This is a genomic window from Paenibacillus sp. MBLB1832 (genome assembly GCF_032271945.1).
Classification (GTDB): Bacteria; Bacillota; Bacilli; order Paenibacillales; family NBRC-103111; genus Paenibacillus_E; species Paenibacillus_E roseopurpureus.
Genome location: NZ_CP130319.1, coordinates 5229413 through 5344755, shown reverse-complemented (window position 1 = coordinate 5344755; position 115343 = coordinate 5229413). Strand labels below are relative to the sequence as shown.

Here is a 115343-nt window from a genome sequence, read left to right as displayed (position 1 = left end):
ATGACGGCGACCAACACTTCAATCCGTTGAATGAATCCGCCGAGGTGAATTTTTTTGGCTAAGGTGTAACTGGGAAAGGTATGACGTTCCGTGAAATCCCAGCCTAATACAGCGACACATAGGATGGTGATGGTAATGACAATCAATCCTCCGAAGGAGCCTCCTAGCACGAAGCCTTTGCCAGCCTTTAATTTGGAATAGATGGCAGGGTAGATCATGAGGAAGACAACCAATTCCAGATAGGGAATGGATAGGACAGACAAGCTTCCATGCAGGATAGCTTTAGTGCTGCTCTCAAAGATCGGCAGCAGGCGCTCGTACTTCATTTGCGGCACGAGAAAGATGAGGAGGACGGATACAAACAATAGTACCCAAGGCAGGAAAACCTCTGCTGCGCGGGCGATGACTTCCAAGCCCATGCCTGTCCCTAGCATGATGATCAGTAAGAAAGCGAAGTGAATGACTTGAATCGGAGTCTCTGGCATGATGATGGTTGTAATGAAATCTCCGACATTGCGAAGGACAAGTGTGGCAGTGAGAAAGAAGTAGAGGTAGAAGAGGAAACCGATGCCTTTCCCCATCCATTTTCCAAGAATAAGTTCGCTATACTCCATTAAGGTTCGATTGGGGTAGCGATTACCAAGGACATAGTAGGTGTATAGGATGCCTCCGCCAACCAGGACACCAAGCACGGCAGACATCCAGCTGTCTTGATGGGCATAGCCCGTAAGCACGGAAGGTACGATCAGAATCGTGCTTCCTAGGCTGAACAGAAAGACTAAAATTTTGAATTGGCGCAGGCTGATTTTCTCATTTTCGACCATCATAAACTCCTTTATTCGCGGCTACGTGAGTAAGGTGGTAATCATTTTTCCCATCGGTCTAAATAGGTACGAGACCCCGTCTAATGGATTGGGCAGCGCGAGATGAAGGCTTACAGCCATGCTGTACAAGGCCGCGAATGCCAATGCGCCAACGAAGATCCATAGTTCTTTGTTCAATTTCTTCTTTCTTAACTTCGGAATTTCCACTTTCATCGCCAACAGGATCATAAGCAAAATAATAAGACTCCAAATCATGCTTCGCTCACTCCATTCGTTCAACGAAGGATTCAACTACGGAACCTGTGCGGAGAATTTTGGCCTGCACATTGACGTGGACAGGCAGATCAACGAAAGCTTGATCCCATTCCTCCTTCATTCGATTCCATTGCTTATAATTGGCACGATGGAGAGCGGACCCGAACCCGAAGACATCTGATTTGAAAGATTTCGCTTTGGCTACAGACTGAAGGATCATTTGTTTAATTTCCTCCCCCAACTGATCTTCCATGTCCTTGATCGTAGTTGTCGACGTTAAATCCAACTTACAGGCAACCTCTCCAACATTTCCTTCGGCCTCAACATTAATCGTAGCCTCGGGCTGTCCATCCACAACCTTCGCTTTTATTTTCGCATGGGTATTCATTAGTTCAATGGACAGCCGGCCGCCTGAATGACAAGGGAGAACAACGACGGTACTGCGTAAATTCCCTAAAGCATAGTTGTAACCTTTGCTTTCTCTGGTATTGAACCAGCCAACTAATCGGTCTCCGTGAATAACACCCAATGCAACATATTCCAATGATGCCGGTGGTAGGACGGAGCTCAAATTATCTCGTGATTTTGCCAAAGATTGATTTCCTTTGATATGAATACTTGAAAGAACAGGCTCCTTCCCTTGATCAACGAGATCGTAAATGAGTTGATGCAGATCGACATCTGTTGTAACCCCCCAATTTTTCGCTGATGAAATCAGGGAAGAGTACATCTTATTAGCTGGAATTTTCTCTAGCGGTGTTAATACTTGTAAGATGTCATTCGCAGTCGCATCCTTCGCAATAAGAATGTTGAAATCGGATCGCAGTTCATGATCTCTCGACAAGATATCCAGGACTTTCGAGATCCCTTCTCGTGCCATTTTCTCGCCGATCACGAGAATGCGCAAATGGGACGAGTTTATTTTACGCGGGGAACTCTTCGTAAGCATGCGAATGGATTCGAAAATCGTCGTACCCGTACCTACTTGCAGCGTGACAATCGGCAGCCGTTGCCCCATTCCTTTCGAAGAAGCAATCTCATCCGAGTTAAGCAACTGGACGGAAACATTGTAGCTATCGTCTATTTTATCAATACCAACAGCTGTCGTAATGGAAATTTGATCGAGTTCTTTGCGATTCCAACAGCCTGTTAGGATTAGGGGGAGTAGGAGGAGAATAACCACTTGTTTGATCAACATGACCTATCACCTTCCGTGTGTAAGCTGGCGCGTGTGTTACGATTCTGGTTCGTGCGGCGGATGGTTCGACTGCTTGGTTCTATTGTTCGAGCTTATGAAAGCAGGACGTTTTATTAAAGCCCAATGTGGTAGGCGGAGTAAACTATCTTTCTGTTCCTCCTTCATGTAGGGAGCAAATGGGGCTAAATAAGGAACACCGAATGATCGCAAGCCGCATAAATGCAGGACCAGGGCAATGACGCCGATAAGGATCCCGTACAAGCCCAAGCAAGCGGCTAGAAACATGAATGCGAAACGAACGATTCGGATGGAAATCCCCATGTTAAAGGAGGGGATAATGAAGCTCGCAATCGCGGTAATGGCAACCACGATGACCATGGAAGGTCCTACCAGACCTGCTTCAACGGCTGCTTGTCCAATGACAAGCGCACCCACAATGGAAACGGCTTGTCCAATGGTTCGCGGCATGCGGACACCTGCTTCACGCAAAATTTCGAAAGTGGCTTCCATCATAAGGGCCTCGACAAAGGCGGGGAAAGGAATGCCCTCTCGATGCGCGGCGATGTTAATCAGCAGTGTCGTTGGAATCATTTCTTGATGGAACGTCGTTACTGCGATATAGGTGGCAGGTGCCAGTAAGGCTATGATTAAAGCGGTATAACGCAGCAAACGGAGCAGGGTACTAATGTCAGCCCTTTGGTAATAATCCTCTGCACTTTGAAAAAAATGTGTAAATACCGCAGGTACAAGCAAGACGAAGGGTGTTCCATCCACGATAATCGCGACGCGCCCTTCAAGTAAGGCAGCCGCTACGACATCTGGGCGTTCTGTGTTAAATAAAGTCGGGAAGGGCGTGTAGGTCTCATCCTGGATCAGCTCTTCGATATAGCCGCTTTCCAAAATCCCGTCAATGTCAATCCGCCCTAAGCGAGTGCGCACTTCCTCTAAGATGTTATCGTTCACAAGTCCTTTTATGTACATGATGGCTACATCGGTTTGGGTGATACGTCCGATTGGTGTTGTTTCCATCCATAAATGCGGATCTTTAATTTTCCTTCGAATTAAAGCGGTATTCGTGCGCAACGTTTCGGAAAAGCCCTCCCGAGGACCTCTGACTACCGTTTGGGAGGAGGGTTCGGTTACACCGCGATCTTTCCAATCTCGTGTGCTTGCACAGATAGCTTCTTGATGACCATCCACGACAATGACGGTATCCCCTGAAAGAATCATGTGATAGAGCGTTTCGAAATCGGACGTAGAGCTGATTTCACCATTCTTCAATAAGTATTCTTTGAGCAGCGGCAGCGGAGCGATGTCTGCGACGAATGGCAGTAAGGCTTCTCCCGATTTATAATCAGGGAACAGCGAATCCAGGATGTCTCTGACGTTGGCAAGGCCATTCATATAAATGATTGCTGCTTTGCAAGGCAAAGGGTTAGACGGAACCATGCAGTACCGGATCACGAGATCCGTACTATGTCCTAGGTCGCCCCGAATCGTCAGCAACACGTCTTCGAGTTGAGGGGGCAAGCAGCGAATCGCAGGTGCGGATGGATCCGACGCGGATTCGTTCTGATGTTTTTGTTTCAGCAGTTTTTGCATAAAAGAAAAAATGGAATTCATTGTGTGCCTTCCTCATGATGGTTTTCCTCATTATTTCCGAATGTTGGAGATTTCACTCATGGCAGGAGGATGTAGTAGAATAGAAGCACAGCAATGAGAAGGGGAGTCATCTAGTGACAACAAGAAGTTTTCATGATTATGGATTAAGCGAGGACATTACCCGCGCGCTGACGACACTCGGCTATACGCAGCCGACCGATGTGCAGCATGGGGTTATTCCGATCGCGCTGCAGGAGCGGGATCTCACCGTGAAGTCGCGGACGGGAAGCGGGAAAACAGCAGCGTTCGGCATTCCGATTTGTGAACTCGTGGAGTGGGGCGAGAATAGGCCGCAGGCGCTGATTCTGACACCGACGCGGGAGTTAGCGGATCAAGTAAAACAGGATATGATCAATATTGGGCGGTTCAAACGCATTAAGGCGGTGGCGTTGTACGGGAAGCAGCCATTCGCCAGACAGAAGCTGGAGCTGCACCAAAAATGCCATGTGGTTGTAGGCACGCCAGGGCGTGTGCTGGATCATATTCAGAAGGGGACGCTGGATGTGGAGCGGCTCCGTTATCTGGTCATTGACGAGGCGGACGAAATGCTGCGCATGGGCTTCATCGAGCAGGTGGGCGCCATCATCGATGAGCTGCCGACGGATCGCACGACGATGCTGTTCTCGGCCACATTGCCGACGGATGTCGAGCAGCTGTGCCATCAATATTTGCGCGATCCGATTGATATCGAGATTGAGACGCCAGAGGCGGCGAAGGTCCAGATCGAGCATTCGTTAATGACGGTGCGTGAAGCCGACAAATGGACAGTTCTTCAGGATCTCCTCGTGGTGGAGAATCCAGATAATTGTATCATTTTCTGCCGAACGCAGGAGCATGTCGATCATCTCTTCCGTCAATTGGACGGGCTGGACTTCCCATGCGATAAAATCCATGGCGGCATGGTGCAGGACGATCGCTTCCTGGTCATGAATGCGTTCAAGAGGGGTGAGTTCCGTTTCCTCGTGGCTACCGACGTCGCGGCGCGCGGGATTGATGTGGAGGACATCACGCATGTCATCAACTATGATCTTCCTATGGAGAAGGAGAGCTACGTTCACCGCATCGGACGAACAGGCCGCGCAGGCAAAACGGGCAAAGCGATCTCCTTCGTCACGCCGCACGAGGATAAATTCATCGCGGAGATTGAAGCTTATCTGGGCTTCGAAATCCCTCGCAGGGATACACCTGCCCCCGATGAGGTTGCCGAGAAGCAGGCGGATTTCGATCGAAAGATGATGGCGACGCCAGTCATCAAGCGCGATCGCAGTGACCAATTGAACAAGGGCATTATGAAGCTCTATTTTAACGGTGGCAAAAAGAAAAAGATTCGAGCCGTTGACTTCGTTGGCACCTTGGCTAAATTAGAAGGCGTGACGGCCGAGGATATCGGCATCATCACGATTCAAGATACGGTGTCGTACGTCGACATTTTGAATGGAAAAGGTCCGATGGTGCTCAAAATGATGAAGAACACAACGATCAAAGGCAAGTTGCTGAAGGTGCATGAGGCGAAAAAGTAGCTGATGATAGGAACCAGGATGCCGCAATGGCGTTCTGGTTTTTTGCGCTGATCCGCTCCGTGTGCTGCTTTTTACCTCGTCAGGTCAAAATTTTACTCGAATGCGTAAATTCTGTGCCTTATTCCCGCCGTCCATCCAGGATAGACTAAAGAAAACACGACATGGGGTGAATTTCATGGCTAACCATATACAATCACAAGCTAGCAGTATCCCTACTACGAAAGTGAGACCGAAACGGTCCAACCAGCAATTTCGCGAGAATTTGGCTGGATATGCTTTCGCTAGTCCCATGTTGCTCGGCTTAGGCGTCTTCACGCTATTTCCAATTATCGCTTCCTTCTTCTTAAGTTTTACGAACTGGAACTTTGTGGCCGGGTTCTCGAAAGTGAAATTCCTTGGATTGGACAACTTCACGAAGTTAGTTCACGACAGCGTCTTCTTACTTTCATTGAAAAATAACATGATTCTGATGATCGTTGTACCGTTAACGCTCATTATTTCGTTAGTCTTAGCGGTTCTGATTGATAAGCAGGTGTATTTCAAAGGCTTTTTCAAAATCGTCTACTTCATTCCGTACATTTCAAGCGTCGTTGCGGTAGCGATCGTATTCCAAGTGTTGTTCCACCCAACTTATGGACCGATCAATCAAACATTGATGGACTGGGGCTTTGCGAATCCGCCGAAATGGCTGGCAGACCCTGATTATGCCCTATATTGTGTCATGGGGCTGATGGTATGGATCAATATTGGTTACAACATGATTATTTTCATGGCTGGTTTGCAATCGATTCCGAAGGATCTGTATGAAGCTGCGGATATTGACGGTGCCTCCAAAATGAAACAATTTATCAGCATTACCATTCCTTTATTATCACCAACGACGTTCTTCTTGCTCGTCTCAGGGATTATCGGAACGTTCAAAGCTTTCGATGTCATCTCTGTGCTGACAAATGGCGGACCTGCGAACTCCACGAACGTTGTCGTGTTCCGCTTATATGAAACAGCCTTTATCAACCTCCAATCCGGCTATGCCTCTGCGATGGCGATTGTTTTGCTGATTCTCGTGCTGCTGATCACCTTAATCCAATGGTTCGGCCAACGGAAATGGGTCAATTATTAAGAGGAATGGAGGGATAAACCCATGAACAAGAACAAAAGTTTGAAAAAAATACTGCTAACCATAGTGATGGCCCTGTTCGGCATCCTGTTCATGTCGCCATTCATTTGGATGATCTCCGCTTCCATGAAGCCTGAGGCCGACGTCTTTCTTTTCCCAATACAGTGGGTACCGAAGCATTGGCATATGGTTGAAAATTATAAAACCGTATGGACGACGAAGTTTCCGCTCTATTACTGGAATTCGATTAAAGTATCGGTGATTACAACCGCCTTGTCGGTATTGTTCTCATCGATGGCGGCGTACGCTTTCTCCAAAATCAAGTTCCGAGGCAGCGCCGTGATCTTCATAATCGTGCTTATTATTTACATGATTCCAAGCCAGGCGATTCTCGTGCCTCAATTCCTACTTCTTCGCTGGATGGGCTTGTACGATACCCACGTTGGACTTATTCTTCTCGGGTCCTTCAGTGTACTCGGTACCTTCATGCTGCGCCAGTTCTATCTCGGTATTCATGATGAATATATGGAATCTGCTCGCATCGACGGAGCGGGTCACGCTCGTATCTTCTGGACGATCTGTACACCGCTTGTGCGTCCAGCGATTGCCACATATGCCATCCTGCGCTTTATCTGGACCTGGAATGATTACCAGAATCCATTGATTTTCCTAAGAACGAAGACGCTGTACACACTTCCGCTGGGGATTCACTCCTTTGCCGATTTAAACGGCGAATTCTACTCGCTGATCATGGCTGCATCCGTTTCGGCGATCTTGCCGCTTCTTATCATTTTCATCATCGGACAGAAGCAAGTCATCGAAGGTATTTCTATGGGTGGGGTTAAAGGGTGAGCAAAGTGCCTTGTGCAAAAAGTCAAAATAAGAGTGCATGAGGTTAAAATAGTGCCTCGTGTGCCCCAAGTAAGTTTGTTACGATTCGTCATGTAAAGGTTTTCAGTCAACCGTCATTCACACACAATTTATCTTGGAGGGGTTCCTATGAAAAAGAGTTTACTCGTATTAAGCGGTGTTCTTGCCATTAGTACAGCACTTGCAGGTTGTGGCAAAAGCGATGATAACGCAGCGGCTACAGCAAAAGCGGGCAGCACAGCGGCTGCAACAACAGCAGCAAAAGCGCCTGTTACAATTAAAGTACAAGCATGGTACACAGAGGCTCAAGGTAACTGGAACGCGACGGTAGAAGCTTACAACAAAACTCACCCGAACGTAAAAGTTGTGTATGAGAGCATGTCCGAGAAAGGCGATTCCCAAGAAGGGATGAAAAAGCTTGATCTATTGGCCGCTTCGGGCGAGCAAATGGACGTTGTGATGTACGCCAGCGCATCCGATTTCGCACAACGTGTAGGTGCGGGTATTCTGGAACCGCTTGATGCTTACTTGAAAAAAGATAACATTGTTGTCAAAGATGAATATAAGATTGATCCAATTGTAAATGGCAAATACTATGCGCTTCCTGGTAAAATGATTGAATGGTTCGTTCTGTTGAACAAAGATAAATTAGACGCTGCCAAGCTTCCAGTTCCAACAGAGTGGACTTGGAATGATTACGCGGAATATGCGAAGAAGTTGACTTCTGGTGAAGGCGCTGCGAAACAATACGGTTCCTACTTTCACACTTGGAAAGACTACGCCATCCTTGGTTTGAACAATGACATGGAGAATCCATACCTGGTGAAATCCGATGGTACGGAGAACATCGATAACCCGAAAGTTCGTTTCTCCTTGAACCTTCGTAATCAAATGGAAAACATCGACAAAACATCGGTGCCTTACTTCGAAGTTGTTTCCCAAAAAATGGCGTATCGTGATGTATTCTACGGCGGAAAAACAGCGATGCTAGCAACAGGTAACTGGATGGTTGGCGAGCTTGCACAAAATGCGAAGTTTAACACCGTATTCGCTCCGTATCCGAAATATGATGCGAAAGATCCGAACGGTTTGACCGAAGTAGGCGCAGACTTCATGGGTGTTGCTGCGAACTCCAAAAACAAACAAGCGGCTTATGATTTCGTGAAATGGTATACAACAGAAGGTATCCAAACGCAAGGTCTGTTCTTCTCCGGTTGGAAGAAAGCCGATATTAATGCAAATGTAGAGGCTATTCTAAAAAGCGGCAAACCAGAAACAGTAGCGAAAATCGACAAAGCGTCCTTGCTGTCCACATTGAAAGTGAACAAAGCAACGAAATTGGTTGTTCCACCAACGTACGCGCTGCAACAAGAGAAAGAATACACAACGCAAGTTGAGTTGTTCTTGACGGGCAAACAAGATTTAGAGAAAACCATTTCCACAGCAAAAGCGAAAATCGAAGACATTCGTAAAAGCAACGCCAAGTAAGCAGTAATTCAGTAACGTTTGTCCCCATAAATATTGCTATAATAAGTGAGGAAGTAAGAGGAGGCCATAGGGCCCCTCTTTTTCCCATTTTCACGTGAAAGGCGGGACACGCCCGTGCTGAATTGGTTTCGCACCTTATCCTTACGTAATAAATTTGTACTAACGATACTGATTTGCCTGGTTCTACCTTCGATCGTTTCGATGAATGTATCCAATTTCTTTACAAGAGATGCAGTTCGCACACAAGTGACAGACAGTTCACGGGAGTCTATGCGGATCGTTAATCAGATAGTTTCTGGACAAATGAAGAATATGCTGTATATCATGAACTTCATGCAGTTCGATGAGGATATTCAGGATCCTATCCTGAGTTTAAGTCATGTGGATGACAGTACCTCTATTGGGGACATTTTTGTAAGTAAGAATACTATTATTAAAAGACTGGGAACGGTCATGAATACACTAGGAAATATGTATGTCACGTTACTGCTCCCGAATGGCCAGTATGTGGCTACATACACGACCATGAATTTCGATCCCAGAACCTTTATGAAGAATAGTTGGTTTCCAGAAGTCGAAGGGATATCTGGTTATAATGTGAAATGGATTGGAGCCGAACCTAACTACACTAACGGGTCGAATCAGCCGTACGTCCTGTCTGCGGCGAAGAAGCTGAGTTTGAATGGATTGACCAAGGGCTATGTGATTGTTGGTTTAGAGATGACGGCTCTTCAGCAACTATTTAATCAATATGAGAACAATGAATCCATGATGATCATCGATGGGCGGGGACGAATTCTGGTAGATCGAGATAACTCGATGATAGGCAAATTATTTCCATACTATGACCAACTGCCAGCGGAGAACGGTTCGTCCTTTGTGAAGGTAGATGGGGAAGATTATATTTTACTAAGCAGTCAAGTGACGCCCGAATGGAAGCTTGTGAATATGACACCATATAAAGCGGCAGCGCAGCAGATTGAGTCATTTCGAAAGACGGATTTCGGCATTCAAATGGTGTTTCTGATTTTATTCGCAGTCGTGCTCCTTTATGTAGTGGGAACGCTGACGAAGCCAATCGCAAAGCTTGTCCAAACGGTAGTCCGGATCGAATCCGGTCAATTGAGTGAACGCTCGAATATTAGTGGCGCAGACGAAGTTGGACGGCTTGGTTATGTATTTGACCGCATGATCGATCGCATCGAGTTGACACTCATTGAGAATAAGCGCGAGCAGGAGCTCAAGCGCAAGGCAGAGCTTGCGATGCTGCAAGCGCAGATCAATCCTCATTTTTTATTTAACGTACTGAATTCGATTCGGTTAAAAATCATGATGAAAGGCGACGAAGAGAATGCCGAGCTCATCTCCTCCTTATCGGCCCTCCTGCGGATGACGATTAATCGGAACAATGCGTATATTTCGCTGCACGAGGAAATTGGGATTAACGAGCATTATGTGCGTCTGCTCAATTCCAGGCACGGTGATCGGGTTGTTTTGCGTGTGTCCGCAGCTTCCGATACCTTGCTTGTCCAGATTCCACGGTTTCTGCTGCAGCCTTTGATTGAAAATGCGTATATTCATGGCCTTAAAAGTCAATCAGGTGAAATAACAATCGCTTCCAGAATCGAAGAGGACGGCAGGCTTCAAGTGCTTATCAAAGACTCTGGCGTTGGGATGACAGAAGAGCGACTAATGGAGCTTCTTGAGCATCTGGAGAACGCTACTGTGGCGCAGGTAACTGAGAAAAGCAGCAGCCCGACCTTGTCGGGGATCGGTATTAATAATGTGTTTGAACGGCTGCGTCTGATCTATGGCCATCGGTTCGATTATGAGATCACGAGCAGTCCAGGCAATGGAACTGCAATTGCATTACGCTTTCCACAGCAACCCGAGAAGGAGGTATGACCATGTATACCGTTATGATTGTAGATGATGACATTCCTGTGCTTGAATTTCTGAAAACGACAATGAAATGGGAAGAGCTGGGGTATCATTTGATGGGGGTTTATGCGAATCCCATGGATGCGCTGAAAGCGGGCAAGCAAACGAAAATCGATGTGCTGATCAGCGATATTGGCATGCCCGAAATCAATGGACTTGAGTTGATTCGCTCACTTCGCGAGGACGATCCGAATATGAAGACCGTCATTCTTTCATGTCACGATGAATTTCATTATGCGCAGGCGGCTGTGAAGCTTTCAGTCAGTGAATACATTCTGAAAGAGACGATGAATGTCAGTAACATTACTGAGGTACTGGTCAGACTTAAGGAACAGCTGGATGCAGAGGGAAATCAGCAGTCGAAAAGCCGCAAGCTGGAGAAAGAGGTGTCCCAGCATCGCGGCGCCTCTAAGCGCCAGTTCATCCGCGGCACAGTGAACGAGCCGTTATTCGACGCTGCCGAGTGGAGTGCGAAAGCGGAGGACTTCGGTATACACTTGAAGAAGCATGCGGTGCTGCCTGTTTTCGGTTATGCCAATCGGGTGAAGGAAGCGAACAGTAGGTTCCAATCGACCGATCTCTTCGAATATACGATTCAGAATATCGTGGAAGAGCTGCTCGTGGATCAGAAAGAGGTCACCCTCTTCACTTATGATACAGGTGAAATTGTGCTGCTCTTTCCGCACTTCTCCGAGCTGCATGTGAACAACAGCCAGAAGATGGAGATGACACTTCGGCAGCTGCAGGCCTGCTTGCAGAAGTTCGCCAAGATCTCCTTCTCGTTCATTACGGGCACACCTGTACGGGACGTTCGTGCACTGAAAGATCAGTTGATGCGCATCGTGGAAGCACGAGCGCTGCGGTTTTACTTGCCGGAGTCATCCATCAGCAAACTCGAGCGTATTCGCGAAGAGTTCGGAGACGGCGGGGAGCTGCTCGCGCAATACGCGGTGGCGCTGGATGAGTTCCGCAGTCTGGTATTTGATGAGCGCGCGGATATGATCGACGGCTTCGTGTCGAAATGGGTGGACTTCATCCAGTACAACCGTTTTCGTCCCCTTGAAGTCAAGGATTGGCTGCTCAAGATGATTCTCGATGTGCGGATGCGATTAAAATCGCTGCAGCATTATCAATCGACCTTCTCTTCCGAGCTGCTACACCATGATGTGCACGAGCTGTCCTCGATCCGTGAGCTGGAGCTGTGGCTCAAGGATTATTTGCAGCAGGCCATCCAGTGGGCGGGACAGGTGTATCGCGAGTCGCATAATCGTGAGATTCTGGAGTGCCAACGGTTCGTGTACAACCATCTCGATACGAAAATTTCACTCGAAGATGCCGCTGCGCATCTACACCTGCACCCGAGCTACTTGAGCCGCCTGTTCAAGCGGGAAACTGGCGAGAATTTCATCGAGTACGTGACGCGGTTGAAGATGGAGAAGGCGAAGGAGCTGCTGGAAATCACCGACAAAAGCGTGGAACAAATCGCCGATATGCTCGGCTACGAGAACAAGAATTACTTCGGCAAGCTGTTCAAGACGCATACGGGCTTCGTGCCCAATGCGTATCGCGGGCAGTCGAAGCCAGGGGCGAGTTCGTAAGCGGAGTCAAGTCTCTGGCAGCCTTAGCCTTGCACCCAACCTGCCTGAGAATAATTTATAATGATGCAATAATACATCAATTTCATTCTTTCGCCACCGATCCTCGCGGATTCATGCGATAGTGCAGCATTTTCCTGCGAATTCTTAGGAAATCGCTGAAATCAGCACAGATTGATGTATTTTCGCATCAATCGGAGTCAATTTGCCGAGAATAAGCGAGAAATCCTGCACTTTTACATGAATGGGTTTGTCTCGTTCTAATTCGCGCGGCTATACAACACTTACAAAATTACAGCAACTAATATATAATATGTTTATAGCTTGTTATTCAATCTACTACAATGAACGGTTTACCCTAGTTGGTGAAGCGGAATAAAGGAAAGAGGTGGGATTTTTGCAAGTTGAAATTTGGTCAGACTTTGCTTGTCCGTTCTGTTATATTGGCAAACGCCGCTTCGAGAAAGCTTTGGAGGAATTCGCGCATAAAGATGCCGTTGAAGTGATCTATCGCAGCTTTGAGCTCGACCCGAATAGCCCGAAGCACGTACCGCATGATGTTTATGATATGCTATCCTCCAAGTACGGCATGAGCCGTACGGAAGCGATCAGCATGAATCAACAATTGAGCAGACAGGCTGCCGCGGACGGATTGGATTTCCAATTCGATCAGTTAGTGTTGACGAATACGTTTGATGCACACCGTCTCCAACACTTGGCTGCCAGGGCGGGCAAAGGTGCCCAAATGGCGGAGTTATTGTTCCGTGGCTACTTCACCAAAGGGCAAAACCTGAGTGACCCTATCCTGCTCGCAGACCTTGCGGCAGAAGCGGGGCTTGATCGCGAAGACGCACTAGCTGCGCTCTCAGGTGCGCAATTTGGCGACAAGGTGCGAGAGGACGAAGGATATGCTAGACAGCTTGGGATCCGCGGCGTTCCGTACTATGTGATCAATCGCAAGCATGCGATGTCTGGCGCACAACCAGTTAGCAGCTATCTGAATGCCTTGCAAATGGCATGGCAGGACCAGCAGGCAGTGACGGCTGAGGCTTCGTCCGAGGCTGGGGATGCGGCTTGTGCGGATGGGGTTTGTGTTGTTCCAGAGAAGTAAAGAAGTGGGGGCTACCTCGCTTTCTTGAAGAGCATAGAGAGCATATTCGGCCCAAGGTGATAAAAGAGGAATAAAAATTTCATGGTTGCGGAGACCCGCACAACGGATTTAAGATCCTTCTAAAATGACCGTCAGGATATTCCGAGGCTCCTGAAGAACTAGCCTTTTTAGTTTAATGCGGTGGGGTATTTACAAAAGAAGACATCTTCCAAGTGGTCGATGTCTTCTTTTTGCTGTATTTGGCCTTGTGGGACTTCCAATTTTGCCGATGATCAGCAGCCTTGTTGTGCCATAAAGGTATTAGAGGGATGAAACAAAGTCCACACGCAAAAGTAATATTACTTTTCAGGGTTGTACCTTACTCTGACATCCTCTGTTCTTCGGAACTCTCATAAGCATGAAGGATCGCAGTAAGCAGACCTGGGAACCGTTCTTCTAAATCATCCTTCCGTAATGACAAGAAGCGCTGGGTGCCTTGAACACGGACGCGAACAACGCCTGCTTCACGCATTGTACGCACATGATGGGACAGGGTGGACTTCACGATGTCAACCTCAATGCCGCCACAGGTGCATTCCCCTAGCTTCCGGATTTCGGAGACGATGGATAACCGTACAGGATCGCTTAACGCATAGAGGACGGACGAGAGATGCATATCTGTTTTGTCCGGGTGATATAGTACTTTCAGGCTGCTTCCTCCTAGTTAACAAGCGTAGTGATTGCATTTTAGCATACTCCATGCTATATTTCTATTGTTCGATAATAATCGAACTAAAGAGAGGCATGCTCATTACGACGCATGTCCCCCCAACAAGCGAGAATTCAATGGAGTGGAGGAAAGACCATGACAGATTCTAATACAAATCAACAGACACACGCTGCCGAGGCGCTGTTCAAACCTTTTACACTAGGAAATCTTAGCTTAGCGAATCGAGTCGTGATGGCACCGATGACGCGGGCTTTCTCGCCAGGGGGTGTCCCTGGGCAGGACGTGGTGGATTACTATCGTCGGCGTGCGGAGAACGGCGTTGGGCTGATCGTTACCGAAGGTACACTGATCAACCATCCAGCGGCAACGGACAATCCTAATATCCCTAACTTTCATGGCGAAGAAGCGCTCGCAGGCTGGAAACGGGTAGCCGATGCTGTACACGAAGCGGGAGGACGCATCATGCCCCAGCTCTGGCATGTCGGAATGACCCGCAAGAACGGATCGCTTCCGCATCCAGAAGCGCCATCAATCGGACCATCAGGCCGCAATTTAGCTGGCGAACAAGTGAATGAACCGATGACCCAGGCGGACATTGATCAAGTCGTGCAAGCTTTCGCGCAAGCGGCAGCGGATGCGAAACGGATCGGCTTCGATGGCATCGAGCTCCATGGTGCGCACGGTTACTTGATTGACCAATTCCTATGGGAGAAAACGAATCAACGCACCGATCGATACGGTGGCGATATGTTGGCGCGCACGCGATTTGCCGCCCAGGTGATTGAGGCTTGCCGCAGCGCGGTTGGCCCTGACTTCCCAATCATGATTCGCTTGTCGCAATGGAAATCGTCCGAATACACGGCCAAACTCGCCGCTACACCAGAGCTGCTCGGTCAATTGCTGGCTCCGCTTGTGGAAGCGGGTGTAGACATTTTCCACTGTTCCACGCGTAGATTCTGGGAACCTGAGTTCGAGGGATCTAGCCTCAATTTCGCTGGCTGGGTGAAGCAGCTTACGGGCAAGCCTACGATTACCGTAGGATCCGTCGGTCTCGACGATGAATTCATGAGCTCTTTCCGCGGAAAAAGCGCAGGCACGGCCGACATCAACGAGTTGCTAGTTCGTTTGGAACAAAACGAGTTCGATCTCGTTGCCATCGGACGCGCTTTGTTGGTTGACCCAGCTTGGGCGGAGAAGGTGCGTGGCGGTCGATTCACGGAATTGCTGCCTTTTACCGTTGAAGCGCTCAAACGGTTGTCCTAATACACAGAAAAGAGATGACAATGGCTGTCATCTCTTTTTTTGCCGCGTCTAGGTGACCAGTTGGTCACCATCAGGCGTCTATTGTTTGATGTTAACTGGAAAAATACATCTAAATTGGCCTATTTTCACGTTGTTGAACGAATTAACAGGATATGTCCAGTTAAAATCGGCTGATCCTTCTATTTTCGAGGAATCGGTTAAAAATAGCTACACATTTTCCATCTAAAATCTAAATTTACAGGAAAGCTCCCGAAATAGCTGTATAATTCCATTTAGCTTGGGGAAAGGGGGGCGGGCCCCCTTACTTAACCAAACCATCCTTCTCCATCAACTTCAACATATCTTCCTGCGCCTGAGCGAGCCCATCTTCAACGGAATATTTGCCATACAACATGCCGTTTAAATAGTTGCACAGCGTATTGATGATGGCTGGATTGTTGGGATAAGAAATCTAGACAAAACCTCTAACCAATGGTAGGTTTATTAAAATTACTTAGGAAAGTATGTGACCTCCTATGTCCATCGCTTCACAATCTCAACCAACAACAAGCGGAAGTCGGCTCTGGATGGTGCTGGTGCTTGGTTTGCTGGCGTCTTTCGGCCCGCTTTCGCTCGATATGTATTTACCGGCGTTGCCCGTCATCGCGGATGATCTTCATACGACTACGTCGCTGGCACAAATGAGTCTAACAGCGTGCATGCTCGGCCTTTCACTTGGTCAGCTCGTCGCTGGCTCGATGAGTGATGTGCGTGGGAGACGGATACCGCTCTTGGCAGGTCTGCTCATTTACGGTGTGGCATCCGCGCTCTGTATGGTTGCGCCTTCGATCTGGGCGTTCCTGCTCCTGCGCTTCATTCAAGGGATGGCGGGAGCTGCAGGCATCGTGATTTCCCGGGCGATTGTGCGCGATATGTATGAAGGCGTGGCGTTGACAAAGTTTTTTGCGCTCTTAATGCTGGTGAATGGGGCAGCCCCGATCTTGGCGCCGATCATTGGCGGACAATTGCTGCAACTTACTTCGTGGCGCGGAGTTTTCCTTGTCTTGAGCTTGATCGGTATTGTGATGCTCATCATTGTTGTGTTTGGTTTAAAAGAAACACACCCGCTGGACCGCCGCACAAAGGGCGGATTATCCAACACGCTGCGCGTTTTTCGCGGGTTGCTCACCGACCGTTTGTTCATGGGCTACGCATTGACACAGGGGCTTGTTTTTGCCGGCATGTTTGCGTACATATCGGGTTCCCCGTTCGTGCTGCAGGATATGTACGGCGTGTCTCCTCAGATGTTCAGTGTCATTTTCGCCGTGAATGGCGCAGGCGTCATTGTGGCAGGGCAAATCACAGGTCGTCTGGCGGGCAAAGTGAGTAATCGCCGGCTATTGGCTGGTGGACTCACGATTGCTGTGCTTGGCGGGATGCTATTGCTGATCGCGACGCTTAGCGGGGCGGGGCTTGTGATGATCCTGCCAGCGTTCTTCCTGATCGTGGCCTGTATTGGCCCTGTATCTGTGTCTACTTCCTCGTTAGCGCTGCAAAATCAAGGGAAAACTGCAGGCAGCGCCGCAGCCCTGCTTGGTCTGATGACCTTCGTCATCGGGGGCGTGGTAGCCCCGTTTGTTGGCATTGGCGGCAGCCATACGGCCGTGCCGCTCGGGATTATTATCGCGCTGATGGAAGTGGGCGCCGTCATCTGCTTCTTGGGGATGACCACGAAAAAAGAATAAAAAAATGTAGCGCTTTCACGAGAAATTCAAATTTTTTTCACAATTGTCTTGTATAATGGAGAAAAATCGACCAATAGGTGAAAAAGGTGGGTATCACACATGAAGCGCACGCATAGAACGTTGATGATCGGCACACTTGCAGCTGGTTTATTGATCAGTGGCGGCCTCGTTCTGCAGCATAACCAAGCATTCGCGGATGACACTGGTACGTCGACGCAAGCTCCGAAGAAGTTTGACGCAGGGGAGAAGCATAAGGTTTTGGATAAGGGGAAAGGCGCCTTCGGTGGGCATCGCGGTCCTGGCGTTGAGATGGATGCGCGGAAATTCGGATTTGGCAATCCGATGGACTTTGCCTCTATTCTTGGCATCGATCAGAGCGTGCTGAAAGACGAGATTAAGCAGGGTAAATCGCTTGTTGAGATTGCGAAAGAGAAAGCGAATCTGACGGAGGATGAGCTGTTGGCGAAGTTGACTGCGGCTGAGACGAAAAAGTTAGATGACGCCGTTGCCGCTGGGAAATTAAAGCAAGAGCAGGAGGATAAACTCAAAGCTGGCATCGCGGATCGCTTGAAAAAAATCGTGGAGAGCAAGCCGCTCGCCATAAATGATAAAAAGCCGTTGCCTCGCGACGGCATGATGCCTGGCGGTATGTTCGGCAATCCGAAAGAGATTGCCGCGATCCTCGGCATCACCGTGGATGAGCTCGCTGCCGAGCGCAAAGCAGGGAAATCGCTAGTCGAGATCGCGCAAGCGAAAGGCATCAGCGAAGATCAGCTGATCGCGAAGCTGAAGGACGGGATGACGAATCCCCTAAAGAGCTTCGTCGAGCGAAAAGGCGGCGACCATCCCGCGCCACAGCCGCGCGGCGGCGGTTTCAAAGGCAAGCAAGGGCATGGCGAAGTGCATAAGCGCCCTGCTGTGACGGCGACGCCGTCTTCGACGTAGGGGGAATAACAGGTTGCCACAATCGATGAGATCGAGGGGGCAACCTTTTTTTATTTCGGAAGGAGGTTCTTGGATGCAAGAGGAGCTCATTGGCCATTGCCGCGCATGCGGGAAGCCTATCTTGTGCAAAATGGGGTTTCTGGACGGTGTCGTGCAGGAAGACATAGCGTTGTTATGCTTTGTGTGCTCAGGGGATGAGGAGGAGACACAGCTTGATTCCTAACAATCTACATTCGATTGCCGACTGTCGCTACTCTCGACTGCCTGCAGCTTCACTCGTGTCCAGCTGTTCGCCATCACACCAGTCGACTAAATGGAAAAATACAGTTAATTCTCACACATCTCGCTGAAATTAACGATTAGATGGAATACATGTATCTAATTTAGCCAAACCACACGAATCGTAGAGTTTGGAGCGGAATTAACTACATAAAATCCATCTAGATCTCGATATCCCTCTCATCCCCACAAAATAACTACAGAGAATCCAGTTATTTTGACTGGAAATTCGAAAAGTACTGCACATAGTGCCCTAGCCTCCTCGAGACTAATACAACACCCGCCACAAATAAAATGTGGCATACGCCTCCCACCCTTGCCAGCCTATGGCAAGCGCACGGATCTGGTCGAGCGAGGGCTTCTGCGCAAGCCCGAGCACATGCTTCAGCGCGTTATGCAGGCCGACGTCGGCAAGCGGGAACGCAGCGGGATTGCGCAAGCAGCGCATGAGCACGTAATTGGCGGTCCACGGTCCGATACCGCGAATGCGCAGCAGTTCTTTTTCCATCGCTAGGAAATCGCCAATATCTAGAAGTCCCGCCTTGGACAGCGTGCCATCCGCCATAAGGCTGGCGACACCGATGAGGTATTCAGCTTTTTTACCCGTGAATTGCAAAGCGGTTAAGTCCTCCGTGGTGAGCGCAGCGATCCGCTCGGGCGTCGGAAATGTCCAAAACGTTCGGCCCTCCCAGGTCAGCGAGGTACCGAAGGCTTCGACTAGCCGTCTTTTGAGCGTATAGGCAAAAGCCAAATTAATCTGCTGCCCGATAATCCCCCAACTCATCGCTTCGAATAAATCCGGAATGCCCATTAAGCGCAGCCCGTAGAACGACTCGGTTACTCCGTGAAGTAGCGGGTCTCCCTCCCCTTTTTCATAGAAAGCCTCCAGATCCGTACCCAAATCAAACCACTCCCACACGTACCGTGCGACCTCTTCTCTCTGCTCAAAAGTTAGGCTTGTTTCGCCGCTCACGTGGACAATTTGCACACGAAGCATCTGCTCATCTGCACTGTGAACAGCGATTAAAGCTTGGTTATCCCCAAGTGGGAGCAGCTTGAAAATGCAAGAGTTATCCACAACGAATAGGCACTCATTAGTGGAGCGGCTTAAATAGTTCATGTTTGGTTCATATCGAAACGGCTGCGGAAGCGGGATGGAAAGTGTATGGATGTGTTCGTCCCAGTGCAAGCTGGATGGGTGAAATGCACGAAATTGTAACATGGCGTCTCCTTCGGATGGGTGTTTCTATATCGTTTATTATCGCTTAGATCGGCTTTTGTAATCTTGCTTTCTCATCTCACAGACCTTACATGGTAAGGTGTGATTGGGTATACTGAGTGGAGTAAAGCATGCGGGTGAGAGGAGTGCGGGAGATGCATGAGCGATTTTGGCAAGCGATTGTGACCAATGATGCTGCGTATGATGGCACGTTCTTCTATGCGGTAGCGACGACTGGGATTTATTGCAGGCCCTCCTGCAAGTCAAGGCAACCGAGGCGTGAGCATGTACGAATTTTCCTTCATGGGCAAGCGGCCGAGGCCGAGAACTAAAGTCCGTGCAAAAGGTGCCGGCCAGACGGAGTCAGGCTTCCCGATGAGGAATGGGTGGCAGCCTTGAAGGCGCACATCGAGGAGCATTATGCCCAGCCGCTGACGCTGGGTTCGCTTTCCGAGCAGTTCTATGCGAGCACGTATCACCTGCAAAGAACGTTCAAACGCGTAGCTGGCGTCACGCCGCTAACGTATATACAGCAAGTCAGGCTGGGGGCGGCCCAGCAGCTTTTGACCACTACCGACCTGCCGATCCAGGAGATCGGGGCACGGGTAGGAATTCCGAATGCGGCGCATTTCGCGACGTTGTTCCAGAAGAGGACGGGGCTGACACCGACGGAATTTCGCGCGCAGCGCGATGTTTATATACCATAAACTGAGGCGAGGATCGGATGCAACCTGGATAGAACGGAACGTCTATTCAGTAGCATTTGATAGATGGAGTCAAGAGGGGAGTAGAGGATCGGTATGGAGAAGGAGCTGACAAGGATCTACTGGAGCACCGTCCATCTGCACGGGAGCAACATGGTACTGGCGGCAACGGATAAAGGATTATGCTATGTACAGTTTCAAAATGGGGATGCAGCAAGCGGCGTCGATGAGGCAGCGTGGCAGCAATTGATCAATTGGGGGAGTAAGCTCGGGCCTCAGACATCGTGGGTACAAGACAGTGAAGTATTACAGCCTTATGTGCAAGAGTTAGACGAGTATTTGGCAGGAAAAAGGTCAACTTTCACACTGCGTGTGGATTTGCGGGGAACGGCGTTCCAGCAAGCGGTATGGCAAGCGCTGAACACGATTTCCCACGGGGAAACCGTAAGTTATTCACAGGTAGCCCAGTCGCTCGGGCGTTCTAGCGCCGTTAGAGCTGTGGGTACCGCCATCGGGGCAAACCCCGTGCTCATCGTCGTTCCTTGCCACCGCGTGTTGGGGAAGGACGGGGCGTTGACCGGGTATCGGGGTGGACTGGCGAATAAGGAGAAGCTGCTGAGATTGGAGCGAGCGGGGATTTAACCTTATTAAGCATGTAGGAGACGAGTGAGTAGGCCTCTGAATTCCATTGCGTATAGGGGATGCTGAGCTCGTGGAATACTATGCCAGAAAAGGGGGGTGTTTCATGCATTACGACTGGATTTGGAAAGCCATCCTCATTATTACCGCTGGCTCGCTGCTCCTCCGACTTACTGGTCGAACGTCAATCGGGAAATTAACGATTGTCGACGTGCTGCTAATGCTGATTCTTGGTCCGTTATTCATTCGACCTGTTGAAAATGAGAACATATGGACGACCTTTGGCACCGCGATCATTCTCATTCTGACATTACGGATAATTAGAGCTTTGCTCATGCGCTATGCGCCAATTCGCGCTTTATGGATCGGCAAACCAATATCAATCATCGTGAACGGAGAGTTGAAGCTGGGAGCAATGAAATCGCTGAACCTTTCCGATGAAGAGCTTAACGCTCAGCTGCGCACCGCCGGGATCTTCGATCGCGATGATGTTGAATACGCAGCTATTGAGGCCGGCGGTCAGCTGACCATTAAGCCGAAGCCGCATAAAGTGCCTGCGACGAAGCAGGATATTGAACAGCTGAAGCAGTTCATTGAGTCTCGGCTTCCCCGCTAGACTGTGGTAATCATATTCATAAAAAAATCCCCACCAACCAACAACCTTTTCGTTGCTGGACCAGAGGGGATCATTTTATTTATTACTTTTTAGGTTTCGCACAGCAATTATGCCGCCGCGCGAATAATGCTTTTGCCGCCGAACAGCAGGAAGGCGATAATGAACCCGCTGATCAATCCGCCGAAATGCGCATAGTTGTCGATGGCAGGAATGGCGAATCCGAGAATGATGTTCATGATGAGACCGGTCCAAATGGAGAATCCCATCGTTTCGCCCCACGTATCAGGCTCTTTCCAGGTTAAGTAGAGCAGTGCCCCCATCAAGCCGAAGATCGCCCCAGAAGCTCCAGCCGAGATCGAAGGCGAGAACATATAGCTAGAGACATTGCCGAAAATGCCGGCGCCCAGGTAAATGACGATAAAGGGCACCGACCCAAGAACACGCTCAAGCTTGCCGCCAATCGCAAGCAGGGATACGGAGTTAAACCATAAATGAAGCCCTCCCACATGAAGAAATATGGGAGTGAACAATCGCCAGTATTCGCCCTGGTCGATCAGGGGGTTAAATTTGGCTCCAAAAGCGATCAGTGTCTGTGGATTGCTTGATCCGCCCATCGCGGTCATGGCAAGCCAAATCAGCACATTGATAGCAGCGAGCAGGAGGGTGAGCGGGCCGCCACGCTTGCGTCCAGCCTCTTCGAACGGTTGGGTCCTCTCTTGATGAGTTTGGAGCATCTCATGGTGCCACCGGTTGATGACTACGTAAAGCTCGGTTTCGTCGTAGGGTATCCCGTGGATGCTGGAGACCGCTTGCTCAATGACATCGGTTCCAGGCACCTTCGACTTGGCCGTATAAATCTCATGCTCGACCAAATCCGCGACCCACGTCTCTACGCGGTACCGTTCGGTCAACGAGCTAACCTGCAGCTCGGTGATAACTTCGGCAGGGTTCTGCTGCCCAGCATCGGTACGGATGTAGAGATGAATTTTGCGAGCGATCAGATTCGGCTTGCGGAATCCGATGCTTTTCATCCATTCGATGGACTCTTGAAGTTGTCCGCGGATTAACTCCAGCTGATCCTCGGCCGAGGATCCGTAGAATAAGGGCATCAGGTACAGGTAGACGACGCGCATACCGTCGCGGCGCTTGAGGGTCAACATACCTTCATCGTTGTCGACAAGCGAGTACCGATGATGGAGGACGAGTTCGCGTGCGATATGCCAGATCGTATAATTCAATAAATGAACGTTCAACGTGTACGCACCTCTCTACTCATATTGCCATTAGTATTAGTGCAATTTAAACGAATATGCAGATCGATCAGGACTTTATGTAACTATATAGTATTGACACATATAATAACAACAAATATAATATGTGTATATACTAATTGAGGAGTGATGAAGATGTGGCAATTTGAACATACCCTTATAACAAAGGCTAAGCCAGAGACGATTTGGGGGCTGTACAGCGATATTACTACCTGGACAACGTGGGATAAAGGGATCGTAAGTGCTTCGCTGGAGGGGCCCTTTATCCAGGGAACGCGAGGCTATCTGCAACCGGAAGGCCAAGAGCCGCTCTCCTTTGAGCTTACGGACGTCAAACCCCTGGATCGATTCTCGGACATAACCGATATTCCGAAAGCAGGCATACAGGTTCACTTCACGCACCTTTTGGTAGAATCGAACGGAGAGACGCAGGTTACCCATAAAGTGAAAATCACTGGACCGAATGCAGAGCGGTTGGGACCCCAATTTGGTGCACACATGACAGAGGGCATCCCCCATACGATGGCGGGACTTGCTGCTCTGGCTTTGGAGAAGGAACGTGGGCAGGGTGAGTGAAAAGGCAGAGAAATCCTGTCGGTACTGGATTGGCGTTGTTTCCGCCTCACATGTATTCAGGGGAGTGGAGGGTGGGTTCGCTCAACTCTGTCATGGGAAAGCGGCACCACTTAAACGTATGCAAGCCGGTGATTGGCTGATTTATTATTCACCTCGCACGGATATGCAAAACGGAGAGCCCCTGCAGGCATTTACGGCGATCGGGCAGGTACAGGATGATCAGGTATATGAATATGGGATGTCCGAGTCCTTCGTACCGTTTCGCCGTAACATTCGCTATACGAACTGTAAGGAGACAAAGATCAGTTCGCTGCTGGAGCGGCTTAGCTTCACACGCGGTGTGAATAATTGGGGTTACCGGTTTCGGTTCGGCCACTTCGAGATCTCTGAACAAGATTTTCTGGTCATTGCGGATGCTATGAACAGTGAGGAGGGAAAAGTACATGAGCTCAGAATTCAATAATGCAGAAGAAAGCCCTGGCTTTATGCTATGGCAGGTCACGAATCTATGGCAAAAAGCAATACGGAATGCATTGGATCCTTTTGAATTGACCCACCCGCAATTCGTACTGCTCTTTTCCTGCAAGTGGCTGAATGAAAAAAACGATGACACGGGCATTACCCAGGTTCAATTGGCCCAGCATGCACAGATGGATGTTAATGTCACGTCGCAGGTGCTGAGGACGTTGGAAAAGAAAGGATACATCGAACGGCGACCTCACCCAACGGATTCTCGGGCGAACATCATTTCCGTTACGAAGACGGGAGACGAGATCGCTTCGCAAGCCGTTCAAGCAGTAGAAAGGGAGGATCGGGCCTTTTTCTCCGGACTCGGTAATGAGACTGGACAATTGAATCAACTTTTACGGCAGCTTGTGAAACGGTAGTCGATTACCACTATACAGGCCGGCGGCAGCTGCTCCTTGCTCTTGTGAGGAAACATTCATTCATGGAGTGTGAATTGCTATTGTAATTAATAAAATATGTCCTGGCTGTGGGGTTAATCTCCCTAATCAGAATCTGGCTCCTAGTGACCAGTACCATGCATCGGGTGAATGTTTGCAGATCTATCATGAGCTGTCTGCTATTTTTATCATGAATCCAGATCTAAACTTTCGTACTCAACATGCGGTTGACGCGTATGGTGCACAACATTCAGGCAGTAAGGTGAAAAACATTAGAACGGCCTTTTCCTTAATCGGATTATATTTGGCTGTGGAGCGTAAATACACAGGTAGACAAGTACAACAAGCCCATATGGAATTAGCACAAAAGAATTTGAAATGGTCTTCGTTTATTGAACCGACACGACCATACACCTTGACGGTTGCAGATGTCCTTGGAACTGCAGAAGAAAAACGTAATGACATGCTGATGGCATGGAGTAAGCATGTTTGGGAGATCTGGGAGGACTATCATGAATGGACGAGAAACATATGCAAGAGTAATTTAAAATATGTCTAATCGAACGAACAACGATGGATTTGGGTGGACATGATGGGGCTGAATGAGATTCAGTGCCCTGTGTGCCATAAAAAGAAGCTGCAGAGTGAAGGTAACATGTAATGGGATTAATAATACCTGGAGGCCCCACATGCCAAGCCAAGTGACCAAGAAACAAGCGAAGTCGTTGCTCACCAAGGCGAGCGGCTTCCTCGAAGGCTATTCGCATACGTTCAACCCGTATACGGGCTGCGCTTTCGCCTGCTCCTACTGCTACGTGCGGCAGATGCCGGTGGCCCTGTTCCGCGGCGAAGCGTGGGGCTGTTGGGTCGACGTGAAGGAGAACGCGCCTGCGCTTCTCGCCAAGGAGCTTACGAGGGCCAAGGCCAAAGGGCCCGTTACGATCTTCATGTCATCGGCGACGGACCCGTATCAGCCGATCGAGTTCAAGGAGCGGCTCACGCGCGCGCTCCTCGAGGTGATGTCCGCGGAGCCGCCGGACTTCTTGTTCCTGCAAACCCGCAGCCCGCTCGTGACGCGGGATGCGGATCTGCTCCAGCTGCTCGGCGAGCGTGTGCGAGTCAGCATGACAGTAGAGACGGATCGCGAGGAGATCCGCCGCGCGTTCACCCCGTCCGCGCCGCCGATCGCGGCGCGGCTGGAAGCTCTCCGCGAGCTTGCCGCTCGCGGGATTCCGGTGCAGGCCACGATCGCGCCAGCCCTGCCGTGCTCGGACGGATTCGCCGAGCGGCTGGCGGGGATTGTGGATCGGGTGTGCATCGACGATTATTTCATGGGCGATGGCGCATTAGGCAAGCGCACCGAACGCATCGGCGTGCGCCACATCTATGACGCGCTGGAGCTGACCGACTGGTACAGTCGGGATGCGTACTTGCGCGTATACGAAGGGCTCCTGCGGCATTTTCCGCAGGAGCGAATTTTCATCAGCCAAGCGGGATTTCTCCCGTGATGGCTGATTGATTTTCAGGAGCGCCAAGCTCCTCTTCGTGCGCTGACTCAATGGACGCCTCGAGCTCCGCTTGGTCGCGCAGGCGCTGCTTGAATTCTTTGGGCGAGCAGTGGTTATGACGCTTGAATAGCTTGTAGAACTGCGCCATATTCTGAATGCCAGCTTCAAAACTGATTTCCATAATGCTGAGGTCCCCTGTGAGCAGGAGGCGCTCGGCTTTTTTGATACGTTTATAATTCACATAGTCAATAAAGGATAAGCCCATCACTTTTTTAAAATACTTAATAAAGTAATGATAGCTCAGATTTAACAGGCTGCAGACCTCATCCACGGTAATGCGCTCCGCCAAGTGCTTGTCGATATAATCCAGAGCAGGGCGAAGCCGAGAAATGCTGGCATCCTCTGTCACCCCATGCAGATCGCGATGATCATTACGTACAAGCAGCAAAAGGAGATTCTTGATAGCCGCAACAATGGCGAGCTCATAGCCGACCTGGCGGGATTGCGACTCTTCATAAATTTGCAGGATGAGCTGGTAGGCGTTTGCCCGAACCTTTGGTTGAGTGCGAAAAAGATCATTGAAAGGCTCAAGCGAATGCGTCAATTCCGAAAATAAATGCAAATAGGCCAGCGTACTCAGGTCAAAATGCTGGGTAAGATCAATTTGAAACACGATCTGATGCAAAGGGGCTTCGGAGTATTTATGTGTGCGATGTGGCTGAGAGGAGCCCAGCAGCAGGACATCTCCAGCTTCCAAAATCGTATAGGCATCTTTGGTTTGGACGGCAAGCTGACCTTGGGTCACGACAAGGAATTCCACCTGCTTGTGCCAATGCCACGTCCATGGATCGGGCAGACCGTATTGCGCCATGTCGTGCTTGATTTCCCAAATTTTCAAAAAGAGCAGTGGGTTCTGATAAACGACTTCTTCATTGCGAATATCCGTTAAATTGGTAGGATGAAGCGTAGGGTTCATAGGTAAGACTACCTCACTAGGACTGGACAGTTTTGAATAGCTGGATGCTGTGCAAATACAAGACAGAATCCCCTTAAGTATAACACTCAGGGCCAGATGATGACACTATTGAATAAGAAGTTGGCACAATTCTGCCTTTTCGCGGCACATCGGGAAATCTATACTCAGAAGTAAGAATAAATACGCAATCATGGAGGGCATGAAAACGATGAGTCAACAGCTGAAAGTAACCGTATGGAACGAATTCCGTCATGAAAAAGAAAGTGAAATTGTTCGCGCGGCCTACCCGCAAGGTATACACACCGCGATTGGTGAGGGTTTAAGCGGCAACGTGCAAGTTACTTATGCAACATTGGACGATCCTGAGCACGGCTTGTCGGAAGAAGTCTTGAACAATACAGATGTCCTGATCTGGTGGGGACACAAGGCGCATAATGAAGTGCAAGATGACATCGTAGCTCGCGTTCAAAAACGTGTATGGCAAGGCATGGGCCTGATCGTTCTGCACTCGGGTCACTTCTCCAAAGTGTTCAAAAGCCTTATGGGCACATCCTGCGACCTCAAATGGCGCGAAGCGGATGAGAAGGAACGTCTATGGGTCGTGGCGCCAGGCCATCCAATCGTGGAAGGTATCGGCGAGTACATTGATCTTGAAGCAGAGGAAATGTACGGCGAGCATTTTGATATCCCGCAGCCAGATGAGCTCATTATGGTGTCCTGGTTCGAAGGCGGCGAAGTGTTCCGCAGCGGATGCACGTTCAACCGTGGGAACGGGAAGATTTTCTACTTCCGTCCAGGTCACGAAACGTACCGTACGTACTATAACGAGCAGATCCGCCGCGTGATCAGCAATGCGGTTCAGTGGGCGGCGCCGTCCACACGTGAGTATCCTAAATACGGGAACCACAAGCCTTTGGAAGAAATTAAAGCAAAGGTTAAAGCTTAATATTATGGTGTAGAGCATGCCCCCAGATTTGGGGGCATATTTTATTTAATACTTGCACCTTACGTAACGTCATCTATTATAGTTAAACTACCGGTAAACAGTTAGCGCTAACGAGGGGTTGCTATGGAGAGATATTGGAAGGTCGGGTATCTTGCCCGAATAACGGGACTGACCGTACGGACTTTGCGATTTTACAACCAAATCGGCTTGTTATCTCCCTCTGGCCAGACGGAGTCAGGACACAGGCTTTACAATGAAGCGGATCTGGCGCGTCTGCAGCAGATTTTGTCGCTGAAAGAGCTCGGCCTATCGCTTGAAGAGGTGAAATCCGTCCTAGACAGCGAGCAGATCAGCCCGCTAGAGATCGTCAATTTGCAAATGACGCGGATCAGGGAGCAGATCAAGGTACAGCAAAAGCTCCTGGAGCAGCTTCAACATGTATCTAGGCAGATGCAGGGGAAAGCCCCGTTAGCTGTTGAAGATTTTACCCAACTTATGCAGTCGATGAAAATCAGCCATGAGAAGCTGGTCATCGAGAGGCGGACAAGCTGGGAGTACCGTTTGGATGCATTGGGGGATTTTCTTGCCGATGACACGACTGAATGAAATCTAATCTAAGGAGAATGTATCATGACTGAACACTTCGTCAAACATGCCACTTTCGTCATCGAGCGCACTTACACCGCGCCGCCTGCGAGGGTTTATCAAGCCTGGGCGGATCCAGCCGCCAAATCAAAGTGGTTCCCTAAACCCGATGTCTTTGAATTCCGTGTCGGAGGACGCGAATACAGTAGAGGCGGCCCGCCAGAAGGACCGATCTTTACGTTCGACGTTTGCTACCAAGAGATTGTGCCCGAGCAGCGCATTGTCTATAGCTACACGCTGGATACAGACGACAAACGCATTTCCGTTTCAATCACCACAGTAGAACTTTTCCCAGCCGATGGCGGAACGAAGCTGATTTTCACTGAACAGGGAGCATTTTTCGATGGTTATGATACGCCGGAAGTGCGCGAGCATGGAACGAATGAAATGCTAGATGCGCTAGGAAAATCACTGTAGATCCGATTAAAGGGTCAATCCCTCGATTCAAAAAAAAGCATGAGACTCAATCCGCTAAAGAAGTGGCTGTTTCTCTTGCTTTTTCTTTCAAACGGAACGTGGTTCCTCTATTTCGGTGGAAAGAGCCACTTTAAAACAGTAGGCGGAACGTCGATGCCTTATTTCACCCAAAACACGGGAAAACAGGGAATTGGGGCGCAATAAAGCACTGACGTTCCGCCAACACTCCGAATCAACCCAAACTAAACAAATAACGCACTCACGTTCCGCCTCGTCCCCATTTAACTAGTTGAAGTGCCGAATTTCGCCCAAAATTCCGTCTCCCGTACCTCGCACCAATCAAGCTAACTCGTTCCCAACTTCACCTAAAATCATTATAATGCCGCACCTTCATGAAATGGACGGTAACTGCGGTGCCCTCCCCCTCGGTGGACGTGATCGAAAGGTCGTGCCCCAGCTTGATCGCCAACTGCTTGGCGAGGTATAGCCCCATACCCGTGGAGCGATTATTGGTTCTGCCGTTTACGCCTGTGAAGCCTTTGTCGAAGACACGAGGCAAGTCGCCAGCCACGATCCCAATTCCCGTATCTGCGATGATGAGCCGCTTCTCCGTCGCGGTGTCCTCTGAACGGAATGTGATGCTTCCGCCGTTCTCCGTATACGTCAGCGCGTTCGCCACGATCTGATTGACGATGTAGCCGAGCCACTTGCTGTCGCTGTTCACGCTATGCGTAAGCCCCTCCATATCCGGACGAATCCGCTTCGCGATAAACACCTTGGCGCTTTTCTTAACCGTCTCCTTCACGATCGCGAGCAGCGGGACTTCGGTGATGAAGTAATCCCGCGAAAACGCGTCAATCCGCGAGTAATAAAGCGCCTGCTCCACATAGCTATCGATTTTGCTAAGCTCGTCTTCGAGCTTGTCCACTAAATATTCCGCCGTTTTGCCAGCGCGGTTCTGCATGATGAGCTGGCTGGCGGCAATCGGCAGCTTAACGTCATGAATCCAAGACAGGATGAAGTCTTGATGGTTCTTCAGATCCGCATGGAGGAGCTGTTTCTCTTTCGTTTGTTCGATCGCCAGCTGCCGCAGAAGCTCAAGATACAGTTCTTGCTCAGCATTTTGCGGAGCCGGCAGCGCTTCAATCGCCCAATCCTGATACGGATTGACCCAAGGGGTCTTCCCACGCACGGGATCTCCTTCGCTTTTTGGCTGAAGAAACGCCTGAAGCTCTTGATAGAAAGACTTCCGATAGAAGTAGCCCCATACAAGGTAACCAGCTGCGAATAAGAAACAGCCGCCGTTCATATAGGCCAAATTATTCAACGCGCCGTGACCTTTCATACTGACCAGCATGATCAGGGAGACGAACATCATCGTCACCGCATACATCAGAAGGAAGTACCGCTTATCCTGTAGATACGACAGAAAACTCATGGAATCAAGTACCCCTGCCCTTTCTTCGTCACGATGAAGTCATCGCGGCCGAGCTCTGCAAGCTTTTTACGCAGGCGGGTAATATTAACGGTTAAGGTGTTATCATCCACGAAGCTCTCATCCTCCCACAGCCCGCGCATCATCTGCTCACGACTCACAATCGCGCCTTGGTTTTGGAGGAGAATGCTCAATATTTTAAATTCATTCCGAGTTAGCTCCGACTTCTGGTCCCCGCACGCCATATCACCATCCTTCAAATTTAGGACGACGCCGTTATGCGCGATCACGCTTGAAGCAGTCTCCATATAGGAATATGTTCTACGGAGCAACGCATTGATTTTGGCAACGAGGACATCGGTGTAGAAGGGTTTTTGGATAAAATCATCGCCGCCCATATTCATCGACATGACCATATCCATCGGTGTATTACGGGAGGAGAGGAAGAGGATCGGCACCTTTGATACCTCTCGAATTTGACGGCACCAGTAGAATCCGTCGAACGCAGGTAAATTTATATCCATTAACACGAGATGAGGATTTTCTTGAATATAGGAAGTCAATACAGCATCGAACTGCTGAACGACGACGGTTTCGAACCCCCAGCGGCGCAGCGCCTCGGCCACTTCATCCCGTATCGCAATGTCGTCCTCTACGATCATTATTTTCATAGCTGCCGCCTCCTGAACGTGACGAATGGTGATCTCTACCCAGCCATGGTAGCATAATCATGACAAAATTGTAAGGTAAGCCATACCAGATGTAAGTTACATCGATGGTTGCCCTGGCGAGGATATCGTAGGATAGAAGTATCAAGTTGCAACGATGCTAATTGGAGGAACAACCGATATGAGAACGATTGTAGAAGCGAAAGGGATTAAGAAGGTATATGGGTCCAAAGGAAACATTTTTACGGCCCTGCAGGATATTGATTTAACGATTACCGAAGGTGAATTTGTAGGCATTATGGGGCCGTCGGGCTCAGGCAAAACAACCCTGCTGAACATCCTCGCTACGATCGATCAGCCGACGGCAGGAGATGTTGTGGTAGATGGCAGCTCCTTAACGAAAATGAAGGAGGGGGAGCTTGCGGCTTTCCGCCGCGATAAGCTGGGCTTCATTTTTCAAGATTATAATCTGTTGGATACGTTGACGCTGAAGGAGAACATGCTGCTTCCCCTTGCGCTGGCCAGAACAAGCGTGACAGAGATCGAGTGCCGCGTAACAGAGATTAGTCGGAAGTTCGGACTCGAAGGGTTAATGGATAAGTATCCGTACCAAATTTCCGGTGGTCAAAAACAACGCACAGCCGCCTGCCGCGCGATTGTCGCAAGTCCCAGCCTCGTGCTGGCGGATGAACCGACAGGCGCTTTGGATTCCAAATCTGCGACGGAACTGCTCGAAAGCTTGCAGAGCTTGAACGAGCAAGATCGATCCACCATTCTGATGGTGACGCATGATCCTTTCGCTGCGAGCTATTGTACGCGTGTGATTTTTATTAAAGATGGTAAATGGTTCACGGAGTTAAATAAAGGATCGATGACGCGCAAGGAACTGTTCAATAAAGTAATGGATGTGCTCTCGGTACTAGGGGGTGGAGCTAATGACCTTATTTAGTCTCGCACGCAGGAACGTCCTGGGTAATCTCAAAAATTACGGGATTTACTTCATCTCCATGATTTTCAGTGTAGTCATCTACTATACGTTCGTTTCCTTACGGTACAGTGAAGAAATTGCCGCACATGTGCAGAAATGGGAGGGGATGCGCTCGGTATTCCAGCAGGCTTCGATCATTCTCATTTTGTTCGCTGCTGTGTTTATCTGGTATTCGAACTCCTTCTTCACGAAAAAGCGCAAGAAAGAAATCGGCTTATACGCCTTGCTCGGCGTGCGAAAGCGGAAGATTGGCACGATGCTCCTATATGAAAATATCATGATGGGCATTGGCGCCGTTGGGATCGGGATTGTACTGGGCACGTTGTTATCCAAGCTGTTCGCGATGCTGTTCCTCAAGCTGTTGGATGCTAGTGTTGACGTTTCATTCCGTATTTCACCAGACGCGATTCTGAACACCTTGCTTGTATTTGCCCTCATAATTGGCGTGACCTCGATGCATAGCTATCGTTTGATTTATCGGTTTCAGCTTGTCGATTTGTTCAAAGCGGAGCAAGAAGGAGAGTCCGTGCCGAAACCATCGGCGGTCTCTGCGGTGTTGGCAGTTGTGCTTTTGGCAGTAGGCTATTACACGGTGTTCCAACCGATGACGACGTCAGGGCAAATGGCGAGGAATTTCCTTCTCATTTTCGGTTGTCTAATCGCGGGGACGTATTTGCTCTTCCGCTATGCGCTTATTTTCATTTTGAAACTAGCTCAGAAAGTTAAGACTCGATACTATTCCGGCATGAATATGATCGTGACGGCACAACTCATGTATCGGATTCGTGGGAATACGCGAATGTTTACGATGATTGCGCTGCTGAGCGCGTTAACGCTGTGTGCGGTAACGGTTGGTTCCAGCGAATACGTAACTCTGAAGGAAGATGCCGAGGAGGAGGCTCCCTTCTCGTATATGCATATTTCACAGGGGAGGGGCTTTGATGCGCAAGTCCGTAACGTTGTGGAAAAGGATGCCGAGCATCCGATCACAGCGCAACTCGACCTCCCGATTATTCGGTTAAAGGCCGATGTGACGAATTTTTATTATCATCCCTCTAGTTATTCGCCAACGGATGTTCCGATTAAGCTGATCTCCGCTTCCATGTATAACAAGGCGTCCGAGGCATTGGACAGGCCGCTGCGAATTGAGCTGCAAGGCAATGATACAGCGGTGATTCAGCCGAGGTTTGCCACTTTTACGGATAGAGAAGTGCTTGGAAATACGATTGGGTTCCATGCTTCCGCAGGCAGCCAAACCTTGACTGTAACGCAGCTCGCCATCGGTCGAGTGCTTCCGTGGAGCTTCCCTGATGCCTGCTTCATCGTCAGCGACAGCTTATTTGCGAAGCTGCAGCCAGGAGCGGATCTGGCAATATATAAAGGATATATCGTCAAGGATCAAGGTTCGACCAAACAAACTTCGAACGAGCTGATGAAGCTCAAAAACGAGCAGAACGCAATGTCCTCGTACTACTTTCAATTTCTACAAAACATGGAGTCGGCCGGATTGGATTTATTTACGCTCGGCTTCTTGGGACTGGTGTTTCTGGCTGCCACAGGCTGCATGATTTATTTCAAACAGCTGACAGATACGCATGAAGATAAGGAACGCTACGCGATGCTGCGTAAAATTGGTGTGAGCCGCAAAGAAATTCGCACAACGATCGCGAAGATGACCCTGTTTGTGTTTATGCTGCCGTTGGTGCTGGGAGTCGTGCACAGCGTGATGGTGCTGAAAGCTTTAACGACGATTCAATTAATTGGCGGGAATCTGTTCGTGCCCGTCATGACGACCATTGTGCTCTATGCGGCCATCTATTTCGGATATTTCGTCTTATGTTTGAGTGCTTCGGACCGAATTGTTAGCAGGTAAAATGGTAAAAGAGACGCCATCCTCTTCATTGGCGGTACGAACGTTCATCCCGTGGTGATCCATAATCTGTTTCACGATGGCTAAGCCAAGACCGAACTGCCCTTTGCCGCCGGTGCGGAACGGTTCGAACAGCGAATCTGCGCTGGCTTCATCGAGCAGCGGGCCGTCGTTATGCATCCGAATTTCAAAATGAGGAGCAGGCTTCACGCTGACGCGAATGCAGCTCTCCGCATAGCGGAGCTGGTTGTCGAGCATATTTTCCAGCGCAATCTTCCATTGCTCGTGGTCGCCTGTGAGGGAGTGCTCGTGAATATCGAGCTCCCATTTCAGTTCAGGCCGTCTGTACCGAAGGCGTTCAATGACATCTTCGAGCACGGGCTTCACGTCAAAAGGCAGGAAAGGCTTCTCCTTCGCTGTGAAATAATTCAGCTTATTGAGCAGCAGCAGATCGCGAATGCGCTTCTCCAAGCGTTCGCCTTCTTTCATAATAACGTCAATACTGGCACGCAAGGTGCCCTTCGGAAAAACACCGTCCTGGATCGATTGCGCGTAGCTGCGGATCACCATGACTGGTGTTTTTAGTTCATGGGACGTATGCTGCAAGAAAAACTGCTGCGCACGATCTTGCTTCACAAGCCGCTGCCGCATCAATTCGATCGCTCGGCCGAGGCGGCCGATCTCATCCTTGCGCCCCGTCTCAATGGGCTCATGCCAATCGCGCTCCGCCATGCGTCCAACATGGCGTTCCATCTGAACGAGCGGGCGGGTGAAATAGCGCGCCAGCAGCAAGCAGGGCACCCAACTGACCACGATCAGGGCGACCATAAGCAGCATGAGCCTGCCGAACATCGAGAGGATCAGGTCATTGCGGTAATTTCCCCATGCGTAGGAGATGATGAAGTTGGGTGCGCCTTGAACCATCTCTTTGCGAATGACGTAAAAGATACTGTTATTGTCGATGGTTCGCGTGTATTTCGCTACAGGTTGGAGCTGGGCGAGTGCATCCTTTTCAATTACAGCCATGACCGGCTCCGTAGTCCCAGCAGTTGCTTTGGCGGCTTCTGCAGCTTGTTCCCCATTGATCATGAAATGGCGAATGGAGGGGCCAGTAATAGCACCTCCGATCGGTGCAATCGCTTGCGTGGACAGTATGGCGGGCTCGGAACCGTCAGGCGGCGTGCCAGGCAGTGTGTCAGTGGATAGGTTCAATCGAACACCTGGACGTTTGATGGTTGCAGGGTCTTTCTCGCCAGAGGCAATGAACGTACCGCCGCTTTGAATGGTATGAGGGATTTTCGCTCCATCTACAGGCAGTGGTGACCAAGATGAAGAGAAGGCAGGTGTGAGGCCCGCGGTCGCTTCGACTTGGAGACCGCTCTGTGTATCCATCAAGATGTCATACAGCTGCTCGGTGAAAAAGCCCTTCAACGTCCAAGGCAATAACACACCGAGCAAAGTAAAAATGAAGAGGGTTAACGCCGCGAAGGCGCCCCATAATTTCATGGCGAGCGGCCATCGGCCTAGTTGAAGTCTCATGCTTTCACCATCCTATACCCGTATCCGTATACGGTTTCTAAACGCAGTTCAGGCAGCTTGCGCCGCAATCGCCGCACCAAATCATCGACCACACGGTCCGTGCCGAAGTAGTCGATACCCCACACCGCGCGCAGCACCTGCTCGCGTTCCAGGACTTGTCCGTGATGCTGAAGGAGATACAGCAGCAATTCGAATTCTTTGGACGTGAGGTCGACGATGGTGCCATCACGATCGGTGACCGTGCGACCTGGTTCGTCGATGGTGTACACGGCAACGGTCATAAGCTTGGCTTTGCGCGACTCATTGGAGGCTGACAGCCTTGTGCTGCTTTGGCCTGCATAGACTCGCTCGAGCAGCTTGCGGGAGCGAATCACCAGCTCCCTTGGCAGAAAGGGCTTCGCCATATAATCATCGCTGCCCAGCTCTAAGCCTATGATGCGATCGATGTCGGCATCGCGAGCTGAGATGAAGATCACAGGCTGGGCTGGTTGATCGGCTTTGATCTCACGAATCAGCTGAAAGCCGTCTACGCCAGGCAGCATGATGTCGAGGACCCACAAGTCCGGCCGCTCCGAGATCGCATCACGGGCCGAAGTCCCGTCCGGGAACGAACGCACTTGCCACCCCTCTTTTTCCAAATAAGCGGCCAAAACACCTCTCAGATGTTCCTCATCTTCTACTAAATAAACGCTATACATCGTCATTTCTCCTTCCATGCCTGACACATGAGCAAAAAGTGGAGCCGAAACGCCTGCATGCGCTCGGTCCACCTCTATGTATTGCAAAGCCTCCACGGCTCAGTGAACGGAAGTTATTTGTTCTCTTTTTCCGTTTCTGTTGGAAGCTTTTCTTGAATTTTCTTCGCCATTTCACGAAGCTCATCCGTTTGTTTCACATATTCTTTCAACAAATCAGCAAGAACCGTACGGATACCTTCTGCGTTATCGGCTTCTACCGCTTCAACTAGTTTCTCTTGAAGCTTAAAAGATTCTGGCAGCGCAGGTGCTGCTATCATTATATCACCAGCGGCACCAGGCTCAACTGGAAGTACTTTGGTTACACCTTTTGGCGCTGTGCCGTCAAGTGGAGCCGAGTGCTGGATAATAATTCGTTTAGGTCCTGTCTTGCCTTCGCCGTCTTGTACAGGTGTGAGTTCAGGGAGATCAGGCAGTTCTTCAAGAGGCGGCAGACCTTCTACTGACTCCGCGGAACCATCCCTAGAGAAGAACTTGATGTCCGCTGGTGCAGATGAACCATCCTTAGAGAAAAACATCTTGTCTACTTGCCCATCGCCTTCGATTTTCACATTCTCGCCATCCTTCAGGATGACCCTTTTATCAAATGTTGGCTTCGGCATATCTGCCTCGGCTTGCTTGCGCTCATCAAGAGCTTTCGTCCAATCAGCGAGAGTATCAGGGGAGTATGTGCTCGCTAGCAGCTTTAAGTAATTGCGCTCAAGCGCAGGCTGTCTCAATAAGCCGCCGAAAGTCGATCGAACGTGCAGGGCAGGAGCTGCTGCTGTGAATTCGCCTTTCACCCCCTCGCCTTTCACGACGTGAAACACTTTGTTAGGTTTCGCTATTGATGTGGAGGTTGTATCTGCCGCAGAAGCACTTACCGCTCCGAGTGCGACGGTCGTCAGGATCGCGAGCATGCTCGCATGCAGGGTACGTTTTTTCCATGTGGATGTCATTGTTGAAAACTCCTTTCGGGTATATGTATCGTGCAAGGACGAGTACTCTCCCTTACACCCTTACTGTACCGAAAGATTATGGACATCCTATCGTAACATTGTGGGAAATTGTGTGAGGGGGCGTCCGCGAGTGCAGTCGCTCGCACAAAAAAATGACCCACAGCAACGGGCTGCGGGTCTAAGTTATATATTTTAAAGGGGGGTTGGTTTTTATTATAGGCATTGTACATTAAAACAAGATGAAAGTTAGATTTCATTTTCATTACAAATTTGACAGTTGGTAAAATAAATTGGAGAGTGAAGCAAAAGCTGAGACGGAGAACGGGTATATGGATTGTTTTTCTGTAAAGAGGTGCGCTTAGAGTTGAGAGTCCGATCGTAACATTTAAATGGAAAACTACAGCTAATTTAGCGATTTTAGACTGAAAAGTGGTTCTAGATGGAAATATCCAGTTAATTTCATGGATTCTGCGATTTTCTCGGATGATGAGCCGAAATAAATGGATGTTTCCAGTTATTTTTGCCTAGGAGGATGATAGGTTTATAAATAGATGGACATTTCCATTTAGACTTTCCCAACTAACATAAAAAGAGCCATCCACCAGTAGCTAAACTACTCGGCGGACAGCCCTTTACTATGAAATCGTGATGATTAGCTAGTGATAGCTTCTTGTTTAGAGTCAGTTTGAACAACGCTATGTGAGGATGATCCCGTCAGACGTTGTGGAGGGAAAACTTGGCGAACAGGCGCAATGATGAGCGCAGCAACGATTGCTTTAATCGCATCGCCAGGCAGGAACGGCCAGCATCCCGCTGTCAACGCTTTGGCAAGTGTGTAGGACGGAACCTTATACATTAACCACGGTACGCCAGCTAAATAAAGAAAGAGGGAACCGAAAACTTCAAGCACAAGGAACGCTGCGAAATAACCCATGATGCCATTCAAACGAATACGAGGTAAAATGAGACCAATGAGCATGGCGGAGAACGGCCAGATCATGATGAAGCCGCCCGTAGGTCCAAGGACAACGCCGAGACCGCCACTGCCATGAAGGAGCGGGAAACCGATGGCTGTAAGCACTACGACGAGGGCCATGCTAAGGAAGCCGTAACGCGCGCCTAGCAAACCGCCTGCGAGCATAACCGCTAACGTTTGCAGGGTGATAGGCACTTCGGAACCTACTGAAATTTTAAGAAAGCTGAATAAGACGAGGATAGCCGCAAACAATGCGCTGAAAATAACACCACGTAACGTAAGTTTCATATTGTTGACCACTCCTGTTTCTGATATTGTTAACTTATTGTCAACCGATATCATAGGAACCAAGTTGACAATCCTGATGATAGCACAACTGATAGAAAAGTGAAAGGGACTTTTTTACATATGCTGAAAAATGAAAGATTACTGTCATTAAAGAACGCCTCTATCGTCTATCGAACGGAATTGGGAGAAGGACGTCGCGTATGGTCGGGCGTTTCGCTAGATATATATAAAGGTGAATGGATTGCGGTTGTGGGCCCAAATGGAAGCGGCAAAAGCACGCTAGCGAGCGTGCTGCTGGGGCTGAACCCGTTGTCGCAAGGGCAGCTACAGCGCAGTTCAGAAGCGGGGACATCGAAGATTCGAGGCGTACTCCAGCTGCCAGAAGCACAGTTTCTAGGAGAAACGATCGCGGAGGAACTCGATTACTTGCCGCAAGCTCAGGAGCTAACGGCGGAAGAGCGGAGGAACTGGTACGCGGATGTCTTAGCTGCGGTAGGCTTGTCCTTACCGCCAGAGCGCACGATGGCTACATTATCGGGTGGCCAGAAGCAGCTCGTTAATCTGGCAGCCGCACTGGCCATGCAGCCAGAGATTCTGCTGCTGGATGAGCCCACAGCGATGCTCGACCCTGCTTCTCGCATCGAAGTTCGCGAGGCTGTGCGTCAAGCCCATCAACGCGGAACAACGATTGTTTGGATTTCACATCGGCTTGAAGAGGTGGCGGATGCAACCCGTGTAATCGGATTTGGAGCGGGTAAAATTACGTTTGATGGGGAGCCGCGTTCGTTTTTTTATGGTGGAGGAAACGGGGGCAAGCACCAGAACGAGAATGAGATTTCGCCTTGTGTGGAGCTTGGCTTTGATCCGCCTTTTGCGATTCAAACCGCGATGAATTTACTAGAACAAGGCATCACTTTACAACCCCTTCCGCTGACCATGGAAGAGCTGGCGGAGGCGATCCAATGTCGATAATTTTAGACAATGTAGGAGTTACAGCTCCAGACTCGCCGGATGTGACCTTGCTGCGAGATATTAGCTTCACCCTGCAAGAAGGGTCTATGACCCTCTTGATTGGTCATGCAGGATCGGGAAAATCCACGCTGCTGCAAGTGTTGTCGGGCTTACTCCATCCACATGCGGGAACGATTACGCTGGATGAACAGCCAGTCTGGCTCAAACCAACGAAGGCTGATGCCAAGCAACTGCTACGCTTCGGCTTAACGTTTCAATTTCCGGAACAACAGTTGTTTGCACGCAGCATCCGCCAAGAATTTGCATATTCGCTGAGGCCCTATAAGCTGTCAGCGGAAGAACGCGAACGCCGCATCCACGAGGCGACCGACAGGCTCGATCCCCACGGCGTCTTCGCCATGGATCGCTCGCCTTTCGCGCTCAGCGGCGGCGAGCAGCGCCGCCTTGCGCTGGCGACGACCTTCGCCACGGCGCCGGGTTGGCTCCTCATGGATGAGCCAACCGCCGGCCTCGAGGCGGCCGCCGTCCGCGAGCTGCTGCGCATGCTGCGCGGGCACCGTGGCGGACTCGTCGTCGCCACGCATGACCTGGACACGTTCTTTCCGCTAGCGGACCGTGTCCTCGTTCTAGCCCATGGCGAGCTCGTCTTCGACGGCTCGCCGCAAGAGCTCTGCCGCGCGCCCGAAGTGCTGGCGCGCGCAGGGGTGGGCCTCCCGAGCTGCGCGGAGGCCTCACAGGATCTGGCGCGCGTCGGCATCGCCATCGCGCCGGATCTCCTCACGCCGACGGCTGCCGCGTCGGCGATCCTATCTGCGCTGCGCCGCGAAGGCGGCAGCGCCAGTGCTGCGGCTGCGCAGCCCGCAGCCGCGCGCGCAGCGAGCACCGCGCAGCCGCAGCAGCAGCCCGCGGCACAAGCCGGCTGGCTGCGGCGAGACCCGCGCGCGAAGTGGCTGCTCTACCTGCTGCTCGCCATCGGCTCGATGGGGCAGCAGGGCTGGGGCAGCCTCGCGCTGGCCGCAGCGCTTGTGGGCTGTGCCTTTATCGGTCTCCCGCACAGTGTCGTGCGCGGGATCAGAAAAATCGCGGTATCGTACGCGATATTCCTGCTTTTTTCCGTCGCGCTCGCGGGGCTTGAAGTTTCACCCTGGGGCTACTCCGCCGAGAACGCCTGGAGCACAACCTTCATCCTGGCCCGCTTATTTGTCGTTTTGCTGGCAGGCTATTGGCTAGCAATGTCGACTCCTTACGGTCAGCTCGTACAGGGATTGAACTGGGCTTTACAATATTTGCACCGATGGAAGGTGCCTGTGGCTTCCTTCTCCTTGGCGGTGTCGTTCCTCTTTCGCTTCATACCGCTTATCTTACGGGAGTGGCAGCAATTCTCGACGATTGTGCGTGCCCGAGGCAAAGCATCTGTCCGCCCAGGCAGCGTGCGCGTACGCGACATTCCTGCGCTAGTCGTTCCTTTATTGCTCGCGATGTTTCACAGGGCAGAGCAAATGACCGTCGCGTTGGAGATGAAGCAAATCGACGGCATGACGCTGCTTCTACGAAAATGCACCCTGCAATGGCAGCGAGCGGACACCATCCTAGCCGTGTGTGCTTTACTCGCTGGGGGGATACTGCTGTATACCTAACGAGTGCTTGCTTTGAGCTTTCCGCACTACGGCTTTCCGCTCATCACCTTTCGTCATCTTGAGCCTATTTCCGCGGTATACTATACTTAACTAACGACGATAATGAGCGGCGGTGAGACAGTGGAACCAACGTACACCATCTACGAACAGCAGATTGAGCGGAAGCTGAAACGGTGGGAAATACGGCTGCAGAGACAGCCTAACCTGATTGAGCGTGCATCCAAGTTGGTTCAAAACCGCATCAATCAAGTGATCCCGGAGAAAGTCCATAACACGATTACGGCAACGGTCAAAGGCATCGTGCAGACGACCTTGTTCGGTGTAGGTTATATGCCCTCCTCGGAACCGCTTCGGGGACTGTCTTTGGGGGATCGCGATGCGAAGGCGGAGGAATTGCTGTCTCTGTACAAAAAAATCGCTGCCGCCGAAGGCGCTGGAACGGGAGCAGGCGGCATTCTGCTGGGATTGGCTGATTTTCCGATTCTCATCGGGATCAAAATCAAGTTCCTTTTTGAATTAGCGCATATTTACGGCTACTCTACCAAGGATTATCGCGAGCGTTTGTTCATTCTGTACGTATTTCAGCTGGCATTCTCCAGCTCGAAGAAGAAGCCAGAACTGCTGCGTACGATTAAGAACTGGCCTGTCATATCCCAAACCTTCCCGCCAGCGGTGGACTATGCGAAACAGATCGACTGGCTGCAACTACAGCAGGAGTACCGAGATACGATTGATTTTCGTAAAATGCTGCAGCTTATCCCCGGCATCGGGGCCGTGGTCGGCGCGTGGGCGAACTTTGGCCTATTGGAAGAGTTAGGCGTCGCAGGGATGAACTGTTTTCGGCTGCGCAGCTTGCAGGATAAGGCGAATTGCGGATTTATTTAAATTTAGTTATCCGATGAGTTATTTCCGTGGAAATCACGCATAAGCTAATAAAGAGCCGGTTATCGGCTCGCCTTGTGAAGTGATATGTGATTATTTTCACAAGCATATATGTGATTTATTTCACAATCAGAGGAGTGTTGAGGATATGAGCAAACCCCACATTGTCATTCTAGGAGCAGGCTATGGCGGTCTTGTCACGGCGATTCGTCTGCAGAAGAAAATGAGAAGAAGAGAGATGGACGTGACCCTCGTCAATAAACATGAGTATCATTACATGACGACTCACCTGCATATGCCAGCTGCTGGCACGGATCATCATGAGAATGCGCGTGTTGCGATTTCGGATTTAATCGATGAACGGAAAATTCAGTTCAAGAAGTCGACGGTTCAGCAAATTTTGCCCGCGGAGAAGAAGGTTGTCCTGGAGGATTCTGTCCTTACCTACGACTATTTGGTGATTGGTCTGGGCAGTGAAACCGAAACGTTCGGTATTCCAGGGATGCGCGAATATGCCATGTCGATCAAAAGCATCAATAGCGTTCGCTTCATCCGGCAGCATATCTCTTACATGTTTGCTAAGTCCAAAATGGTGCCGAATCGCAAAGATTACCTGACGTTTGTCGTTGGCGGCGCGGGGTTTACGGGTACGGAGTTTGTCGGTGAACTGGCCGACCGCATCCCTTTTCTGTGTCGGAAATTCGATGTCGATCCAGCCCATGTCCGCATTTATAATGTGGAAGCATCGCCTTCTGCGCTGCCCCCAGGTTTGCCCGATGATTTAATCGCCTACGGGATGGATGTGATGCGCCGCAAAGGCGTGCAGTATAAGCTTTCGACCGCAATAAAAGCGTGTACGCCAGAGGGGGTCATTTTAGATAGCGGCGAGCTCATCCGGACAGGTACGATTGTATGGGCAGGCGGTATTCGCGGCAATTCCTTGCTGCAGGAGGCGGGATTTGATGTGCAGCGCGGAAGGGTGAAGGTGGACCCCTATTTGAGGTCGTATCAATTCCCTGACACGTATATCACAGGCGATTGTTCGATTGTGACCAGCCCCGAGGGAACCCCCTATCCTGCGAATGCGCAAATTGCTGTTCAACAAGGTTACAATGCGGCTCGGAACATTTTGCAAACGGTGCGGGGCAAGGAGCTTAAACCCTTCGTCTATGATTACAAAGGCACCGTAGCTTCATTAGGGCGCTGGGACGCTGTGGGCTTGCTCAAAGTGAAGAAAGTGAAAGGGCGCTGGGCCTCCTTCATCAAAAAAATGATTGATGCCCGTTATTTATTCCTTATCGGCGGCATTCCGCTCATTTGGAAGAAGATGATTTGGAAACAAAAAGGGGCAAACCGCAATTATCATGTACCGAATTAATCATTTTTACTAAAATATGCCGAGTCCGTGCGAGATCGGGAGAAAATGAACGAATCATATGATTGTAAGCGAATTATTGAGTCATACGGAAGGTGGAAAGAAGCTTTTTAGGATTATTCCATCCTTTACTATGTGGGAAGAAGAGAGTAGTATTCAACTCGTACCTGAACAGTTGAATATTTCGCTTAATTTTCTGATACGAAAAGCGGGGGAACCACGTGTTACATGGGGTGAATGAAGGTGCTGATCCAGGGTACCTTTTAGGGCAGATTTCTCGCGGCCCGAATCCGACAGCTAACCTCGTAAGCGATCGTGAGAAAGGAGAACATGTGTCTATAACACAAGGTCGATCCTTGTGTTTTTTTGCGTCAATTTTGAGAACTATAGAAATACGATGTTCAGTTGAGACTAGTTTTATTGGAGGAACGTCCACGAAATGACAAGCGATTCATTGAAAAAGATTGTGTTTGGTAAGCCGCTGAAATCCAGCGAGTTGGAGTCGGAGAAGATGCCTGTTTGGAAAGCACTTCCGATCCTATCCTCGGATGCGCTATCCTCTGTATCTTATGGTACGGAACAAATTTTGTTAGAGCTCGCAACCGTAGGCGTTGCCGCATTTGCGTTCTCTCTACCTATTGCGGTTTCGATTATTGCCTTGATTCTATTGCTCGTACTCAGCTATAGGCAAGTGATTGAAGCGTACCCAATGGGCGGCGGCGCTTATATGGTGACCAAAGAAAATTTGGGCATGGTCTGGGGAAGATTAACTGGTGTATCCCTCTTGATTGATTACACACTGACTGTAGCTGTTTCGATATCAGCCGGTGTGCAGGCGATCACGTCCGCTTTTCCGTCCGCTGTACCGTATATCGTTCCGCTAACATTATTTCTAGTATGGGTGATGGTTTGGCTTAATTTACGAGGCACATCTGAATCAGGAACCGTGTTTGCAATTCCAACTTACTTCTTTATTTTTTGTATCCTTTTGCTAGTAGGGAAAGGTGTATATGATTTACTAACCGGGTCGCTTAATACGCAGGCCATCGAATTTGTACCGAGCTCTGCAACGAACTCATTAACGTTATTCGTACTACTGAAAGCATTCTCGTCGGGCTGTTCAGCTGTCACAGGGATCGAAGCAATCTCTGATGCCGTACCTCACTTCCGCACACCATCGGTGAAAAATGCAAAGCGTACACTGATCTCACTAGGTGGTCTGTTGGCTATCGTCTTCGGCGGGGTGACGCTTATCGCTTTGGGCTACGGGATTGTACCTGATCCTAATGGTCATACATCCGTGCTTTCGATGGTGACAGAGCAAGCCTTTGGCCGCGGCGCCATGTACTATGCTACACAAATCGCGACGATGCTGATTCTCGTACTCGCAGCGAACACAAGCTTTAATGGTTTCCCGATTTTAGCTTCGATTATGGCCCAGGACAAGAACTTTCCAAGAATGTTCTCTTACCGCGGCGATCGACTTTCTTATCACTATGGTATTATCACGTTAGGTGTATTAGCGAGCTTACTTCTCGTTGGTTTTAAAGGTAAAACCGATGCGCTCATTCCGCTTTATGCGATCGGCGTATTTCTCTCTTTTACACTGGCTCAGACCGGTTTGGTTCGGAAATGGTTAAGAGAACGCGTACCTGGCTGGATCGGAAAGTTGATGATTAACGGCTTAGGCGGCATTGTTTCTCTAGCTGTTCTTATCATTTTCTCTGTTACCAAATTTAGCGAGGGTGCTTGGATTGTCATTCTGATAACGCCGATTCTTTTGGGGATTATTACGAAAATCAGTCACCATTACGACGATGTTGCCAAACAGCTGCGCATCGATATTACACAAGACCGCGTCTGCACCAAAGAGCCTGTCATTATCGTACCTGTAGCTGGGATTCATCGTGCTGTTGAACAAACCTTGAACTACGCGAAGTCGCTGTCGCCTAACGTGATTGCCTTCTATGTATCCTTCTCCGATGAAGATGAGGAAGCGATGCAGGAGAAATGGAACATTTGGGATCCAGGTGTTCGACTCGTTGTGTTCAAATCGCGGTACAGAACGATCTTGAAACCGCTCGCTGAGTTCATTGAACGCATCGACACGCATGTGTCTGAAAAGCAATCGATCATGGTGATTCTACCGCAATTCATCCCGAAAAAATGGTGGCATCGTCTGCTTCATAATCAGTCTGCGGCGCGTATTCGCTCCAAGCTGCAATCGGAAAAGGATATCGTTGTTGCAACTGTGCCGTATCATTTACATGAATAGACGTGTAAACTAATAGGGAGATGGAGTTAAAGAGGTGACCTTATTATGGTGAAAAAGAAAGCTAAAATGACGCCAGCTTCCCCTAGCGTGCAAGATAAACCAGCAACGCTGAAGGATCTTCTTCGCCCTGATGTTTTGGCAGGACTCAAAGCTCAGGCTGACGCGATGAAAGCGGAAGAGCAAGCGAAGAAAGACGCAGAGAGAGCGAAGGCGGAAGCGGCTCGTAAGGCGGAAGAGAAGCGGCTGGAAAATGATTTTGCCTATCAGCTGGAGAAAAGCAACTTGGATTGGCGTAAGCATAAATGAGGGGGCGCACGAAGTGCCTCCTTTTTTTGCTTGGCTCGGCAGTTGCGCTTTCAGCATGTCAGGCGGAGGGCATTGACGTTGCGCAGGAGACTGCGCAAGCGACGGAGCAAGGGGCTATGCAGGAGAAGGCTGCTGTGACGCCTGAAGCTACGAAACAGGTGACGCCGCAAGTGAGCGCGCAGGTTGCGCCACAGGTCACAACGATGCCCGCACCGCAGCCCTCGCTGCAGCCGACAGCTACTGCGACCATTGCGGCTTCTGCGTCGTTAGAGCAAAATTTGCTGAACCGTTATGCCAAGGCCGTCCCTGCTAAATGGGGAGAACATATCTCTGGTGTGAAAGAACGGTTACATACGAAGGAGAAAATCATTGCGCTCACGTTTGATGCCTGTGGAGGCAAAGACGGAAGCGGCTACGACGAGAAGCTGATCCAGTTTTTGATCCAGGAGCAGATCCCTGCGACACTATTCATCAACGGTAGATGGATTGCTGCTAATCCGAGCATCTTTGCGGCGCTGGCCGCCAATCCGTTATTTGAAATCGAGAATCATGGCACTGAGCATCGGCCCTTATCTGTGAATGGCAAGCCTGCCTATGGGATCGCAGGTACGAAGAACGTCCAAGAAGCCATTCATGAAATGAATGACAACGCGAATCAGATCGAGAAATTGACGGGCAAGCGGCCTCATTTTTTCCGTTCGGGTACGGCCTTTTACGATGATGTGGCGGTATCTATCGCCCATGATCTTGGCTTCGAGCTTGCAGGCTACTCCGTGCTGGGCGATGCGGGGGCGACATATAATACGAAACAGGTCTACAACGCGCTAATGAAGGCGCCAAGCGGCTCCATTGTGCTTGCGCATATGAATCATCCCGAGAAAGAAACGGCAGAGGGTGTGATTCAAGCGATCCCCGAGCTGCGGAGAGCGGGCTTTCGGTTTGTGCAATTAGCGACTATGGAGCTGGAGTGACTTTACGTTAGATTTACACGTTAGATTTTGACACGTGCTTGGTACCCCAATCCTCTTATTGTAGTAATCTCTCCTTCCTCTGTACGCCAGTCCCGCAGCGTTTGCCGAATCCGGTTAATCGCTAGATCGACCGCTCGCTCGCTTCCTTCATAATCGAACCCCCATACATTCTCAATCAGTTGTTCTCTTGTCATTGTTTGATTGGGGTGATTCAGTAAATAGAGCAGAAGATCCAGGTCTTTCGGCGTGAAACGAAGTTCGGTTCCATTCAACTGCACGGAATGCGATTTAAAATTTACTTTTAAGCTGCCAAAATATTTCGCGTCTTCCTGCTCAAACACGCGAGTTGAGCGTCGCAGCACCGCATCGACTCTGGCGGTAATTTCTTCGCCGATAAAAGGTTTTGTGATATAGTCATCTGCCCCTTGTTTCAGACCTTGCAATTTATCTTGGATTGTTCCTAACGCCGTCAGCATAATAACTGGGCAAGCGCTTCGTGCACGGACAAATTGCAGGAGATTCCATCCAGAATCATCCGGCAGTGTGATGTCCATTAGGATGAGATCCGGTGAATGCGATTCGAACATATCCTTTGCTTCTTGACAGGTATAAGCCTGACGGACGGAATAGTGCTCTCTTTCCAAATATGCCTTTAATACGAGGGAGATTGTCGTATCGTCCTCAACAACCAAAATTTGTTTCATCCTATCCCGCCTTAAGTTTTTCTAGAAGTATGTCGTAAGATGTTACTATTTCTTTCTTCATAGGGAACATGCATTCCTGCCGAATAAGAAACAGACTACCTGCAAGCGAATGTTCCCTGCAGGCAGTCCGTTATGATGCGATTACACGGCAAAGAAAGAGTAAATATCATTCGAGTGCTGGAAACCGATATGCACGAATTGATTGGTATTCCTATCGTACTCGTAATCCATTTTCCAGCTGTCATAATGTTGGGTTACTTCGGATATGGCATGTACAATTTCATGAGCTTCCTTATTGGTCATGACGGGATGCAAGGAAATGCGCACCCACCCCGGTTTCACATCCATATATCCGGCATCAATACGATTGGTGATTTGCTTGGAGAACTCTTTATCAATATCCAGCAAATAGTGCCCGTAAGTTCCAGCACAGGAGCAACCGCCCCGCGCTTGAATCCCAAATCGATCGCTTAACAGTTTGGTAAAAAGGTTGTAATGGATCGTTTCTGAGTAGAAGGAAATAATGCCGAGACGTGCACTTTTTTCCGGCTCAAGCATATGAATATGCGGGTTTCTTTTCAATCCCTTAAATACGATGTCAAGCAGCTCGTTTTCTCGCTCATGGATGGATTTCAAGCCCATCTGTTCCTTTAGCTTGAGACAAAGCGCTACGCGAATGACTTGAAGGATGCCTGGCGTTCCGCCATGTTCACGTTCTTCGATATCGTCGCAGTACGATTTCTCCCCCCAGGGATTCGTCCATTTCACCGTACCGCCTCCAACGGCATCCGGGATCCCATTCTGATAAAGTTTTTTATCGAAAAGTAATACACCACAGCTGCCTGGGCCTCCAAGAAACTTGTGAGGGGAAAAGTAGATGGCGTCCAATCGTTCCAAGGGGTCTTCGGGGTGCATGTTTATGTTCACATAGGGAGCGGCTGCTGCAAAGTCCACAAAACAAAGCCCGTTGTAGGTGTGCAATAGTTTTGCCATTTGATAATACGGCGTGGATACGCCCGTCACATTGGAACAAGCTGTGAACGCCCCGATAATCAACTTGCGGTGGCGATTCTCTTCCAACAGAAGTTTCAAGTTGGTTAAGCTGATATTCCCATCGGTATCCGGCTTCAGCACCATGACATCCGCAGTGGTTTCAAGCCATGACGTATGATTCGAGTGGTGTTCCATATGAGTAACGATCACCAATGGGCGGTCTTCTTCCTTCAATCTGATCTGACAACGCACTGATTCTGGCACACGCAACCCCAAGATACGCTGAAAAACATTAATGACGCCAGTCGTTCCGGAACCGCTGGTCAACAACACATCTTGTTCCAAATCGGCATTGACATGTGTTTTGATAATCCGCCTTGCATGCCGGTACCAGTTGCTCATCATTTCCCCGGCAGCGCTTGCTTCTGTATGTGTATTCGCCATAAAAGGCCCAACGATCTCCGTCATCTTCTTCTCAATCGGCGTATATAAACGGCCGCTTGCCGTCCAATCAGCGTAAATCATATTTTTCCAACCATATGGCGTTTCATACCGGTGCTCAATTCCAATCACATATTTGCGATAGGCGTGGAAAAATTGCTCTAATGTTGACATCTCGATTTATACCTCCAGGGTGTTTGTATTGTGTCGTATAGGTATAGAATAACAGTCTACTTTATTAGATAAATTTTTTATATAGTGGATTTATGACTACTTTATCTTGTTTTTTTAAAATATTTCTGAAATATTAGGGGGGAAAGGGTTCAAGATATTTCGAGAGGGATGGTCAACAACATGTCTGAACAGCACATTTACATTCGGTACACTGAGGATGCGGACGCCGCAGAACTAACAGCGATGTTCAAGCGTAACAGGGATTTCTTTGAGAAGCATTCGCCAAAACCGCCCGAGGCGTACTATACGGAAGAGCACCAGCTCCAAGCCATTTTGAAAAGTAAAGAAGATAGGGACGCGGATAAGAGATATTCCTTCGTTATTTGTTTGGAGGAGGATGGTCGAATTTTCGGCCAAATTGGGTTGAATTTTGTGATGAGAGGAGCGCTCCAGAGCTGCATGATTGGTTACAATCTGGATCAGGCCTATAATGGTAGAGGGTATGCGACGGAAGCGGTTAAACGGGTGGCCCAATATGCCTTTGACGAGTTAAAGTTTCATCGGATTGTTGGTGAAGCCTCGCCGAGTAATCCTGGATCCATTCGAGTTCTCGAGAAGGCTGGTTTTCACAAAGAAGGAATCTCACGCAGCAACGTGAAGATTAACGGGGTATGGGAAGATCATCAAGTGTTAGCTTTGATCAATCCGTCAGAAGAAATCTAAAAGCGCTCGCCCTAAAGGCGGCGCTTTATCTTTTTTTCATCTCAAAAAACTCGCAAGCCGCCCGGTCATAATAGGTCAACTCGCTGACCCGCGTTTGAACGACAATGGTCGTATCGCTGAATCGCAAGAGGGTGGCATTGGAATCGACAATGTGGTCATCCTTGAACACACGCAAGACCGCCCCACGCTCTATCGCCTCTTGAAAATCTGCATCGGTATGTAATCGTTGATTCCTTGCCATAAGTGAATAAGGTCCCCTAACATCAATGAATTCGTTCCTTACATAATACCATAAGACGCAGAAAAGGCCGAATCTAGACGAACGCCTATGCCTAGCCGAGCATACAATGTAGCACCAATTGCTGCTTAGGCTGAGAGGGTGATCTGTAAGATGGATATTCAACTAATGCCGATTCATTGGGTCTATTTAGTGTTCATTGGCTTTATTTTAGCGCTTCTTATTAAACGCAGGGATACAACGATGATTTGTGTTGTTGGTATTTTTGCGCTGGGTCTGCTTGCGACAGAGACGTTGAGCGGATCGGTTTCAGGTGTGTTTAACAGCTTTATCTATGCAACAAAAGAGTTGATGGGCACGATCATGATTATCTCGATCATTGTCGCCATGAGCCGTGTGCTGATTCGCACGGGAATTAACGAAACCATGGTGGCGCCGCTGACCAAATTTCTGCGAACGCCGGCCCTAGCCTTCTGGGGAATCGGCGTCATTATGATGGTGACATCTTGGTTTTTCTGGCCTTCACCTGCGGTGGCGCTGATTGGCGCGGTGTTGCTGCCAGTCGCTGTGCGTGTGGGCTTGCCTGCGCTGGGAGCGGCGATGGCTATGAACTTGTTCGGGCACGGAATTGCCCTTTCCGGGGATTATATCATTCAAGGAGCGCCTAAATTAACTGCGGATGCCGCGGGCTTGCCTGTAGCTTCGGTCATGGAAGCGAGTGTGCCGCTGGTGATAGTCATGGGGCTCGTTACGACGATCACCGCGTTCTGGTTCATGCGCCGCGATATAAAGAAGGGGACATGGCGCAGCGGGTTAATCGATTCTCGTTTAGAAGAAACAGACGACCTCGTTGCAACAGATCAAGCGTCCAAAGTGTTTATTAGCGAGCGTTTAAAAAATGTGCTGGCCATCGTAATTCCCGTCTTATTTGCGCTCGATGTTATCGCGATGTTCGTCTTGAATTTGCAAGGCGGCGATGCGACGGCTCTGGTTGGAGGCACTGCGGTGTTTATTTTAATCGCTGTCACCTTGCTCGCTCATCGGAATGAAGGCGTAGAGAGAGTGACGTCCTATCTCATCGAAGGTTTTGTATTCGGTTTCAAAGTGTTCGGACCCGTCATTCCGATTGCGGCGTTCTTCTATTTAGGGGACTCGGCACTTACGGATATGTTCGGTAAAATATTGCCAGAAGGTTCACACGGTATCGTGAACGATCTTGGTGTCGCACTCGCGGATCTCGTGCCGCTGAATGGTGCAGTCGGCGCCGTCACGCTCACTGTTGTCGGTGCCATTACAGGACTTGATGGCTCCGGCTTCTCTGGCATCTCGCTCGCAGGCTCCATCGCGCAGCTGTTTGCAACCGCCATCGGCTCTGGTGCCGCAGTGTTGACCGCGTTGGGGCAAGTTGCAGCGATCTGGGTGGGCGGCGGGACGTTGATTCCGTGGGCGCTCATCCCAGCCGCAGCGATCTGCGGCGTGAGCCCGTTCGAGTTGGCGCGGCGCAACCTGAAGCCCGTGCTTATTGGCCTCGCGGTGACGACAGTTGTGGCGATGGTTTTAGTGTAGTCATTGAATGAATAAACGCAGTCGTCCTAGGGGATGGCTGCGTTTATTTCGATGACGCGTTCATTAGCTAGCTCTCTACTTTTTTCAACCCAATAGATTACCCTAAAACGAGCGAGCCTCTTTCACTTGATTTGTCCAAAGCCACCTAGTCTCGATCCAAATAACCCTATCGGCGCAGTTTGAAGATTAACCATCCACCGCCAGCGTCAGCATTTGCTAATCCGAGCACATCTCTTGCCTATGTCCATCTTTCGAAGTAAGCTTGCATATAGATAAGTATGACCTAAGGGAGCTGAAACAAAAATGGAAGTTAATTTCTGCATGAGCTGCGGAGCTGCCATGGAAACGCGTGAAGTGGATGGAACCCCAAGACGGGCATGTACATCATGCAGCTATGTTCACTGGGGAAACTATAGCATCGGAGTTGGTGCTCTCGTGATCAAAGATGAGAAAATACTGCTCGTACGCCGGGCGCAGGAGCCAGGCAAGGGGAGATGGACGAACCCAGGCGGCTATATTGAGCAGCATGAGCCCATTCAAGCGACGATCGAACGTGAAGTCATGGAGGAATGCGGTGTTCAGGCGAAGGTATCTAAATTAGTGGCGGTGCGTGATTTGCCGAGGGGCATACATAATGTGTATCTTGCTTTTGAAATGGACTATATCGGGGGAACACCGCAGCCAGATGGTGTAGAGGTCGATGCTGCTGGTTTCTACAGTCTCGAAGAAATGGCATCGCTGCCAGTAGCCGATTTTACCAAATGGTTGATTGACGTTGCGTTGCATTCGAATAGTGATGGTCTAGTGGAGGATCAAGATCCGATTGTTCACATGGCGGGATACGGTCTGTACCGTACGGCAAAGGTGAATCGCCTATGATCCAACTTCGTGGGCACCATCTACTCTGCTTATTGGGCTATCGCGGCATGGGCTATTCGCCGGCGTTTTGTGAGAATATGACGACTATTTACGAGCAGCTGCGCCAAGAGCCTGATACGATGATTCGGCTGATTCTCGGCCCCGATGACCTCTGTGCGGCGTTCCCCAAGGATGCCGACCCGCATTGTGAGAATCGCACCGTCTACCTTCGGGATGCAGAAATTGCAGCGAAACTAGGACTGGAAGTCGGCATGGAACGGAGCTGGTCCAGCATTTGCAGCCAGGTGGCCAGTCTAATCAAACCGACCGACATCTCCAACTTATGCGCAACTTGTCGCTGGGAACCATATGGTGTATGCGCGGATGGTGTTCGTATCATCGGAGAGGGCGGCGCTCTGCCGCCTGTAACGAAGAGATAGTCGAAAAAGTCGACTATCTCCAAGCCGCAGGGGTCGAATCGCCCTGAGATAGTCGAAAAAGTCGACTATCTCCAAGCTGCAGGGGCCGAATCGCCCTGAGATAGTCGAAAAAGTCGACTATCTCCAAGCTGCAGGGGTCGAATCGCCCTGAGATAGTCGAAAAAGTCGACTATCTCCGAGCTGCAGGGGCCGAATCGCCCTGAGATAGTCGAAAAAGTCGACTATCTCCGAGCTGCAGGGGCCGAATCGCCCTGAGATAGTCGGAAAAGTCGACTATCTCCAAGCAGCAGGGCCGAATTGCCCTGAGATAGTCGGAGAAGTCGACTATCTCTAAGCAGCAGGGCCGAATTGCCCTGAGATAGTCGGAGAAGTCGACTATCTCTAAGCTACAGGGGCCGAGCCCCCAACCCGCTGCGCATAGCGGGTTGTTTCCCTGCAAAAAGGCGTGCAAACTGTCCCCAGTTTGCACGCCTTTTTCAAATCACGACACCCACGCCGAGCTCCAGCTTCTCCGCTGGAGAGCTGAGATGATTGGAAACCATCAGCAGATCGTCGATCGGCTGCAAGTAAGAGCGCAATAGGCGGCTGTCTCTCTGATCGGATTGCAGCCATTTCTCCATGTTTTCCTCATCCAAAATGGCTGGCATACTTGCGTGATATGGCGATACTACGGCATTCGGCTCCGTCATCAGCATCATGCAGGTGCGCAGCTCCTCCTCGCCGTTAGGCGCTTTCCACACATCGTAGAGGCCTGCAATACCGAACGTACCGCTTCGCATTTTAAAACGAATCCACTCCGTCTCTTTCCCCTCGCCGATGCCCACATAGAAGCTGCTGCATGGAATAATGCACCGCTGCTTTTGGACGATACGCTCGAACACGACGTTCGAGAAGATGGAGTTGCGCTCGCCGCACACCGCATCTTTGGCCCAGAAGGGCATTAATCCCCAACGGAACTCATCCAGTAGTCGCTCGCCTTTCCGATTCATCATGATCGCAGAAATGGATTCGGTAGGACGTACTTCATAGCGAGTGGCGCTGTAGGAGAGCAGTCGATCGACGCGGAATTGTTTCATGACTTCTTGAACATCAGCCAGAATGGCTATGGAATGACACATGATTATCACCTCAATGGATTTTGGTTATTATCATTATTTTCCATCGACAACCAAATCATGTATGAGGCTTAACACTTTTTTCCAAACGGGGCATGCCTGCGCGCCCAAACAAAAAGAACCGAGAGCAACTCGCTCTCGGTTCTTTACTTTTTATTCTGCGGCATGAACATGGATGCAGTCTTTGCCATTGCGCTTTGCTTTGTACAAGCATTCGTCGACAAGTTGAAACCATGCTTTCTTCATTGTGTTTCGATTATAGGAGGCAAGTCCGATGCTCATCGTGAGCTTCTGATCCGGCATTTCGGGGATGATTGTTTCACGAATCGTTTGCATCAATTTCTCACAGATAGCGACCACTTCTGCGCTCGATTTCCCAACGAACAATACGGCGAATTCCTCGCCGCCATACCGGAAGGACATATCATCAGGGCCAAGCCCTTCTTTGAGTATGTTACCGATCGTCTTAAGCACAACATCGCCAACCCAATGACCGTAGTTATCGTTAATTTGTTTGAAGTTATCAATGTCCATTAGCGCAAGCTCAATCGGTGTATCGTGAGGCATATGCGAGATGAGATGGTCCGTATGTTCCTGAAACGATCGGTGATTGAATAGCTCCGTCAAGGCATCGACTTTGGAAAGACGGTCAATCATGACATTCCGAATCAGAAGATCCTGCTCACGCACGATCGAATCTTTCAATTGAGCTAGCAGCGCGAGACCGCGCCCCATAATCGTAAAGCATAAAAGTGCTGTCGCTGTCAGAATGGTAAGAGAAACGATAATTTCATATGGAGTAATCGATTGTCCGCTAACGAAAATTTGAATTACTATCAAGCCAATTAAAAAAATAACACCTGAACTGTAAGCGAAGATCACATATTTTTTCTGAAAATAGATGGAGGCTAGTAGAATAGAAATGCTGATCAGCTCGTAGCTACGTGCCATTTCAGGGATGGCTAGTATAAATATACTAACCATGGTCATGGTCCATAGGATCATGATAAAATCACTGTAGGCTTTCAGAAAGTGAAGCGACAAATATCCAAGTCCCATAAGGAGTAGCTGCAAGATCGTAGGGAAAAGTTGAAATGTAACAAATTCATCTAACCAATTCGAAGGCTGCTCGTGCATTTCAAAAAAGAGTGCGAATAAAGCAGCAACCTCATAAATGATGAGAATCCACCACAACATGAGGATTAGTTTGCGATTCCAAGTCGGATCATGTGCTGGAAATTGTTCCATGAACAGGCGGCCACTTTCCTTTCAGGGCAGTAGGTGTCGATTTAATTTGTGCCTTATCCTAATATTGTAAAGAATAACCACCTGTAAATGCAAGAGATTTAGTTTTCATAGCGTTGAAGGTGGTATAAATATAGCGATGCAACAGGGAGGATTATGACTCTTCAAGGGTATGTACACGCATGGGAGCATTATAAGGATGAACTCCAATTGCTAGATAAAAAGCTAGAGCTCCTCTACAAGCGCAGGCAAAGGCTCACGCCTGATCCGCAAACCGATTCGTTCAGGGGCATGTTTGTGTCCGAGGATGAATTTCTGCGCCTAATCGGTCGATTTCGTATCGAGGAAGAGGGGGAGGACGAACAAGAAGCACGGGAAGTGATTGGGCAGCTGGAAGCTGAAATCGCCTTTCGCCGCGAAGCGAGCAGCAAATCTGGCGTGTTCCTTCCATTAACGTATCTGTCCTCCGTATTCGGTCTTTCACTGATTGAGGAGCGCTTTGTGATGCTTGGGCTTGCCGTCGAGCTCGATCGGAAATATGAGCGTATCTTTGGGTTCTTGTTGGATGATCTTACTTGCAAAATGCCCAACATCTCCCTCGCGCTGCAAGTGGCTTGTCAGAGTCCCGAGGAAATGCGCGCAGCACGCATGACCTTCATGGCGCCAGAAGGCAAGCTGGCACGGTATTTCCTTAACCAGGATGCCCCAGAAGTGGCGGGTCAGACGCTGTTATCCAAGCTGCTGCAGCTGGACAAGCGGATGATCACCTTCCTATTGGATTCTGGTGAACTCGATCCGAAATTGAAGCCAGCGGTGGAAATCGTTTACCCAGACAGTGAACTCCCTCCGCTGCTTGTGCAAGAGGATTTTCAGCTCAGGCTGCGCAACTTTATTGAAGAGATATTTGAGGCGCCTCTCCATGAGCGCAAAAGGCTGGCCTTCCATATCTGGGGGCATGCAGGCGCTGGCAAAAAGCTGCAGGTGCAGCATCTCTGCCGCTCCTTCAAGAAACCGCTGCTGCTGGTGAATCTTGCCGATGTGCAGCTGCATGCGGCAAGATTTGAAGAATCGATCAGCGTCATTCTACGCGAAGCGATTCTTCACCAAGCCGTGTTGTGCTTCACACGGCTGGAAGTGCTCTACCCCGCCGAGCCGGATCTGGCGGCGCAGCAGCGGCTCGCGCGGTTCCACGAGCTGCTGGACGGCTACGGGGGCCTGGTGTTCCTCCTCGCCGAGCGACACAATCGGCTGAGCTGGAAGCCCAAGGAGCGCCTGCTCCTTGAGCATGAGCTCACCGTGCCGGACGAAGGCGGCCGCGAGCGCCTTTGGTTAACATTCGCGCAAGAGCTGGGTCTCGGCGCGGATGTGGACTACCGGGTGATGAGCGGCAAATTCCGCTTCACCCCGGGGCAGATTCGCCGCGCGCTCACGCTCGCTCGCGGATACTCGGCTTGGCAGCAGGAGCCTGCCAAGGATAACGCGCCTGTGCTGCGCAGCGACGCGCTGTATAAGGCGTGCTACCAGCAGGTGCAGCATAAGCTGGAGCGCAAGGCGACGCGCATTGAACCGCGCTACGGGTGGGGGGATGTGATCCTCCCGCCCGAGCAGAAGGATCAGCTCCGCAACGCGTGCAATCAAGTGAAGTATCGCGGCGTCGTATACAGCCAATGGGGCTTCGAGAAGAAGCTCGCCTACGGCAAAGGCCTGAGCATGCTGTTCGCAGGCCCGCCAGGGACAGGGAAGACAATGTCAGCGCAGGTAGTTGCGGGCGATTTGCAGCTGGAGCTGTACAAGGTCGATCTCTCTCAAGTGATTTCCAAATATATTGGGGAAACCGAGAAAAATCTGCACGAAATTTTTGAAGAAGCGCAGATGAGCAACGCCGTGCTGTTTTTCGACGAAACGGATGCGCTTTTCGGTAAGCGGTCTGAAGTGAAAGACTCGCACGATAAATATGCGAACATCGAGACGGCCTATCTGCTTCAGAAAATGGAAGAGTACCAAGGGATCACCGTGCTCGCTACCAATCTACTAAACAACATTGATGAGGCTTTCCTGCGGCGGATCAATTACGTCATTAAATATCCGTTCCCTGATAGTGAATATCGGGAGAAAATATGGCAGTCCATGTTCCCGCCATCGGCGCCGCTCAGCGATGATGTGGATTTCAAATATCTTGCGCAGCGCTACGAGATCGCAGGAGGAAATATCAAAAACGTCGTGCTTTCCTCCGCTTTCTTGGCCGCAGAAACGGGTGAGCCGATTCGCATGGGACATATTATTAAATCGATTCGACATGAATTGCAGAAATCTGGTAAAATTCTTGCTCGTCAAGAGTGGGAAGACTTTTAATTCCCTATAGTCATCCAGAGAGTTTCCAATTATAATAGAAAAAGGTACACAATGTGACATAAAAACCAGCGGTTCTACAGGTGTATCTAGGTAATTTGAGGCAGGAAGTGACACCCATAGGTAATTATTCTGTCATTGCAGATGTAAGTGCGTCCCTAATGAAGCTTCTCAGAGAAAACATGACACCAGACCCTATTCCCCAACCAGAAATGATAGGGCTCGCCTCACCCGTTGATAAGGGGGATTTCTATTTATCTCTCTACTTGTACAACGTGCGTGAAAGTGGTAATAATCGCCAAACACATATGATTGCTAGAGGAACGAATGAGATTCAGTTTCCTCCGATGGTCGTAGATTTGAGCTACTTATTGACCGTTCAATCACCGGCAGAGCTGTCCTCCAGAGCGCTGGATGAACATCGAATTCTCGGCAGGGCGATGCAGGTTATCTACGACAACTCCGTTCTGCGAGGTTCAATGACCGTAGGTTCATTGGCGGAGCAAGACGAAGAAGTTCGCATTGTCATGGATCCTTATAAAGGAGAAAGCATGATGAATATGTGGAATTTCTCAGACACCCCTTATCGACTCACCGTGGCTTACACCGTAGGACCCGTACATATTGATTCTACACGCATCAGAACAACTAAAAGGGTTTCGGAAACCGATTTTCGTATTCAAGGTTAGGAGGTTCCACCCGTGGATCCAATTCGGTTATCGCAATTGAAATCCCGTGTTTCTCTGGTTGTGTGCGTGATCGACGCACTCACCTCACAAGCTCCTCTTGGCAATACGACCACAGTTCATCTAGAAGGCACCCGTTCGAAAGCAATCCGCAAATCGAATGGTTCCTATATATTCAACGATTTAACGCCTGGCGATTACCGCTTAGTTGTACAGAGCGACTACTACTTTCAGGCATGGAAAAACATCGCAGTTACAACCCACAATGTTATTGAAGTTGTTCAATTGAATCCCATTCCGTCTTACACGTTTTCCCCAGGTGCAGGACTGATCCGTTGCATGCTTCGCGATGCTGCTGGAGCACCTATTCGCGATGCTCACTTACAATCCACCGTTCTTACGGAGGATTGTGCGCGCGCGCGATTACTGACAGACGGAGCCGACAAAGGCGCTCTTGAAGTAACGTTAAGCTCATTTACAGGTACGATTGTGGCTGGCGATACTTATCTGCTCCGGGGAAGGGGCGTTAAAGCTGCGGAAGAAATCATTCGTATTTCCGAAGTGCTGGAACATCAGAAACGGTTTCGACTCGTAGATGGGCTGAAGAAAGCGTATGCGAGAGGCGCACTGCTGTTGCCCGTACAAGAAACGCGAAGCACGCAGCGCGGAGAGGTTGCCATTGCTTTTCGAGGGAACCGCACCTCTACCTTTCAAACTGATTTGGTCATAACGTATGGCGTAAACGGCAGGCATGTGATCGAGGAAATTACCGTTTCCGAAGGAACAACTGCTAATCTTGGCACCTTAGTCCTTACATAACCCTAATTAGTAGAATGGACACGTCCATCTTCTATACAAAAATGACAAGCAGAAAGGAGAGAACTGGTTTCATGTCAGTGGTCTTAGTGTTATGTAAGCATTGCCATCTGACAGAACTGGGGAACAATGGCTGACTATTTATCACCTGGAGTCTATGTGGAAGAGTTTGACAGCGGAGCACAACCGCTTGAAGGTGCAAGCACAAGTACGGCCGGGTTTATAGGGCTTGCGCAAAGAGGGGAAATTGAAGGTGTCCCTCAATTGGTTACGAGTGTAGCGGATTTCCACCGTTTATTCGGCAGCTACTTGTCCGAGAATGAATTCGGCGAATATCGTTTCCTGTCTTATGCGGTTGAGCATTTCTACTTAAACGGAGGCTCCCGTTGTTATGTTATGCGTGTAGCGCCAACTGACGCGAAAGTCGCAACAAACCAAGGGGCATCCAATAAAGAAGCAGCAGTGCTTGAGATTGCTTCCAAAAACCCAGGTACATGGGGGAACCAAGTTCGTATCGTGGTTGTTCCAGCTAGCAAAGCAAAGACACAAGTCTATGAAGTGCTAAGCGAGAAACAATACCGCGTCAAAAATAACGCTGGCTTTAACGTTGGCGACGTTGTTGCTTTTGAAGCAGGGGGCGCGAAACAATACAGCAAGGTTGTTGCTTCCCAAGACAACATTATTGAATTGTCGGAAGCGCTTGATGGCGATGTTGTGGACAGCGGTTTGCTGCCGTCCAAAGTGTTGACAACAAGTGAGTTCACCCTTCACGTATTTTACGGTGACGAAGCTGAAACGTATGAGAGAGTTTCTCTGAACATTACGGCAGCGAATCACATTGAGAAAATCGTTTCCCGCTCGAACATCATTACGGTGAAAGATTTGACTGAGGGTCAAGATCTTGGCGCAATCGCTCCTTTCGAGGTGCTTTCCGGCGAGAACGAGTCCGTTGGCAAATTCCAAATCGCTTTGTCTGGCGGCAGCAACGGTTCCATCGCGAATGTAACGCCTGATATCTATATGGGTGTTGACCGTGGTCCTGGCAAACGTACAGGTATCCAGTCCTTCATCGATAACGATGTCGTATCCATCATCGCCATTCCAGGTGTAACAGAGCCGACGGTTCAATTATCCCTAGTTGCGCACTGTGAAAATCTAGGCAGCCGCTTCGCTGTTCTTGATATTCCACGTGATAAGACGAAAGTAGCGGACGTTATGACGCACCGCAACATTTTCGATAGCAGCTATGCGGCGATGTACAACCCTTGGTTGCAAGTGTTCGATCCATTAGATAAACGCAATATTTACATACCGCCATCTGGCTCTGTAATCGGTATCTACTCCCGTTCCGACCAATCGCGTGGTGTTCAAAAAGCGCCTGCGAATGAAGTCGTTCGCGGTGCAGTAGGCCTAGATTGCCAATATAACAAAGGTGAGCAAGATATTTTGAACCCACAGGGCGTAAACTTGATCCGTCATTTTGCTGGACAAGGGATTCGCGTTTGGGGGGCTCGCACAACATCTTCCAACGGTCTTTGGAAATATGTGAACGTTAGACGTTTGTTTATCTTTATCGAAGAGTCCATCAAGAACGGCACGAACTGGGTTGTTTTTGAACCGAATGACGAACAGCTTTGGGCTCGTGTACAGCGGACGATTGATGCGTTCTTAACGCGGGTGTGGAGAGATGGTGCTTTGATGGGCGGAAGTCCTTCGGAAGCGTTCTACATTAATATTGGCCGCAGCACCATGACACAAGATGACATCGATAACGGTCGATTGATTTGTGTGATCGGGGTTGCTCCGGTGAAACCTGCCGAGTTCGTGATCTTCCGCATTACGCAGAAAACAAGAGAAGAATAGTTTAACGTTAGATATTACGCATATTAGGAAAGGGGTATAACATGGCTGGCGAACGTAGGGATCCATACCGCAATTTTAGATTTAGAATTGAAGTAGAAGGAATTCAGCAAGCTGGATTCAGCGAAATTTCTGGATTTGACGCTTCTCTTTCGGTAATTGAGTACCGTGAAGGAAACGAAACCATCACACCTCGGAAGCTTCCGGGACTTGCAAAATACGGCAACATCTCATTGAAATGGGGGGTTACAGACTCCATGGATATGTACAACTGGATGTCTGAATCCATCCAAGGGAAAATCTCCCGTAAAACAGTTACGATTATCGCGATCAATGAAGAGGGCGGCGACGTAGCAACTTGGCAAGTTATCGAGGCATGGCCGTCCAAATACTCAGCACCAAGCTTCAAGGGTACTGGGAACGAGGTTGCCATCGAGAGCTTAGAGCTTGCTCATGAAGGTATGACTCGTACGAAGTAAGGCATGACTAGAGTGGGTGCCGAAGCGATTGTCTTCGGTACCTAACTCTTCTTTTTGTTAACAAGTATCATGAAGGAGGTACCTACAGCATGGCTTTTAAGACAGAGTATGAATTCGAGCTTCCTAGAGGGTATGTCGATGAGAATGGAACACTGCATAAGAGAGGCGTTATGCGTCTAGCTACGGCGGCAGATGAGATTTTGCCGATGCGTGATCAACGTGTTCAGCAAAATCCAGGGTACTTAACGATCATCTTGCTTACGCGTGTTATCACCAATTTAGGTGACTTACGTGCGATTGATACGCGTGTCGTTGAGAAATTTTTCACAGCAGACCTAGCATTTCTACAAAACTTCTACCGTCAAATTAACGAAATGGAAGTGCCAAGGGTACATACGAGCTGCCCGAAATGTGAGCACGAATTCGATGTGGACGTGTCTTTTTTGGACGAGATGGCGTAACGGGCTATCCCATTGACAAGATTTATGAGGAAGTAGGCTTTATTGCCTATTATTTTCATTGGTCACATGATGAGATTATGTCGATGGAACACCGTGAACGCCGAACGTGGTGCGAGGAAATTTCCCGCATCAACCGTAATTTGAACGAAGAAGGTAAGAAACAGCCAGACAATCCGTTTGATGTGTTTCGGTAAGAGGTGAGCAACGAATGACGAAACCAACGAAATTGCGCAACATCGGTGGTGCCTTTCGCTTCAAAGTCGAGCTCGATGGTCTGATTGTCGGAGGTTTCTCCGAAGTGACGGGCATGAAGTCGGAGATCGAAGTGAAGCCCTTCTGGGAGGGTGGCTTGAATACGCATCCCCATTACATGGTTCAACATACGAAGTTCCCCAACATTGTGTTAAAAAGAGGAATTTCGAATGCCAGTGAGCTATGGGATTGGTATTATAATGCTTCTCAAGGCAAAATCACACGGAAAAACGGCTCTATCATTCTATATAACACCGAGGGTAACGAGATGTGCCGGTGGAATTTCACCAACGCATTTCCTGTGAAATGGAACGGACCTGATTTGAATGCAACGAGTGTCAATGTGGCGATTGAGTCCATTGAGCTGGTGCATGAGGGTTTGAAGACGATTTTTAAAAAGTAACCGGTTTTGCTACGCAAAACTTAAAGCATATGCTTACGAAGTCAGTTTTCTGACGAAAACTTTTAGGGGGATTGTTCATGAAATCTCGACAATCGCATAAACCCCGTGGAAAGAGAAGTAAGGGAACACTCCGTGTTGCTGAAGGGAAACGCCGTGCATCGGTCGGTCAAACCTCCCGCCTGACGAAGCAATTTGCCTCGGGCATCATGGGGAAATACGGCTGGGATCGGAACAACTATTTGGGTATGTTTGCCCTCATTTTTAAGGGGAAAGGGCTAACCGACAAAGAATTAGCAGCCATTAAGAATCCGAGTGATCGGGCCTGGGTGCTGCAATTGCAATTACAACTGCAAAGCTTGAAACACAGAGAGTCTGCACCACTGATCACAAAACAGCAAACGATCCAACATTTGCAACAGCTACTTACACAGAGCGGCTACGAGCTGCCGAAGCACGTTCAGACTGTTCAGCAAGAGCAACAAAGTGTGCCTCCGCCTCAGCCAGTGCTTGCATCAACAGAGAAGCCTAAGAAGAAGCGCGGACGTCCAAGCAAGCAGGCAAAGTTGCTGGAAAGTCAGCTTCAACTCGCGCAGGAACAAAGTCAGGATATCAAACCTGATACGGTGGTTTCACCACCAGCAACAGTTAATGTCGTTAACAAAGGAAACTCGCCGATTATTCAGCGCTCGATGAAGCAACTTTTGGCTTCGATTGGTATGCTCGCTCATGGGGCAAGGGGCAAGGTGAATCAAACGAGCCCGACGGTGAATGGAGTTCAACATAGAAGCAACACAAGGCATTTTGGGCAAAAGACACTACAACTACTATATAAGCAAGCTATGCGCGAAGGGATGCAGCCGAATGCAAAAGCTAACCATGCAAGCGTAGAACAGCATGTTGATGCGATTCGTGGAACGTCTGTATGGTTAGATCAGTTCCAAGCTGGGCAGTTGCGTTTAACGTCAGATATTGCCTTGTTAGGCACTGGGAATCTTCCCTCTGCAGTCAGCACCGGTTCGCAAACGCAGCCTTCAATTCTGCGTGTTGCTCAGCTGATTTTGCGTGAAATGACGCAAACCCTTCATCACCAAGGTGCTCAGCACGTTGGCGAACTGCTAAGGTTGGAAGATGCAACAGTGGGGACTAAAGTGTCTTCGAAGCTCGGTTTGGGACCTTTCTCGGAAGTAAAGACGCCAAGCACGGTGCAATTTATTCGCAGTTTATTAGTTAAACATGCGGAAGCGGCTAGTGCGGTTGACAGTGCTGTTCCTGGCGAGCAATCGCTCCCTCGGCGTGAAACAGCAGGAAAAAGCGACACGTCTGTTGCCAAAGGCTTCTTGGCTGCTGCGCAAGCACCACTGCCAATTAATGCCGCAAGCTTAACTTCGCGGTTGCCTAGAGCTATGCATGCGACTGCTAGCGCTTTAACTTTCAACAGGCATGCGGGGAAGAGTGGTACGCATGTTTGGCGGAAAGTAAACACGCCAGAGCAACGTGAAACCGTTCGTTCATCCTTTGAAGTTGAAACTATAACGGAAACCATTGAAAGACTGCAACAAGAGAGAGACGAGCTCCGCACGCAATCTGAAGGCCTAGTTGAGTCTCAATCGACAGTGCGTATACAAGAAATTGAGCAATCCATTGCTGCGGCTGTTCAGCAGCAGCAAGCGTTGCAACACGCTAAGGATCAAGTTGAGTTTGGAGCGCGAGTCGATGGCACTGTACAACGCGACGAACAAGTGGTGGCGGGTGTGCTGGCGAGGGAACAGGAGCAAAAGCAATTCCAAGAGCAAGTCCTAGCACAAGAGTTGTCACAGAAGAAAGTAAGAAGATCGAAGAAAAAGCAGCTCCAAGAGCAAGAGGAACAAAGACAAGTTCTGTTACAAGAGCAAGCGCAAGTTCAGCAGCAACGTGAGCTGGAGAATGTGCAAATGAAAGTACTTAATTTTGAAACTAGTCAAGAGCAGCCAGTCAAAAGAAAAAGGGGTCGACCTCGTAAGAACCGAGATATCGCCCTGCAACCATTAGTAACGGTACATGAGACTGCGACAGAACCTGCTGAACAGATGATGCAAGAATCATTTGTGGCTAAGCGGTTAACCGATGCTGCTCCCGCTCATAAACAAGAGAGGGATGTAGTTCCATCGCGTCGTATTGCTAAGGCGGTCGCTGCCCCAAGCACGGTTTTCAGAAAACCGTGGATTCAAGGGAATGGACGAGCACATGTTGAAACCATTCAAAGCAATGAGGGCTGGCTTCAGCAGCTCCTTACACCACGGAGACAACCACCTTCTAATGAGCCAGTGGTTAGAAGTAACCATAATGTTAGTAGAGATTCTAGACAATCAGAACAAGGTTTATTTATTGCGCAAGTGCTTGCTCATGGACCGGATTCCTTTGGTAAACCAAGTCTCGCATCCGATGTTTTTGCGAAGCCTAGGTCAATGAAGCTATCGGATGAGACTTCTATTCGTCATGTGATCTCGAGTGTAGAAAGTACACCGTTCATGCAGAGTGGGCAGATTTTGCGTAAAGAGCAGGAGCTTCAAATGGAGGGTATGGAAACACTCGTATCTTCAAAAGCGATAAATGCATCGACTTCTTTTACACCTAGAAAAAGTGTCATGGGTAGCATGAGCAAGCCTGAACCACAGGTTCATCAGGTGAATAACCGTTTACTAGCAAGTAAGGGTAACCCAATTCCACGGGAGTTAGCAGATCAAGTAGCTGCTAAGATCGCCATTGCGAGTCAGCGCAGTTTGAGTTCTTTACTTCTAAGTACGAATGAACAGCAAGGGGTTAAGCAGGGCGTTATTCAACGTGTTTTGCGAGCGCCTTTACGTAAGGCTGAATCCATGAGGTTGAAAAGTACTGTCAATCAAGAACAACTCCCGAGGACGCTGTTTAGTGGTGAGGCTCAGACGCCAGTTGAATCGAGTCGTGGGACAGATACGGCAAGCTTTTCGGCTGAAATAGCAGCCAAAGTGGCACAAAACAGCAGTGCTATCGTGAATCCTGTCAGAACTGCGCATCAAGGATCTGTCATGTTTCAGCGTCAGATTGCTAGAGCAGGTAATCTAGTCGAGACTTCATCTTCTGTTCAGACATGGCAGACACAGACGCCAAGCGAAAGTCTGACTCAGACTTCCGATTCAGCAGAACGGTCAAGACTTGAGGTTTGGAAAACTGCTGCAAAACAGAATAAAGTGCAAGCAGATAACGATCAAGAAGGCAGACAGCTGCAAAAAGGTACGCCAATCAATGAAGTGGTGCCAGGCAAACCAATTGGTCGTCCATCGGTCGAGATTATTCGTCGATCAGGTGCTCCTTCTCGTGTGGAACGAGTTAGGAAGCAACAAGGAATGATCCAACGGAAGATAGATGCTGGACAATTTGCATCCTTCCATCCACAACCTAGTGAAAGCTTGAGTCGACAAGGGATTCATATGAACGGGCAAGACATAGCGCTGACAAAGCGTGGAACAATGCAACGTTTAAAAGGTCAGCCTACGTTGCGCGCAGGTCGCATCGACAATGGCGTGATGACGAGAAGAATGGATGAAGCAGGACCAAGTCAACAACATCGCGTTTCGGTTCGTGCACAGCACGACGATCAACTAACCCAACGTTCAGCTGTTCTACAGAACAATATGACCGAGGAACAGACGCGAGTTGTTGATAACAAGCAACAACCTGAAGAACTCAGGGATATTGTTCGTGGAAGACATGCGATGCCTGTCCAGGAAACGGTTGAACGTCCGAAGTTGCATCGCATAGTGTCTGAGTATGTAGATGATGTATTGCGCGTGAATCGCAGCATAGTGAATTCTAACGGTGTAGGAATTCAGCGAACGCTAGGAACATCGTTTAGGCAGTTAATCAATCGAGCAACAGCGCAAGAGATTAGGGACGTCACGGAGCTAGCGCGGATTGAACGTCTAGGAACTTCAACACGTAGCGTGGTAAATCCAGCAGGGGCGCAAGTCGAGCTGCTGCAACGACGGCTTTCCGTCGGCAGCAATGAGCGCGAGCCCCAGAGAGAAGAGCATGGTTCGGACAGCCGTGTGGAAGCGGAACGCTTCCATACGGCATCGGCGGAGCAAACCATCCGGGCTATGGTGAGCGCGCAGGTGGAACAGCGCGCTCCAGGTCTGGAGCCTGCGGCCGCTTCGCGGGCCGCAACGGCCACGGGCGCGCGCTCCGCACGCGCGCCGCTGGCTCGCCAGAGCGCGAGCATGACACCGCGTGTCATGCCGCAGCTGGCGAGCCCCGCAGGAGCGCTGCGCGCTGCTCCTGCGAGAACGGCTGCGGCTTCGCCCGCCGCAGCCGAACACCGCCTGCCCGCCCTCGGCGCGGGCAGTATGACTCAGGCGGCTGCCTCTGGCAGAGCCACCAGCGCAGCAGGCAGCAGCCAAGGCACGGCCGCCGCTGCAGTAAAGCCGTTGCACCTGCAGGTGCAGCGGCAAGCGAAATCCGGCGACGCGCCAAGCATCGCCGCACCGCAATCCATCGCGCGATCGCAATCCGCGATGCAAGCGCCAATGGCGCCGATGCGCACAGCATCACCAGACATGGTGATGCAAACCCAGCGCCTCACCGCAGCGCCTGATCTGGTAACGCAAACGCCAATGCGCACCGCTGCTCCAGATTTGGTCTTGCCGCGAAGAACTGCCTCACCAGACATGGTAACGCAAACGCCAATGCGCACCACCTCGCCAGACATACTGGCACAAACGCAACGGATAGCCGCTACGAACGCGTCAGCATCGTCAGCAATGCGCTCAACTACACAAGACATGCCGACGCAAACGCTGCAGAGTAGCCCAGCGCAAGTCATGATGACACAGGCTCAATTAGCCAATCCATCTCGCAGTACGCCGACAAGTCAGGAACATCTGGCCTCGCGGGTGGCGATGCTGGAGCATAAACAAGCACCCGTAAGCCAACTTGCGGAGAAGCCGGTTGAGATGGACTGGCTGCGGACCAAAGCGAGTGGGGATGAGGATTCGATGCCGTCAGCACCTGTCGAGCAGGCTCCGCCAGAGCTTAGCGAACAGCAAATGCAGGAGCTAGTGCGACAGCTGCCACAGCTGGATATCGCCAAAATTGCGGACAAAGTGTACCGCGAAATTGAGAAGAAGCTGCGGTTCGAGCGTCAGCGACGCGGCGTTTAAAAAGCAGATGACATCGTTAACTACGTTAACTATATAGATAAAGGGCAGAAAGGATGGATAGCCATGGCGCTCAAGAAAGCAAAGATTATCGTTCATAAGGGCAGTAAGACCGAGAACGTCGATGTGATGTTTAACCCTGGCGAATATACGATCGATACATCCAATGAATATTCTTGGAATAAAGTGCCGGGACTGTCCATGCCGATCGCCCAATTCGTGAGCGGAGGGACGACGACGCTTTCCATGGATATCTTTTTTGATACCTATGAGAAAGGGACTGACGTTCGTCTGCTGACGAAGAAGATTTCGGGATTGTTAGATATCGAAAAGGAAATTCATGCGCCGCCGCTTGTGCGATTCGTATGGGGCTCGCTGGATTTTAAAGGCGTCGTGGTAGGTGTGAATCAGCATTTCACGATGTTTTTGGACTCTGGCATTCCAGTTCGCGCGAAGCTGAAGGTGACCTTCAAGTCCACCCTGAGCAAAAAAGATCAATTAAAACAAATACCAAGACACTCGGCTGACCGAACGAAGCTGAAAATGTTAAGTCAAGGCGAGCAATTGTGGTCCTTGGCGGCCAACGAGTACGAAGATCCGACGCTGTGGCGGGAAATCGCCAAAGCCAATGGGATTGACAATCCGATGAAAGTTGCCACGGGACGCCGCATTTCAGTCCCAAGGCTGGACTAAGCCCATGGCCCTACAACTAGAAACGTCCACTTTTACATATGATGATTTAGCTGAAAAATATAAAGATTTTTACGCACCGATGTATCTGATTAAGGTAGATGGCTCGAAAATTGATGACACGATTACCATCGACATGATGCGTGTGGAATCATCCATTGACGGTACGGCAGATTCTTTTGCTTTTCGAGTTGCCGATGCCTATGACATCACAAAAAACGATTTTAAATATTTAACGACCTTTACCTTGGGGACAACCATTGATATCGGTTTAGGGTATGTAGATAAGTTTACGGATGTTTTTTCAGGTCAAATTACATCCATTGAGGTTGAATTTCCAGAAAACGGAGCGCCTGGACTCGTCATTCGAGGGATGGATCATTCTTATTTGATGATGAAAGGGATGAAGTCACGTTCTTGGAATAAGGTTAAATACAGCGATGTTGTCACGAAAATTGCCAAGGAATACGGACTTACCACGCATGTTGATGCAACAACGACAGAGCTCCCTGTGCTCGCCCAAAGTCAATGTAATGACTATCATTTCATTCAGAACTTAGCGAACCTTGTGAACTACGATTTCTTCGTTGTCGGGAAGCATTTATATTTCCGAAAACCGCTAACTGCCATGTCAGCCGTTCTAACCTTGGAAATGGGGAAAACACTTCGTTCTGTGAGTATAGATATGAATTTGGCTGATCAAATTACAGGCGTCTCTGTTAAAGCTTGGGACAATAAAGAGCTCAAGGTTATCGAGGGCGAGTCGACAAGTGTGACCAAGTTAGGCTCCAACTCGAAGACAGGCAAAGATATTCTGAGTGCCAAGGGAACGTACGTCGAGCAGATGTTCACGAATGTACTTTCGGTTGAGGAAGCCAAGAGCTACGCTAATGCGATTCTCAATCGCCGCGCTATGAAGCTGGTCAGCGGAACCGCAGAGTGCATAGGAATTCCAGAGATTCGGGCGGGTCGCTATATTAAGCTTAGTGGAATCGGCAAAAAATTCGATCAGACCTACTACATAACAGGTGCAACTCATATTTTGGATGCAACGGATGGCTATATTACTCGTTTTCAACTGGGAGGGAATGCAGTCTAATGTTCAAGACTCCCGATTTCAATATAGGCGGTATGTCGGATTTCACGAGTCAGAAAATTGGCGGAGTCATGATCGGCGTTGTGACGAATAACAATGATCCCGATAAATTGGGGCGTGTGAAACTCAAACTTCCCATGCAAAATACGGAAACCGAGACCGATTGGGTACGGATCGCAACGTTTATGGGCGGCAATGACATGGGCAGTCTGTTCATTCCAGAGGTGAATGATGAGGTGTTGGTTGCCTTTCATTTGGGTGAATTGCGCATGCCTATCGTGATCGGGATGTTATGGAATCCGAAACAGAAGCCGCCAGCGCCTGCAGATAAAAATGATTTGCGCATGATTAAATCGCGATCTGGTCATACCCTTTCTTTTAATGATAAAAGCGGAGATGAAAGCATCACGATTAAGACCAAGAAGGGTCAAATCGTTGAAATGAAAGATAAAGACGGTTCCATCTCCATCGCGGATGCCAGCGGCAATAATAAGATGTTGATTAAAGGCGGCTCAGCCAACGAAATTTCGATTGTGAGCCAGACGTCGAAGATTACCTTAAATGCCAAAGGCGAGGTCAGCATTGAAAGTACGAAGGAAATCAAGATTAAATCCACGCAGCTTAGTATCGAAGCATCCGCCACAATGGCACTCAAAGCGGGAGCTACGCTTGATATCAAGTCAGATGGCATCATTAACATCAAAGGCAGCATGGTGAAAATTAATTAACAAAGGGGCGTGACGTGATGTCGGAAGCATTTTTGGGACGAGGCTGGAAGTTCCCGATACAGGTTGACCCTGCAACGGGGCGTATCCGAATGTCCGAGTTTGAAGAAGACATCGCGGAAGCAATCCGTGTCATTCTAGGAACAACGCAAGGAGAGCGCGTCATGCGTCCATCCTTCGGGTGCGGGATCCAGGAATTCATTTTTGACACGACGGATGATACCACGCTTCATTTGCTCCAAACGAATATTGAGGAAGCTATACGCAACTGGGAGCCACGGGTTCATGAAGTGGAGGTCAAGGCGATTCCAGAAGCCCACGATCCAGCCAAAGTGATGATTCACATTTCGTATACAGTTCGCTCGACGAATAACTTATTTAATCAGGTTTATCCGTTCTACTTATTCGAAGGCTCCAAATAGAAAGAGGCTGCGGACACGATGATGACATGTGCAGAGAGGGGGTGTAGCTGTGCAACCTCCCAAAATTGATCCCCGAGAAATATCCGATTTGATTGCGCAAATGAGAGAGTTGGCGCCGTATTATACGCCAGAGTGGCGGTTCACGCCAGACAATCCGGATCCAGGGTCGGCGTTATTTCTGATGTTTGCCGATATGTTTCATGACAATATCAAACGATTGAATCGCGTGCCGACGAAAAATCTGATTGCGTTTCTCAATATGTTCGATGTCACGCTGCTGCCGGCAAGACCAGCCAGTAGTTACCTGACTTTTGTGTTAAATGAAGGTACAAAGGAATCGGTGTTTATTTCGGCTGGCACCCAAGTTGCAGCGGCCATGGAAGAGACGATTCTTTATGAAACGGCTCGCAGTGTGCTGCTGACGCCTGCGTTGCTAACTAGTGTCTACGTCACGAGCCGCAAACAGGATATTATCGTTCGGATCGCGGATGACTTCGTTGAGGCGAGCCGTCAAGGACTTCCAGCGCCGAAGCAGTTGTTCGCTTTGCAGGAGGGCAACAATATACAAGCACATGCCTTGTATGTGGAGCACAGCGCTCTTTTCACCGTGACACATCCTGCTCAGATCGAGATCGAATTCCGTAATTCGACTCGGCGGTTTGAAGAATTTGCGATGTCGAGCCAGTTAAGCGATCCAGATCTGACCGAATGGCTGTATGGCACCCAAGAGGGGTGGAAGCCGTTCGATCATGTCGAGGCCAAAGGCAACCGCGTTATACTGCAGAAGCTTACGCGCGAGGAGCTAGTGCTCAAAGAAGTAAACGGGCTAGAAGGGCATTGGATTCAATGCCGCTTGAAGCCTCACTCAGCGGAACGCAAAACGCTTGCGGAGAGCCGATTGTCAATGGATCATATCTCGGTGAAAACCGACTATATCGATACGCTGGACACGGGCGGAATTCAGCCTGATCAGATGTTTTATAACGATGTCGATGCAGATCCGTCTGGCTTTTATCCATTTGGCGACCAGTTTGCGTTATACGGTTCTTTCTACATTGGCAGTAACGAAGTGTTCACGAAAACGGATGGCGATATTAAGCTAAGCTTCGGATTGCAAGCGATTGAGAATCGTTTTGGGGCGGAATTGACCGATCAAGTTGATTGGAAAATGGTTATGAAGAAAACCAAGTTCGAGAAGCCGCCCGTCGTTCACGTGACCGTGGGGCAGGTCGCTTGGGAATATTGGAATGGTACGACTTGGGTAAGGCTCGATGTGGGGAAAGAGGCAGACAAGCTGTTCTACTACCCGCTGGAGCAGAAGGTGCGCAAGGAGATTCAGTTCCGCTGTCCAGCCGATTTACAACCGACCTATGTGAATGGGAACGAGAACCGGTGGATCAGGGCAAGGATTCTACAAATCGAGAACGCTTATGTAGCGCAAGCTCTCTATTTATCGCCGTGGATTGATGAGGTATCGCTTACGTATCAGTTCGAAGATCGTTTATATCAAGCAGATCGCTGCTTGGCTTTCAATAATACCGTCTACGAGGATCGGACGAAACACAGCCGTGGGCTGGCAGGCGGTTTTGAACCGTTTCAGCCATTGGAAGGGGCGCATCCTGCTTTATGTATCTCATTTGATACGGCGCCTGTGAAAGGACCCATCTCTCTCTTCATTTCTGTGAAACAGCAACGTTTCTCCGAGCATGATGTGCCTTTATTAGAGTGGGAATATTTACGTACGGGTGCAGTCCCAGGGAGTGCGCCAGAATGGGCAGCGCTCAAAGTGATCGATGAAACGAACGGCCTGACTCAGAGCGGGACGGTGCAATTCGTGGGTCCTTCGGATTTTGCAGCCGCATCGGTGTTCGGTCAACATGGCTATTGGATCCGTGCGAGTAATCGCGACGACCTCTACGATCACGTGAGTGGACATGTGGTTATTCCGATGATTCAAGGGCTCTTCATGAATACGGTTCATGTCCTCCAGCAGGAGACGATTACGGCGGAAATTCCGCTTGTCAAAGGATTGGAAGAGCTGGAGTACCAACTGTCCAGACAGGGGATCGTTTCTGAAGAAGTGTGGGTGGATGAGACAGATTTCGTGACGGAAGAGGAAATTTCTGAATACGAGCAATCTGGCGTTCCGCTCATGGATATTCGCCGCGATTCCGAAGGCAACGTCATGCAGGTATGGGTACGTTGGACTGCGGTTCGTGATTTCACAGAGTCGGGTTCTAGAGACCGGCATTATGTCATTGATCGTACATTCGGACGCATTCGCGTGGGGGATGGCGTACAAGGCTTGCACCCGCCGAAGGGCGGACTTGAACAATTAAAAGTGACTTATCAGGTGACATCTGGTCAAATTGGCAATGTTCCTGCGCGTCACATTAATGGGATGCAGGATTCGATTGCTTTTGTCGGCGAGGTGTACAACCCTGAGCCTGCATCTGGGGGCTGCGAAGCCGAAAAGATCGAGTCTGCGCTGGAACGCGGTCCGGAACTGTTGAAACACCGCAATCGTGCAGTGTCATCGAAGGACTATGAGTGGCTGGCAAGGGAAGCGTATCCGAACATTGCGAAGGTCACGTGTATTCCGAATCGGAACGCGTACATGCAGAAAGAAATCGGCTCGATGACGCTCGTCATTTTACCGAAAGAAGGACAGCAAGGCAGCTCCACGTTCCCTGAGTTGAAGAAGCAGGTCGAACGCTTTATTCTCGGACGTGCTTCGAGTCTAGTTGCATTCCCAGAACGACTGCAAGTCATTGAACCTGTGTACATGGAAATTTCGGTATCCGCGACCGTGGCTGTCGAGGGCATGGATGCCGTCGTGATGACGGAGATTCAGGCAATTGAGAAGCTGACGCGCTTCCTTGACCCCCTAACGGGTAACTTCGACTCGAAAGGCTGGGCGATTGGTCAACCAATTCATCCGTCCGTTTTCTATGCTTTATTGAAATCCATTCGCACGATCAGCCATGTGGAGAAGCTCTACATGACGGTCTTCAAAATTGAAGATGGCGTACGCGTCGAATTGGATGTCAATCGTCTGCCATCCCTGCCGCATGGCATCATTGTGAGCGGGAAGCACAAGGTTGTTGTGAACGTATTGTAAGCTTTCGGGTGGCAAGTGGTGCTACAAGTAGAATTAGGCGGAAAAATTGACTAATTCGGGAGAAAGAGTGGCGCTGCAGGAAGAGTTAGGCGGAAAAATCGACTAATTCAGGAGAAAGAGTGGCGCTGCAGGTAGAGTTAGGCGGAAAAATCGACTAATTCGGGAGAAAGAGTGGCGCTGCAGGTAGAGTTAGGCGGAAAAATCGACTAATTCGGGTGAAAGAGTGGCGCTACGGGTAGAGTTAGACGGAAAAATCGACTAATTCAGGAGAAAGAGTGGCGCTGCAGGTAGAGTTAGGCGGAAAAATCGACTAATTCGGGAGAAAGAGTGGCGCTGCAGGTAGAGTTAGGCGGAAAAATCGACTAATTCGGGTGAAAGAGTGGCGCTACGGGTAGAGTTAGACGGAAAAATCGACTAATTCGGGTGAAAGAGTGGCGCTACGGGTAGAGTTAGACGGAAAAATCGACTAATTCGAGTGAGAGAGTAGCGCCGCTCGTACAGGTAGTCGAAAAAACAAAGGAGGTGAGCACAATTGCTGCCTATACCGAATTTAGATGATCGCATGTTCGAACAGATGGTCATGGAAGCGCGGAAGTCGATTCCGAAGCTATTCCCTGAGTGGACAGACGAAAACGCGCATGATCCTGGCATTACCTTGTTGGAACTGATGTCCTGGGTAACAGAGATGCAACAATATTACTTGAACCGTGTAACTGAGCGCAGTGAGCGCAAGTTCTTGAAGCTGCTGGGCATTCGTCCGCAGGATGCTGTATCTGCCGCTTGCGAGGTAACTTTCACGGGTAATGAGGGGCAGCTTGTGCTCCCCAAAGGGACACCGCTTCTCGCGATGGATTTGAGGTTTGAGACGCAGAGTACGGTGCAGCTGGTGCCTGCGACATTAGAGAAGGTGCTCGTCCGAACGGAAACGGCAGCAGCGAACTATACGTCCAACAATCAGGCGAAAATTGCGTTTTACGCTTTCGGCGCAGAGGCGCGCAAAGGGGCGCATTTGTATCTCGGTTTTGATCGTGCACTGCCAGTGGACACGGAGATTTCGATTTATTTTAACTTATTTGATCGCTACCCCGTAAAGGTTAATCCGCTACTCGATAAAACAGATCCATTGGTCTCATCGGCTAAAGTGGCATGGTCGTTCGCTGGCGCGGGGAAAGAAGAGCAGACCGAGAGCTGGCTGCCGATTGAAACGCACAGTGATACGACGGTGCATTTGTCCCAGAGCGGCGAGCTAAAATTCTCCATCACCTCCGACATGAAGCCGATGTCTTTGTATCCAGCCGATGACCGCAGTCGGTACTGGATCTGCTGCACATTGGAAGAAGATGGATATGAACTGGCTCCCAAAATTGAAAAAATCACGCTCAATACCGTACGCGCTGTGGAGCAGGAAACGCTTAGCGAAGTCCGCGCTTTCAACAGCACGGGCGAGCCGAATCAGCGCTATGAGCTGATTTCGCATCTCGCGTATACAGGCCTGCACACCGTGCAGGTGCTGGATGAGCAAGGGCGTTGGCGCGACTGGCACGTCGTAGCTAGCCTAAAGGCTTGCGGACCTGACGATCTCTGCTGCGAGCTGCAGCAGGATTCGGTCCGCCGAGTGACCCGTCTGCGCTTCGGCGACGGGGAGCACGGAAGCATCCCGCCGCAAGGCGCGAAGCGGGTGCGATTCATTGCCTATACGGCCGATTTCGACTATGGCCGCTGGGTTGGCAACAGCAAAGGTCTGCCTGGGCAGACCTTCGAGATCTCCCGCGGCCGCGCGTTCAAGCCTAGCAGCATGCTGCTGCAAGTGGGCTATCGGCCGCGTGGTGAAGACAGCTTCGTCTGGGACGATTGGACGGCGGTCGATGACTTCGATAACTCGAAGTCCACAGACCGCCACTACGTCTACGACGCCGCTGCAGGCACGATCCGCTTCGGGAATAACGAAGCGGGGCTGGTGCCGCGCAAGTCCGGGGAACCGAACATTCGGTTCCTGGCCTTGCAGGCGGGCGGCGGCGTACGAGGCAACGTCAAGGACGGCCTCGTGACGGGCTTTGGCTTTGCGGCTGCGCCAGGCATGAGCGTGACGAACCCGTTCGCGGCGCGAGGCGGCCGCGAGGCGGAAACGCTCGCGCAGGCGAAGCTGCGCGTGCAGCGCGAGCTGGCGGCACCGACGCGTGCGGTGACCGCCGAGGACTACGAGGCGATCGCGAAGGCGGCGCCAGGGCTTCGCGTCGCGCGGGTGAAAGCCATCCCGCTGTATAAGCCGGGGATGCGGGACTTTCCGCGGGTCACGGCACCGGCGCAGATGACCGTGGTGGTCGTGCCCTACAGCGAGAGCGATAAGCCTCGGGCAGGGAAGGGCTTCCTGCAGACGATTAAGCAGCATCTGGATCGGCATCGTCTGTTGACGACCGAGCTGCATGTGATTCCAGCAGCATATATCAAAATCACGGTCCATGCGGTCGTCGTCATGGAGCCGAAGTATAAGAACGAGCAGCGCCGCATCGTGCTGGAGCTCAAACGCTTGCTTGCGCCCATGGATCATGGGCAGGGCGAAGAGGGTTGGCGTTTCGGGCGGACGGTGTACAAGGGCGATATCTACGGTGTGATTTCGCGGATCAAAGGTGTCGTGTACGTGCAGGACATTTGGCTGGACGCCGAAGGCACCGGGTTCCATAAAGATGGCGCAGGGGATATACATATCCCGCCTTATGCCCTGGTTTACTCTGGGGATCACGAGGTCGAGACGATCAGTCTGACAGATTTGTAGGGTTTAATTTCTTGGGAAATGAGGTGACGAACGATGGGGGATGGTCAAACGTTTTTTTCGCTCAATAAACCGATGGATTGGGAGCAAGGGTACGATGCGAATATTCATATGGATGAGCATGGCTTTTCGATTGCACAGACCGAGAAGTACAGCATTCATCGCATCGTTCGCACGGATGAGCTGGAAGGAATTCCTCCGATTCAAGATATGACGGTGGGGCCTGGGCGGAAGCTGATTCTTTTGGACGAGTCGGCGAATGTGTGGGTGTATGATGATGAAAGTCGCCATAGAGAGCTGCTGTTTCGCCGCGGTCATGAGTTGTTCAGTCCGGGGGCGCAGCTTGCTTCGATGGGTGATCTTCTGATCATTGCCGATGCCAGCGAGGGGATTGAGAGAAGACTTGCGCTCTATTCCATTTCAAATGGTCAGACGATGTGGGCGACACAGGAGTGGGAGGGACTCAGTCTGTATCCGCTCTCGGTGAATGCGAAGCTCAAAACCGTCAATACGCTGTACATCACCGTTCCCTTGGATATTACGGTTGGTATGAATGGAAGTCCCGAAGTCCCGAAGGACGGCAGGATTGGCATTATACAGTGGAATTCGGCAGGTGAAGTCACTAGGGTATTCGAGCATGAAGCACTGCGAATGACAGAGGCGACGCCAATAAGTAAACTGCAAGGACGCTACTACACAGCTGCTGCGGACGGTACGTTAGCTTTGCTGGATACGCAGCTTCGGACTGTGTCTGTGTTCCACGAAGATGGAAGAGAGCCATTGCATTTTCCATTGGAGCAAGAAGGGCGATTTGCAGGAATTTCCATTGATACGAATCATAATCTCTATATTGGGGACAGCGGTTATGCGCAGCAAGAGGGCGTGACCGAGCGTTTCATTTTAAAATATCGCGGCAATGGCGAATCCCTGGATAAGGTGACTGGCTTCCGTGGTCGTACAGATAAATTAGTGCAGGATGGGCGCAACCGCCTGTATGTGTTTGATCGCATGAGCGGTCAGATCTCCTTGCTGGACCTGCGGTCTCGCACGATGCTGCTAGAGGATACGCAGCTGCCTGAGGCCGTGTACTTCTCTTCCGAGCTGGATACGACCGAGACGGAGACAGTCTGGCACAAAATACGACTGGAAGCGGACATTCCGGAAGAGACGCAGATTCGCTTTTCCTATTTTGCCTCGGATGAAAGTGAAGGGGAGATTGATGGGCATTATCTCAATTATTCTAGCTATTTCACAGATCCTAGTATCACGGCCAGAGAGAAGCTTCGAGCGACGCGAGACCTCTGGTCGGAGCCGATTCTGAATCCGAAGGATGCGCTGTTGATGAATGCACAGGGGCGGTATCTGTGGTTCAAAATCGAACTCGTTGGCAGCGAGCAAACATCGCCGTTTATTCGCAAGCTGAGAGTGTATTACCCTCGGACCTCGCTGATCTCCTATTTGCCGCCGATGTACCAGCAGGATGAGGAGCACAGTCCTTTCCTGGAGCGGTTCCTCGCGATGTTCAGTACGTTTTTTGACGATATGGAGGATAAAATCGATCGGATTTCCGCTCATTTTGACCCAGATGCAGTGTCGGGGACGTATTTGGAATGGCTAGGTGGTTGGCTGGCGATTACCGAGCATGAGGCTTGGGGTGAGCGGAAGCTCCGAGAGCTGATTAAGCGGGCGCCAGAGCTTTATAAATTGAGGGGCACGCGAGAAGGCTTAATCCGTATGCTTCAGATTTACACGGGGTCCGAACCGTTCGTCCTGGAATATTTCCAGTTCAAGATGATGCAGGAGACTTCGGAACTGCGGAAGCTTTTTGCCCAATTATATGGGGATAATCCTTACACGTTCTGTGTGCTGCTGAAGCCGGAATCGGTCCGAACGGACGCGCAGCGGTTAATTATTGAACATATCATTGAAGATCAGAAGCCTGCTTACACGGAAGGCAAATTGATTGTGCTGCAGCCTTGGATGTACGCGGATATGCATACCTACCTGGGTATTAATACGTATTTATCAGAGCCAACCTTATTAACCCTCGATCAGCGGTCATCGATGCCTTACAATACGGTGCTGATTGATGTAGATCGTGATAAACGCATGGATATTCATACGCGCTTGGGACTAGATTCCGAAATCGAATAAATGGTAGAGAAGGTGAGGGTATCCTTATGAAAAAATCACGTTATTACCCGTTTGAACGCAATCGGTATTTCTATGGGAAGCTGCTGACGGTCAGAGATTTTGAGTCGGAGCAAAAATATTTCAATGATAAACGCCGCATGATGAACCGACTTCTGCATGGATCTGGCGTTTTGACTGGTTTGCAGGTCGTAGCGGTGGATGAGAAATCGGTCTCCGTCGAAATGGGAGCAGCGATTGATGCTCTTGGACGGGAGATTGTCGTGCCGTCTCCAATGACGATGAAGCTGTCCATGATGGATGGATTCAGCAATAACCAGTACGCGAAGAACGTCTACCTCTGCATTGCTTATGATGAAAAGGAAAAAGAACCCGTACACGCCGTTGCGAATTCTTCCATCCGTTCGGATGAAATTAATGACTATAACCGTGTGCTGGAAAGCTACCGGCTCTTCATTCGCGAGGATGCACCGGACCCAGCTTCGTTGCCATTAGCCAACTTGACGGATCAGACGATCGTCCTATATCAAGACAAACATATTCGCGTTCTGCAAACGACGCCTCGTTATGTGAATCCAGGGCAGTTGTTTGAGATGAAGCTGCGTTTTGAGAAAACGTTAAAGGTAGGCCGCGTGTCCTTCCAATATGAGCTGGATGCTACGCGGGTAGAGGCGATCAATGGAAAGCGAATCGTTTTCCAAGAGCCGCAGGATAGCCAAGAGAGCGAGTATGAAATGACGGTTCTCCTGCGTGCGGACAGCACAGCTAATGTGAAGGCAACCGTTGGTGTTCTAGCGGATGGAGCGGCATTAATGGTGGACGACAAGCAGTTGGAGCTGCAGGTGCAGTCTGTTGGTGAGATTCAGATCGTGTCGGAAGCGGTGAAAGAGCGCTTGATGTCTGACTTCGTGAAGCAATCCTTGGAGGCTTCGCTTGAGGCACCGTCAGAACCTTGTGTCTATCTCGCTAAAATTTGTTTAATTCAAGTAGGACCTACGTATGTCATCGAGAGTGTTGAGCAAGTTCCATTCGATGAGTATGTTTATAATACATCGGTGATGTATAAGCTTAGTCAGGCTAGCCAGTATCGGGAGGAAACTTCGGGTCAATTCGTGACCAAATCGAAGGTGAAAACGTTGGCTCCTGGGCAAAAGCCTGAGTTAAACGTGAATTACAACCATGCGATCAGCGAGCTGAGCTTCGATCTCGGCATTCCAGCGGGCGGCGGCACGGGGCTTGCGGGTATCGTGAGCGGCTATGTGGATATTCCGATTGAGCCATTCACGAAGATTGCGGTTTCGCCTTTCGGGCGCGCAACGAAAAGCTTTTATTCTGGCGAGATCGTACACGGTCTGGGCGAGGGTAATGTGCTGATTATCACGAGCCTGGAGGAGCGCAGCGGGGATGCGTTCTCGGATATGTTGGCGGCGGGCGATCGCGTGTACGGCGGGGCTGCTGCTGAGGTGTTCAAAGGCAGCGAGTTTGAACCGGATGCGCCGGAAGTGAAGATCGGCACAATCGCTTATCCGCAGAAGGGTACCTTCCGCATCGGCGTGAAGGTGCAGCAAACGAACGAGCCGAGCAATGTACGTGTGCGTTGGTGGGCGTATAGCGCCGAGATGGCGAGTGCGGCGAGTGGCAGCAGCGTTGGAGGTGCCAGCGGAGACTCGCTGGATGAGGCGCTGTCCGCGATGCGGGAAGCGGCTTCGGCGGGAAGCGACGCGGAGTAAGGGTCAAACAAATAAGACCGTCCTGAACAAGTGGATTTGTTCGGGACGGTCTTCGTTTTGTGCAGTCTACTTTAATGCATCTTGGACTAGCTTGTTGTTGATGAAAGCTTTAACATCCACTGTTTTTTTAATAAATCCATTAGACAGTAACAAATCAGCCGTCTCTTGTTGTGCTTTTATCGTTTTATCCGTATAAGCCTGAAGGTCTACAGATGAGTTCGTTAAGAGTGTTTTCATGGTATCAACAGGGACCTTCTTCTGCTCAGAGAACAGCTTAGCGGCATCATCCTGGTTGTCTTTCATCCATGCTGCTGCTTTTTTATATTGCTTGAGATAGGTTGTGACAAGGTTAGGGTGCTTGGTTAAGAAATCATTTTGCGCGATTAACGATACGGGAGAAAGGATACCTTCCTTATCCCAAGCGATGGATTTCGCCTTGCCACTGCCAAGTTGAATCGTGATATTGGGATCCCATGCCACCCAAGCATCCAACTGACCACTCGTGAAGGCTGCAGCAGCATCGTCTGGTTGAAGATTGACGATTTCGACGCTATTCGGCTGCAAGCCGTGAGCACTTAATAATTTAAGCAGGTAAACGTGTGCTGTCGTACCTTTGGCTAGCGCCACCTTTTTCCCTTTCAAATCTTCAACACTCTTAATCGGGCTATTGGCAGGGACTATTAGAGCATTGCTGCGTGCCCCTTCAGAGGTTAATCCAATGATTTGGAAAGGCAAGCCAGAGGATAGCCCGCTAAGTGTGGCGCCATCGCCTAAGAAAGATACGTCAACGCGACCCGCAACAAGGGCTTCGAGCAGCGGTGGACCACTTGGGAACTCGCTCCACACGATCTCGGCATTCTCTGCCTTGAAAGCTTCTTGCAACCAGCCTTTTTCTTTTAAAACAGTGAGAGGACTAATGCCGCCATTAATGGCTACATTGACTTTTATCGGATCTTTGGCTGGAGCGGAAGCGTTCTTCGTATCGCTTTTATTCGATGCGCAACCTGCAAGCACGGTTAGTGATAGAAATGCTGCAGTGACGAGAAGCATTGGTTTGTGGGATAGAAATTTTGACATGGCGAAATCCTCCTAAGAATTTAAAATGGCACATCTCCGACGATGGATACACGTTCAACAACCCGACGATTCGGGAAATAATCGGAAACGGCGTAATGCTGCGTCGCACGGTTATCCCAGAAGGCGATGGTGTCCTTTTCCCAATGCAGACGAACCTGGTATTCAGGAAGATGCGCCTGTGCGAAGAGGTAGGTGAGCAATTTCTCACTCTCATCTGGCTCTAAGCCAACAATGCGGATCGTGAAGGCGGCGTTGACGTATAAGGTTTTGCGTCCTGTTTCAGGATGAGTGCGAACGACGGGATGCTCGGCGGCAGGCAATTCAATCTGTTTGGCTGCCAATACATCTGGAGCAAGTCTGCGTCCGAAGGACGGTGTGAAATCATGAATGGCTGTAAGTCCATCGATTTTCGTTTTGATTTCATCGGGTAGGTTGTCATAAGCGGCCGCCATATCGGCCCATATCGTATCGCCGCCAAATGGGGGCACTTCCACTAACCGCAGCACGGCACCAAGTGCAGGATTCAGGCGCCACGATACATCGGAGTGCCAAATATTTTCCATCCCCGCAACTTTCTCATCCTTAGCGAATCTTGTAATCTCTTCCACATTTCCTTGCGGTAAGAAGGGATGTGTCTCCAAATCGCCCCACTGCTTAGCAAAGTCAATATGTTGCTCGCTTGTGATGGCTTGATTGCGGAAAAATAACACTTTCCACTCCAATAGCGCTCGATTGAGTTCCTCCTTCAACTCTGGACGAAGTGGTTGACTGAGATCAACACCATCAATTTCTGCTCCGATCAGCGGCCCATGCGGCTTTACTTGAAATAAGGTATAGGGTTGTGATGGAGCACCTTCGGGTAAACGTTGTAACGTTCTTGCTCCATGGCGAAGGTTTCGTTTCGGTAAATAATCACGGGATACATAGTCAACAGTTGTCGTCATCGTTCATCTCTCCTTTGGGTGGGTGAAATTGGAAATAACAAAAAGAGACTCAACACAAGGAGGATTTCCTTGCATTGAATCTCTGGCGGTCCAGTCGATTCTGCGCATTTTCATACTGACTAACAGGCCTGTTAGTTTGTCATGAGCAGATCTTACCAATCCCGAGTTCTTTTGTCAACATTAGTTTTCCGAAGCGCAGTGCCATTTCCATGTCAGCAACCTGCAGGGGAGCGAAGCCCCTTAACGACATGAGGGAAATATTCTGCATCAGCGTTAAAAACAAAGTCGTTAAGACCACAGAGTCTTCTTGCCGAATGAGTCCTTCACGTTGTCCTTGCTCAATGATCTCCGTGAGAATAACTAGATTGCTTCGAGCTTTTTCACCCATTTTCGCGATGGCTTCCTGTGGGAGAAGATCGGTTGCTTGCGCTTGTAGAATAACTAGGTAAATCTCAGCAGTACGATCAGAAAGCATGTATTTGCTCAATAGGAGCCGCAACTTTTCCAAGGCGTTCGTAGGGAGATCTCTTGTGGAGAGGAGAAATTTCTCGTAGAGTGACTGCCCATCATCTATTATTTTAAGGAGAATCTCTTCCTTGGATGCAAAATAGTTATAAATATGGCCGTGGCTGAGCCCAGCTTCTTCGGCAATGTCTTGAATCTTCGTCAGCAGTCCTCTTCTAGCAAATACGTGCTGTGCAGCCTCTAAAATTTGTGCTGTTCGTTCTTCACGATTCTGCTGATCCTTTTTAATATTCCTTGGCATGTGAACCTCCTCTATGTTGGTTGTTGGTATTCAACTATTGTACAAAGGATAAAGAAAATTATCCACATATTTCCGATAAATTTACTGAGATATTGACAAGGGAGAAGGTACGGTGTTACGATACCGATCATACAGACTGACTATGCAGTCATTATGAACGATTTTTATACGAAATGAATCGACTAGACGACTAGAGATTCAGCAGAAGCAGCCGTTGCCTTACAAGCAGCAGGTTGCCGATGTTGGTCTCTTTTTTTAATTAGGTGAAAAGGATGTGAACGGCATGAGCATGGCGCTACTGACCATTGAATCATTGGATAAAACGTTTCATTCACAAGTGCGAGACACCCATGTGCTGGACGATATTCATCTGTACATTCAAAAAGGCGAGTTTGTTACCATAATTGGACCCAGCGGATGCGGAAAAAGTACTTTGCTTAAAATTATTGCAGGATTAGACACGGATTATGCGGGAGTGGTTTCCTTAAGCGGTGAAGCCATTGAGAAGCCGTCCAAAGACAAAGGTTTCATTTTCCAAGAACATCGATTATTTCCTTGGCTAACGGTTGAGCAGAACATTGCCGCGGAGCTTTCCTTGAAGGATCCAGAGGTTCGAAAACATGTCGATGACTTCATTCAGTTAGTCAAGCTTCAAGGTTTTGAGAAGTCTTATCCCAAACAGCTCTCTGGCGGTATGTCGCAACGGGTAGCCATTGCTAGAGCCTTGCTGCGTAAGCCAAAGGTGCTATTACTGGATGAACCGTTCGGTGCTTTGGATGCGTTCACTCGATCGCACATGCAGGAAGCACTGCTCGAGATCTGGCAAAATCATCAGACAACCATGGTGTTCGTGACCCATGATATTGATGAAGCCCTCTTTTTATCCAATCGCGTAATTGTTATGGAGGCTAAGCCTGGTAGAATAAAAGCGAATATTACAATTGATTTGCCATATCCGCGAAAGCGTTCAGGTCGTTCCTTCCAAGAGCTTCGGGCAAAGCTAGTGGGTTTGCTAGAACATGAGACGCCTGATGAGGAAGAATGGCAAATTTAGAATCCTGTTTAAACAAGGAAGGTGATGTGAATGAGTCGATCTGTCAATACCCTGTCAACACCTGCAGTTAACGCACGCCAGGGGGCCAAGACTAAAAAATCGCTTAAAGCGCAGTCCAAAGCATCCTCAATTGCGATCTTTAGAGGCTTTCTTTTACCCATAGTTGTTATTGCAGTTTGGCAATTGTTAAGCGGCACGGAGGTGATTAATCCTAGACTATTTCCTTCGCCACTCTATATTCTGGAGACATTCGTATCGATGCTGGCATCTGGCGAATTGCTCCATCATTTGAGAATAAGTGTGGTTCGCGCGTCATTGGGTTTTCTCATCGGTGGATCCAGCGGTCTTCTCATTGGGCTGCTTGTAGGGATGTTTCGTCGTGCAGAGGATTATCTCAATCCTACTGTTCAAATGTTAAGAACCATCCCGCTTTTGGCAATCACACCGCTTTTCATTCTATGGTTCGGCTTTGGTGAGCTGTCTAAGGTTTTGTTAATTTCAATGGGGGCATTCTTTCCCCTTTATGTAAATACATTTCTCGGCGTGAGGAATGTGGATATCAAGCTTTTTGATGTGGCGAGGGTACTCGAATTTAATCGACTTCAGCAGGTGACGAAACTGATTCTGCCTGCGGCATTACCGAATGTGTTGTTGGGGATAAGGCTATCCCTCAGCGTTGCCTGGTTAGTCCTAGTTGTTGCGGAGTTAATGGGAGCTGATGCTGGCGTTGGTTATCTAATTCAAGATGCGCGTTCCTTTATGCGAACAGAGGTAGTGTTTCTCGGAATTGTCATTTTCGCAGCGGTTGGCAAGTTGTCGGATTCCCTTGTTCGTTTGTTGGAAAGTCGTCTTTTACGCTGGCAGGACAGTTATCGCGGATAATGAGGCCTGAATGAGCTCGTTTGAAAAGGACATATATTTCCATATATAATGAATCTGGAACCTAAACCAATAAAGCGAGGCGATTCCCATTATGGAAACCAATCAAGTAAGAGTTACGGTAGAAGCAACAGTACAAGCACCCGTTGATCGTGTATGGGCCTATTGGACAGAGCCTGCACATATTACAAAATGGAACCAAGCATCCGAAGATTGGCACGCGCCTTTTGCCGAGAATGATCTCCAAGTTGGCGGGAAATTCATTACGCGCATGGAAGCCAAAGATGGCAGTTTCGGATTCGATTTCGGCGGCGTTTATGATGAAGTGAAGCACCACGAAGTGATTGCTTATACGATTGGCGATGGCCGCAAAGTGAATATTACGTTTCATTCGGAAGGCAACGCAACGAAGATTGTTGAAACATTTGATGCGGAAACGATGAATCCTGTTGAGATGCAGCAAGCTGGTTGGCAGGCGATTTTGGACAATTTTAAAAAGTATGCGGAAAGCTTGAATGGTTAGGACTCGCATGATGCAATAACATAATTAATACGTTAAGTCGCACTGACTTCGATGAATGTGTTCATTCTTGAGGTGGTGCTATTTTTTTGTCTTGACATTTAGAAAAAAATGGAAGAATGTAGAGGGGAAGGGTGTACTTGTGTACTTTCCTCTATGGGTGTTTGGATCTTACATTCAGGTATAATCCCTGCGAAAGGACGAGTGAGATGAAAGAGAGACAGACGCAAAAATCCCTTAAAGTATTTTTGTTCATATCACTGATGATGACGTTCAATGCTGCGATTCAAATATTCGTAAATATGTACGAAGGTAGGCCTTATTGGCTGATCGGATTGCTGTTTTTGCCAATTCCAGTCTTTATTTTTACGGCGATTATGATTTCTCTTGACTTAGTGAAGCAGGATTATGTGACTCTACGCGGGCGTTTAGTAGCTAAGAAGGGTGCCAAAATAATTCTGAGGCCTCAACTGGGAGAGGTAAGGAAGTTCCGAATTGGAGCAGATCAGATGCAGGAAATAAATGAAAATGATGAAATTGAATTAACATATTTTAAGAGGACGAAGGCCGTGGTAAGTATAGGGAATCTCAATAGGGGTGAGGGGTTTGGAGGGGGTTGTTAATGGTATGAAACAAAGAATAAATACTCTAAATAACTTATTACTTGTATTGTTGTTAACTTCTATAACCATTGGAATCCTATGGATTGGAATTACCTTCAAGTTGTTTGGTCGCTTGGCTAATGGCTGCAGCAATTTTTGTTTCTTCCGTTTATAAAAATCTCTACATCGGATTTTGATGAGTTTGGAGAAAGTCCTTAATAGATATGTTTGGCATATAGCAGAAAATTATCGCGGCAGGAGGAGCAATGAAAAGGATACTCTTTATTCTATTATTTACTATTGTAACGGGATGTTCGGTGAAACACGAAGCGACCATTTCTCCAGCAGAATCTCTTTCGCCAGCAAGCACTAAGGCAGAGACTGCTACTTTGAAGCCGTCAGAAGCCCCAGAGATTACCATGGAGAAAAAGGCTGAAAACATTAAAATGACTATGGATGATGCAGTAGCGCTAATCAAATCTAAGTTAGACCCTGAAGTACTAAGAATCTCAAATATTCGAGAAGATGGAATAGATCATGAAGGCAAGTATTTAATAAGGCAATCAAGTCAGGCAACGACAGTGGTGATTGAATGGTACCATGTTGATCCAGTTTCTCAAGCAATTTCTTGTGAAATCCTAAAAGATAGTTGTTTTGTAAAGCATAGTGCACAACCCATCCCAGAGGTTAACAAACAATTAAATAAAAAGCAAAAATCAGCATTAGATATGGCTAAGAATTTTGCAAAAGTAAACCATACGAAATTAGGGTATGTTCCAGATATCACATATATAGAATTACGAAGTGAGACAAAAAACACGTACACCTTTCAAATTTATAACATGGGATCAGGTAAAACAGACACGATTGATTGGTTAACTGTTAATGTTGAAAACAATACAGTAACGTCCATGTTTTATAAAGAAATGAATAAATCAATTCAGAAACCTTCCTACGATCGTGCTCTATATTCTGATGTTATTAACAATGGAATTGATAAAATACTAGTGCTTCCCGAAGTTCAAGCAAAACTGAATGAGAATATATATAGCTTGTTGATTGAAGAGAGGAAGGATTCTAAAAAATTCATTAGTCTTACCCTTCAAGCTGGAACGGACACGTTAGAAGATTTTCAATTTAAGATATACGATGATGGAACAATTATGCGATGGTACAGTGAAGCGAGGTCGTTTCTTGATTTGAAATAAATGTAACTGGTGAGTAGAAGAATGATCAACAGCTTTGGTTGGAGTATGAAGGTGGCAATATCAAGCTTGATGCGTTGCAAATTGGGAGGGGGAAGTCTTGTATGAAATTATTATTAGAAAAACTCAAATTAAAATTGATTTTTATTTATTCCAAAATTAATGCTTTTATATTAACGATTATGGTATTGGGCATTATTGAAATAGGTGTTTATTTTGATCTCTTAATCTCAATGATGGGTCTTCTTGCTCCAGAACTTGCTCCAATATTAATAGTTATTTTTATATGGATTCTTTACAAAGGAATTAAAAGACTATATGAAAATAGTAAAAATCATAAATATTTCTTCATTTGAAGGTCACAAGAGGAATATCGAGAAAGACTTTTTGGACCGGGGTTTTAAAATCTTTTCTAATTGCGATTGGGGTAATTTTCATTGCGGCGATCATCATGAGCTCAATGAAATAGCAAAATAAATGGGTTTTATAATTAATAGTCAACAATCATTCTATAAAGCCAGGAGTGAGCTTATGGACTTATCCATTTATCTACAAGACTTTAAAGAACAGCAAAATCCAAGCTTTGAAGAGATCCAGCTATGGATTCAGGAGATTGAGAAAGCGCCGCGGTTAATTAAAAGCAGTGTAGTCGATCTTCAAGACGAACAGTTAGATAAGTCATACCGTGAGGGCGGTTGGACGATTAGGCAAATTGTTCATCATATGGCGGATAGTAATCTCAATGCTTACTGGAGATTTAAGCGTACGTTGACAGAGGAAAGTCCGTTAATACCATCGTATAATCAAAATAAATTAGCTGAATTGGTTGATTACAAAGAACCGATTGATGAATCTGTGCAGCTGATCGAAATCATATATGCACGATTTTTGATTTTGCTGCGAAAGATGGAACCAAGCGATTACAAGAGAACGATGAATAGTGAGTACTTCGGCGTGATGAGTTTGGAGAAGGCCCTGCAAAGATATGTGTGGCATGATCGTCATCATTTGGCGCAGATTGAATTAGCGAAAGTGAATGGTTGTTGATAAAAAAAGCCCTGGCCTAGCGCCAAGGCTTTTTGCTTACGAGCGAATCGGCGCCGATTCGCGATTAGTGCTCCATCATCATCACGGGTTCCGTTTTGCTCCCGCTGGGGGTTCCAACCTCTTCCTGATGCTTCGGTTTACGCAGAAGTAGCGTCAGTGCGACGCCAACGGTCGTTAAGCACGCGGACAGGAAGAAGGTGTCTCCGTAACCCGCGACGACGGCGATTAACGGATTTGCGTCAGCTCCCGCGCTTGCAGTGTGCGAGGTGATTTGCGACGTTAAATATCCCGTCAGGCCCGCGACTGCGAACGAGACGACGACCTGCGCGGCTGCTGTTGTCAGCGGTGTGACGCGGCTCATCAGATGGCGCGGGGCAGAGTTCAAAACATGCGTGTTGAGCGGCATCATAGAGAAGCCCATGCTGAGCCCCATGATGCTGATGCACAGGATGATCACCCACAGCGGGGTATCCACCGATATGCCAGATAAAATGAACAGGATGATGGAAACAACGGTCAGACCGGCGAAGGCGAGCGGACGCGCACCGATTTTATCAAACAAACGGCCGCTAATCGGCATGCCGATTCCCGCGCATAGCGCGTAAGGCATTAGAATCCAGCCGGTTTCAAGTGCTGTATAGTGCATGACGCCTTGCAGGTACAACGGTATGATCAGCATTGCGCCGAACAGCGCGAGCTGTACGATCCAAGTCAAGATGATGCTGCGTGTAAAATCAGATGACTTGAATGCTTTTAGCTCCAGCAGCGGCTGCTTCTGTGTCAGCTCCACGAAGATGAAAATGATAAGCGCAATGCCACCGATGGTTAGTCCTGTGATCGTCGAAGTCTGGGACCAGCTGGTGCCGCCTTCGGTTACACCATACGCCAGCATGGAGAAGGCGATCGGTGCGAGGAACATGCCGATAAGGTCCAGATGCGGCGCCGTATGGCGGTCGGATTTCGGTAAAAATTTATACCCGAGAAAAAGGGCAATAAGACCGATTGGCAAATTGATGATGAAAATCCAGTGCCAACTGACAGAATCGACGAGCCAGCCGCATAGCACTGGACCGAACGCAGGCGCCATCAACATGGGAATGCCGAGCATGCCCATGATGGATCCGCGGCGCTCTGCAGGTGCGAGCTTGAATACCATGGTCATCCCAATCGGACCGACCATGCCGCCGCCTAAGCCTTGAATGACGCGGAAAAGGATCAGCTGTTCTGGCGATTGCGCGATACCGCAAAGGACGGAGCCGATCGTGAACAGGGCAATCGTAATCATAAAAATCTGCTTGGATCCGAATTTATCGGTCATCCAGCCTGCAAGTGGGATAACGGCGGATAAGGCCAGTGTATAGCCGGTGACGGTCCATTGGATCGTTTTCAGATCGGTATGGAAGTACTCCACGAGTTTCGGGATGGCATTGTTGACGACGGTGCTGTCTAGAATAACCATAATCATGGCGACAATAATTGCTGCAAGAGGCGGCATAATGGCTTTCATAGAGAAGCCGTCACTGCTGGCTGGCGTCGGTTTAGTTTGTGTAGGAGTTGACATTGATCCCTGCTTTCTGCTCTTTGAGAGCTGGGTATGGATGAAAATGATCCGCAGGCAATGCCTGCATGAAAGGTGCCTCCTTTTCCGCAATTTTGGGATAAAAAAGGGCGTTGACAACTCAAGGTTTTGGATGTACAATTAAAGTAGGGATAGAACTGTACGGTAATATATTTTGAATTTGTCAACATCGCTATCGATTATATCATAGCGTTATTTTTCGTTCAATACATTTTTTATCTTCCTCCGCGAAGCTGAGACACCAGAGATGACCCTTACATACATTGGGAGTCATCTCTTTTTTATGCCCCTTAACTAACCGAAAAGGATGTGCCACCAATGCCGCGACTTATGGGTGATCGGATTATTTTAAGAGAGTACAGCAAGGAAGACTTAAAGTATATGAGACAATGGTGCAATGATCCTGAGATTGTTGATCATTTATCGGACATTTTTCTGTATCCGCATACAGTTCATGGAACAGAGCAATATTTAAACGCCATTCTTGAAGGCAAAACGGAGCAGAAGGGCTTTGTGATCGCTCACAAGGATACGGAGGAATACATAGGGCAAATTGATTTATTTCGAATCGACTGGAAAAATAGATCCGCTGAACTTGGCATTGTGATTGGAATGAAAGAGTATCTGGGCCAAGGATTTGGGACGGAAGCGATAAAGTTACTGCAAGATTTTGTCTTTAACAGACTGAATCTAAATCGATTACAACTGGAAGTTCACGATTTTAATGAACGAGCGTATCGATGTTATTTGAAGTGCGGATTTAAAGAGGAAGGCCGATTAAGAGAGAAAACGTTTATTCATGGGCGGTATTCGGATACGATTTATATGAGTATTTTGAAAAGGGAATTTGAGGGATCAATTTGAAAGATCAAATTAGAAGAGATTTGAATTTCTATATGAAAGCCCATCAGAACCGATATAATCAGACTCTGCATTACTTTGCTTTTTTGTTTGCCTTTCTTGGTTGGATATTTTTATTTAATAATATTTGGGTGACGCTGGGCCTTGGGATTCTGCACTATGTGTTTTCCTGGGTAGGTCATTTCTATTTTGAAGGGAATAAGCCGGCATCTTTTCGGTATCCACTTGTCGGTTTTTATATCGGGTTTATGTGGTTTTTTATTAGGACCTTTGAAATGATTACGGGGAAAGAGATCATAAAGAAATATTTGGATGAACGTTCGTAAAAATCCTCCCCACCTCCACAACCCTCCAAGTTTCACCGTAGTGATGAAAATCATCATTCCAGCAGCCATTTACGCCTGGGAGGCCTTTGAAATGATGATTTATCACTTTTCACAGCTAAAGAACTCATTTATGCACAGTTTTCAGCTTGCTTCGAAGGACCCCATAGCCACTTGCTGGCCACCCCCGTCCAACGCACCATAATAAATCCCCCAAATCACACGACTTGCATCGCGCCAGCAAAAAAAGGATGTTGCTGATGGCTTTGCTGCAGATGTAAGTAGAAAATTGCAGAATTTTGTTGTAATTTAAATTTTTTTGTTGTCACGGAAACCGAAATCACCTATAATCTGGTAAGTGTTGTTCTAATTTTTAGTTCTTTATTCATGTAAAAGGCAAAATCTCCGAAAGGAGATGACGCAAAGCTATGGGTCTAAAGCCTTATCAAGAGGCTATGATTGCCAGGTTGCCATTAGAATTCCTAGTATATTTAATAGGATCATTCGTATATCAACCTGCGTAATAAGCCGCCCGTGCTTAGCGTAGGTTTTTTTGATTGTATTATTTTTGGAGGTGTAGGATGAGTTTATTAAACAGAGGATTCAACACGAAGCCGCAAGTGAGAAAGAAAATTGCATCTCTGCTCGTATTTTGTTTATTATTTTTCTCCGTAAGTATGGTGATTCCAGGATCGGTAGCCCGAGTATCGGCAGCTGCAACAACGAACATGCTTAATAAGAGTATTGTGGACTGGGTAATGGAGGAACAAACTGGTTATATTTATGCGATAACAAACGATACAAACGAATTGCTGTTTATCCGGACAAGTGATCTGCAAGTCGAGAAGCAATTTGCTATTGGATCAAGTCCGTCTGGGATTGCAATGGATAATGGCAAGCTTTATATTCCACTCTCTGGGGCAACGCAAATTAAGGTAGTAGACGTTGCTTCTCAAGCAATTACTTCTACCCTTACTACCGGTGGCAGCCGTTCGCCTTATCGAGTGGCGGTTGATGGGAATAAGCTTTACTATGTTGTAAAGGATAATTCTGATTTTGTTTACGATATTAATTTAACGACTAATGTTGAGACACAAGTAGATGTGTATCCAAAAGTATATTACAAGCCCGACCTTGCTGTAGATAAATCGACACATACTTTATACGTAGGTGAGAGCGGTTTATCTGGTTCAAAACTAGCAGCATATAACACAGCGACAGATACTTTAGTACCTAACAACCAATCTACCTATTACGGCGGATATGGATTCTCCTATGCAGGACGTAAAGTAATCCAAGACGGCAATGATGTATTCTTTGCAGGACACAAATTCGATAAAACCAATTTGAAAATCATCCACGGCGATTTTAAAGACGGTCCCTATGAGAATAAGATTTTTTATGTAAAAGATAATTATGCATTTTCCGATACCGCAGTTTACGATCGCAATAATTTCACAAAAATTACTAACCTTCCCTATCAAACTGAACGTATATTGATGGATGGTTCCAATAATACATACTTATTCAATACGACAACAAAGGCTATTGAAAAACTAAACCTCAATTTAACTCCAACAAACACGGTAACACAAACAACATATGTGGATAATAAACTTGGCTTCAATTTGCCTGTAACTGACATGGTTTACAGTCAAGACACGGGATTATTGTATGCTGTATCGCAAGATGCCAATAAGCTGCTTTATATTAATCCTGCGACTCTATCCATTGAGCATGAGATGTTTATAGGGTCCAAGCCGACTGATATAGACCTTTATGACGGCAAACTTTACATTGCATTGTACGGAAGCACCAAAATCGCAGTCACAGATTCTGTTTATAGCGGAAACATTTCCAATCTTATTGTAGATGAAACTCCGTATCATATTGCATTAAGCCCTAATAATATTTACTTCTTGCCGGAATTCCCGGGAAGCGGCAACAGAGAGCTTCACACATATGATCGAACAACAACGGCATCAAGTAAAGTTGTGTTTAGCGACCAAATCAACACATCCTTTTATCAGGGTGATCTGATATACAGTCCAGAACTGAACAAAATTTACATCGGAGAGTCTCAGTCATCCCCATCACAACTATCACTCGTAGGATTGGATCCGAGCAATGTAGGAAAATATAGAACTTTTGGTATTTCAGCAGGGTATTCCCCTTCCTCCAGACCTTTAGTCAAGGATGGGAATGAGATCTTCTTTGCAGGGAAAAACCTTGATGCGAGTAATTTGACTACGGTGAATGCTTCCTATCCTGAGCAAGTTCTTATGGCTAAAAATCAATATGTTATCTCCAAAACAGCAGTCTATGATCGGATAAATGGGAATAAGATTTTCAATCTTCCCTTCACAATAGATCACGTAACTATTAGTGACGACGGCAGCGTCCTGCTCTACAGTCAAGCGAAAAATGGATTATTCCGATACTCCAGCGTAGATGAAATTAAAATTCCAAGAGAAATAGCCAAAACCGTAAGCTTCAGGGATACCAATGGTACGTCTGGTCAAATTCAAGGTAATGTTGCTTGGACAGTTCCAGATGATCAATCTTATATCACTAGCTATACCGCTTATTATTTAGATGCGCAAGGCAATAAACTTGGTATGATCGGTGAATTGGCCAAAGGTTCCATAAACTCTATTGCGATTGCAAATACCTCAATACCAGCCAATGCCAAGCAGATCGGTATCTTTTCCAAGAATGCTTATGCTGAAAGCAGCAAGTTTAAGGCTTCGCCTATTTATGATTCGCCTAATTTCTTAGCTACCAATGTAACCTTTACAGATAACCAACCTTCTGCCGGTTTATATAATGGCACGTTTATGTGGTCACCTGGCGTTGATGAATCTGGCATTACCGGTTATGCAGCGTACTTCATTGATGCGAACATTCAACCTATAGGTAACGCGTTTGCGATGATTAATGCTGGGACAGTCAATTATGCTGTATATAATGTTCAAACCGTTCCAAGCAACGCCGTTTATGTAGGAGTTGTTCCGTTAGATCAAGCCCAACAAGAATTAAATAAAGTTACATTAATCAATTTGTGGGATAATATTTCTTCACTTCCTGTCACGATTACTAATTCCGTCTATTTACCTGCGCCAGTTACAATTTCTTTTCAGAATACTGAAACAGCGCAAGACAAAATCGGAGGAAAACTCTCATGGACAGCAGCCGCCGATCAAACTCAAATCACAGGCTACAAGGTCTATTTCTTGAATGCCGATAATCAAAAGGTAGGAAGTTTAGCACTAGTCAAGAAGGCAATTGGAAGTGTTTATCAGATAAACATTGCTACTGGAACTTCACTTCCAGTAGGAGCTGTAAAACTTGCCGTTACTGCAGTAAATGCATCAGGTGAGAGCAGCAATCTATCCATTCTTGAAAAGATTACTGCTGCGTCACCAATTGGTATCCCAGTACATATGGTGACCGTCTCTGGAGATGTATCCGCAACTGTTGGGAACAACTATCAGTACACCGCTACAGTAACTCCTGACAATGCAACAAACAAAGCTATAACATGGTCAGTAGTTAATTTAACTGGCAGAGCTACTATCAGTTCAACAGGTTTGTTGAATGCGATAAGTGCAGGTGCAGTAAGAGTAACCGCGACATCTGTAGAGAGTCCTGATACATGGTATTCGATAACTGTGAATATAAGCAATCCAGTTTCGGGCCCACTAACACCAGAGCCTAAGCCAGAACCTAAGCCAGAACCTAAGCCAGAACCTAAGCCAGAACCTAAGCCTGAGCCTACGCCAGAAAAACCTGTATTTAATCCAGAAATCGTTAATGTTGAAGTTGTTAAGCAAAAGATCATTGAAGCTATTGCAAATGCTCCAGTTGTGGTATTCCAAGACGTGCAGCCAACTGATTGGAGTGCAAACGCTATCCAAGTAGCAGCACAAATTGGTATCGTTACTGGTTATACGGATGGTTCGTTCCATAGCGGTGCTCAAGTAACAAGGGCAGAATTTGCAACAATGCTAGTTAAAGCTCTTGGAATCGATTCTAAGGACTCTGCATCTTTCGGAGACTCCAAAGGTCACTGGGCTGAAACAGCAATTAATGCCTTGAAGTCTAACGGTATTATTAGTGGCTATGAAGATGGTACATTTAAGCCAGACAATGATATTTCCCGCGCTGAGATGGTTGCCATCCTAGCAAAAGTAATGAACTTGAGTCCTGCAAACAACGGTCGAAAATTCTCCGATATAGGCGGAAATTGGGCGGAGGATGCTATCAATCAGCTGGCGGTAGCGGGTATTGTTGGTGGCAACGGAGACGGTAAATTTGATCCTAACGCTGCTGCTTCCAGAGCTGAGTCAGTAATGATGATTCTCCGTTTGTTGAAGGTCAATCTTGGTCTTGATATTAACGTATAAGAAAATGATCTAAAAATTATACGGTGGATCCTGGAAAACCAGTATCTACCGTATTTGTTGTTTCAACTGACATTCATGATACTGGCACTCCCCCCCACCCCTACCCCAAAAAGCTAATCATCAAGATGCCCAGCAGGATGAGCGCCGAGCAGAGAATTCGCAGCTGTCCCTGCTTCTCTTTCAACACAACGATGCCCAAAATCGTGGCGAACACGGTGCCGATTTCACGGAGCGGTGAGATGTGGGCTACGGGGGCGTAGGTCAGCGCCATCAGGAACAGCAAATAGGATAGCGGATTGAGGATCGCTCCGAGCCAGATGATGCGGCTGTTGAGTTGCCACTCCTTGCGCAGCTGCTTTGACTTGATCACGAGCGGAGTCAGTCCCGCGACGAACCCGATATTCGTCACTTCAAGTAGGGAGATTGCCGAAATGTTGCCGAGGTTCAGCTTATCAACGAGTACGTAGCACGTTGTACAGACTCCGACACATAAGGCCATGAGGAATGGCTTAATCGTTTCCCAGCGGCTTAATCCTTGACTACTCTGCCGTCCTGTAAAAATCCCGCTAAGCGAAATGAAGCCGATGATCATGCCTAGCAGACCTAGCCATCCCCAGAGGGATAGCTTTTCGCCAAGGAACAAGACACCGAGTATCGGGATAAATAAGGTGTTGGTGCCTCGCATGATCGGGTAGATCTGCGAGAGGTCACCCATATTGTAGGTGTGTGCCAGCAAGAAAGCGTAAATCACTTGCATGCATGCGGATACCAGCAATAAGCCATAAGCAGAAAAGGATAAGGGATGAGTCCATAATTCTCGGATTAAATAAGGTAAAAGAATAATTGTCGTCACCATGATGATGGACCAGAGGAAGGCGCTTTTGTTATGGCTTCGCTTGGTGAACAAACTCCAAATGGCATGTGTGAGTCCCGAGGCTAAAACGAGTATGGTTGCTACGAGTACCAAGTCATCATCTCCATGTTATTACTCGCTTTTCGCAGTGCCAGCCAGATGTTCGGGCTGCTCATGCAATACACTGCCATCCGCAAGCCGCAGCCAAGTCTCGAAGGAGCGCTCATCCTGTCGGAGTCGGATCATTCTCGCCCCTCGAGGAAAGCCTTCTTTGCCGTAGGTGTTGTAGCCTGTTGCTCTTCCGTAACAAAGGCGTATGCCATGAAGCTCGCCCCAGAAGTCGTTGATATGGTCATGACCGACGAACGTACCGATGACATCGCCCATTTCTAGCATGGCAGTGAACATCCCGGAGTTAACATTTGCACTATAAACAGCATTTTCGAAGTAGCTGCCATAGCAAGTTTTCGTGTCCCACATCAACTGATATTCGGGCAGTGGAATATGGAAGAAAGCGAGCGCGGGCAACGGTTGATCGCCAGAATCAGCGCGGGTCGCCAGCGACTCCTTGCGGTACCAATCGATTTGATCACTGCGAATCCAATCATAGCCCCCAATATGCGGAAGCGGTGAATAAGCACCAGAATCAAGGAAGTACAAATTGACCTTGTTCTGTCCATCCCCATCATATATTGTAAGCCGATAATTACCAGTACCGTTAATGTCCTCGGGGCCGCGCTGGGCTAGGGTATGCGGATAGGTTAAGACAGCCGTCATCAGCTCATCTCGTGTTATCAACGTCTCGGTATCGTGATTGCCGAACACCACGGCCCAAGGTATCCCCCGAGCTTCGGTCGCTGCCACAGCACCTTGCAAGGCTTGCAAGGGATCGTCACAAATGGGCTCCCCTGGCGCAACATCGCCAGTATAGATGACGTCGCCTGTAAAGACGACCAGGTCGGGCCGCTCAGCATCCAGAATGTCGGCCATGAGTTGACCCGTCATTTGGTCGAGGGCGCCTCCGTCTTTCCAATGTAAATCAGTAAACTGGGCAATGGTGAAGGTGCGATCTTCTCGGAAAACAAGTGAGTGTGGCATACGAAAGTCCCCCTGATTCATACTTGTCATTGGAGTTGTTGTTATGTGGTTTCATATTGATATCTTGTTGTTTGTTGACAATTGTATCGCCCGTCTAATCCAACTGTCAACACATAATTTAGCACGCCGCTCCTAAGTTGACAGCTCTCCCACCTGCACATACAATAATAAAAACAACATGAAACAACACGAATTCATCGGGAATAGTCAATTAAACATGATACATTTTATATAATTCACATAATCACGTTAGACAGGAGGCTAAGATGTCACTAACCTATGAAGATCGCAGGATGACAATCCTGAATCAGCTGGATGTGGAGGGCAAAGTCCAAGTCCATCATCTGTCTGAGCTTTTGAACGTATCGACGGAGACGGTGCGGCGGGATCTGGATCGCCTGGAGAAGGAAGGCAAGCTTCGGAAAGTATACGGCGGCGCAGTTCGAATGCGTATGGAGCTGGTGGAGCCCCCTTTTCAAAGTCGCGTGCAAATGATGAAGCCTGAGAAAATGGCAATTGGCAAGCTGGCAGCGTCACTCGTACAAGATGGTGAGACGATTATGTTGGATAATGGGACAACGACGATCGAAATGATTCCCTTTTTAAAAGATAAAACGAATGTGACCCTCATTACGAACTCCATCACGATTCTGAATTTGGCGATGGAAACGTTCCGTGGGAGACTTATTTTCACAGGCGGGGAAGTCAACCAAGAATGCCGTGCGGTGACTGGCTCTCTCGCAGATCAAATGCTCGATCAGTTTAAAGTGAACAAAGCCTTCATATCCGCGGGCGGCATTTCCTTAACGGATGGACTGACAGATTTCCATCTGGCAGAAGCTGTCATTGCACGTAAAATGATGCAGCGAGCAGAAGAAGTTATTCTGGTAGCGGATCATAGCAAATTCGGTTTATCGACGTTTGCACGTGTTGCTAATCTGAAGGACATTTCTATGCTAGTTACGGACTCAGGATGTCCGAAGGAATGGATCGACAAAGTGAAAGCGTTAGGCATTGAGGTGCGTATCAGCGAATAGTAAATCGCCATTTAACCGGCTTAAACAGCGGTGTAATGGCGATTTTTTTCATATATATGCAACTAAAACGCGCCACTGGATAATATTAGCTTCCCAGTGAATACTAACCATAATCACAGTTGGAAGGTGGGCGAAGTATGGGGCAAAAGCAGGATACAATTGGATTCGCAACTGAACTAGAAACGAATATCCGCCTGCTCAACGAACACTTCAACGCCTCCGACGATGTGGGAATCAGAGCGTTTCATTTCCATGGGATGAAAGGAAGCCTCCTGTATCTGATAACGGTGACGGACAAAGATAAGCTGCAAACCGATATTCTAAAGCCGCTGCTGCAAGCTAAGGATGGCCGGCTGGAAGGCCAGCAGGAAGGCCAACTGGAGGACATCCTGCCGATTTTGGATTTGGAGCGGGTAACCGATCTGCCTACGGCAGCCGCTGGCATGCTGCAAGGACGATGTGCCATTCTGCTCGATGGACGAGCCGAATTACTCATGGCGGACGCTAGCTCGAGCGTGGTGCACAGCATCGCTGAATCGAAGAACGAACAAACGATCCGTGGATCGCATGAGGGCTTCAACGATGACGCGAGCGTCAATGCGCAGTTGATTCATCGGCGATTGAAGAATGCGAATCTGACCGAGAGGCATTTCACCCTAGGTTCTTCGAGTCCAACGCGTGTGACCTTGCTCTATATGTGTGATCTCGCGGATATGACCATCGTCAATGAGATCATTGCCAATTTGCTAACGAATCAAGCTCAATTTATTAAATCGCCTGGTCAAATCTTGGAACGGCTGGAGAGCAGCCATTTCTCTCTGTTCCCGCAAATGCTATTCAGTGAACGGCCCGACAGTACAGCGGCTCACTTAATGGAAGGGCGAATCGTGCTTCTGATCGATGGCAGTGCCTTTGCAACGATCCTGCCTGTCACGTTTTTTATGTTTTTTCAAGCGGCCGACGATTTTAACGTTAGATGGTGGAATGGCACCTTTTTCCGCTTCCTGCGGCTAATTAGTGTCGTGATTGGTATCGCCCTGCCATCCGTCTATATCGCCATCGTTTCGAATCATTTTGATATTCTGCCAATTGACTTGGTCTTTTCCTTGAAAGCGTCTTTGGAAAATATTCCGTTCAATCCGTTGATGGAAGCCATGTTCATGATTACGGTGCTGGAACTGCTCAGAGAAGCGGCGATTCGCTTGCCCAAATCGATTGCATCAACCCTGTCTATTGTCGGCGGTTTGGTCATCGGCAGTGAAGTGGTGAATGCTAATCTCGTGTCCACCACGATGATCGTTGTCATTTCGTTGACGGCTGTCGCTTCGTTCAGCGTGCCCTCCCATGAGATGCGACTGGCGATTCGGCTCATTTCCTTTCCAATCATGATCGCCTCCGCACTGCTGGGTTTTGTGGGGATTGCTTTCAGCTTTAGCCTGCTATTCATGCATCTAAGTAAGCTCGAATCGTTTGGTGTACCTTACTTTTATCCGTTCATGCCCTTTAAACCTAGTCGGATATTGACGGCACTTATTCAGCTTCCGAAGCGAATCTTCGGCGGGAAGGCTTCGAAACGGAGGTTATCATGACAAGAGCACAAGTCTTCGCTTTTATTTTGCAAACTCAGATTGGCATTGCTGTACTCTCCTTTCCCTATGATTTGCATAAGGCCGCGGGTCACGATGGGTGGATTTCCGTCATCTTGGCGGGCGTGTGCGTTCAACTTGTGCTGCTGGCTTATATGATGTTATGTAGAAGGTTTCCCCAACAAAATCTCTATGAGCTCGTGACGCCTATCGTGGGAAAATGGATCGGAAAGCTGATCTCCGTCATCTTCGTCGCTCACTTCGCTTTTACGACCTGTCTTATTCTACTTATGGAAATGATTTTCGTGGAGTTATGGATATTGCCGTACTCCAATCCGTGGCTGATCATTGTGGCCAATTGTGTGGTGTGCCTCTATTTAGCCAAAGAGAACATCCGAATCATAGCGCGATATCATGCATTGATAACCTTACTTGTGGTTGTGATGATTGCTTTAATGCTAACGAGCTACCGCACAATGGATTTGCGTTATTTGCTGCCTGTCGGACAGGGGGGCTTGAACAGCATCCTGATGGGGGTGAAGAGCTCGGTTCTGTCCTTCCTAGGTTTCGAAGTGCTGCTGGTGCTGAATTCCGATATTCGAACGAAAGGGAAAAGTCTAATTACGCCGATCCTGTGGGCAAATAGCCTGGCAACTTTGTTTTTCTTAATTGTCGTACTCGTCTGTTTCGTCAATTTCAGTTCGGAATCGCTGGATTTCATTCCACAGCCTGTACCGTACTATTTGAACGGAATTTCATTGCCATTCCTAGAGCGGCTGGACCTGCTGTTCCTGTCTGTCTGGCTGGTGAAAGTGACAGCAACACTGATTAGTTACTTTTATTGCACGGGAAAGGGCATCAGCCATTTGTTCAATCTTAGCGATCACCGCAAAGTAATGTACTATCTGGTACCTATCCTCTGTGTATCAGGATTTTTCTGGAGATCAGAGTCCCGCGTACAGACATTGGAACAGGTCACGAAGATCGAAAGCTTCGTCATTCTAGGCATTCCGATTGTACTCTTATTGTTAGCATGGGTAAGGGGAAAAAGGGGGCAATTACCGGTATGAGATCCGCTATGCTGATTATCGTTGTCGTACTGCTTCTTACAGGGTGCAACTACCATAATGATCTCAAAAATCTACAGCTGATTTACGCCACCGCGATTGATGTAAACGAGAAAAATGATATCGTTACAACCGTTACGATTCAAACGCCAGGCGGTAAAGAAAGAAGCACACCTGTGCATGAGGTACTGTCAGATTCAGGCCCAACGCTTCAAGAATCGTTATACAAGAAGATCGGTTTACAGATCGCGGGCCCTATTGGCGTCTCGAAAAACCAAGTCTTGCTCATCGGCGAAAAGCTAGCGAAGAAAGATTTGGCGGATATTCTCGACTCCACATTTCGGAACTCCAACGATCCCATGCTCGCCAAAGTGGCGATCGTCCGTGGGAAAGCGGGCGAATTAATTCGCCTCGACCGTATTGGTTCCGCAACGGCAGGCGAATATTTACGGAAAATTATTATGAGTGCCCGTTATGAAACGATTATCCCTTCCTTGTCGTTACACGCACTTTATCCGTTATTGCACGATAAGGGGAGGGATCCTGTGATTCCGCTGCTTCGGAAAGAAGAGGATAAAGCCGTAGTTGATGGCGTAGGTCTCATCCATAAACGCAAATATACAGGCTATTCATTAACGCCAGAACAATCCACACTATTAATTCTGATGTATGGAAGGAAAGACAAAGTCTGTGTGATCACACGGAAAGTGGAGGAGGATTCTATGCAGAAAGACGATCCTTCCCAGTACTTGTCGTTGAATATTACGAACTTAAAACGTGATAAGCGGGTATGGATTGACGAAGAGGGACGCGTTCAAATTCAACTTGATTTGAAGATGAAAGGGTCTGTCGTGGAATTCGCACACGATAATCTTTCAGATAAGAAGCAGGTGGCGGCGTTGAGCCAGCGGTTCTCAGACATTCTGACAGAAGAAGGGCATGCGACGTGCAGGCTTTTGCAAAAGGCGAATTCCGATGCCTTGAGCATCGGGCGGGACATCATGGCTTACTATCCAGATGCGTGGGCGAAAATGGATTGGGACACCGCGTATCCGAATGCGAACTTTCATGTTTCCATGAATGTGGAAATCATTTCCCATGGGATCATTAACTAGCCTGCTTATTCTGGAGGGACAGTTCGAGGAGACTCGGCTGTCCTTTTTTGCTTAGTACTCGTATATTTGTCGAAGAACTCTATGGTAAAATATAGGTGTTAAAAGCAGGATAGAGACATCATCATGGCATATTGAACAGGAAAGCGGGGCTGCAGCAAAATGATCAAGCTAAGGTCTGTTTTTGTTGATGAACCGGATCCTCACTGGCATAAGTTAAAGTCGCCGATACCCGGTCATATTCTATTTCTTGTCATTCAGGGTTCGTTTACTTATATCATAGGCAATGAAACCTATCGCTTAATGAAAGGTGATATTCTCTACATGCCTTATGGGGTTGTTCGCGAAGGGATTCAAATGGATGGTGAGTTGCATCAGAAATATACGATACTGTTTGATCTACATCCTAATCAAAATCTTCCCATTCTGATGCAGCATCAGACCGTACATATTAAAACCAATAACTTTGAATACCTCAAGCAGCGATTTTCAATTTTGGTCCAGCAGTGGCTCGGGCGCCTCCCCTATTTCCAGATGATGTGCGAAGTCATCGCTCAAGAACTGCTGATTGCGGTAAATCGAGAAAGTGATGTGGCCCGTTATCCATCTAAGAAAAAGGCGCATGTACAGATTTTACAGAAGTACATCGCGGATCATTATCGCCAACATCTAGGCATTGAAGAATTAGCTAATACGATTCAACGGACACCTAATTATGTAACAACCATTTTCAAGGAAGTGATGGGGATGTCTCCTGTTGCTTATTTGCATCAAGTACGCATTTCTGCCGCTAAGGAGCTGCTGCTGCATACGAAGATGTCGGTTGGAGAGGTAGCGGACTATCTTGGTTTTTATGATACATCACATTTTCATCGTGTGTTTCGCAAACATACGGGACAACCTCCATCAACACTTTTAGTAGAGCTGACTTAAAAAATGTAGTTTTGTACAAAAAGCTATAGTCATGTCCATCGAATTCTATGGGGTGAACTGCTAGTATTAAGTTATCATCTACACAAAGGAAATCTATGGAGGTGTCTTGTATTTATGAAGCGAATCATTGTGGACCATCCGCAACTTGTTGCGTTTTGGGATTTTCAGGAGGAGCCAGGCCAGGAGCGGGTTTCTCAGGGACCTAAAGCGCATGCTTTACAAGAGGGTGCTGGAGAGGTTGCGCGTGATGAAGACGGCGTCTTTGGCCCGTATTCCGCACGACTTGATGAGGGGAAGTGGTTCTTTATTCCTCGAATGGCATGCCCTGAATTAAATATAGCTGGACCACAAGCCCAAGTTACCATAGCTGCATGGGTGAAGCGAGGTCAAAAATCGAATACGCAGTGCGAGTTTGTGGCAGGAATGTGGAATGAAACCAACAAGAAAAGACAGTATGGTTTATTCCTTAATCTCTATATTTGGGAAAGCTCAGAGCAGGTTTGCGGGCATGTCTCATCAATAGGTGGTCCAACACCAGGACATCGTTGGTGCATGGATGCATCGATTGGAAGTCATGCTGTTCCAAGGGGGGAGTGGCAGTTTGTGGCCTTCACTTACGACGGAGAGTATGCACGCTCCTACCTAAACGGTATCCTGGATGAACGTGAAGGCCGAAATCCGTACCCGTATCCAGGAGGATTGTATGATGGTGGAGAGGATGGCGCTGATTTTACGGTTGGAGCCGTAGATCGGCTTCACGAGATTGGCAATTATTTTGTAGGCAGCTTTGGAGGGTTAGCCATTTATAACAAGGCATTATCGGCTAATGAGCTATCAGAACTTTATGCTGCCACTTTGGTATAGAATTGTATGTAAGTGAAATAATCCTCCCATTCATACAGGGGGGATTATTTGTATTTGTACGCTATGTACTGAATTCTTACAGCAGGTTAAGATAGAGTAAGATCAAAAAAATGCGAATAGGGAAAGAGGTTGGTTCAATACGAATGAGAAACGAACGATGGTTCTTACCTCTACGCGCTAAATTTATCATTTTGTTAGTGATCTTAATTATGGTCCCTTTCGGAATAAGCGGAGGGATGACGTATACGAAGTATTCTGCTGACGTCCGTCAGAATGCCATTACATATTCGCAGCAGACAGTGGACCAGATCCGCATGAATTTAGATCGTTATGTGAAAGAGATGGAGCGTCTGACGTTGTCACCCTTGTACGATACAAGTGTTCTCAGTATTCTGAGCGCACATGGCAGTGGGGGGAGGGAGAGCAGCTACATTACCTCGGATGAGGATCTCAAAATGAATCTCTACTTGTCTTCTATGGCTTTCGACCGTTCAGAGATCGAGAGCTTTCTTGTCTTCACCGAAGACGGGGCTTTATTTAGTACAGCAGCCCCTAATGTTCGTAATTATTGGAGGCAAACGGAACGGGATTGGATGGATATCGTTGATCGTAATGATGGAGGACTTACAATCTTGCCAGCCCATCAAGTGGGGTACTACACCAATGGGCAACGAGATGTTATTTCAATGGCTCGCGCCATTCGAGAGCCTTATACCTTGCGAAAGCTGGGTTATATCAAAGTGGACTTAAATATGGATCGGTTCTTAGATATTTTCTCCGCAGTCGATTTTGGACCTGATAGCGTTCTGACCATTCGTGACAGGAATGGCAAAATTTTTTACCCGATTCAGGAGCCGGAGGCTGCCCGTGATATAGGTAAGTTTGTTGTCTCGGCTACCAAGTCTGACTATACGAAAATGACGGTCGAAGCTCAAATTCCTGTGGCTCCCCTCCAGCGTCAAGCGAATGAGTTGTCCCAGTATACCTTATTCGTATCTGTTGTCGCTATTATAGCGGCCATCCTAATTGCGATTCTCGCTGCGGATCGACTTGTGAAGCCAATTCGTTATTTGCAGCGAAAAATGCGGCAAGTACAACAAGGGGACTTCAACGTTAGAGCTGAGGTAACAACGTATGACGAGATTGGTCATTTGACGGAAGGGTTCAACCACATGGTCATTGATATTGAAAGGCTCGTCAAGGAAGTATATGAGACCAAATGGAGAGAGCGTGATGCTGAACTTGCGGCTTTGCAAAGCCAACTGAATCCACATTTTATGTACAATACGTTAGAGACCATTAACATGTTGGCTATTCAAGAAGGGACACAGCAAATATCTGGCGTGGCAACGAATCTAGGGAGGCTGCTTCGTTACACGGTAGATAAACGACAAGTACGGGTGACACTGGAGGATGAGTTGAGGTTTGTCGAAGCCTACCTTGAAATTCAATCTCTCAGGGAAGGACATAGACTGCGAACAGAACTGCATGTAGATACTTCCTTCTCATCAGCGTTGGTACCTAAATTAATCTTACAACCGCTGGTGGAGAATGCGATTGAACACGCCATGGGTTCGGATGTGGTTACAGTTCGCGTACAAGCGACCGTGGATGGAGATGATCTTCTTCTCATCGTGGAGGATAATGGCCGAGGCATGGAAGAGACTAAATTACAAGCTCTGTATAAACGTATGACGCAGAGCAAGGACAGCAATGGAGACACAGGATATGGCAGCCCTCGATTTGGCGGCAATAATCACGGCTATGCCTTACGAAATTTACATCAACGACTTCAATTGTTATACGGGGAGCAGTATGGAGTTAGTATGACTTCAACCGCAGGAGCAGGTGCTAGATTCCAGCTGCGTATGCCATTTGAATGGGAGGAACAACATGATACAAGTGATGCTAGTTGAAGATGAAGCGGTTATCCGAGGCGGTCTCCGCAAGCTGATCGAAGAAGTCTTCGTTGGTTTTAAAGTTTCGGCTGAGGCAGAAACAGGCAAAGAGGCACTCACGCTTCTAAAGTCTGTCATTCCCGATCTCATTATTACGGATATTCGCATGAAGGATATGGACGGCCTTGCGATGATTGAACGCATCCGTGAGCAGAACATTGAAATTCCCATTGTCATTTTAAGTGGATACAGCGATTTTGAGTATGCCAAGAGAGCTTTACGCAACCGGGTTGAAGATTATTTGTTGAAGCCGATTGACCGCGGAGAGCTGGCTTTATGCTTGGAGAAACTGAGAAGTCGTATAAGAGTTACGACGGATATGAAGGCGAATTTGGACCTCACAGATCCAATCGAGGAACGGGCTGTCATCCGTAGAGTAAAAGAGTTGGTTCAATCACGGCTTCATCAAGAAGTATCTTTGCAATATATAGCCGAGCAAGTAGGTATGAATTCGCAATACTTATCGGGACTCTTCAAGCAAGAGACGGGACAAAATTTTGTTGATTATGTAACGGCATCACGTATGAATAAGGCGAAGAAGTTATTAAAAGAGACAAACTTAAAAATTTATGAAATCGCAGGTTTATCCGGCTATGTGAATGCCAAGCATTTTATGACGGTATTCAAGCAAGGTGTTGGTGTGACGCCAAGTGAATATAGGGAGGGCATGTGAAAAACTCGAACCATATCTCGCTTCCAGAGGATTTTTTTACAGTGCCTTTACCTCGTATAATCAATCATGCAAGGGTTGATGAATGCGCTTGCATAATTTCAAGAGGGGGAATACCATATGCGTAAACATATTACGCTGCTAGCAACACTTTCCATTTCACTCGCATCTTTATTGAGTGCCTGTGGTTCGACTGATTCCAAAGCTTCGCCTTCGCCTTCGGCTGTACCAACAACAAGCCAGAAGGCTGCCGAGCCAGCTAAACCGATGACGCTTAAACTTAGTTTGTGGGGCGATGACACACGTAAGAAGCTGTATGAGGAGTATGGTAAGAAATTCACAGCCTTACATCCGAACATCAATGTAGAAATTATGCTCATTCCATCAGCCGAGTATCAGCAGAAGATGTCGATTCTTCTTGCTTCCAAACAAGGGCCAGATGTAGCCTGGTTTACGGAGCGGGCTTACCCGCAATTTTTGGGAGCCGACCAGCTTTTGGACTTATCGGAGATTAAAAATGACGCTAACTACAACTTCAATGATATGTTACCGGGTACGTTCGACCTCTTGAAGAAAGGCGACAAAGTCTATGGCGTTCCCTTTGCAATCGGGCCTAAAGTACTCTTCTTCAACAAGACATTGTTCAAGGAAAAAGGCTTGAAAACACCTTTAGAATTGTCACAAGAAGGCAAGTGGGATTATCCGACAATGGTTAGCACAGCGAAGGCGTTGACTGATTCTTCCAAAGGTATATATGGGCTGAACTTATTCGAGAGTGGTGGCTGGAAAGCATGGGTTGATGCATTAGTTGAGACGTTCTGGGGCTTCGGGGCTGAGTTATTCAATCAAGAAGGCACTAAATTTTTGTTGAATTCGCCTCAGGGTGAACAAGTCATGCAAATGTACTATGACATGCTCTATAAGGATCAGTCACACCTGAAGCCGGGTGATCAAACAACGTTCGACACGGGTAAAGTAGCCATGGTTCGTGAGGTCTACAGTTACTCGGCGAAAGCCCGCAACATCAAGGACTTTGAGTGGGATATTGCACCCATGCCAACGCCTCCGATTAAGGATGCTCCTGCAGCAGTCGGGATGGCTGGATATTCAGTTATTAAGTCGACTGAACATCCAAAGGAAGCACTTGAACTGCTTAAGTATTTCACAAGTGCAGATGTTGAAAAAGAGCTCACGCAGTTCTACCTGCCGAACCGTAAGTCAGTACTTGAATCGGATGCCATCCTAGGCGTTGGCAAGCCATCGAAAGAAGCGATTAAAACTGCGTTAATCTCACCTTTCTCCAAAACGCTGCGCTTCCAGCCGAGCCATCCAAACTGGCAGCAAATTGATGTGAAAATGCAGACATTATTTGATTTCTTATATTCGAAGACGGCTACACCCAAACAAGTGTTGGAAAAAATGGAGCAGGATATAACTCCGCTCTTAAAGTAAAGGAGAAGTCTTGACCATGACCATGATCATGGTCATGGTCAAGAGCGGATAGAGGGGAGAGAACCAACTTGACTCAACATTTAAGCATGCCGATTGAAGCAGCAGATCGAGCAGTAGCAAATAGGAGAAAAAGAAGTGCTGCTCAACGCTCAGAGATGTGGTACGCCTACTTATTTATTCTGCCGATGGTAATTGGCTATATAGCCTTCCTACTTGGGCCGATCATCACGAGCTTTTATATGAGCCTAACCGATTGGTCACTCGTGAAGGAATCGACTTTCATCGGACTGGCAAATTACCGAAAACTGATGTTTCATGACCCCGTTTTCTGGGACACGGCCTGGAACACGCTTTATTTTACCATTTGCTTAGTTCCGCTAAACATTATGATGACGCTGGGATTGGCACTGCTCATGCAGAAAGCGATTCCAGGTATAAGTTTCTTTCGTACAGCCATTTTCACGCCAGTTGTTACCTCCATTGTGGTCTGGGCTGTTGTCTGGAAATATATCTTGGCGACCGATAATGGCGTATTGAATATTGTCTTAAGAATGTTTGGCATAGAGGGACACGCGTGGCTATATGACATGAAATTGGCCATTCCTGTCATTGTGGTAGTTACACTGCTCAAAGGACTTGGAATGAACATGGTTATTTTTATCGCTGCACTGCAAGATGTGCCCAAAATGTACTATGAAGCGGCTAGAATAGATGGATCTTCGCCGTGGCAAACGTTCCGAAATGTGACCCTGCCATTGATTTCTCCATCTATATTCCTTGTTACCATCATTACAATGATCGGCTCGTTGAAGGTATTTGGCCAGATTTTTGTCATGACGGATGGAGGACCTGGTACGAGTACGTATGTGTTTGTCTATTATATTTACCAGCAAGCCTACAAAATTTTTCAATTTGGTTATGCCTCGTCTATAGCCTTCGTCTTATTTTTCATCATTCTGGCGCTGACCATTCTACAATGGTTTGGTCGGAAGAAGTGGGTGCATTATGAAGATTAATAGCAGCGTACGTGTTAGACAAACCCTTTCATTGACTTTCAAGTACGGGATACTACTACTCATCTCAATGGTTATTCTTCTGCCTTACCTGTGGATGGTTACAACATCGCTAAAAGATTTTTCCAAGATCTTTTTGTTCCCTCCCCAATGGTTGCCGCATCCGATTGTTTGGGGAAATTATAAAGAGCTGTTTACCAAGAGCCCCTTTCATCTTTACATGTTTAATAGTTTATATATCGGTGTGCTTGTTACAGCGGGTACTTGCCTATTCGCATCACTTGCAGGGTATGCTTTTGCTAAGCTCAACTTCCCATTTAAGAACGTTATCTTTCTCATGCTCTTGAGCTCTATGATGATTCCAACGGAAGTGACGTCAATCCCACTGTTTACGTGGTTATCGAAGTTGAATCTGGTGGATACGCATTTCCCGTTAATCTTCCCACCGATGCTTGGCGCAGGCGGTATGTTTGGTGTCTTTCTATGCCGCCAATTTTTCATCACGATTCCAAATGAACTCGACGAAGCGGCCAAGATTGACGGCTGCACGCCACTTCGTACGTTTCGAACGATTATGTTGCCGCTTGCTACACCTACTTTAGCTACATTAACCATTTTTACATTCCTGCACAGTTGGAATGAATTCTTTGAGCCGCTTGTTTATTTGAACACGAGTAAGCTATATACGATTCCTCTAGCCTTATCGTTGTTCACGAACGAAGCCGGTACAGCTTGGCATCTTGTCATGGCTGCTGCCGTTGTATCAACGTTACCATTGCTCATGGTCTTCTTTTTTGCACAGAAGAAATTCATCGAAGGAGTGGCGCTAACAGGATTGAAGTAAAAGGATAAAAGGCCTGAGGCAAGTCGGGTTTGTCTCAGGCCTAAATTTAACTAACGAATGGAGGAAGATGATATCATGAATAAGAAGATGAGACAAGGAATAGCTCTGTTCTTAATGCTAGCCATACTAACGCTAGCTTGGTCACCTGCCTCTCCCGCTTTTGCGGCAGATGAGTATGATGGACTTCGAGATAAATGGCTAACGACGATTACCGGCGGCACAGCCGTGAATACCTCGGATCCACAAATTGCTGCTAAAATTACTCAAATTGAAAGCGCTGTCACAAATTCTTCTTCTACTGGTTACTGGGACACTTTAGACAAGAGTGGGTCTCGTACGTATCTTTGGAGCGATGTGGCTAGTCTTTCAACGCAATCCGATCATATCCGAATTAGCTATCAGCGGCTTCGTGATATGGCAGTAGCTTTGAAGACGACGGGATCAAGTTTACTCAATAATTCAGCACTTAAGGCAGATATTATAAGTGGGCTTGATTGGTTATACGCAAATTACTACAACGAAGGTCTCACCAATCAGACCCCTTATGACAACTGGTGGGATTGGGAGATAGGAACCCCGCTTCAACTGAATGATGCTGTTGTCCTGTTATATAATGATCTAACATCTGCACAACGAACCAATTATATGAATGCAGTCAACCGCTTCACGCCAAGTCCAAGTCAGACAGGGGCTAACCGTGTTTGGAAAGCGCTTGTGGTTGCTGTTCGCGGCGTCATTGTTAAGGACAGTGTGAAGATTGGAGGTTCCAGGGATGGATTAAGCAGTGTATTTAATTACGTCACGAGTGGGGATGGTTTTTATACAGATGGATCATTCATTCAGCATTCCAAATTTCCGTACTCTGGTGGTTATGGTACTTCGCTGCTTCAGGATATAGCCAGACTGCTTCATTTGCTGAAAGGATCGACTTGGGACGTCACCGATACAGATGTGCAGAACGTTTATAATTGGGTGTATGACAGCTTTAGGCCCTTCATTTACAAAGGGGCAATGATGGATATGGTTAGGGGTCGACAGATTTCTCGCTCTAATGACTCTGACCATGCCTCAGGACATAAAGCTATCGCTGCAATCACCAGGCTTACGCAAGTGGCTCCAACAGGGGATTCTTTAGCATTTAAGAAGATGATTAAATACTGGATACAGAGTGATACGAATAATGATTTCTACACGGATCCGGCAATTACAATCAATATGATTACGATAGTCAAATCGATCATGGGAGATTCATCCATTACACCTAGTTCTGAATTACAAGGCTATTTTCAATTCCCCTCCATGGATCGAACCGTGCATCTTAGGCCAGGGTTTGGTCTTGGGATCAGCATGTATTCTAACCGTATTTATAATTACGAAGCTATCAACAGTGAAAATAAGGAAGGCTGGCATACGTCTGACGGAATGACCTATTTGTATACGAGCGATTTATCACAATTCGGTGGCGATTTTTGGCCTACCGTTGACAACTATCGTCTTCCTGGGACAACTGTTCTGCAGAACACCAAGCCGAGCAGCGGTCAAGTAAGTGATAAAAATTGGGTGGGTGGTGTTGATTTTCAAGGAACTTATGGGGCTACAGGAATGGAGTATCATGAATATGGTACCGCACTGCAAGCCAAGAAATCATGGTTCCTATTTGATGATGAGGTCGTTGCGGTGGGGAGTGGAATCACGAGTACGGATGCCAAAGTAATAGAAACGATTATTGAGAACCGCAAGCTAAATACAAGTGGTAGTAATACGTTCAAAGTGAATGACGAGACAGCGGAATCAACCTCATTGACCTTAGGTACGCAAACCTATTCGGGTACGAATTGGATGCACTTAGATGGCAATGTAACAGGGGGCAGTGTCGGCTACTTTTTCCCAAGCTCAACGACCGTTAAAGCCCTGCGATCTAATCGGACCGGTAGTTGGAGTGATTTGAATGCCGCCGGTTCTACAACAAGTGTAAGTAATAAGTTCATGACGTTGTGGATCGATCATGGCTCTAATCCAACGAACGGCAGCTATGCGTATGTACTGCTGCCTAATCAATCCAGTACCCAGACTAGCGCCTATGCAGCTAATCCGGAGGTTACGATTTTAGCTCAGGACACAGATGCTCATGCCGTAAAAGAAAATACGCTTAACCTCGTTGCTGCCAACTTCTGGAGTGATATCACCAAAACTGTGCAAGTTGACGGTGCTAATTATTTAACCAGTAATAAGAAAGCGTCTGTGATGGTGAAGGAGTCCGGCACTGATATTGAAGCCTCTGTCTCAGATCCCACACAGGCAAATACAGGCACAGTTACGATTGAAATTAATAAGAGCGCCAATTCAGTCATTTCCAATGATCCTCAAGTTACCGTTATACAAACGACCCCTACGATCAAATTTACTGTCAATGTCAACGGGGCAAATGGGAAAAGCTTTAAGGTGAAATTTGGTCTAACGGGGGCAAGTTCGGTGAAGGTGGATAACAGCAGTTCGTCTGTCGCATATACAGGTACATGGACACATAGCAGTGATGCTAATTATTACAACAGTACGAAATCTGTTTCCAATACCACAAATTCAAACGCTGTGCTGACCTTTACAGGTTCTACGATTCGCATATTTACGAAGAAATTGTCGGCAGGAGGTAAGTTTGACGTCTATATAGACAACAACTTTGTTGCAACAGTAGATACGTACTCTGCAACGGATCAATATCAAGTTAAGGTCTATGAGAATTCAACGCTCTCCAACGGTTCGCACACCGTTAAGGTTCAATTAGCGGGGCAGAAGAACGCAAGTTCTACAGGACTTTACATCGGTTTAGATTATTTTGAATATCAGTAACAGACTTATTGAATAGAGAAAAGCGTGCAACATGAGGAGTAATCCTATTGTTGCACGCTTTTTTTGTTGAATGGTAGTTTTCTAAGAGGTATCACCTCAATCTGGAGCAAATCTGTACCTCTGGGTCTACTTGCATCGATTAGTTCACTGTGAGTTCATTAATATCGTTTATAGTAGCGATAGTAGCTTAAATACGAGCTTGTATCGTACCTATAATTTTAAAACTGAAGGAGTGTCATTAAAGAATGGACAACATGAAACGATGGGACGGCATACTGATCTTGATTATGGGGTTGGCAGCAGTTCTCAATGTGTATAATATCTGGCATGAAGGCTTAGGAAATACGTATTATGCGGCCACCGTGAAAAGCATGCTGCATAGTTTTCATAACTTTTTCTTTGCTTCTTATGATCCAGCGGGCTTTATTACGGTAGATAAACCGCCAGCAGCTCTGTGGATACAAACGATTAGTGCGAAAATATTTGGTTATCATGGGTGGGCGCTTATCCTTCCGCAGGTGTTAGCAGGTGTAGCGTCCGTTGGGGTATTATATGCGATTGTGAAGCCAACCTTCGGTAGGACCGCTGCATTAATCGCAAGTGTAGTACTGGCCATTACACCCATCTCCGTGGCAGTAGCTCGGACGAATAATGTAGATACGATATTGGTATTCTTGCTTCTTCTGGCTACGTGGAGCTTATTCAAGTCCGTACGTAACGGAAAGCTGGGTTGGTTGCTTCTTACGGCCGTTTTTGTTGGAATCGGGTTTAATGTAAAAATGCTGCAAGCCTATATGGTTGTTCCGGCTATCTATCTTTTCTATGTATTGGCTTCAAAAGTATCATGGAGGAAGAAATGGACTCAGTTGGGGGGAGCCACAGCGGTGCTGTTGGTCGTATCTGTACTATGGGCAGTCATTGTCGATTCCATACCACCAGATAAGCGACCTTACATCGGCAGCAGTAAGACGAATTCCGTTCTGGAGCTTGCCTTCGGATATAATGGAATTTCACGCTTGACCGGCGAAGGTGGCCCAAGCGGTATGATAGGCGGTGGAATGCCGATTGAAGGTAAGTCCGGTCAAGGCACAAGTCATACGGAAGGGGAGAGCAAATCGCCGCCAAGCGATGTACAACCAGCGCCCGGTGGAATGCCTATGCCTGGCAGCGGAATCCCTCAATTGACGGATGTGCAAATGAAACAGCTTCGAGATGTCATGGAAAAGATGGGGATTAATGCCAATAATCCTGCTGAAATGATGCAACTGTCTCCAGAAAAACAAAGAGAACTCCAATCTGAACTTGAGAAGCTAGGAATTCAGCTTCCGATGATGCCAGGAGCTGCTATAGGTGGATCAGGCCCAAGTGTACCTATGCAGCCAGCTAATGATATGGGTATCCAAATGCCAGCTAACGATGGGATGCCCACAGGTGGTGGTATGGGAATGTCCACGGGTAAGAAAGGGCCATTCCGTTTGTTTCAAACTGAGCTCGGAGGTCAAATAAGCTGGTTATTAGGCTTTGCTCTATTGGCAGCTTTTAGTTTATTCGCAGATATTAGACGGCGCAGACAGCTTAACGATGAACATAGAGAAGCCATATTCTGGTACGCTTGGTTGCTTCCTATGATGGGCTTTTTCAGTATCGCAAGCTTTTTCCATTCGTATTATTTATCCATGCTTGCCCCTGCGATCGCTGCCCTTACAGGCATCGGGCTAACGACAATGTGGAAACAATACCGCGAAACAACATGGACGCAATGGATTTTCCCTGTTGCTATTATCCTAACATCTACGATTCAAGCTATTCTGATTCACCAAAGCATGATTCAATCGGGATGGGCCTATGCAGTTGGCGGTGCTGGAATAACACTTGCGATCAGTATGGTAGTAGTGAAAAACGCTGGTGAAGGACTTAAGAGAACGATAGCCATCGTTTCACTGACATCGTTATTAATTGCTCCACTTTACTGGTCCATGACCCCAGCCCTATATGGAGACAATAGCATCCTTCCGGAAGCCGGTCCACAGCTTAAATCTTTTGCTGGAATGAATCAGATCTTAACACAGCAGGGGGATCCTAAGTTGGTTCAGTATTTGAATGCGCATAACAACGGAGAAACCTATTTAGTTGCCACCGCAAGCAATATGTCAGCTACGCCGATTCAATTGGAGACGGATAGGGCAGTTATGATGTATGGTGGCTACTTAGGGAGTGACCCTGCAGTAACAGTTGAGAGGATTGAACAGTATGTGAAGAATGGAGATAT

At 48.2% G+C, this 115343-nt stretch carries 99 protein-coding genes, 1 pseudogene and 2 riboswitches (2 of these 102 running past the window's edge); of the genes and pseudogenes, 75 read left to right on the top strand and 25 right to left on the bottom strand.

The annotated features are described in order from the left end of the window. The 4 genes in view from MJB10_RS24110 to MJB10_RS24095 are tightly spaced (at most 36 nt apart) and all read right to left on the bottom strand, a layout consistent with a single transcriptional unit that may run on beyond the window. Window positions 1–824: the 5' portion of a GerAB/ArcD/ProY family transporter gene (locus MJB10_RS24110; protein WP_314799519.1), read on the bottom strand. Its footprint begins 268 nt before the window's first position; 824 of the gene's 1092 nt are visible here — the first part of the coding sequence; its start codon is at window positions 822–824; the stop codon falls past the left edge of the window. A gap of 21 nt (window positions 825–845) precedes the next feature. Beyond that, complete coding sequence (locus MJB10_RS24105) at window positions 846–1079, bottom strand: hypothetical protein (RefSeq protein WP_314799516.1); 234 nt, start codon at window positions 1077–1079, stop codon at window positions 846–848. A 7-nt stretch (window positions 1080–1086) separates the two neighbouring features. Further along, complete coding sequence (locus MJB10_RS24100) at window positions 1087–2277, bottom strand: Ger(x)C family spore germination protein (RefSeq protein ID WP_314799513.1); 1191 nt, start codon at window positions 2275–2277, stop codon at window positions 1087–1089. Between the two features lie 36 nt (window positions 2278–2313). After that, entirely contained in the window at window positions 2314–3900 is a 1587-nt protein-coding gene (locus tag MJB10_RS24095) for a spore germination protein (protein ID WP_314799510.1), read from the bottom strand. A 113-nt stretch (window positions 3901–4013) separates the two neighbouring features. On the opposite strand from MJB10_RS24095, the gene MJB10_RS24090 reads away from it, so the two are divergent. The 7 genes from MJB10_RS24090 (at window position 4014) to MJB10_RS24060 (ending at window position 13581) form a co-directional block, all read left to right on the top strand. Further along, window positions 4014–5459 (top strand): DEAD/DEAH box helicase, encoded by a 1446-nt coding sequence (locus MJB10_RS24090; protein ID WP_314799508.1) that lies wholly within the window; start codon window positions 4014–4016, stop codon window positions 5457–5459. A gap of 175 nt (window positions 5460–5634) precedes the next feature. Continuing rightward, window positions 5635–6579 carry a carbohydrate ABC transporter permease gene (locus MJB10_RS24085; RefSeq protein ID WP_314799506.1) on the top strand — a complete coding sequence of 315 codons (945 nt, stop codon included), beginning with the start codon at window positions 5635–5637 and terminating at the stop codon, window positions 6577–6579. A 21-nt stretch (window positions 6580–6600) separates the two neighbouring features. Next, window positions 6601–7428, top strand: a complete 828-nt coding sequence (locus tag MJB10_RS24080) for a carbohydrate ABC transporter permease (protein WP_314799503.1) — start codon at window positions 6601–6603, stop codon at window positions 7426–7428. A 147-nt stretch (window positions 7429–7575) separates the two neighbouring features. Then, entirely contained in the window at window positions 7576–8934 is a 1359-nt protein-coding gene (locus tag MJB10_RS24075) for an ABC transporter substrate-binding protein (protein WP_314799500.1), read from the top strand. Window positions 8935–9048: 114 nt separating this feature from the next. Further along, a complete protein-coding gene (locus MJB10_RS24070) occupies window positions 9049–10839 on the top strand; it encodes a cache domain-containing sensor histidine kinase (RefSeq protein WP_314799498.1) in 1791 nt (596 codons plus the stop codon). A 2-nt stretch (window positions 10840–10841) separates the two neighbouring features. After that, entirely contained in the window at window positions 10842–12473 is a 1632-nt protein-coding gene (locus MJB10_RS24065) for a helix-turn-helix domain-containing protein (RefSeq protein WP_314799493.1), read from the top strand. 394 nt (window positions 12474–12867) lie between these two features. Continuing rightward, window positions 12868–13581 (top strand): DsbA family oxidoreductase, encoded by a 714-nt coding sequence (locus MJB10_RS24060; RefSeq protein ID WP_314799489.1) that lies wholly within the window; start codon window positions 12868–12870, stop codon window positions 13579–13581. 358 nt (window positions 13582–13939) lie between these two features. Here the strand turns inward: MJB10_RS24060 and MJB10_RS24055 are convergent, their stop codons facing one another. Then, window positions 13940–14269 (bottom strand): ArsR/SmtB family transcription factor, encoded by a 330-nt coding sequence (locus MJB10_RS24055; protein ID WP_314805847.1) that lies wholly within the window; start codon window positions 14267–14269, stop codon window positions 13940–13942. Window positions 14270–14425: 156 nt separating this feature from the next. Here MJB10_RS24055 and MJB10_RS24050 point away from each other — a divergent pair, with 156 nt between their 5' ends. The 4 genes from MJB10_RS24050 (at window position 14426) to MJB10_RS24035 (ending at window position 18445) form a co-directional block, all read left to right on the top strand. Next, window positions 14426–15553 (top strand): NADH:flavin oxidoreductase, encoded by a 1128-nt coding sequence (locus MJB10_RS24050; RefSeq protein ID WP_314799487.1) that lies wholly within the window; start codon window positions 14426–14428, stop codon window positions 15551–15553. A 515-nt stretch (window positions 15554–16068) separates the two neighbouring features. Then, window positions 16069–17277, top strand: a complete 1209-nt coding sequence (locus MJB10_RS24045) for a multidrug effflux MFS transporter (RefSeq protein ID WP_314799483.1) — start codon at window positions 16069–16071, stop codon at window positions 17275–17277. 99 nt (window positions 17278–17376) lie between these two features. Continuing rightward, a complete protein-coding gene (locus MJB10_RS24040; RefSeq protein ID WP_314799480.1) occupies window positions 17377–18222 on the top strand; it encodes a hypothetical protein in 846 nt (281 codons plus the stop codon). Window positions 18223–18295: 73 nt separating this feature from the next. Next, on the top strand, window positions 18296–18445 hold the full coding sequence (locus MJB10_RS24035) for a hypothetical protein (protein ID WP_314799478.1): 150 nt from the start codon (window positions 18296–18298) through the stop codon (window positions 18443–18445). 324 nt (window positions 18446–18769) lie between these two features. On the opposite strand, the gene MJB10_RS24030 is transcribed toward MJB10_RS24035, so the two are convergent. Then, entirely contained in the window at window positions 18770–19723 is a 954-nt protein-coding gene (locus MJB10_RS24030) for a DNA-3-methyladenine glycosylase family protein (protein WP_314799475.1), read from the bottom strand. Between the two features lie 128 nt (window positions 19724–19851). On the opposite strand from MJB10_RS24030, the pseudogene MJB10_RS24025 reads away from it, so the two are divergent. The 3 genes and pseudogenes from MJB10_RS24025 (at window position 19852) to MJB10_RS24015 (ending at window position 21679) form a co-directional block, all read left to right on the top strand. Continuing rightward, window positions 19852–20427 (top strand): annotated as a pseudogene (locus MJB10_RS24025) (bifunctional transcriptional activator/DNA repair enzyme AdaA). Between the two features lie 93 nt (window positions 20428–20520). Continuing rightward, a complete protein-coding gene (locus tag MJB10_RS24020) occupies window positions 20521–21066 on the top strand; it encodes a methylated-DNA--[protein]-cysteine S-methyltransferase (RefSeq protein ID WP_314799470.1) in 546 nt (181 codons plus the stop codon). 103 nt (window positions 21067–21169) lie between these two features. Beyond that, entirely contained in the window at window positions 21170–21679 is a 510-nt protein-coding gene (locus MJB10_RS24015; protein WP_314799468.1) for a DUF421 domain-containing protein, read from the top strand. 107 nt (window positions 21680–21786) lie between these two features. Here the strand turns inward: MJB10_RS24015 and MJB10_RS24010 are convergent, their stop codons facing one another. Continuing rightward, window positions 21787–22932, bottom strand: a complete 1146-nt coding sequence (locus MJB10_RS24010) for a rhomboid family intramembrane serine protease (RefSeq protein WP_314799465.1) — start codon at window positions 22930–22932, stop codon at window positions 21787–21789. A 153-nt stretch (window positions 22933–23085) separates the two neighbouring features. Here MJB10_RS24010 and MJB10_RS24005 point away from each other — a divergent pair, with 153 nt between their 5' ends. The 5 genes from MJB10_RS24005 to MJB10_RS23985 all read left to right on the top strand — a co-directional run bounded on the left by MJB10_RS24005 (window position 23086) and on the right by MJB10_RS23985 (window position 25939). Then, complete coding sequence (locus tag MJB10_RS24005; RefSeq protein ID WP_314799463.1) at window positions 23086–23526, top strand: SRPBCC family protein; 441 nt, start codon at window positions 23086–23088, stop codon at window positions 23524–23526. After that, the gene (locus MJB10_RS24000; protein ID WP_314799460.1) at window positions 23519–23989 is read left to right on the top strand and encodes an EVE domain-containing protein; all 471 of its coding nucleotides are present in this window, start codon (window positions 23519–23521) and stop codon (window positions 23987–23989) included. The genes MJB10_RS24005 and MJB10_RS24000 overlap by 8 nt, the downstream gene beginning before the upstream one ends. Beyond that, window positions 23970–24413, top strand: a complete 444-nt coding sequence (locus tag MJB10_RS23995) for a MarR family winged helix-turn-helix transcriptional regulator (RefSeq protein WP_314799455.1) — start codon at window positions 23970–23972, stop codon at window positions 24411–24413. The genes MJB10_RS24000 and MJB10_RS23995 overlap by 20 nt, the downstream gene beginning before the upstream one ends. Before the next feature lie 73 nt (window positions 24414–24486). Next, on the top strand, window positions 24487–24990 hold the full coding sequence (locus MJB10_RS23990; protein WP_314805844.1) for a DUF5946 family protein: 504 nt from the start codon (window positions 24487–24489) through the stop codon (window positions 24988–24990). Between the two features lie 130 nt (window positions 24991–25120). Then, window positions 25121–25939, top strand: a complete 819-nt coding sequence (locus MJB10_RS23985) for an SPL family radical SAM protein (RefSeq protein WP_314799452.1) — start codon at window positions 25121–25123, stop codon at window positions 25937–25939. Here the strand turns inward: MJB10_RS23985 and MJB10_RS23980 are convergent. Next, window positions 25914–26915, bottom strand: a complete 1002-nt coding sequence (locus MJB10_RS23980; protein ID WP_314799449.1) for an AraC family transcriptional regulator — start codon at window positions 26913–26915, stop codon at window positions 25914–25916. The genes MJB10_RS23985 and MJB10_RS23980 overlap by 26 nt on opposite strands. Window positions 26916–27123: 208 nt before the next feature. Here MJB10_RS23980 and MJB10_RS23975 point away from each other — a divergent pair, with 208 nt between their 5' ends. The 3 genes from MJB10_RS23975 (at window position 27124) to MJB10_RS23965 (ending at window position 28923) form a co-directional block, all read left to right on the top strand. Next, the gene (locus MJB10_RS23975) at window positions 27124–27861 is read left to right on the top strand and encodes a ThuA domain-containing protein (protein WP_314799447.1); all 738 of its coding nucleotides are present in this window, start codon (window positions 27124–27126) and stop codon (window positions 27859–27861) included. Window positions 27862–27984: 123 nt separating this feature from the next. Then, window positions 27985–28467, top strand: coding sequence for a MerR family transcriptional regulator (locus MJB10_RS23970; RefSeq protein WP_314799444.1), 483 nt, complete (start codon window positions 27985–27987; stop codon window positions 28465–28467). 24 nt (window positions 28468–28491) lie between these two features. After that, window positions 28492–28923, top strand: a complete 432-nt coding sequence (locus tag MJB10_RS23965; RefSeq protein ID WP_314799442.1) for an SRPBCC family protein — start codon at window positions 28492–28494, stop codon at window positions 28921–28923. Window positions 28924–29284: 361 nt separating this feature from the next. Here MJB10_RS23965 and MJB10_RS23960 read toward each other — a convergent pair whose 3' ends face one another. Together MJB10_RS23960 and MJB10_RS23955 are read right to left on the bottom strand one after the other, a co-directional pair. After that, window positions 29285–30361, bottom strand: coding sequence for a sensor histidine kinase (locus MJB10_RS23960; protein WP_314799436.1), 1077 nt, complete (start codon window positions 30359–30361; stop codon window positions 29285–29287). Further along, entirely contained in the window at window positions 30358–31029 is a 672-nt protein-coding gene (locus MJB10_RS23955) for a response regulator transcription factor (protein ID WP_314799434.1), read from the bottom strand. Before MJB10_RS23955 ends, MJB10_RS23960 begins: the two co-directional genes overlap by 4 nt. A gap of 178 nt (window positions 31030–31207) precedes the next feature. Between MJB10_RS23955 and MJB10_RS23950 the strand changes: the two genes are divergently transcribed. Both MJB10_RS23950 and MJB10_RS23945 read left to right on the top strand, forming a co-directional pair. Beyond that, the gene (locus MJB10_RS23950) at window positions 31208–31975 is read left to right on the top strand and encodes an ABC transporter ATP-binding protein (RefSeq protein ID WP_314799431.1); all 768 of its coding nucleotides are present in this window, start codon (window positions 31208–31210) and stop codon (window positions 31973–31975) included. Next, window positions 31962–33887 carry an ABC transporter permease gene (locus tag MJB10_RS23945; protein WP_314799428.1) on the top strand — a complete coding sequence of 642 codons (1926 nt, stop codon included), beginning with the start codon at window positions 31962–31964 and terminating at the stop codon, window positions 33885–33887. Before MJB10_RS23950 ends, MJB10_RS23945 begins: the two co-directional genes overlap by 14 nt. Here the strand turns inward: MJB10_RS23945 and MJB10_RS23940 are convergent. The 4 genes from MJB10_RS23940 to MJB10_RS23925 form a co-directional block, all read right to left on the bottom strand. Further along, complete coding sequence (locus MJB10_RS23940) at window positions 33849–35423, bottom strand: HAMP domain-containing sensor histidine kinase (protein ID WP_314799420.1); 1575 nt, start codon at window positions 35421–35423, stop codon at window positions 33849–33851. The genes MJB10_RS23945 and MJB10_RS23940 overlap by 39 nt on opposite strands. After that, window positions 35420–36121, bottom strand: a complete 702-nt coding sequence (locus MJB10_RS23935; RefSeq protein ID WP_314799417.1) for a response regulator transcription factor — start codon at window positions 36119–36121, stop codon at window positions 35420–35422. Before MJB10_RS23935 ends, MJB10_RS23940 begins: the two co-directional genes overlap by 4 nt. 113 nt (window positions 36122–36234) lie before the next feature. Continuing rightward, entirely contained in the window at window positions 36235–37116 is an 882-nt protein-coding gene (locus tag MJB10_RS23930; RefSeq protein ID WP_314799408.1) for a hypothetical protein, read from the bottom strand. 652 nt (window positions 37117–37768) lie between these two features. Then, window positions 37769–38380 (bottom strand): biotin transporter BioY, encoded by a 612-nt coding sequence (locus tag MJB10_RS23925; RefSeq protein WP_314799405.1) that lies wholly within the window; start codon window positions 38378–38380, stop codon window positions 37769–37771. Between the two features lie 120 nt (window positions 38381–38500). Here MJB10_RS23925 and MJB10_RS23920 point away from each other — a divergent pair, with 120 nt between their 5' ends. The 7 genes from MJB10_RS23920 (at window position 38501) to MJB10_RS23890 (ending at window position 46798) form a co-directional block, all read left to right on the top strand. Then, window positions 38501–39352 (top strand): ATP-binding cassette domain-containing protein, encoded by an 852-nt coding sequence (locus MJB10_RS23920; RefSeq protein WP_314799403.1) that lies wholly within the window; start codon window positions 38501–38503, stop codon window positions 39350–39352. Further along, a complete protein-coding gene (locus MJB10_RS23915; RefSeq protein ID WP_314799400.1) occupies window positions 39343–40989 on the top strand; it encodes an ATP-binding cassette domain-containing protein in 1647 nt (548 codons plus the stop codon). The genes MJB10_RS23920 and MJB10_RS23915 overlap by 10 nt, the downstream gene beginning before the upstream one ends. Window positions 40990–41109: 120 nt before the next feature. Further along, window positions 41110–41874: an EcsC family protein gene (locus MJB10_RS23910; RefSeq protein ID WP_314799398.1), complete on the top strand. Its 765-nt coding sequence runs from the start codon at window positions 41110–41112 to the stop codon at window positions 41872–41874. Window positions 41875–42019: 145 nt separating this feature from the next. Further along, window positions 42020–43249 (top strand): NAD(P)/FAD-dependent oxidoreductase, encoded by a 1230-nt coding sequence (locus tag MJB10_RS23905; RefSeq protein ID WP_314799396.1) that lies wholly within the window; start codon window positions 42020–42022, stop codon window positions 43247–43249. 172 nt (window positions 43250–43421) lie between these two features. Then, a riboswitch (cyclic di-AMP (ydaO/yuaA leader) is annotated at window positions 43422–43573 on the top strand. 112 nt (window positions 43574–43685) lie between these two features. Beyond that, window positions 43686–45521, top strand: a complete 1836-nt coding sequence (locus tag MJB10_RS23900; RefSeq protein WP_314799393.1) for an APC family permease — start codon at window positions 43686–43688, stop codon at window positions 45519–45521. 45 nt (window positions 45522–45566) lie between these two features. Further along, window positions 45567–45827, top strand: coding sequence for a YqkE family protein (locus MJB10_RS23895; RefSeq protein ID WP_314799388.1), 261 nt, complete (start codon window positions 45567–45569; stop codon window positions 45825–45827). 26 nt (window positions 45828–45853) lie between these two features. After that, window positions 45854–46798 carry a polysaccharide deacetylase family protein gene (locus tag MJB10_RS23890; protein ID WP_314799385.1) on the top strand — a complete coding sequence of 315 codons (945 nt, stop codon included), beginning with the start codon at window positions 45854–45856 and terminating at the stop codon, window positions 46796–46798. 20 nt (window positions 46799–46818) lie between these two features. Here the strand turns inward: MJB10_RS23890 and MJB10_RS23885 are convergent, their stop codons facing one another. Then, window positions 46819–47502 carry a response regulator transcription factor gene (locus MJB10_RS23885; RefSeq protein WP_314799383.1) on the bottom strand — a complete coding sequence of 228 codons (684 nt, stop codon included), beginning with the start codon at window positions 47500–47502 and terminating at the stop codon, window positions 46819–46821. Between the two features lie 141 nt (window positions 47503–47643). Continuing rightward, on the bottom strand, window positions 47644–49110 hold the full coding sequence (locus MJB10_RS23880) for an aminotransferase class V-fold PLP-dependent enzyme (protein WP_314799380.1): 1467 nt from the start codon (window positions 49108–49110) through the stop codon (window positions 47644–47646). Between the two features lie 180 nt (window positions 49111–49290). Here MJB10_RS23880 and MJB10_RS23875 point away from each other — a divergent pair, with 180 nt between their 5' ends. Further along, window positions 49291–49833: a GNAT family N-acetyltransferase gene (locus MJB10_RS23875; RefSeq protein WP_314799377.1), complete on the top strand. Its 543-nt coding sequence runs from the start codon at window positions 49291–49293 to the stop codon at window positions 49831–49833. Between the two features lie 25 nt (window positions 49834–49858). Here MJB10_RS23875 and MJB10_RS23870 read toward each other — a convergent pair whose 3' ends face one another. Further along, the gene (locus MJB10_RS23870; protein WP_314799374.1) at window positions 49859–50074 is read right to left on the bottom strand and encodes a hypothetical protein; all 216 of its coding nucleotides are present in this window, start codon (window positions 50072–50074) and stop codon (window positions 49859–49861) included. A 150-nt stretch (window positions 50075–50224) separates the two neighbouring features. Here MJB10_RS23870 and MJB10_RS23865 point away from each other — a divergent pair, with 150 nt between their 5' ends. From MJB10_RS23865 to MJB10_RS23855, 3 genes are all read left to right on the top strand, one after another. Next, on the top strand, window positions 50225–51637 hold the full coding sequence (locus MJB10_RS23865; protein ID WP_314799371.1) for a hypothetical protein: 1413 nt from the start codon (window positions 50225–50227) through the stop codon (window positions 51635–51637). A gap of 303 nt (window positions 51638–51940) precedes the next feature. After that, window positions 51941–52516, top strand: coding sequence for an NUDIX hydrolase (locus MJB10_RS23860; protein ID WP_314799369.1), 576 nt, complete (start codon window positions 51941–51943; stop codon window positions 52514–52516). Further along, window positions 52513–52935 carry a DUF1284 domain-containing protein gene (locus tag MJB10_RS23855; protein WP_314799367.1) on the top strand — a complete coding sequence of 141 codons (423 nt, stop codon included), beginning with the start codon at window positions 52513–52515 and terminating at the stop codon, window positions 52933–52935. Before MJB10_RS23860 ends, MJB10_RS23855 begins: the two co-directional genes overlap by 4 nt. A gap of 476 nt (window positions 52936–53411) precedes the next feature. On the opposite strand, the gene MJB10_RS23850 is transcribed toward MJB10_RS23855, so the two are convergent. Beyond that, a complete protein-coding gene (locus MJB10_RS23850) occupies window positions 53412–54053 on the bottom strand; it encodes an SOS response-associated peptidase (RefSeq protein WP_314799364.1) in 642 nt (213 codons plus the stop codon). Between the two features lie 150 nt (window positions 54054–54203). After that, window positions 54204–55298, bottom strand: coding sequence for a GGDEF domain-containing protein (locus tag MJB10_RS23845; RefSeq protein WP_314799362.1), 1095 nt, complete (start codon window positions 55296–55298; stop codon window positions 54204–54206). A gap of 153 nt (window positions 55299–55451) precedes the next feature. Between MJB10_RS23845 and MJB10_RS23840 the strand changes: the two genes are divergently transcribed. The 17 genes from MJB10_RS23840 to MJB10_RS23760 all read left to right on the top strand — a co-directional run bounded on the left by MJB10_RS23840 (window position 55452) and on the right by MJB10_RS23760 (window position 80477). After that, a complete protein-coding gene (locus MJB10_RS23840) occupies window positions 55452–57647 on the top strand; it encodes an ATP-binding protein (RefSeq protein WP_314799360.1) in 2196 nt (731 codons plus the stop codon). Window positions 57648–57754: 107 nt separating this feature from the next. Next, window positions 57755–58333, top strand: a complete 579-nt coding sequence (locus MJB10_RS23835) for a DUF4255 domain-containing protein (protein ID WP_314799357.1) — start codon at window positions 57755–57757, stop codon at window positions 58331–58333. Between the two features lie 12 nt (window positions 58334–58345). Beyond that, on the top strand, window positions 58346–59149 hold the full coding sequence (locus tag MJB10_RS23830; RefSeq protein WP_314799355.1) for a peptidase associated/transthyretin-like domain-containing protein: 804 nt from the start codon (window positions 58346–58348) through the stop codon (window positions 59147–59149). A 126-nt stretch (window positions 59150–59275) separates the two neighbouring features. Further along, window positions 59276–61009, top strand: coding sequence for a phage tail sheath family protein (locus MJB10_RS23825; protein ID WP_314799352.1), 1734 nt, complete (start codon window positions 59276–59278; stop codon window positions 61007–61009). Between the two features lie 41 nt (window positions 61010–61050). Beyond that, window positions 61051–61485 carry a phage tail protein gene (locus MJB10_RS23820; protein WP_056612231.1) on the top strand — a complete coding sequence of 145 codons (435 nt, stop codon included), beginning with the start codon at window positions 61051–61053 and terminating at the stop codon, window positions 61483–61485. A gap of 89 nt (window positions 61486–61574) precedes the next feature. Continuing rightward, the gene (locus MJB10_RS23815; RefSeq protein WP_314799343.1) at window positions 61575–61946 is read left to right on the top strand and encodes a phage tail assembly protein; all 372 of its coding nucleotides are present in this window, start codon (window positions 61575–61577) and stop codon (window positions 61944–61946) included. Next, on the top strand, window positions 61907–62140 hold the full coding sequence (locus MJB10_RS23810) for a DUF6760 family protein (protein ID WP_082592721.1): 234 nt from the start codon (window positions 61907–61909) through the stop codon (window positions 62138–62140). Before MJB10_RS23815 ends, MJB10_RS23810 begins: the two co-directional genes overlap by 40 nt. A 14-nt stretch (window positions 62141–62154) precedes the next feature. Beyond that, entirely contained in the window at window positions 62155–62601 is a 447-nt protein-coding gene (locus tag MJB10_RS23805; RefSeq protein WP_314799340.1) for a phage tail protein, read from the top strand. Window positions 62602–62678: 77 nt separating this feature from the next. Continuing rightward, a complete protein-coding gene (locus MJB10_RS23800; RefSeq protein WP_314799337.1) occupies window positions 62679–67775 on the top strand; it encodes a hypothetical protein in 5097 nt (1698 codons plus the stop codon). Window positions 67776–67838: 63 nt separating this feature from the next. Continuing rightward, complete coding sequence (locus MJB10_RS23795; protein ID WP_314799335.1) at window positions 67839–68465, top strand: CIS tube protein; 627 nt, start codon at window positions 67839–67841, stop codon at window positions 68463–68465. 4 nt (window positions 68466–68469) lie between these two features. After that, window positions 68470–69561 (top strand): phage late control D family protein, encoded by a 1092-nt coding sequence (locus MJB10_RS23790; protein ID WP_314799334.1) that lies wholly within the window; start codon window positions 68470–68472, stop codon window positions 69559–69561. Next, window positions 69561–70286 (top strand): phage baseplate assembly protein V, encoded by a 726-nt coding sequence (locus MJB10_RS23785; RefSeq protein WP_314799331.1) that lies wholly within the window; start codon window positions 69561–69563, stop codon window positions 70284–70286. The genes MJB10_RS23790 and MJB10_RS23785 overlap by 1 nt, the downstream gene beginning before the upstream one ends. Before the next feature lie 17 nt (window positions 70287–70303). Continuing rightward, window positions 70304–70705, top strand: a complete 402-nt coding sequence (locus MJB10_RS23780; protein ID WP_314799329.1) for a GPW/gp25 family protein — start codon at window positions 70304–70306, stop codon at window positions 70703–70705. A gap of 49 nt (window positions 70706–70754) precedes the next feature. Next, complete coding sequence (locus tag MJB10_RS23775; RefSeq protein ID WP_314799326.1) at window positions 70755–73826, top strand: baseplate J/gp47 family protein; 3072 nt, start codon at window positions 70755–70757, stop codon at window positions 73824–73826. 532 nt (window positions 73827–74358) lie between these two features. After that, window positions 74359–76599: a putative baseplate assembly protein gene (locus MJB10_RS23770; RefSeq protein ID WP_314799323.1), complete on the top strand. Its 2241-nt coding sequence runs from the start codon at window positions 74359–74361 to the stop codon at window positions 76597–76599. Between the two features lie 33 nt (window positions 76600–76632). Continuing rightward, window positions 76633–78750: a phage tail protein gene (locus tag MJB10_RS23765; RefSeq protein WP_314799320.1), complete on the top strand. Its 2118-nt coding sequence runs from the start codon at window positions 76633–76635 to the stop codon at window positions 78748–78750. 26 nt (window positions 78751–78776) lie between these two features. Beyond that, on the top strand, window positions 78777–80477 hold the full coding sequence (locus tag MJB10_RS23760; RefSeq protein WP_314799317.1) for a hypothetical protein: 1701 nt from the start codon (window positions 78777–78779) through the stop codon (window positions 80475–80477). A 66-nt stretch (window positions 80478–80543) separates the two neighbouring features. Here the strand turns inward: MJB10_RS23760 and MJB10_RS23755 are convergent, their stop codons facing one another. The 3 genes from MJB10_RS23755 to MJB10_RS23745 form a co-directional block, all read right to left on the bottom strand. Beyond that, window positions 80544–81554, bottom strand: a complete 1011-nt coding sequence (locus tag MJB10_RS23755; RefSeq protein ID WP_314799315.1) for an aliphatic sulfonate ABC transporter substrate-binding protein — start codon at window positions 81552–81554, stop codon at window positions 80544–80546. Between the two features lie 20 nt (window positions 81555–81574). Continuing rightward, a complete protein-coding gene (locus MJB10_RS23750) occupies window positions 81575–82498 on the bottom strand; it encodes a TauD/TfdA dioxygenase family protein (RefSeq protein ID WP_314799313.1) in 924 nt (307 codons plus the stop codon). A gap of 139 nt (window positions 82499–82637) precedes the next feature. Continuing rightward, entirely contained in the window at window positions 82638–83264 is a 627-nt protein-coding gene (locus MJB10_RS23745; protein WP_314799311.1) for a TetR/AcrR family transcriptional regulator, read from the bottom strand. 283 nt (window positions 83265–83547) lie between these two features. On the opposite strand from MJB10_RS23745, the gene MJB10_RS23740 reads away from it, so the two are divergent. The 7 genes from MJB10_RS23740 (at window position 83548) to MJB10_RS23710 (ending at window position 88571) form a co-directional block, all read left to right on the top strand. Further along, window positions 83548–84318: an ABC transporter ATP-binding protein gene (locus MJB10_RS23740; protein WP_314799308.1), complete on the top strand. Its 771-nt coding sequence runs from the start codon at window positions 83548–83550 to the stop codon at window positions 84316–84318. 30 nt (window positions 84319–84348) lie between these two features. Then, on the top strand, window positions 84349–85200 hold the full coding sequence (locus MJB10_RS23735) for an ABC transporter permease (protein ID WP_314799305.1): 852 nt from the start codon (window positions 84349–84351) through the stop codon (window positions 85198–85200). 91 nt (window positions 85201–85291) lie between these two features. After that, a complete protein-coding gene (locus MJB10_RS23730) occupies window positions 85292–85720 on the top strand; it encodes an SRPBCC family protein (RefSeq protein ID WP_314799302.1) in 429 nt (142 codons plus the stop codon). 206 nt (window positions 85721–85926) lie between these two features. Beyond that, window positions 85927–86340, top strand: coding sequence for a hypothetical protein (locus tag MJB10_RS23725; RefSeq protein ID WP_314799299.1), 414 nt, complete (start codon window positions 85927–85929; stop codon window positions 86338–86340). Between the two features lie 245 nt (window positions 86341–86585). Continuing rightward, on the top strand, window positions 86586–87527 hold the full coding sequence (locus MJB10_RS23720; RefSeq protein WP_314799296.1) for a hypothetical protein: 942 nt from the start codon (window positions 86586–86588) through the stop codon (window positions 87525–87527). Window positions 87528–87628: 101 nt separating this feature from the next. After that, entirely contained in the window at window positions 87629–87880 is a 252-nt protein-coding gene (locus MJB10_RS23715) for a hypothetical protein (protein ID WP_314799294.1), read from the top strand. A gap of 175 nt (window positions 87881–88055) precedes the next feature. After that, complete coding sequence (locus tag MJB10_RS23710) at window positions 88056–88571, top strand: YfiT family bacillithiol transferase (protein ID WP_314799291.1); 516 nt, start codon at window positions 88056–88058, stop codon at window positions 88569–88571. Window positions 88572–88635: 64 nt separating this feature from the next. Here the strand turns inward: MJB10_RS23710 and MJB10_RS23705 are convergent, their stop codons facing one another. Continuing rightward, a complete protein-coding gene (locus MJB10_RS23705) occupies window positions 88636–90132 on the bottom strand; it encodes an MDR family MFS transporter (RefSeq protein WP_314799289.1) in 1497 nt (498 codons plus the stop codon). Window positions 90133–90468: 336 nt separating this feature from the next. Here MJB10_RS23705 and MJB10_RS23700 point away from each other — a divergent pair, with 336 nt between their 5' ends. The 3 genes from MJB10_RS23700 (at window position 90469) to MJB10_RS23690 (ending at window position 95740) form a co-directional block, all read left to right on the top strand. Further along, on the top strand, window positions 90469–91014 hold the full coding sequence (locus MJB10_RS23700; protein WP_314799288.1) for a GNAT family N-acetyltransferase: 546 nt from the start codon (window positions 90469–90471) through the stop codon (window positions 91012–91014). Next, on the top strand, window positions 91011–91337 hold the full coding sequence (locus MJB10_RS23695; RefSeq protein WP_314799286.1) for a DUF962 domain-containing protein: 327 nt from the start codon (window positions 91011–91013) through the stop codon (window positions 91335–91337). The genes MJB10_RS23700 and MJB10_RS23695 overlap by 4 nt, the downstream gene beginning before the upstream one ends. Before the next feature lie 382 nt (window positions 91338–91719). After that, a riboswitch (cyclic di-GMP riboswitch) is annotated at window positions 91720–91809 on the top strand. A 106-nt stretch (window positions 91810–91915) separates the two neighbouring features. Then, a complete protein-coding gene (locus tag MJB10_RS23690; protein WP_314799284.1) occupies window positions 91916–95740 on the top strand; it encodes an S-layer homology domain-containing protein in 3825 nt (1274 codons plus the stop codon). Window positions 95741–95840: 100 nt separating this feature from the next. Here MJB10_RS23690 and MJB10_RS23685 read toward each other — a convergent pair whose 3' ends face one another. Next, on the bottom strand, window positions 95841–96707 hold the full coding sequence (locus MJB10_RS23685) for an EamA family transporter (RefSeq protein ID WP_314799282.1): 867 nt from the start codon (window positions 96705–96707) through the stop codon (window positions 95841–95843). A gap of 18 nt (window positions 96708–96725) precedes the next feature. Further along, window positions 96726–97691, bottom strand: coding sequence for a metallophosphoesterase family protein (locus tag MJB10_RS23680; RefSeq protein WP_314799279.1), 966 nt, complete (start codon window positions 97689–97691; stop codon window positions 96726–96728). 266 nt (window positions 97692–97957) lie between these two features. On the opposite strand from MJB10_RS23680, the gene MJB10_RS23675 reads away from it, so the two are divergent. From MJB10_RS23675 to MJB10_RS23615, 13 genes are all read left to right on the top strand, one after another. Further along, window positions 97958–98728, top strand: a complete 771-nt coding sequence (locus tag MJB10_RS23675) for a DeoR/GlpR family DNA-binding transcription regulator (RefSeq protein WP_314799277.1) — start codon at window positions 97958–97960, stop codon at window positions 98726–98728. A 137-nt stretch (window positions 98729–98865) separates the two neighbouring features. Then, window positions 98866–100317 (top strand): spore germination protein, encoded by a 1452-nt coding sequence (locus tag MJB10_RS23670; protein WP_314799274.1) that lies wholly within the window; start codon window positions 98866–98868, stop codon window positions 100315–100317. Beyond that, entirely contained in the window at window positions 100314–101384 is a 1071-nt protein-coding gene (locus MJB10_RS23665; RefSeq protein WP_314799271.1) for a GerAB/ArcD/ProY family transporter, read from the top strand. Before MJB10_RS23670 ends, MJB10_RS23665 begins: the two co-directional genes overlap by 4 nt. Beyond that, the gene (locus tag MJB10_RS23660) at window positions 101381–102496 is read left to right on the top strand and encodes a Ger(x)C family spore germination protein (RefSeq protein WP_314799269.1); all 1116 of its coding nucleotides are present in this window, start codon (window positions 101381–101383) and stop codon (window positions 102494–102496) included. Before MJB10_RS23665 ends, MJB10_RS23660 begins: the two co-directional genes overlap by 4 nt. A 159-nt stretch (window positions 102497–102655) precedes the next feature. Then, complete coding sequence (locus MJB10_RS23655; RefSeq protein WP_314799267.1) at window positions 102656–103426, top strand: helix-turn-helix transcriptional regulator; 771 nt, start codon at window positions 102656–102658, stop codon at window positions 103424–103426. A gap of 114 nt (window positions 103427–103540) precedes the next feature. After that, window positions 103541–104290: a LamG domain-containing protein gene (locus MJB10_RS23650; protein ID WP_314799264.1), complete on the top strand. Its 750-nt coding sequence runs from the start codon at window positions 103541–103543 to the stop codon at window positions 104288–104290. A gap of 143 nt (window positions 104291–104433) precedes the next feature. Further along, the gene (locus MJB10_RS23645) at window positions 104434–106206 is read left to right on the top strand and encodes a cache domain-containing sensor histidine kinase (protein WP_314799262.1); all 1773 of its coding nucleotides are present in this window, start codon (window positions 104434–104436) and stop codon (window positions 106204–106206) included. Further along, window positions 106184–106921 carry a response regulator transcription factor gene (locus MJB10_RS23640; protein WP_314799259.1) on the top strand — a complete coding sequence of 246 codons (738 nt, stop codon included), beginning with the start codon at window positions 106184–106186 and terminating at the stop codon, window positions 106919–106921. The genes MJB10_RS23645 and MJB10_RS23640 overlap by 23 nt, the downstream gene beginning before the upstream one ends. Window positions 106922–107038: 117 nt before the next feature. After that, window positions 107039–108370 carry an ABC transporter substrate-binding protein gene (locus tag MJB10_RS23635; protein WP_314799256.1) on the top strand — a complete coding sequence of 444 codons (1332 nt, stop codon included), beginning with the start codon at window positions 107039–107041 and terminating at the stop codon, window positions 108368–108370. Between the two features lie 68 nt (window positions 108371–108438). Continuing rightward, window positions 108439–109386 carry a carbohydrate ABC transporter permease gene (locus MJB10_RS23630; RefSeq protein ID WP_314799253.1) on the top strand — a complete coding sequence of 316 codons (948 nt, stop codon included), beginning with the start codon at window positions 108439–108441 and terminating at the stop codon, window positions 109384–109386. Window positions 109387–109603: 217 nt separating this feature from the next. Next, the gene (locus MJB10_RS23625) at window positions 109604–110227 is read left to right on the top strand and encodes a carbohydrate ABC transporter permease (protein ID WP_314799251.1); all 624 of its coding nucleotides are present in this window, start codon (window positions 109604–109606) and stop codon (window positions 110225–110227) included. Between the two features lie 75 nt (window positions 110228–110302). Continuing rightward, window positions 110303–113074: a polysaccharide lyase 8 family protein gene (locus MJB10_RS23620; protein WP_314799249.1), complete on the top strand. Its 2772-nt coding sequence runs from the start codon at window positions 110303–110305 to the stop codon at window positions 113072–113074. A 245-nt stretch (window positions 113075–113319) separates the two neighbouring features. Further along, window positions 113320–115343, top strand: partial view of a glycosyltransferase family 39 protein gene (locus tag MJB10_RS23615; RefSeq protein ID WP_314799246.1) — the 5' portion only. Its footprint extends 184 nt past the window's final position; the window shows 2024 of its 2208 coding nt (coding positions 1–2024); its start codon is at window positions 113320–113322; its stop codon lies off the right edge, out of view.

What these genes read in the sequence shown, in the direction of transcription:
- MJB10_RS24105 (WP_314799516.1), bottom strand. Translation starts at nt 1,079, where the DNA reads ATGATTTGGAGTCTTATTATTTTGCTTATGATCCTGTTGGCGATGAAA.
- MJB10_RS24100 (WP_314799513.1), bottom strand. Translation starts at nt 2,277, where the DNA reads ATGTTGATCAAACAAGTGGTTATTCTCCTCCTACTCCCCCTAATCCTA.
- MJB10_RS24095 (WP_314799510.1), bottom strand. Translation starts at nt 3,900, where the DNA reads ATGAATTCCATTTTTTCTTTTATGCAAAAACTGCTGAAACAAAAACAT.
- MJB10_RS24085 (WP_314799506.1), top strand. Translation starts at nt 5,635, where the DNA reads ATGGCTAACCATATACAATCACAAGCTAGCAGTATCCCTACTACGAAA.
- MJB10_RS24080 (WP_314799503.1), top strand. Translation starts at nt 6,601, where the DNA reads ATGAACAAGAACAAAAGTTTGAAAAAAATACTGCTAACCATAGTGATG.
- MJB10_RS24075 (WP_314799500.1), top strand. Translation starts at nt 7,576, where the DNA reads ATGAAAAAGAGTTTACTCGTATTAAGCGGTGTTCTTGCCATTAGTACA.
- MJB10_RS24065 (WP_314799493.1), top strand. Translation starts at nt 10,842, where the DNA reads ATGTATACCGTTATGATTGTAGATGATGACATTCCTGTGCTTGAATTT.
- MJB10_RS24050 (WP_314799487.1), top strand. Translation starts at nt 14,426, where the DNA reads ATGACAGATTCTAATACAAATCAACAGACACACGCTGCCGAGGCGCTG.
- MJB10_RS24045 (WP_314799483.1), top strand. Translation starts at nt 16,069, where the DNA reads ATGTCCATCGCTTCACAATCTCAACCAACAACAAGCGGAAGTCGGCTC.
- MJB10_RS24040 (WP_314799480.1), top strand. Translation starts at nt 17,377, where the DNA reads ATGAAGCGCACGCATAGAACGTTGATGATCGGCACACTTGCAGCTGGT.
- MJB10_RS24035 (WP_314799478.1), top strand. Translation starts at nt 18,296, where the DNA reads ATGCAAGAGGAGCTCATTGGCCATTGCCGCGCATGCGGGAAGCCTATC.
- MJB10_RS24030 (WP_314799475.1), bottom strand. Translation starts at nt 19,723, where the DNA reads ATGTTACAATTTCGTGCATTTCACCCATCCAGCTTGCACTGGGACGAA.
- MJB10_RS24020 (WP_314799470.1), top strand. Translation starts at nt 20,521, where the DNA reads ATGGAGAAGGAGCTGACAAGGATCTACTGGAGCACCGTCCATCTGCAC.
- MJB10_RS24015 (WP_314799468.1), top strand. Translation starts at nt 21,170, where the DNA reads ATGCATTACGACTGGATTTGGAAAGCCATCCTCATTATTACCGCTGGC.
- MJB10_RS24005 (WP_314799463.1), top strand. Translation starts at nt 23,086, where the DNA reads ATGTGGCAATTTGAACATACCCTTATAACAAAGGCTAAGCCAGAGACG.
- MJB10_RS23995 (WP_314799455.1), top strand. Translation starts at nt 23,970, where the DNA reads ATGAGCTCAGAATTCAATAATGCAGAAGAAAGCCCTGGCTTTATGCTA.
- MJB10_RS23985 (WP_314799452.1), top strand. Translation starts at nt 25,121, where the DNA reads ATGCCAAGCCAAGTGACCAAGAAACAAGCGAAGTCGTTGCTCACCAAG.
- MJB10_RS23980 (WP_314799449.1), bottom strand. Translation starts at nt 26,915, where the DNA reads ATGAACCCTACGCTTCATCCTACCAATTTAACGGATATTCGCAATGAA.
- MJB10_RS23975 (WP_314799447.1), top strand. Translation starts at nt 27,124, where the DNA reads ATGAGTCAACAGCTGAAAGTAACCGTATGGAACGAATTCCGTCATGAA.
- MJB10_RS23970 (WP_314799444.1), top strand. Translation starts at nt 27,985, where the DNA reads ATGGAGAGATATTGGAAGGTCGGGTATCTTGCCCGAATAACGGGACTG.
- MJB10_RS23965 (WP_314799442.1), top strand. Translation starts at nt 28,492, where the DNA reads ATGACTGAACACTTCGTCAAACATGCCACTTTCGTCATCGAGCGCACT.
- MJB10_RS23960 (WP_314799436.1), bottom strand. Translation starts at nt 30,361, where the DNA reads ATGAGTTTTCTGTCGTATCTACAGGATAAGCGGTACTTCCTTCTGATG.
- MJB10_RS23955 (WP_314799434.1), bottom strand. Translation starts at nt 31,029, where the DNA reads ATGAAAATAATGATCGTAGAGGACGACATTGCGATACGGGATGAAGTG.
- MJB10_RS23950 (WP_314799431.1), top strand. Translation starts at nt 31,208, where the DNA reads ATGAGAACGATTGTAGAAGCGAAAGGGATTAAGAAGGTATATGGGTCC.
- MJB10_RS23945 (WP_314799428.1), top strand. Translation starts at nt 31,962, where the DNA reads ATGACCTTATTTAGTCTCGCACGCAGGAACGTCCTGGGTAATCTCAAA.
- MJB10_RS23940 (WP_314799420.1), bottom strand. Translation starts at nt 35,423, where the DNA reads ATGAGACTTCAACTAGGCCGATGGCCGCTCGCCATGAAATTATGGGGC.
- MJB10_RS23935 (WP_314799417.1), bottom strand. Translation starts at nt 36,121, where the DNA reads ATGTATAGCGTTTATTTAGTAGAAGATGAGGAACATCTGAGAGGTGTT.
- MJB10_RS23930 (WP_314799408.1), bottom strand. Translation starts at nt 37,116, where the DNA reads ATGACATCCACATGGAAAAAACGTACCCTGCATGCGAGCATGCTCGCG.
- MJB10_RS23925 (WP_314799405.1), bottom strand. Translation starts at nt 38,380, where the DNA reads ATGAAACTTACGTTACGTGGTGTTATTTTCAGCGCATTGTTTGCGGCT.
- MJB10_RS23920 (WP_314799403.1), top strand. Translation starts at nt 38,501, where the DNA reads ATGCTGAAAAATGAAAGATTACTGTCATTAAAGAACGCCTCTATCGTC.
- MJB10_RS23915 (WP_314799400.1), top strand. Translation starts at nt 39,343, where the DNA reads ATGTCGATAATTTTAGACAATGTAGGAGTTACAGCTCCAGACTCGCCG.
- MJB10_RS23905 (WP_314799396.1), top strand. Translation starts at nt 42,020, where the DNA reads ATGAGCAAACCCCACATTGTCATTCTAGGAGCAGGCTATGGCGGTCTT.
- MJB10_RS23900 (WP_314799393.1), top strand. Translation starts at nt 43,686, where the DNA reads ATGACAAGCGATTCATTGAAAAAGATTGTGTTTGGTAAGCCGCTGAAA.
- MJB10_RS23895 (WP_314799388.1), top strand. Translation starts at nt 45,567, where the DNA reads ATGGTGAAAAAGAAAGCTAAAATGACGCCAGCTTCCCCTAGCGTGCAA.
- MJB10_RS23885 (WP_314799383.1), bottom strand. Translation starts at nt 47,502, where the DNA reads ATGAAACAAATTTTGGTTGTTGAGGACGATACGACAATCTCCCTCGTA.
- MJB10_RS23880 (WP_314799380.1), bottom strand. Translation starts at nt 49,110, where the DNA reads ATGTCAACATTAGAGCAATTTTTCCACGCCTATCGCAAATATGTGATT.
- MJB10_RS23875 (WP_314799377.1), top strand. Translation starts at nt 49,291, where the DNA reads ATGTCTGAACAGCACATTTACATTCGGTACACTGAGGATGCGGACGCC.
- MJB10_RS23870 (WP_314799374.1), bottom strand. Translation starts at nt 50,074, where the DNA reads ATGGCAAGGAATCAACGATTACATACCGATGCAGATTTTCAAGAGGCG.
- MJB10_RS23865 (WP_314799371.1), top strand. Translation starts at nt 50,225, where the DNA reads ATGGATATTCAACTAATGCCGATTCATTGGGTCTATTTAGTGTTCATT.
- MJB10_RS23860 (WP_314799369.1), top strand. Translation starts at nt 51,941, where the DNA reads ATGGAAGTTAATTTCTGCATGAGCTGCGGAGCTGCCATGGAAACGCGT.
- MJB10_RS23855 (WP_314799367.1), top strand. Translation starts at nt 52,513, where the DNA reads ATGATCCAACTTCGTGGGCACCATCTACTCTGCTTATTGGGCTATCGC.
- MJB10_RS23850 (WP_314799364.1), bottom strand. Translation starts at nt 54,053, where the DNA reads ATGTGTCATTCCATAGCCATTCTGGCTGATGTTCAAGAAGTCATGAAA.
- MJB10_RS23845 (WP_314799362.1), bottom strand. Translation starts at nt 55,298, where the DNA reads ATGGAACAATTTCCAGCACATGATCCGACTTGGAATCGCAAACTAATC.
- MJB10_RS23840 (WP_314799360.1), top strand. Translation starts at nt 55,452, where the DNA reads ATGACTCTTCAAGGGTATGTACACGCATGGGAGCATTATAAGGATGAA.
- MJB10_RS23825 (WP_314799352.1), top strand. Translation starts at nt 59,276, where the DNA reads ATGGCTGACTATTTATCACCTGGAGTCTATGTGGAAGAGTTTGACAGC.
- MJB10_RS23820 (WP_056612231.1), top strand. Translation starts at nt 61,051, where the DNA reads ATGGCTGGCGAACGTAGGGATCCATACCGCAATTTTAGATTTAGAATT.
- MJB10_RS23815 (WP_314799343.1), top strand. Translation starts at nt 61,575, where the DNA reads ATGGCTTTTAAGACAGAGTATGAATTCGAGCTTCCTAGAGGGTATGTC.
- MJB10_RS23805 (WP_314799340.1), top strand. Translation starts at nt 62,155, where the DNA reads ATGACGAAACCAACGAAATTGCGCAACATCGGTGGTGCCTTTCGCTTC.
- MJB10_RS23800 (WP_314799337.1), top strand. Translation starts at nt 62,679, where the DNA reads ATGAAATCTCGACAATCGCATAAACCCCGTGGAAAGAGAAGTAAGGGA.
- MJB10_RS23795 (WP_314799335.1), top strand. Translation starts at nt 67,839, where the DNA reads ATGGCGCTCAAGAAAGCAAAGATTATCGTTCATAAGGGCAGTAAGACC.
- MJB10_RS23790 (WP_314799334.1), top strand. Translation starts at nt 68,470, where the DNA reads ATGGCCCTACAACTAGAAACGTCCACTTTTACATATGATGATTTAGCT.
- MJB10_RS23785 (WP_314799331.1), top strand. Translation starts at nt 69,561, where the DNA reads ATGTTCAAGACTCCCGATTTCAATATAGGCGGTATGTCGGATTTCACG.
- MJB10_RS23780 (WP_314799329.1), top strand. Translation starts at nt 70,304, where the DNA reads ATGTCGGAAGCATTTTTGGGACGAGGCTGGAAGTTCCCGATACAGGTT.
- MJB10_RS23765 (WP_314799320.1), top strand. Translation starts at nt 76,633, where the DNA reads ATGGGGGATGGTCAAACGTTTTTTTCGCTCAATAAACCGATGGATTGG.
- MJB10_RS23760 (WP_314799317.1), top strand. Translation starts at nt 78,777, where the DNA reads ATGAAAAAATCACGTTATTACCCGTTTGAACGCAATCGGTATTTCTAT.
- MJB10_RS23755 (WP_314799315.1), bottom strand. Translation starts at nt 81,554, where the DNA reads ATGTCAAAATTTCTATCCCACAAACCAATGCTTCTCGTCACTGCAGCA.
- MJB10_RS23750 (WP_314799313.1), bottom strand. Translation starts at nt 82,498, where the DNA reads ATGACGACAACTGTTGACTATGTATCCCGTGATTATTTACCGAAACGA.
- MJB10_RS23745 (WP_314799311.1), bottom strand. Translation starts at nt 83,264, where the DNA reads ATGCCAAGGAATATTAAAAAGGATCAGCAGAATCGTGAAGAACGAACA.
- MJB10_RS23740 (WP_314799308.1), top strand. Translation starts at nt 83,548, where the DNA reads ATGAGCATGGCGCTACTGACCATTGAATCATTGGATAAAACGTTTCAT.
- MJB10_RS23735 (WP_314799305.1), top strand. Translation starts at nt 84,349, where the DNA reads ATGAGTCGATCTGTCAATACCCTGTCAACACCTGCAGTTAACGCACGC.
- MJB10_RS23730 (WP_314799302.1), top strand. Translation starts at nt 85,292, where the DNA reads ATGGAAACCAATCAAGTAAGAGTTACGGTAGAAGCAACAGTACAAGCA.
- MJB10_RS23725 (WP_314799299.1), top strand. Translation starts at nt 85,927, where the DNA reads ATGAAAGAGAGACAGACGCAAAAATCCCTTAAAGTATTTTTGTTCATA.
- MJB10_RS23720 (WP_314799296.1), top strand. Translation starts at nt 86,586, where the DNA reads ATGAAAAGGATACTCTTTATTCTATTATTTACTATTGTAACGGGATGT.
- MJB10_RS23715 (WP_314799294.1), top strand. Translation starts at nt 87,629, where the DNA reads ATGAAATTATTATTAGAAAAACTCAAATTAAAATTGATTTTTATTTAT.
- MJB10_RS23710 (WP_314799291.1), top strand. Translation starts at nt 88,056, where the DNA reads ATGGACTTATCCATTTATCTACAAGACTTTAAAGAACAGCAAAATCCA.
- MJB10_RS23705 (WP_314799289.1), bottom strand. Translation starts at nt 90,132, where the DNA reads ATGTCAACTCCTACACAAACTAAACCGACGCCAGCCAGCAGTGACGGC.
- MJB10_RS23700 (WP_314799288.1), top strand. Translation starts at nt 90,469, where the DNA reads ATGCCGCGACTTATGGGTGATCGGATTATTTTAAGAGAGTACAGCAAG.
- MJB10_RS23690 (WP_314799284.1), top strand. Translation starts at nt 91,916, where the DNA reads ATGAGTTTATTAAACAGAGGATTCAACACGAAGCCGCAAGTGAGAAAG.
- MJB10_RS23680 (WP_314799279.1), bottom strand. Translation starts at nt 97,691, where the DNA reads ATGCCACACTCACTTGTTTTCCGAGAAGATCGCACCTTCACCATTGCC.
- MJB10_RS23675 (WP_314799277.1), top strand. Translation starts at nt 97,958, where the DNA reads ATGTCACTAACCTATGAAGATCGCAGGATGACAATCCTGAATCAGCTG.
- MJB10_RS23670 (WP_314799274.1), top strand. Translation starts at nt 98,866, where the DNA reads ATGGGGCAAAAGCAGGATACAATTGGATTCGCAACTGAACTAGAAACG.
- MJB10_RS23665 (WP_314799271.1), top strand. Translation starts at nt 100,314, where the DNA reads ATGACAAGAGCACAAGTCTTCGCTTTTATTTTGCAAACTCAGATTGGC.
- MJB10_RS23660 (WP_314799269.1), top strand. Translation starts at nt 101,381, where the DNA reads ATGAGATCCGCTATGCTGATTATCGTTGTCGTACTGCTTCTTACAGGG.
- MJB10_RS23655 (WP_314799267.1), top strand. Translation starts at nt 102,656, where the DNA reads ATGATCAAGCTAAGGTCTGTTTTTGTTGATGAACCGGATCCTCACTGG.
- MJB10_RS23650 (WP_314799264.1), top strand. Translation starts at nt 103,541, where the DNA reads ATGAAGCGAATCATTGTGGACCATCCGCAACTTGTTGCGTTTTGGGAT.
- MJB10_RS23645 (WP_314799262.1), top strand. Translation starts at nt 104,434, where the DNA reads ATGAGAAACGAACGATGGTTCTTACCTCTACGCGCTAAATTTATCATT.
- MJB10_RS23640 (WP_314799259.1), top strand. Translation starts at nt 106,184, where the DNA reads ATGATACAAGTGATGCTAGTTGAAGATGAAGCGGTTATCCGAGGCGGT.
- MJB10_RS23635 (WP_314799256.1), top strand. Translation starts at nt 107,039, where the DNA reads ATGCGTAAACATATTACGCTGCTAGCAACACTTTCCATTTCACTCGCA.
- MJB10_RS23625 (WP_314799251.1), top strand. Translation starts at nt 109,604, where the DNA reads ATGTTTAATAGTTTATATATCGGTGTGCTTGTTACAGCGGGTACTTGC.
- MJB10_RS23620 (WP_314799249.1), top strand. Translation starts at nt 110,303, where the DNA reads ATGAATAAGAAGATGAGACAAGGAATAGCTCTGTTCTTAATGCTAGCC.